General features: G+C 37.0%; 87 protein-coding genes, 4 tRNA genes, 1 other RNA gene and 2 pseudogenes (1 of these 94 running past the window's edge). 71 read left to right on the forward strand and 23 right to left on the reverse strand.

Going from position 1 to position 98071, the window contains the following annotated elements:
- From lnt to metE, 7 genes are all read right to left on the reverse strand, one after another.
- Positions 1–1297 carry the 5' portion of an apolipoprotein N-acyltransferase gene (gene lnt, locus QV04_RS05750; protein ID WP_065233298.1) on the reverse strand. 245 nt of this gene lie to the left of the window's left edge, so only the first 1297 of its 1542 coding nucleotides appear in the window; it begins with the start codon at positions 1295–1297; its stop codon lies off the left edge, out of view.
- A gap of 92 nt (positions 1298–1389) precedes the next feature.
- Positions 1390–2289: a CNNM family magnesium/cobalt transport protein CorC gene (gene corC, locus QV04_RS05755; RefSeq protein WP_065233299.1), complete on the reverse strand. Its 900-nt coding sequence runs from the start codon at positions 2287–2289 to the stop codon at positions 1390–1392.
- 79 nt (positions 2290–2368) lie between these two features.
- On the reverse strand, positions 2369–3577 hold the full coding sequence (locus QV04_RS05760) for an aspartate aminotransferase family protein (RefSeq protein ID WP_065233300.1): 1209 nt from the start codon (positions 3575–3577) through the stop codon (positions 2369–2371).
- Between the two features lie 90 nt (positions 3578–3667).
- Positions 3668–5128: a metalloprotease TldD gene (tldD, locus tag QV04_RS05765; RefSeq protein ID WP_082985574.1), complete on the reverse strand. Its 1461-nt coding sequence runs from the start codon at positions 5126–5128 to the stop codon at positions 3668–3670.
- Positions 5129–5206: 78 nt separating this feature from the next.
- Positions 5207–5839, reverse strand: a complete 633-nt coding sequence (locus tag QV04_RS05770) for a histidine phosphatase family protein (protein ID WP_065233301.1) — start codon at positions 5837–5839, stop codon at positions 5207–5209.
- Positions 5840–5977: 138 nt separating this feature from the next.
- A complete protein-coding gene (rng, locus tag QV04_RS05775; protein ID WP_018347276.1) occupies positions 5978–7462 on the reverse strand; it encodes a ribonuclease G in 1485 nt (494 codons plus the stop codon).
- A gap of 321 nt (positions 7463–7783) precedes the next feature.
- Positions 7784–10057: a 5-methyltetrahydropteroyltriglutamate--homocysteine S-methyltransferase gene (metE, locus tag QV04_RS05780; RefSeq protein ID WP_065233302.1), complete on the reverse strand. Its 2274-nt coding sequence runs from the start codon at positions 10055–10057 to the stop codon at positions 7784–7786.
- Between the two features lie 138 nt (positions 10058–10195).
- On the opposite strand from metE, the gene QV04_RS05785 reads away from it, so the two are divergent.
- The 4 genes from QV04_RS05785 (at position 10196) to QV04_RS11630 (ending at position 12068) form a co-directional block, all read left to right on the forward strand.
- Positions 10196–11122, forward strand: coding sequence for a LysR family transcriptional regulator (locus QV04_RS05785; RefSeq protein WP_065233303.1), 927 nt, complete (start codon positions 10196–10198; stop codon positions 11120–11122).
- Between the two features lie 9 nt (positions 11123–11131).
- Positions 11132–11584, forward strand: a complete 453-nt coding sequence (locus QV04_RS05790; protein ID WP_013745207.1) for a DUF441 domain-containing protein — start codon at positions 11132–11134, stop codon at positions 11582–11584.
- A gap of 134 nt (positions 11585–11718) precedes the next feature.
- A tRNA-Leu gene (locus QV04_RS05795) sits at positions 11719–11803 on the forward strand.
- A gap of 100 nt (positions 11804–11903) precedes the next feature.
- Positions 11904–12068 (forward strand): hypothetical protein, encoded by a 165-nt coding sequence (locus tag QV04_RS11630; protein ID WP_018345797.1) that lies wholly within the window; start codon positions 11904–11906, stop codon positions 12066–12068.
- A 57-nt stretch (positions 12069–12125) separates the two neighbouring features.
- Here the strand turns inward: QV04_RS11630 and fabB are convergent, their stop codons facing one another.
- A complete protein-coding gene (fabB, locus tag QV04_RS05800) occupies positions 12126–13346 on the reverse strand; it encodes a beta-ketoacyl-ACP synthase I (RefSeq protein ID WP_039080818.1) in 1221 nt (406 codons plus the stop codon).
- 299 nt (positions 13347–13645) lie between these two features.
- Here fabB and mnmC point away from each other — a divergent pair, with 299 nt between their 5' ends.
- The 21 genes and pseudogenes from mnmC to QV04_RS05900 all read left to right on the forward strand — a co-directional run bounded on the left by mnmC (position 13646) and on the right by QV04_RS05900 (position 37743).
- A complete protein-coding gene (gene mnmC / locus QV04_RS05805; RefSeq protein WP_065233304.1) occupies positions 13646–15670 on the forward strand; it encodes a bifunctional tRNA (5-methylaminomethyl-2-thiouridine)(34)-methyltransferase MnmD/FAD-dependent 5-carboxymethylaminomethyl-2-thiouridine(34) oxidoreductase MnmC in 2025 nt (674 codons plus the stop codon).
- Positions 15671–15704: 34 nt separating this feature from the next.
- The gene (gene folP, locus QV04_RS05810; RefSeq protein ID WP_065232684.1) at positions 15705–16538 is read left to right on the forward strand and encodes a dihydropteroate synthase; all 834 of its coding nucleotides are present in this window, start codon (positions 15705–15707) and stop codon (positions 16536–16538) included.
- 95 nt (positions 16539–16633) lie between these two features.
- Positions 16634–17968, forward strand: coding sequence for a phosphoglucosamine mutase (gene glmM / locus QV04_RS05815; protein WP_065231126.1), 1335 nt, complete (start codon positions 16634–16636; stop codon positions 17966–17968).
- A gap of 90 nt (positions 17969–18058) precedes the next feature.
- Positions 18059–18802 (forward strand): OmpA family protein, encoded by a 744-nt coding sequence (locus tag QV04_RS05820; RefSeq protein WP_065231127.1) that lies wholly within the window; start codon positions 18059–18061, stop codon positions 18800–18802.
- A gap of 201 nt (positions 18803–19003) precedes the next feature.
- Positions 19004–20116 carry an LPS O-antigen chain length determinant protein WzzB gene (locus tag QV04_RS05825; RefSeq protein ID WP_065231128.1) on the forward strand — a complete coding sequence of 371 codons (1113 nt, stop codon included), beginning with the start codon at positions 19004–19006 and terminating at the stop codon, positions 20114–20116.
- A gap of 1 nt (position 20117) precedes the next feature.
- Positions 20118–21521, forward strand: coding sequence for a lipopolysaccharide biosynthesis protein (locus QV04_RS05830; RefSeq protein ID WP_065231129.1), 1404 nt, complete (start codon positions 20118–20120; stop codon positions 21519–21521).
- Positions 21518–22513 (forward strand): polysaccharide pyruvyl transferase family protein, encoded by a 996-nt coding sequence (locus QV04_RS05835; RefSeq protein WP_065231130.1) that lies wholly within the window; start codon positions 21518–21520, stop codon positions 22511–22513. Before QV04_RS05830 ends, QV04_RS05835 begins: the two co-directional genes overlap by 4 nt.
- On the forward strand, positions 22513–23421 hold the full coding sequence (locus QV04_RS05840; RefSeq protein WP_065231131.1) for a glycosyltransferase family 2 protein: 909 nt from the start codon (positions 22513–22515) through the stop codon (positions 23419–23421). Before QV04_RS05835 ends, QV04_RS05840 begins: the two co-directional genes overlap by 1 nt.
- Positions 23422–23443: 22 nt before the next feature.
- Positions 23444–24706, forward strand: coding sequence for a hypothetical protein (locus QV04_RS05845; RefSeq protein WP_065231132.1), 1263 nt, complete (start codon positions 23444–23446; stop codon positions 24704–24706).
- Positions 24696–25820 carry a glycosyltransferase gene (locus QV04_RS05850; protein ID WP_065231133.1) on the forward strand — a complete coding sequence of 375 codons (1125 nt, stop codon included), beginning with the start codon at positions 24696–24698 and terminating at the stop codon, positions 25818–25820. Before QV04_RS05845 ends, QV04_RS05850 begins: the two co-directional genes overlap by 11 nt.
- Positions 25821–25837: 17 nt before the next feature.
- Entirely contained in the window at positions 25838–26647 is an 810-nt protein-coding gene (locus QV04_RS05855) for a glycosyltransferase (protein WP_065231134.1), read from the forward strand.
- Between the two features lie 8 nt (positions 26648–26655).
- Complete coding sequence (locus QV04_RS05860; protein ID WP_065231135.1) at positions 26656–27798, forward strand: GDSL-type esterase/lipase family protein; 1143 nt, start codon at positions 26656–26658, stop codon at positions 27796–27798.
- A gap of 10 nt (positions 27799–27808) precedes the next feature.
- On the forward strand, positions 27809–29686 hold the full coding sequence (locus QV04_RS05865; RefSeq protein ID WP_065231136.1) for an LTA synthase family protein: 1878 nt from the start codon (positions 27809–27811) through the stop codon (positions 29684–29686).
- 12 nt (positions 29687–29698) lie between these two features.
- Positions 29699–30442 (forward strand): bifunctional 2-polyprenyl-6-hydroxyphenol methylase/3-demethylubiquinol 3-O-methyltransferase UbiG, encoded by a 744-nt coding sequence (gene ubiG / locus QV04_RS05870; protein WP_065231137.1) that lies wholly within the window; start codon positions 29699–29701, stop codon positions 30440–30442.
- Positions 30443–30444: 2 nt separating this feature from the next.
- Positions 30445–30705 carry a YcgL domain-containing protein gene (locus QV04_RS05875; protein ID WP_013745120.1) on the forward strand — a complete coding sequence of 87 codons (261 nt, stop codon included), beginning with the start codon at positions 30445–30447 and terminating at the stop codon, positions 30703–30705.
- Between the two features lie 44 nt (positions 30706–30749).
- Positions 30750–30911, forward strand: a pseudogene (locus QV04_RS11290) (IS3 family transposase); the annotation flags it as partial.
- A 328-nt stretch (positions 30912–31239) separates the two neighbouring features.
- Complete coding sequence (locus QV04_RS05880; RefSeq protein ID WP_065233305.1) at positions 31240–31833, forward strand: fimbrial protein; 594 nt, start codon at positions 31240–31242, stop codon at positions 31831–31833.
- A gap of 75 nt (positions 31834–31908) precedes the next feature.
- Entirely contained in the window at positions 31909–32622 is a 714-nt protein-coding gene (locus QV04_RS05885; protein ID WP_039095418.1) for a molecular chaperone, read from the forward strand.
- Positions 32623–32634: 12 nt separating this feature from the next.
- Entirely contained in the window at positions 32635–35145 is a 2511-nt protein-coding gene (locus tag QV04_RS05890; protein WP_231924860.1) for a fimbria/pilus outer membrane usher protein, read from the forward strand.
- A gap of 11 nt (positions 35146–35156) precedes the next feature.
- Positions 35157–36305: a fimbrial protein gene (locus QV04_RS05895; protein ID WP_065233322.1), complete on the forward strand. Its 1149-nt coding sequence runs from the start codon at positions 35157–35159 to the stop codon at positions 36303–36305.
- Between the two features lie 373 nt (positions 36306–36678).
- Entirely contained in the window at positions 36679–37743 is a 1065-nt protein-coding gene (locus QV04_RS05900) for a lytic murein transglycosylase (RefSeq protein WP_039135307.1), read from the forward strand.
- A 173-nt stretch (positions 37744–37916) separates the two neighbouring features.
- Here the strand turns inward: QV04_RS05900 and QV04_RS05905 are convergent.
- Positions 37917–38006: transfer RNA gene (locus QV04_RS05905), tRNA-Ser, on the reverse strand.
- Between the two features lie 214 nt (positions 38007–38220).
- Here QV04_RS05905 and QV04_RS05910 point away from each other — a divergent pair.
- The 6 genes from QV04_RS05910 to QV04_RS05935 all read left to right on the forward strand — a co-directional run bounded on the left by QV04_RS05910 (position 38221) and on the right by QV04_RS05935 (position 42877).
- Positions 38221–38883 carry a Bax inhibitor-1 family protein gene (locus QV04_RS05910; RefSeq protein WP_039135304.1) on the forward strand — a complete coding sequence of 221 codons (663 nt, stop codon included), beginning with the start codon at positions 38221–38223 and terminating at the stop codon, positions 38881–38883.
- 130 nt (positions 38884–39013) lie between these two features.
- Entirely contained in the window at positions 39014–39349 is a 336-nt protein-coding gene (locus QV04_RS05915) for a TusE/DsrC/DsvC family sulfur relay protein (protein WP_018345889.1), read from the forward strand.
- Positions 39350–39473: 124 nt separating this feature from the next.
- Positions 39474–40304, forward strand: coding sequence for a metal ABC transporter substrate-binding protein (locus QV04_RS05920; protein WP_197494802.1), 831 nt, complete (start codon positions 39474–39476; stop codon positions 40302–40304).
- On the forward strand, positions 40297–41175 hold the full coding sequence (locus QV04_RS05925) for an ATP-binding cassette domain-containing protein (protein WP_021462219.1): 879 nt from the start codon (positions 40297–40299) through the stop codon (positions 41173–41175). Before QV04_RS05920 ends, QV04_RS05925 begins: the two co-directional genes overlap by 8 nt.
- Position 41176: 1 nt before the next feature.
- Positions 41177–42028: a metal ABC transporter permease gene (locus tag QV04_RS05930; protein WP_039086362.1), complete on the forward strand. Its 852-nt coding sequence runs from the start codon at positions 41177–41179 to the stop codon at positions 42026–42028.
- A gap of 48 nt (positions 42029–42076) precedes the next feature.
- The gene (locus QV04_RS05935) at positions 42077–42877 is read left to right on the forward strand and encodes a metal ABC transporter permease (protein WP_065233323.1); all 801 of its coding nucleotides are present in this window, start codon (positions 42077–42079) and stop codon (positions 42875–42877) included.
- Here QV04_RS05935 and QV04_RS05940 read toward each other — a convergent pair.
- The gene (locus QV04_RS05940) at positions 42874–43146 is read right to left on the reverse strand and encodes an acylphosphatase (RefSeq protein WP_065233307.1); all 273 of its coding nucleotides are present in this window, start codon (positions 43144–43146) and stop codon (positions 42874–42876) included. The two genes, QV04_RS05935 and QV04_RS05940, sit on opposite strands and share 4 nt — an antisense overlap.
- Positions 43147–43238: 92 nt before the next feature.
- Between QV04_RS05940 and QV04_RS05945 the strand changes: the two genes are divergently transcribed.
- The 4 genes from QV04_RS05945 (at position 43239) to yccS (ending at position 47060) form a co-directional block, all read left to right on the forward strand.
- Positions 43239–43898 (forward strand): curli polymerization inhibitor CsgI-related protein, encoded by a 660-nt coding sequence (locus QV04_RS05945; protein WP_039153491.1) that lies wholly within the window; start codon positions 43239–43241, stop codon positions 43896–43898.
- 79 nt (positions 43899–43977) lie between these two features.
- Positions 43978–44436: a methylglyoxal synthase gene (locus QV04_RS05950; protein ID WP_021462214.1), complete on the forward strand. Its 459-nt coding sequence runs from the start codon at positions 43978–43980 to the stop codon at positions 44434–44436.
- A 3-nt stretch (positions 44437–44439) separates the two neighbouring features.
- Positions 44440–44874 carry a YccF family protein gene (locus tag QV04_RS05955; protein ID WP_039173829.1) on the forward strand — a complete coding sequence of 145 codons (435 nt, stop codon included), beginning with the start codon at positions 44440–44442 and terminating at the stop codon, positions 44872–44874.
- 11 nt (positions 44875–44885) lie between these two features.
- Positions 44886–47060 (forward strand): YccS family putative transporter, encoded by a 2175-nt coding sequence (gene yccS / locus QV04_RS05960; RefSeq protein WP_065231142.1) that lies wholly within the window; start codon positions 44886–44888, stop codon positions 47058–47060.
- A 77-nt stretch (positions 47061–47137) separates the two neighbouring features.
- On the opposite strand, the gene ycaO is transcribed toward yccS, so the two are convergent.
- The 3 genes from ycaO to argR form a co-directional block, all read right to left on the reverse strand.
- Positions 47138–48895, reverse strand: a complete 1758-nt coding sequence (ycaO, locus tag QV04_RS05965) for a 30S ribosomal protein S12 methylthiotransferase accessory factor YcaO (protein ID WP_065233308.1) — start codon at positions 48893–48895, stop codon at positions 47138–47140.
- A gap of 176 nt (positions 48896–49071) precedes the next feature.
- Positions 49072–49962 carry a TIGR01777 family oxidoreductase gene (locus QV04_RS05970; protein ID WP_065233309.1) on the reverse strand — a complete coding sequence of 297 codons (891 nt, stop codon included), beginning with the start codon at positions 49960–49962 and terminating at the stop codon, positions 49072–49074.
- A gap of 22 nt (positions 49963–49984) precedes the next feature.
- Entirely contained in the window at positions 49985–50449 is a 465-nt protein-coding gene (gene argR / locus QV04_RS05975) for a transcriptional regulator ArgR (RefSeq protein ID WP_197494800.1), read from the reverse strand.
- A gap of 232 nt (positions 50450–50681) precedes the next feature.
- Here argR and mdh point away from each other — a divergent pair, with 232 nt between their 5' ends.
- The 8 genes from mdh to ruvC all read left to right on the forward strand — a co-directional run bounded on the left by mdh (position 50682) and on the right by ruvC (position 58195).
- Positions 50682–51614 carry a malate dehydrogenase gene (gene mdh, locus QV04_RS05980; RefSeq protein ID WP_065233311.1) on the forward strand — a complete coding sequence of 311 codons (933 nt, stop codon included), beginning with the start codon at positions 50682–50684 and terminating at the stop codon, positions 51612–51614.
- Positions 51615–51776: 162 nt separating this feature from the next.
- Complete coding sequence (locus tag QV04_RS05985) at positions 51777–52793, forward strand: branched-chain amino acid aminotransferase (RefSeq protein WP_065233312.1); 1017 nt, start codon at positions 51777–51779, stop codon at positions 52791–52793.
- Between the two features lie 83 nt (positions 52794–52876).
- On the forward strand, positions 52877–53605 hold the full coding sequence (gene cmoA / locus QV04_RS05990) for a carboxy-S-adenosyl-L-methionine synthase CmoA (RefSeq protein WP_065233313.1): 729 nt from the start codon (positions 52877–52879) through the stop codon (positions 53603–53605).
- Positions 53606–53701: 96 nt separating this feature from the next.
- Entirely contained in the window at positions 53702–55471 is a 1770-nt protein-coding gene (gene aspS, locus QV04_RS05995) for an aspartate--tRNA ligase (protein ID WP_065233314.1), read from the forward strand.
- Positions 55472–55485: 14 nt separating this feature from the next.
- On the forward strand, positions 55486–56367 hold the full coding sequence (locus QV04_RS06000; protein ID WP_065233315.1) for a DUF3298 domain-containing protein: 882 nt from the start codon (positions 55486–55488) through the stop codon (positions 56365–56367).
- A 3-nt stretch (positions 56368–56370) separates the two neighbouring features.
- Positions 56371–56823 (forward strand): dihydroneopterin triphosphate diphosphatase, encoded by a 453-nt coding sequence (gene nudB, locus QV04_RS06005; protein ID WP_039173809.1) that lies wholly within the window; start codon positions 56371–56373, stop codon positions 56821–56823.
- 12 nt (positions 56824–56835) lie between these two features.
- A complete protein-coding gene (locus tag QV04_RS06010) occupies positions 56836–57579 on the forward strand; it encodes a YebC/PmpR family DNA-binding transcriptional regulator (RefSeq protein WP_065233316.1) in 744 nt (247 codons plus the stop codon).
- A gap of 52 nt (positions 57580–57631) precedes the next feature.
- Positions 57632–58195, forward strand: a complete 564-nt coding sequence (ruvC, locus tag QV04_RS06015) for a crossover junction endodeoxyribonuclease RuvC (protein ID WP_039173805.1) — start codon at positions 57632–57634, stop codon at positions 58193–58195.
- A 239-nt stretch (positions 58196–58434) separates the two neighbouring features.
- Here ruvC and QV04_RS06020 read toward each other — a convergent pair.
- Positions 58435–58524, reverse strand: a tRNA-Ser gene (locus QV04_RS06020).
- Positions 58525–58744: 220 nt separating this feature from the next.
- On the opposite strand from QV04_RS06020, the gene dinB reads away from it, so the two are divergent.
- The 3 genes from dinB to QV04_RS06035 all read left to right on the forward strand — a co-directional run bounded on the left by dinB (position 58745) and on the right by QV04_RS06035 (position 61387).
- Positions 58745–59809: a DNA polymerase IV gene (dinB, locus tag QV04_RS06025; RefSeq protein ID WP_039173803.1), complete on the forward strand. Its 1065-nt coding sequence runs from the start codon at positions 58745–58747 to the stop codon at positions 59807–59809.
- A 101-nt stretch (positions 59810–59910) separates the two neighbouring features.
- Complete coding sequence (htpX, locus tag QV04_RS06030) at positions 59911–60774, forward strand: protease HtpX (RefSeq protein WP_065231151.1); 864 nt, start codon at positions 59911–59913, stop codon at positions 60772–60774.
- A gap of 76 nt (positions 60775–60850) precedes the next feature.
- Positions 60851–61387, forward strand: a complete 537-nt coding sequence (locus QV04_RS06035; RefSeq protein ID WP_065231152.1) for an elongation factor P hydroxylase — start codon at positions 60851–60853, stop codon at positions 61385–61387.
- 6 nt (positions 61388–61393) lie between these two features.
- Here the strand turns inward: QV04_RS06035 and can are convergent, their stop codons facing one another.
- Positions 61394–62083 (reverse strand): carbonate dehydratase, encoded by a 690-nt coding sequence (can, locus tag QV04_RS06040; protein ID WP_039173798.1) that lies wholly within the window; start codon positions 62081–62083, stop codon positions 61394–61396.
- Positions 62084–62202: 119 nt separating this feature from the next.
- On the opposite strand from can, the gene QV04_RS06045 reads away from it, so the two are divergent.
- From QV04_RS06045 to ffs, 11 genes are all read left to right on the forward strand, one after another.
- Positions 62203–63132, forward strand: coding sequence for an ABC transporter ATP-binding protein (locus QV04_RS06045; protein ID WP_065231153.1), 930 nt, complete (start codon positions 62203–62205; stop codon positions 63130–63132).
- Between the two features lie 12 nt (positions 63133–63144).
- Positions 63145–63915 (forward strand): ABC transporter permease, encoded by a 771-nt coding sequence (locus tag QV04_RS06050; RefSeq protein ID WP_065231154.1) that lies wholly within the window; start codon positions 63145–63147, stop codon positions 63913–63915.
- Positions 63916–63940: 25 nt separating this feature from the next.
- Entirely contained in the window at positions 63941–64657 is a 717-nt protein-coding gene (modB, locus tag QV04_RS06055; RefSeq protein ID WP_065231155.1) for a molybdate ABC transporter permease subunit, read from the forward strand.
- Positions 64650–65705, forward strand: coding sequence for a molybdenum ABC transporter ATP-binding protein (gene modC, locus QV04_RS06060; protein WP_065233317.1), 1056 nt, complete (start codon positions 64650–64652; stop codon positions 65703–65705). Before modB ends, modC begins: the two co-directional genes overlap by 8 nt.
- Before the next feature lie 44 nt (positions 65706–65749).
- Positions 65750–66508 carry a molybdate ABC transporter substrate-binding protein gene (modA, locus tag QV04_RS06065; RefSeq protein WP_065233318.1) on the forward strand — a complete coding sequence of 253 codons (759 nt, stop codon included), beginning with the start codon at positions 65750–65752 and terminating at the stop codon, positions 66506–66508.
- Between the two features lie 206 nt (positions 66509–66714).
- On the forward strand, positions 66715–67668 hold the full coding sequence (locus tag QV04_RS06070) for an ABC transporter permease (protein WP_269446922.1): 954 nt from the start codon (positions 66715–66717) through the stop codon (positions 67666–67668).
- On the forward strand, positions 67661–68638 hold the full coding sequence (locus tag QV04_RS06075) for an iron chelate uptake ABC transporter family permease subunit (protein ID WP_065231159.1): 978 nt from the start codon (positions 67661–67663) through the stop codon (positions 68636–68638). The genes QV04_RS06070 and QV04_RS06075 overlap by 8 nt, the downstream gene beginning before the upstream one ends.
- Positions 68613–69374, forward strand: a complete 762-nt coding sequence (locus QV04_RS06080) for an ABC transporter ATP-binding protein (RefSeq protein WP_065231160.1) — start codon at positions 68613–68615, stop codon at positions 69372–69374. Before QV04_RS06075 ends, QV04_RS06080 begins: the two co-directional genes overlap by 26 nt.
- A gap of 31 nt (positions 69375–69405) precedes the next feature.
- The gene (locus tag QV04_RS06085) at positions 69406–70314 is read left to right on the forward strand and encodes a siderophore ABC transporter substrate-binding protein (protein ID WP_065233319.1); all 909 of its coding nucleotides are present in this window, start codon (positions 69406–69408) and stop codon (positions 70312–70314) included.
- A 114-nt stretch (positions 70315–70428) separates the two neighbouring features.
- Positions 70429–72351 carry an ABC transporter ATP-binding protein gene (locus tag QV04_RS06090; protein WP_065231162.1) on the forward strand — a complete coding sequence of 641 codons (1923 nt, stop codon included), beginning with the start codon at positions 70429–70431 and terminating at the stop codon, positions 72349–72351.
- Positions 72352–72478: 127 nt separating this feature from the next.
- Positions 72479–72574, forward strand: an RNA gene (ffs, locus tag QV04_RS06095) — signal recognition particle sRNA small type.
- Between the two features lie 32 nt (positions 72575–72606).
- On the opposite strand, the gene QV04_RS06100 is transcribed toward ffs, so the two are convergent.
- Both QV04_RS06100 and QV04_RS06105 read right to left on the reverse strand, forming a co-directional pair.
- Positions 72607–75261 (reverse strand): PqiB family protein, encoded by a 2655-nt coding sequence (locus QV04_RS06100; RefSeq protein ID WP_065231163.1) that lies wholly within the window; start codon positions 75259–75261, stop codon positions 72607–72609.
- Positions 75245–76477: a paraquat-inducible protein A gene (locus QV04_RS06105; protein ID WP_065231164.1), complete on the reverse strand. Its 1233-nt coding sequence runs from the start codon at positions 76475–76477 to the stop codon at positions 75245–75247. Before QV04_RS06105 ends, QV04_RS06100 begins: the two co-directional genes overlap by 17 nt.
- A 207-nt stretch (positions 76478–76684) precedes the next feature.
- Between QV04_RS06105 and proQ the strand changes: the two genes are divergently transcribed.
- The 8 genes from proQ to hslU all read left to right on the forward strand — a co-directional run bounded on the left by proQ (position 76685) and on the right by hslU (position 86589).
- Entirely contained in the window at positions 76685–77329 is a 645-nt protein-coding gene (gene proQ / locus QV04_RS06110; RefSeq protein WP_039157507.1) for an RNA chaperone ProQ, read from the forward strand.
- 107 nt (positions 77330–77436) lie between these two features.
- A complete protein-coding gene (gene prc / locus QV04_RS06115; protein WP_039135882.1) occupies positions 77437–79446 on the forward strand; it encodes a carboxy terminal-processing peptidase in 2010 nt (669 codons plus the stop codon).
- A gap of 165 nt (positions 79447–79611) precedes the next feature.
- Positions 79612–81021: a L,D-transpeptidase family protein gene (locus QV04_RS06120; protein ID WP_065231165.1), complete on the forward strand. Its 1410-nt coding sequence runs from the start codon at positions 79612–79614 to the stop codon at positions 81019–81021.
- A gap of 195 nt (positions 81022–81216) precedes the next feature.
- Complete coding sequence (locus QV04_RS06125) at positions 81217–81777, forward strand: YcbK family protein (protein ID WP_013745069.1); 561 nt, start codon at positions 81217–81219, stop codon at positions 81775–81777.
- Positions 81778–81803: 26 nt separating this feature from the next.
- Complete coding sequence (locus QV04_RS06130) at positions 81804–82448, forward strand: MBL fold metallo-hydrolase (protein WP_065231166.1); 645 nt, start codon at positions 81804–81806, stop codon at positions 82446–82448.
- Positions 82449–82552: 104 nt separating this feature from the next.
- The gene (locus QV04_RS06135; protein WP_065231167.1) at positions 82553–84496 is read left to right on the forward strand and encodes an LTA synthase family protein; all 1944 of its coding nucleotides are present in this window, start codon (positions 82553–82555) and stop codon (positions 84494–84496) included.
- Positions 84497–84715: 219 nt separating this feature from the next.
- Positions 84716–85240 (forward strand): ATP-dependent protease subunit HslV, encoded by a 525-nt coding sequence (gene hslV / locus QV04_RS06140; RefSeq protein WP_013745066.1) that lies wholly within the window; start codon positions 84716–84718, stop codon positions 85238–85240.
- Positions 85241–85254: 14 nt separating this feature from the next.
- Positions 85255–86589, forward strand: a complete 1335-nt coding sequence (gene hslU, locus QV04_RS06145) for an HslU--HslV peptidase ATPase subunit (protein WP_065231168.1) — start codon at positions 85255–85257, stop codon at positions 86587–86589.
- A 289-nt stretch (positions 86590–86878) separates the two neighbouring features.
- On the opposite strand, the gene QV04_RS06150 is transcribed toward hslU, so the two are convergent.
- The 3 genes from QV04_RS06150 to secG all read right to left on the reverse strand — a co-directional run bounded on the left by QV04_RS06150 (position 86879) and on the right by secG (position 87768).
- Positions 86879–87106: a hypothetical protein gene (locus QV04_RS06150; RefSeq protein ID WP_052119452.1), complete on the reverse strand. Its 228-nt coding sequence runs from the start codon at positions 87104–87106 to the stop codon at positions 86879–86881.
- A 212-nt stretch (positions 87107–87318) separates the two neighbouring features.
- Positions 87319–87404, reverse strand: a tRNA-Leu gene (locus tag QV04_RS06155).
- A gap of 7 nt (positions 87405–87411) precedes the next feature.
- Positions 87412–87768 (reverse strand): preprotein translocase subunit SecG, encoded by a 357-nt coding sequence (gene secG, locus QV04_RS06160; protein ID WP_039135523.1) that lies wholly within the window; start codon positions 87766–87768, stop codon positions 87412–87414.
- A 247-nt stretch (positions 87769–88015) separates the two neighbouring features.
- Between secG and QV04_RS06165 the strand changes: the two genes are divergently transcribed.
- Together QV04_RS06165 and tyrA are read left to right on the forward strand one after the other, a co-directional pair.
- A complete protein-coding gene (locus tag QV04_RS06165; RefSeq protein ID WP_065231169.1) occupies positions 88016–89074 on the forward strand; it encodes a 3-deoxy-7-phosphoheptulonate synthase in 1059 nt (352 codons plus the stop codon).
- A 19-nt stretch (positions 89075–89093) separates the two neighbouring features.
- Entirely contained in the window at positions 89094–90221 is a 1128-nt protein-coding gene (gene tyrA, locus QV04_RS06170; protein WP_065231170.1) for a bifunctional chorismate mutase/prephenate dehydrogenase, read from the forward strand.
- A 51-nt stretch (positions 90222–90272) separates the two neighbouring features.
- On the opposite strand, the gene QV04_RS06175 is transcribed toward tyrA, so the two are convergent.
- Complete coding sequence (locus QV04_RS06175; protein WP_065231171.1) at positions 90273–90833, reverse strand: NAD(P)H nitroreductase; 561 nt, start codon at positions 90831–90833, stop codon at positions 90273–90275.
- 131 nt (positions 90834–90964) lie between these two features.
- Between QV04_RS06175 and sppA the strand changes: the two genes are divergently transcribed.
- The 3 genes from sppA to QV04_RS06190 are packed head-to-tail and all read left to right on the forward strand — an operon-like array spanning position 90965 to position 95248.
- Entirely contained in the window at positions 90965–92824 is a 1860-nt protein-coding gene (sppA, locus tag QV04_RS06180; RefSeq protein ID WP_065231172.1) for a signal peptide peptidase SppA, read from the forward strand.
- Positions 92825–92838: 14 nt separating this feature from the next.
- Entirely contained in the window at positions 92839–93879 is a 1041-nt protein-coding gene (degS, locus tag QV04_RS06185) for an outer membrane-stress sensor serine endopeptidase DegS (protein WP_065231173.1), read from the forward strand.
- Positions 93880–93892: 13 nt separating this feature from the next.
- On the forward strand, positions 93893–95248 hold the full coding sequence (locus QV04_RS06190; RefSeq protein ID WP_065231174.1) for an anti-phage deoxyguanosine triphosphatase: 1356 nt from the start codon (positions 93893–93895) through the stop codon (positions 95246–95248).
- 50 nt (positions 95249–95298) lie between these two features.
- Here QV04_RS06190 and QV04_RS06195 read toward each other — a convergent pair whose 3' ends face one another.
- Positions 95299–96162 (reverse strand): hypothetical protein, encoded by an 864-nt coding sequence (locus QV04_RS06195; protein ID WP_065231175.1) that lies wholly within the window; start codon positions 96160–96162, stop codon positions 95299–95301.
- 86 nt (positions 96163–96248) lie between these two features.
- Here QV04_RS06195 and folC point away from each other — a divergent pair, with 86 nt between their 5' ends.
- Positions 96249–97577 (forward strand): bifunctional tetrahydrofolate synthase/dihydrofolate synthase, encoded by a 1329-nt coding sequence (gene folC, locus QV04_RS06200; RefSeq protein ID WP_065231176.1) that lies wholly within the window; start codon positions 96249–96251, stop codon positions 97575–97577.
- A gap of 315 nt (positions 97578–97892) precedes the next feature.
- Here the strand turns inward: folC and QV04_RS11775 are convergent.
- Positions 97893–98059: pseudogene (locus QV04_RS11775) on the reverse strand (CRISPR-associated endonuclease Cas2); the annotation flags it as partial.
- Positions 98060–98071 lie beyond the last annotated feature (12 nt).

Raw genomic sequence — 98071 nt, forward strand, 5'->3', positions numbered from 1 at the left:
GTGGTTTCCCTAATTCTAATGCACGCATTCTTGCCATTTGGAAATGTTGCCACGGGCCTATTGAAGTGCCGAACCAAGCATCATTGGAAATGGTTAACAGAAAATCAGTATTTTGTTGCAGACTCTTTTGTACTTCACTATCAAAAATGATTTCATAACAAATTGCGTTAGTGAAATTTGCCTGTTTTATTTGTAGTGGCGGTTGTTGTAATCCACCGGCAGACATACTGGAAAAAGGAATATTAATGATATTTTCAATAAATGGCAGAGGAATATATTCACCGAAAGGCACAAGATGATGTTTTAAATATCGTGATGTATGGTTAATGTCATAAGGCTGTTGTGGTGTTAGTGCAATTAATGAATTATATAAATGCTCACTACCGGTTGCTTGATAAATTGTACCTAATAAAATAGCACTATTAGATTGTTGTGATAAGCGCGACAGCATCTCAATATACGGTGTAAGCTGATTTTCTAATAATGGCAATACAGATTCAGGCAAAATAATAATATCGCTTTTTCCTAGATGAGGCATAATTAGATTCTGATAAATATCGAGTGATTGATAAATATAATCAGGATTCCATTTGTTTTGCTGTTCAATATTTCCTTGAACTAAGGTGATTGTAAGCGGTTTCTGTTGTGTATTTTGTTTGATAAAAGTAATTTTATTACTGTAATAACTAATAACCACTAAAATAATAACTAGAAAAGTTTGTGATGTTGCTAATAATAAATGGCGATCATTTTTGTTGCTTAGGCTGTGAATAATATTGAGTCCGAGCGCAGATAACCAGACTATGACGAACGTGATTCCCTGAACACCGAAGAAAGGAGCAATGCCAGCAAGAAAAGTATCGATCTGAGTATAACCGAATTGTAACCAAGGAAAACCGGTAAATAACCAACCTCGTAGAAATTCAGTAAAAGTCCAAAGAATAGCAACAATAATAGCTTGTTGTACCGCTAATTTTCGGATGAGCCAACTAAATAATAGCGGAAATAGGGATAAATATGCAGCTAAAACGACTACTAAACTATAAGCTGCGGTAATGGATAAACCGCCAAATTGATCTAAACTGATATTAATCCAATTTAAACCGAAGCTAAAATAACTCATCCCCCATAAAAAAGAGGATATTAATGCTAATTTAGTCGAAGGTGCATATTTAATAACGGCTAATAGTAAAAAAATAGAAATAAAAGCCAGCCAACTATAATTGAAAGGGGCATAAGCAAAAACACCGATAATGCCGGAAAAAACGGCAAGAATAGGATATAAATATTTTAACATTATAATAATCTCAATATCTTAATCTTATTTTGTTAAATTCAGAATAAAGAATGGCAGACTATAATGTAGTCTGCCATTTCAAGTTTAACATATTATATATTGCTATTTTCCTGATTATCTTGTTGCATTTTTTCTAATTGCTCATCAGGAATGATAACACGTAATTGAATAATGCGTCGGCTATCAGCAGAAGTGACTTTGAATTCAATATTATCTAGTGTGATGCTTTCACCTCTTGTTGGTAGGTAACCGAAAGCCTGCATAATGACACCACCGATAGTGTCAACTTCTTCACCGGTAAAATCAGTGCCGAAATATTGGTTAAAATCTTCAATATCGGTTAAAGCCTGCACTACATAGATATGTTTTGAAAGTTGACGAATATCTTCAATGTCCTCTTCATCAAATTCATCTTCGATATCTCCGACAATCTGTTCTAAAATATCTTCAATAGTAACCAATCCGGAAATTGAACCGAACTCATCTACTACAACTGCCATATGAAAACGCTCGGATCGAAATTCTTTCAACATTCTATCGACTCGTTTGCTTTCCGGAATAATAACTGCTGGACGAAGCACTTCGTGTACAGAAAAAGGTTGCGCATCCGGACGTAAATATTTCAATAGGTCTTTTGCCAACAATAGACCAATGACATTATCACGTTCATCTGCGATCACTGGAAAACGTGAGTGGGCAGATTCAATAATTACATCAAGACATTCAGACAAACTCTGTTGTGCATTAATAAAGACAATTTGTGAACGGGGGATCATAATATCTCGTACCCGTAATTCAGAAATTTCAATTACCCCTTCAATCATTTGTCGTGTTTCTTGATTGATGACCTCATTTTGTTCTGAATCACGAATTGCTTCTACCAGTTCTTCCCGATTCTTAGGATCTGCTGGGAAGAAGTTATTTAATAAAGATTGAAAGAAACCTTTTTTAGAATTACTTTCGTTTGAATTTATCGAATGCTCGTCACTCATAGTGATTTATTGATTACTCCTTTGCATAAAAACGTTGAAAAGCTATCACATTTACTCTGCTTTGACCAGCTCACAATAACTATTTTGTGAATTCTGTCAAGGTTTTAGCAAAACGTTCTAATCCTTCATCCAATTCAGACTGAGATATATTCAGCGCTGGTGCAAAACGAATGACATTCGGACCTGCGACCAACAACATTAGACCGAATTGATTGGCAATATGGCAAATATCCATTGCTTTCCCTTGATATTGTTCAACCAATTCTGCACCGATTAATAATCCTTCACCACGAATTTGTTTAAAAATCGGTGTTTGTTGGTTTAATTTTGCTAACTGTTGTTTGATAAATTCACCCTTTTCCTGAACTTTTTGCAAAAAGTTCAGATTACCTATAATTTCGATTACTTTATTACCAATAGCGCACGCTAAAGGATTCCCACCGAATGTTGTACCGTGTACACCCGGTTTGAAGCTAGTGGCGATTCTGTCCGTAGTCAACATTGCGCCGATAGGGAAGCCGTTTGCCAATGCTTTAGCACTGGTTAAAATATCAGGTACAACTCCGGATTGCATATAGGCGTAAAGGTATCCGGTTCTACCGATACCAGTTTGTACTTCATCAAAAATCAATAGTGCTTGATATTGATCACACAATTCACGCAATCCTTGTAAAAAGGCTTTATCAGCAGGAATAACACCGCTTTCACCTTGAATCGGTTCAATAATGATGGCACACGTATGATCGTCAATTACTGCTTTTACGGCTTCTAAATCGTTATAAGGAACGTGGATAATATCTGCCGGTTTAGGCCCGAAACCATCGGAATATTTTGCTTGTCCGCCTACGCTAACAGTAAAGAGAGTACGCCCGTGGAAGCTCTGTTTAAAAGAAATTATCTTACTTTTTTGATAACCAAAATGATCTACTGCATAACGACGTGCTAATTTCAATGCTGCCTCGTTAGCTTCTGCTCCTGAATTAACAAACATAACACGTTCAGCGAATGTTTTTGCAACTAAAGATTTTGCTAAGGCGAGGGTCGGCTCGCTGGTGAACCAGTTACTGGAGTGCCATAGAGTTGAGCCTTGTTGTTGTAATACTTCAATAAGTTCATCAGGACAGTGCCCCAATGCATTAACGGCAATGCCGCCGGTTAAATCAATATACTCTTTGCCTTGTTGATCCCAAACGCGACTTCCTTTCCCTTTAACCGGAATAAAATTTGCCGGAGTATAGTTCTGAACCATCACATAATTAAAATCGCTACGTCTAATTTGTTGTTGCATCATTTTCGCCTCAATCTGTTTTCTGAAAATAGAATGAACTCAGAATACGCTTAATTGAATATTTAATCAATTAAATTGCATAACAATTCATTAATTGGTGCCGCCGACAGTAATTTTTTCGATTTTCAATGCCGGTTGACCAACGCCGACCGGTACGCTTTGCCCCTGTTTGCCGCAAACGCCGATACCGTGATCAATCTCCAATTCATTCGCTACCATTGATACATTCTGCATCACTTCAATCCCACTGCCGATTAAGGTTGCGCCTTTAATCGGTTTGGTGATTTTCCCTTTTTCGATTAAATAGGCTTCTGAAGTGGAAAACACAAATTTGCCGGAAGTGATGTCGACTTGACCGCCACCGAAGTGTGGTGCGTAAACGCCATAATCGACCGATTGAATCAAATCATCAAACTGGTGTTCGCCCGGTAGCATATAGGTGTTGGTCATACGCGGCATCGGTAAATGGGCATAAGATTCGCGGCGGGCATTGCCGGTGGGTTTCATTCCCATTAAATGCGCATTCAATTTATCTTGCATATAACCTTGTAAAACGCCGTCTTTAATCAAAACATTGTATTGTCCCGGTACACCCTCATCATCAATCGTGAGTGAACCGCGGCGATCCGGCAAGGTGCCGTCATCAACAATGGTGCAGAGCGGAGAAGTGACTAATTCACCGATTTTGCCGCTGAACAATGATGATTTTTTACGATTAAAATCGCCTTCTAAACCGTGTCCGACTGCTTCGTGCAATAAAACTCCCGGCCAGCCGGCACCCAACACCACCGGCATCATTCCGGCAGGCGCGGCAATGGCATTAAGATTGACCAACGCTTGACGAACGGCTTGTTTTGCAAAATAAACGGCACGTTGTTCACCTTGATAATCTTCAAAAAACCAAGTTAATGCACGACGACCGCCTACTCCGGCGCTACCACGTTCCCGGCGACCGTCCTGTTCGGCTAAAACAGAAATGGATAAACGAATTAATGGACGAATATCCGCAGCCAGAGTGCCGTCGGTGGCGGCAATAAGCACCTCTTCATATAAGGTGGAAAGCGTGACGGATACGCGAGTGATTCGTGGATCTTCCGCACGCGCGCTGTTATCAATCAAATGCAACAGCGCAATTTTTTGCTCGCGCGATAGCGTATCCAAAGGGTTTATTGCGGCATAACGTAAAATTGGATCGACTGCGTTGAAACCTTGTTGTGGAAAAATGGCAGTAACGGGCGATTTATGCTGAGCAATGCCTTTTGCGGCAGAAGCACAATTGTGCAAGGCGTTCAAATTGATCACATCCGAATAGGCAAAACCGGTTTTTTCTGCGCTGATAGCACGTACGCCGACACCTTGATCGATATGAAATCCGCCCTCTTTGATAATGCCGTCTTCCAATGTCCAAACTTCATCCATTGAAGTCTGAAAGAACAGATCGGCAAAATCGATTTGACGATCGGAAAAAATATCAAAAATCGTTGGCAGTTGTGCTATGGAAAGTTGATTGGGTGCTAATAAAGAATCTGCTACTTGGTCTAATATCTTCATATTATATGATTAATGTGTAAAAAATTGCTCTAAAAAATGGTAAGCATTATATGCCGTTCATTCTGTAAATAACAATGTTTATACACCAAGAACAGCATAATCTGCCAGATATTGTAGCTGTAAACAGTGATGATCAACAGTTAATACAAAGGCGGCTGTATTAGGAATTGCCAAAGCGTGAGTAAATTGTCGGAAACGTTGCATATCTCGATTATTATTCACATCATAACCAAGAATTTTCCACGATAGTTGTGCTAGCCAGATACCGTGCGTAAAAAATAGACTATTATCAGGAAAAGTCGTAATTTGCCGGCAAAAATCATCAATTCTCCGACTAAAATCAAGAAAACTGTCGCATTGTGCAGCTTGTTTATCTTCCGGTTCGGCAGTGAGCCAATATTGCGCGGCAAGTTGTTGGCGTTGGGCTGTGGTAAGCGATTGAATCATTGCAAAATCGAGATAACTCAATTCGTTTAAGCAAGAGAGCTGTTGCAGCGGTAACTGATATTTTTGTACAAAAGGTTGTGCTGTTTGTTGGGTACGTAAAAATTGGGAACAGTATAGTGCAGAAGGTTGAATGTGCCACTGTTGGCAACGGTTTAAAGCCTGTTGTTGGCCGAGTTCAGTCAGAGGGATTTCTCGATCGGGCAGAGGCATTCCGCCCACATTGGCTTGGCTTTGTGCGTGGCGGAATAGATAAAACTGCCTCATTATGTTTCTCCTAAATGGTTGAAATCACGCCGTTCACGACGGTAGAGCATATTGAATTTGGAAGAGGTTTAACCTCTCCCAAAATAGGGCAATTCACCGTGTAATGAGTGATGCGTCGTTCTACAAATTTGAACATTATTACATCACAACAACATCAAACTGTTCTTGTGTATAGTAAGGTTCCATTTTGATTTGCACTTTCTTGCCAATGAAGACTTCCACTTCGGCAAGCAGGGCGTGTGTTTCTTCATTAATCAAATGTTCCGCCACTGCTCGAGAGGCATAAACCAAAAATTGTTCGCTTGAGTAGAGATGATGAACACGAATAATTTCACGCGCAATTTCATAGCAAATCGTTTCAACACTTTTTACGTGACCGCGTCCGTGGCAGTTTGGGCATTCTTCACATAAAACGTGTTCCAAACTTTCCCGTGTTCTTTTACGCGTCATTTCCACCAAACCTAATTGCGTAAAACCGTTAACTGTTGTTTTTACGCGATCTTTCGCTAAGGCATCACGTAAAGATTGTAATACCCGCTCTTGATGTTCCGCCAGCTGCATATCAATAAAATCAATGATAATAATGCCACCGAGATTACGTAATTGCAGTTGTTGGGCAATCGCTTGTGTCGCTTCAATGTTGGTATTAAAAATGGTTTCTTCCAGATTACGATGACCGACAAAACCACCGGTATTAATATCAATTGTGGTCATTGCTTCGGTCTGCTCAATAATCAGGTAACCGCCGGACTTGAGATTAACCCGTTTATTCAACGCCTTTTGGATGCTGTCTTCAACGTTATAAAGATCAAATAACGGTTGTGGACCGGTATAGACGGAGAGTGTATGGGTAAGATGAGGCAAGAATTCTTCAATAAATTCTTTAACTTCAAGGAAGATTAATTTTGAATCAATGCGGATGCTATCAATCGTCATCCCGACAAAATCACGAATAATGCGTTGTGCCAATGCCGGCTCGGTGTAAAGCATTGCCGGCGCGGTAGAGCGCACCTTGCGTTCCAACACTTTACGCCACAAACGCTTTAGAAAATCTTCATCCTGTTTAAGCTCTTCCAGAGAAACATTTTCTGCGGCAGTACGGATGATAAAACCGCCCAACTCATCGCAAAATGGTGTAACCAACTCTTTTAAACGAGCGCGCTCTTCTTCACTTTCAATGCGTTGTGATACGCCGACGTGGCTGTTTTCCGGCATAAAGACCAAATAACGGGAGGGAAGTGTAATATCTGTGGTTAATCTTGCACCTTTTGTTCCCAACGGATCTTTAACTACCTGCACAATAATATCTTGTCCTTCACGCACCAATTCCGCAATGTCTTTAACCACAAACTGCTTTTGTTCATTTTCATCGACACATTCAGTGTGAGACACGATATCGGAAGCGTGTAAAAAAGCCGCTTTTTCCAAACCGATATCAACGAAAGCAGATTGCATTCCGGGTAAAACTCGTGTTACCCGACCCTTATATATATTGCCAACAATTCCCCGTTTTGTTTCCCGTTCAATATGCACTTCACGCAAAATTCCCCCTGCAACCAGGGCAATCCTTGTTTCGTTCGGGGTAACATTGACCAATAATTCGACCTTGTTACCATTATCCATAATTTTTCCTAAAAAATTTTCATTTGTGCGCGTTAGTCTAACCAAATCAAAATTCAATTCCTAGAATATTTTAAATAATCATTACAAATCTTTGTTTCATATCATTTATAACGGGAAGTTTTTTGTTGCTGTTGAATTTGCAAATATTGAAACTTTAGGGAAGACGAGCATTGATGCAATGTGTTAAAAACGGTGATGAGAACCGATATTGCCGTTTGTCGAGGAAAATGCAAATGTTGTTTAATTTGACTGTAAATGAGGATTTATTCTGTTCATAATGAAAAGGTGCGGATGGAAACCGCACCTTATCTATTCTATATATTAATTTAATTCCGCACGTAATTTTTTGGTCACTTCAACCATTACTTCCAATTGCTGTACGGTTTCTGTCCAACCACGAGTTTTTAAGCCGCAGTCCGGGTTCACCCATAAACGCTCTTTTGGTACTACTTTCAAGGCTTTGCGTAGCAGATGTTCAATTTCTTCTGCTTTTGGTACGCGTGGGCTGTGAATATCGTACACACCTGGGCCAATATCGTTTGGATATTTGAAATCGGCGAATGCGTTTAACAACTCCATATCTGAACGTGAAGTTTCAATGGTGATCACGTCTGCATCAAGAGCGGCGATGGCTGGCAGAATGTCGTTAAACTCGGAATAACACATATGAGTGTGAATTTGTGTATCATCTTGCACGCCCATTGAGCTTAAACGGAATGCTTCGCCTGCCCATTGTAGATACGCGTCCCAATCGGCACGTTTGAGCGGTAAGCCTTCACGGATTGCCGGCTCATCAATTTGGATCACTTTAATGCCGGCTTTTTCTAAATCCAACACTTCATCAGAAAGTGCCACGCCAATTTGTTTACACACAGTGGCGCGTGGAATATCGTTTCGCACGAACGACCATTGTAAAATCGTAACCGGGCCGGTGAGCATTCCTTTCATCACTTTGTTGGTTAGGCTTTGTGCATATTGCGACCAACGAACTGTCATCGGCACAGGACGAACCACATCACCGTAAATAATTGGCGGCTTAACGCAACGTGAACCATAGCTTTGTACCCAACCGAATTTGGTGAAAGCGAATCCGTCTAATAATTCACCGAAGTATTCCACCATATCGTTACGTTCCGCTTCGCCGTGTACTAGCACGTCTAAATCTAGACGCTCTTGTTCCCGCACCACCAATTCAATCTCTTTTTTCATCGCCGCTTCGTAATCTTCAAGGCTTAATGCTCCTTTTTTAAATTGTGCACGAGCGTGGCGAATTTCACTGGTTTGTGGGAATGAACCGATCGTCGTAGTTGGTAACAAAGGTAAATTTAACCACGCATTTTGTTTGGCAATACGCTCAGCAAATGGCGATTTACGTTGATCTGCGCCTACCGGCAAATTGGCTAAACGTTCAGCCACTTCCGGACGATGAATTTCAGTGCTGTTGGCTCGCGCATCTGCAGCGGCTTGGCTAGCAGCTAATTCTGCTTGCACTGCGGCACGGCCTTGCTCAAGTGCAGTCTTAATTACCGATAATTCTTGCACTTTTTGAAGCGTGAATGCCAACCAGTTATAAAGCTCAGGTTTGTTTTCTTTTAATTGCACTTCCACCGATAAATCGTACGGACAATGTAATAAAGAGCAGCTTGGCGCAATCCATAAACGCTCACCCAATTTCGCTTTTAACGGCTCAAGCACGTCTAACACTTGGTTCAGATTGGCACGCCATACGTTGCGTCCGTCAATCACACCGGCTGAAAGTACTTTGTCATAATCGGCAAAGGCAGCCAGTTGCTCAGGCGCACGCACTAAATCGATGTGTAAGCCGTCCACAGGTAAGGATTTCAATAAGTTAGCGTGTTCTGCTACCGAACCAAAATAGGTCGCCAATAATAATTTTGCGTTTACTTTTTCGCTTAACTCAGCATAAACCGCTTGATACGCTGCAACCCACTCAGCAGGCAAATCTACCGCAAGGGCTGGCTCGTCAATTTGAATCCATTCCACGCCTTCTGCCGCTAACGCATTGAGAATTTCCACATAAACAGGCACGAGTTTGCTTAATAATTCAAAGCGATCAAAGGCTTCACCTTTTTCCTTACCTAAATGTAAGAACGTCAATGGGCCAACAATGGTCGGTTTCACATTTAAACCAAGGGCTTTTGCTTCACGAATTTGTTGCACATAATGGGCTGGGTTAGCTTTAAATTCGGTGTTTTTGTGGAATTCCGGTACTAAATAGTGATAGTTGGTATCAAACCATTTTGTCATCTCAATGGCGAATTGCTCTTTGTTACCACGCGCCAGTTGGAAATATTGATCAAGCGTTAATTGCTGGCTATCAAAACCGAAACGCGCTGGAATTGCTCCGGTTGCCACTTGCAGATCTAAAATATGATCATAAAAAGTGAAATCTGCCACTGCCACATAATCCGCATTGGCGGCGGCTTGGTGTTGCCAATTTTTTTCTCTTAATAATTTTGCAACGGTTAATAAATCCTGTTCAGATAACTCTTGTCGCCAATAACGTTCTTGAGCGAATTTTAGTTCACGCTTTGCGCCAACGCGAGGAAAACCTAAAAGGTGAAATGTTGTCATAATGCATCTCCTTATATTTTTATATTAAAATTGATCTGAATAGACGTCTAAACGTCTTTATGTGATGCAGAATAACGAAAAATTCTGTATGATGAAAGCTCATAATTTTCATATTTAAGATGAATTAAATTAATAAAGATGAAACCTACCTTTTTAGAATTACGACATTTAAAAACGTTATTGGCATTAAAGGAGACCGGCAGTGTGTCTTCAGCTGCGAAACGCATTTATTTAACGCAATCGGCACTTTCTCATCAATTAAAACTAATGGAAGAGCAGTTCGGCTTACCTTTATTTGAACGGAAAACATCGCCTATTCGCTTTACTGCCGCCGGAGAGCGTTTGATTCAGTTGGCAAATGAGGTGCTGCCGAAAGTGGTTATTGCGGAGCGTGATTTAGCGCGGGTTAAACAGGGGGAAGCAGGGGAGTTACGCATTGCAGTAGAGTGTCATACCTGTTTTGATTGGTTAATGCCGGCAATGGATCAGTTTCGACAACATTGGGGCTTGGTTGAATTGGATATTGTTTCCGGTTTCCAGACCGATCCGGTGGGATTATTGTTAACCAATCGTGCCGATTGGGCAGTGGTATCGGAAATGGAAGAAGACAGTGAAGTGATCCATCGTCCTTTGTTTGCTTATGAAATGGTGGGGATTTGTGCGAGAGATCACGAACTGGCAAGTAAAGAGGTTTGGCAAGCACAAGATTTTGTCGATCAAACGTTGATTACCTATCCGGTGCCGGATGATATGCTGGATTTATTGCGTAAGGTGCTGAAACCGGCAGGAATAAATCCGATTAGACGGACTACAGAGTTAACCATTGCAATGATACAATTGGTCGCCAGTAAACGAGGGATTGCGGCATTACCGTACTGGGCAGTATTACCTTATTTAGAAAAAGGGTATGTTGTGGCGAGAAAAATTACTGAAAAAGGTTTATATAGTAATTTATATGCGGCAATTCGAGAGGAAGATCGAAACGTTGCTTATATTGATGATTTTTATGAAACAGTGAAAAATCAATGTTTTGCAACTTTACCGGATTTGGTGGTTTTGGATTGAGGAAGAAAAATGTCTTTACAATTTAATGGGATAGCACTTTTTTTAGTCGCTTTAATTGCACTAGGCGTTATTGGACATAATAGTTCGGTCACTGTGGCGGCATCAGTCTTGTTATTAATGCAACAAACGCCATTAGCAAAGCATATTGTTTGGCTGGATAAATATGGTTTGACCATTGGTATTATTATCTTAACTATCGGGGTTTTAAGCCCTCTGGTATCCGGAAAAATCAGCTTGCCGGAATTAAAACAGTTATTGCATTGGAAAATGTTTTTATCTATTGCCGTAGGGATTTTGGTTGCTTGGTTAGGGGGTAGAGGCGTTTCCTTGATGAGCGGCTCGCCAACACTGGTAACCGGGTTATTGATTGGCACCATTTTGGGAGTTGCTTTTTTAGGTGGAGTGCCTGTCGGACCATTAATTGCTGCAGGAATTTTGTCGTTAATCATAGGGAAATCATAAAAAATAGGTGCAATATCGGATAAGAAAAATACAATTTAGCTAAAATTGTTGAAAATAGCACCGAACGAACATTTTCGTGAATTTTATGCTTGCAACCGTCGTAAACATCCGTATAATGCACCTCGTTCACTGATGCCTGGGTGGCGAAATTGGTAGACGCAGTTGATTCAAAATCAACCGCCTTCGGGTGTGCCGGTTCGAGTCCGGCCCTAGGCACCACTAAAAAGATTTCAAAAAAAGACCGCCGATAAAAAGGCGGTTTTTTGTTATCGCTGTATTTTCATTGTTCAACAATTATTCCTCGATAAAGGAGCGAACGATGATTACACTAATTTTTCTGCTTATTCTTGCAATTGGTTTTGGTTTAATTGCAGCACTGCTTATCGCTAATCATTGCCGCTCCTGTGCTCTTTTTATATATGTTGATGATTGGCTCTATTCTGTGGTTATCAGAAATCAAAATCTTCCTGGATGTGATAAATAAAAAAGAGATCTAACTATTTAGATCTCTTTATATAAGAATAATTGATAAATGAATAAATTATGCTTGATAGCGTTTGAACACTAATGTTGCGTTAGTTCCGCCGAAACCAAAACTGTTTGACATTACAGTCTGTAAGTTGGCATTACGGATGGTTTTAGTGATGATATTGCAACCTTCAGCACGTTCATCAAGTGTTTCAATATTAATGCTTGGCGCGATAAAGTTGTGTTCTAACATTAATAAAGTGTAGATAGCTTCGTGTACCCCTGCCGCACCTAAAGAGTGACCGGTCATTGATTTTGTTGAAGAAATTGCTGGCATTTTATCAGCAAAGACATTTTTGATTGCTTCAAGTTCTTTTACGTCACCAACTGGAGTTGAAGTGCCGTGTACGTTAAGATAGTCAATCGGTGTATCAACGGTTGCTAACGCTTGTTTCATACAACGTTCTGCACCCTCTCCGCTTGGTGCTACCATATCGTAACCATCGGATGTTGCGCCATAGCCTACGATTTCAGCATAAATTTTTGCACCGCGAGCCAATGCGTGTTCCAATTCTTCAACAACGACAATACCGCCGCCACCGGCAATAACGAAACCGTCACGGTTAGCGTCATAAGCACGAGAAGCCTTTTCCGGAGTATCGTTATATTTTGTTGAAACAGCACCCATTGCATCAAATTCACAGGCACATTCCCAAGATAACTCTTCCGCACCGCCGGCGAATACAACATCTTGTTTACCCAATTGGATTAATTCAACTGCGTGTCCGATACAATGAGCAGAGGTGGCACAGGCTGAGCTGATACTGTAATTAACGCCTTTGATTTTGAATGGCGTTGCTAAACAGGCGGATACACTTGATGCCATGGTACGCGTTACAGCATAAGGCCCGATAGCTTTGACGCCGCGAGGTGTACGCATTGCATCAGCGGCTACGATTTGATTGTGTGCGGAACCGGTACCGGCACCGACCACTAAACCGGTTCTTTCATTGGATACCATTTCTTCGCTTAATCCGGCGTCCGCAATCGCTTCTTTCATAGAAAGATAAGCATAAGCAGCGGCATTACCCATAAAACGCATTACTTTGCGATCAATATGTTCGCTTGGGGTGATTTTTACTGTGCCAGCAACGTGAGAACGCATCCCCACTTCAACAAATTCCGGCATAGTAGTAATACCTGATTTCCCTTCTAATAATGACGCCAACACTTCGTCTTTGTTATTTCCGATACTGGAAATAACGCCAAAACCAGTAATTACAGCTCTTTTCATTCGTTGTCCTTAATGTCGCTTTTGATATAAAAATTAAAAAATTGTTGGTTGTTATACTAGGAATTTCCTAGATTACAAGAAATTTTTGCAAAACCGCCAACAGATAAGACCATTTTAAAACGCTATTGAACAATTCAAACTGAGAATAGTGAATTTATTCGTATCCGACAGAGCGTTTAATTTGCCCACAAATTATCGGTGATAAAGTCAAATGTTTCAACCGATCGGGAGATTTTGGTGAAATCGAGCGCCCATTATAATATCATTAGCTACCTTGATAAAGGTTGTTATGGATTGTTATGTCTATTCAAAAAATCTCGTTTGCACAGATTGCTTTTGAAATGCAAACGCCGAAATCGGAACAATTTGGCGATATCTATTTTTCTGCTGAAGATGGATTAGAAGAGAGTCGTTATGTTTTTCAGCAGGGAAATGCCTTATGGCAGCGTTGGCAACAGCATTCCGCATCGCATTTTGTGATTGCAGAAACCGGATTTGGTACCGGTTTAAATTTTTTTGCGGTGTGTGATCTGTTTCATCAATTCAAAGCGCGTTTTCCACAATCACCGTTGAAACGTCTCTTTTTTATTAGCTTTGAGAAATATCCTCTTACCAAAACTGCATTGGAGCAGGCTTATCAGGCTTACCCTCAATTTGAATCATTGTTGCAACAACTCTTGTTGCATTGGCAGCAACCGATCTCCGGGTGTTATCGTTACCATTTTTCGTCAGACATCTATTTGGATCTGTGGTTTGGCGATTTGCTTGAGAATTTGCCACAGCTTGGCGATTATTATAATGAACGTGTCGATGCGTGGTTTTTAGACGGTTTTGCGCCAAGTAAAAATCCAACGATGTGGAGCGATTTTCTATTTCAACAAATGTATCGTTTAACGGCGGTTGGCGGTACATTTGCTACGTTTACCGCAGCTTCTTTAGTACGAAAAGGCTTGCTTGCAGCAGGTTTTCAAGTGGAAAAACGGAAAGGTTTCGGTCGAAAAAGAGAATGCCTACAAGGTGTGAAAACTACGGCGATAAAACAGGCGTTTGCGTTACCTTGGTATTTACCGAAAGCAGCCCAACAAAAGGATGAAGTAGCTATTATTGGTGGCGGTGTTGCCAGTGTTTGTTTAGCCTACTCTTTGTGGCAACGAGGATGCCGAGTCACAATCTATTGTCAGGATGATGATTTAGCCTTAAATGCTTCCGGTAATAAACAAGGAGCATTTTATCCGCAACTAAGCGATGATGATGAGCGTCATTGCCGTTTTTATGCCTATGCCTTTGCTTATGGGCAACAATTTTTGCGACAGCTAACGAACCAAGTCGATTTTGAATATCAGTGGTGTGATGTATTGTTATGCGGTTATCAAGCATCGGTGCTGAAAAAATTGCAGAAAATTGCCGATCGTGGTTTTCCGGAAAGCCTGTTTCAGTTACAGACTGCAGTGCAATTAAGTGAACGAGCCGGTGTTGAGATAAATTGTGACGGAGCAGTGATCCACGGTGCAGCTTGGTTGAATCCACGACAAATGGTGCAGAATACGGCACAATTTTTGCAACGGAAAGGCGTTAAAATTGTGACAAAAACAGCTATTGATTGTTTGCAATATGATCAAGGGAAATGGACATTGTTCAGCGGCGAACAGCAGTTCGAACATCCAACGGTGGTGATTGCCAATGGGCATAAATTAAATTGTTTTTCACAAACGGAAGAGTTGCCGACCTACTCAGTGCGTGGGCAAGTGAGTCAAATCCCGACTTCACCTCATTTACAACGGCTCAAAGCAATATTATGTTATGACGGTTATTTAACGCCGGTGGATACGGCTAAACAATTCCACTGTTTAGGTGCAAGCCATATCCGAAATTGCGAAACACGCGATTTTAGTGAACAGGAACAGCGTGAAAATCAGCAAAAAATTCAACAAAATTTAGCACCGGTATCTTGGGTGGAAGAGATTGATGTCAGTGCGAATTTAGCACGAACCGGCGTGCGTTGTAGTGTTCGCGACCGGCTGCCGATTTGTGGCAATGTGGGTGATTTTGCGCAGCAAACGCAAGATTATCACAATATTTTTAATTTACGTCGTCGCCGTCAAACCATAGCAACCGCGGCATATTATCCGAATTTATATCTGTTCGGGGCATTGGGTTCAAGAGGCTTGACTTCTGCACCATTATTGGCAGAAACCTTAGCTTCCCTAATTTATGGTGAACCGTTGCCACTGGGGCAAGATATTTTAACGGAATTGGCACCGAATCGTTTTTGGTTACGAAAATGGCTTAAAGGCACACCGGTAGTGAGCAGAACGAAAAAATAGAGATTGGATTTATAACCATTTTAAGAAGGCAGGAATGAAACTATATAGTAAAAATCAACGAGTATTGGATCTTTCCCAAGCGCAAGTGATGGGAATTCTTAATGTAACGCCGGACTCATTTTCTGATAGCGGTAAATTTTTTTCATTGGATAAAGCGTTATATCACGCCGAAGAGATGCTAAAACAAGGTGCGAGCATTATTGATGTTGGTGGTGAATCGACACGATCAATGGCGGAAGAGGTAACGTTGCAGCAAGAATTGGATCGGGTGATTCCTGTGGTTGAAGCGATTAGACAGCGTTTTGATTGTTGGATTTCAGTGGATACCTCAAAAGCGGAAGTAATGAAAGCCGCCGCGGATGTCGGAATGGACTTAATTAATGATATTCGCGCATTAACAGAAGAGAATGCTTTACAAACAGCAGCAGAATTGGATTTGCCGGTCTGCTTAATGCATATGCAGGGACAACCGAAAACAATGCAAGCTAACCCTGAATATCAGAATGTGGTGGAAGAGGTGCTGGCGTGGTTGTTACAACGGGCAGCGATTTGTGAGCAGGCAGGTGTGCGAAAAGAAAATATTATTTTGGATATCGGCTTCGGTTTCGGTAAAACTTTGCAGCACAATTACCAATTATTGAATCATTTAGAGCAATTTGTTGCCACCGGTTATCCGTTATTAATCGGCTTGTCACGAAAATCGATGATCGGTAATTTGTTGCAGAAAGATGTCAATCATCGCTTAGTAGGCAGTGTTGCCGGTGCGTTGATTTCAGTAATGAAAGGAGCGCATATTGTCAGAGTGCACGATGTTGAAGCGACAGTTGATGCGTTAAAAGTATGGCAGGCGACAAAAGCGGCAATTTAATTAAACAAATTTTTAGGTAGGCATACTGATTAATGCGTAATTTGGAGTAGAATGGCGACATTTTACTGTTTGAACAAACTAAATAAGGAATAAAAATGGCAGAACGTAAATATTTTGGTACTGATGGTGTGCGTGGACGTGTTGGTACTTATCCGATTACACCGGAATTTGCATTGAAATTGGGATGGGCAGCCGGAAAAGTGTTGGCAACGCAAGGTTCAAGAAAAGTGTTGATTGGTAAAGATACTCGTATTTCCGGTTATATGTTGGAATCGGCATTGGAAGCTGGTTTGGCAGCCGCAGGATTGTCAGCGGCATTTGTTGGTCCAATGCCGACACCGGCAATCGCCTATTTAACTAGAACTTTCCGTGCGGAAGCCGGCATTGTGATTTCTGCATCACACAACCCTTATTATGATAATGGGATTAAATTTTTCTCTGCACACGGTACTAAATTGCCGGATGATATTGAATTAGCGATTGAGGAACTGTTGGAACAACCAATGACCTGTGTTGAATCTGCGGAATTGGGTAAAGCCAGTCGTATCAATGATGCTGCCGGTCGTTATATCGAATTTTGTAAAAGCACATTCCCGGCGCATTTAAGTTTGGAAGGGTTAAAAATTGTGGTGGATTGTGCCAATGGTGCCACTTACCACATTGCACCGAATGTTATGCGTGAGCTTGGCGCAACCGTAATTGAAATCGGCACCAAACCGGACGGTATGAATATCAATGAACGTTGTGGTGCAACGGATGTGCGTGCATTGCAGGAAGTGGTTGTACAAAGCAAAGCGGATGTCGGCTTAGCTTATGACGGTGATGGTGATCGTATTATGATGGTTGATCATTTAGGCAATAAAGTGGATGGTGACCAAATTCTTTTCATCATTGCTCGTGAAGCTTTGCGTTCCGGTAAACTCTCCGGCGGTGTTGTCGGCACTTTAATGAGCAATATGAGCTTAGAATTGGCATTAAAAATGTTAGGTATTCCGTTTGTTCGAGCCAAAGTGGGCGATCGTTATGTATTGGAACAGATGCAGGAACGCGGCTGGAAATTAGGTGGCGAAAATTCTGGACACATTATTATTTCTGAGAAAAACACAACCGGTGATGGTATTGTTGCTTCATTGGAAGTATTGGCAGCAATGGTCAATCACGGTTTATCATTGAATGAGTTGGCTAGTGGGGTACAGTTATTCCCACAAGTGTTAATCAATGTTCGTTTTGAAGCGGGAAGTAATCCTTTGGAAAACGAAGCCGTAAAACAAGCTGCTGCAGAAGTTGAACAAAAATTACACGGCAAGGGGCGCGTGTTATTGCGTAAATCCGGCACAGAACCTGTTATTCGTGTGATGGTTGAATGTGAAGATCAAGAGTTGGCTCAACAGTATGCAGAGGAAATTGCGGCAATTGTGAAGAAAAATTAATTTAAATAAATGCAAAATGTGCTTTTATTCGGTAGAATTAAAGGCGTTTTTTATCGTTTTAACGTAAATTTAATTTAAAGGATAGGGTTTATGAAATTGACAAAATTACTCGTGCCTGCTGCGTTATCGATTGCACTGGCTGCTTGTGGAAACTTAAGTAAAGTCAGTGATGAGGGGACTACGGATAAACCGGTATGGCCAAAAATTGAAGAAAGCTTATTCAATAGTAACGGTTCTCAAAAAGGAACTTGGCCAAATTGGGATAATGTTCATATGATTGAAAAAGGAATGAACAAAGATCAGATTTATTACTTGATTGGTCGTCCTCATTTTGCTGAAGGGCTTTTCGGTGTACACGAATGGGATTATGTATTTAATTATCGTGAAAATGGTGTGCATAAAATTTGTCAATATAAAATCTTGTTTGATAAAAATATGGAAGCACAATCTTTCTTCTGGTTACCGGAAGGTTGTGGTGATCGTACCGAGTATCAGCTTTCAAGTGATTTCCTATTTGACTTCGATTCAGCCAACTTAAAACCGGAAAGTCAAAAAGTAATTGAAGATTTAGTCAATAAATTGTCTAAAAATAAACAGATTTGGATCACTGGTTATACGGATCGTTTAGGTTCAGAGTCTTATAATTTAGCTCTTTCTCAACGTCGTGCCGTGGCAGTGAAAAATGCGATGGTCGCGTTAGGTATTCCGGCTTCTCATATTCAGGCGAGCGGAATGGGCAAGGCAGATCAGGTTAAAGCGTGTGAGAATGAAACCGGCGCAGAATTGCGTCAATGTTTAGCCCCAAATCGCCGTGTCGTGATTTCAACTAACTAATTGTTCTTCTCTATTTGATAAAGGCTTGTTAAAAACATTAATAAGCCTTTTTCTTTTCAATTTATTTTTAGTAGTGCTAAGTGTAAAATAAGTCACTTATCTCAAGCTATAATAACCACTAATCAAATGGCTTTTTATATGAGTTAATCTTTTTCTGTTGAGATTAAATCTTACAAAGAAGGCATAAAGGATATTTCAAATATGACATCAGAATCTAGTGTAAGAACAGACGATAATTTTAATCTTATTGTATTATTTCAATATTATTGGCGCAAAAAATGGTGGATTTTGTTATCTACTTTATTGTTTACTTTTGTTTCTTATCTTTATGTAAATACAATTAAACCGGAGTGGAGTAGTAGTGCTGAAGCAGTGCCGGCAAGTAATGGTTCTATTGAGGCATTGCTAGATTTGCAGCAACGTTATAGCTTAATTAGTAATGAGCCTTTTTCTATGCAGGGTATTTCAAGTTCTTTGTTTAATCAGTTCGTTAATAATATTTCGATTATTGATGCTCGTAAACAATATTTTTTGGAATCTCCCCTTTATCAACGACTCAGTGTAAATCAAAGCGACGCGCAGAAGCAAGCTCTTTTGAATAGATTAATTAAAAGTATTTCAGTAATTACACCAGATATGACTAAAAAAGGAAATAATATTACTGTAATTACGGCAGAAAATAGGGCTTTAGCAGATATTCCATCCGTTAAAATTAGTTTTATTGATAATGATGAGCAGCTATTGCAATCAACATTGGATGGCTTTGTAAAATATGTCAATCGTATTACTTATCAACAAGAAATTGAAAATTTATTAATTCAAATTAAACAGAAAATTAAGGCTTTAAAATACCAACAACAGCAAATTACTGATCAGTTAATGTTGGAAAAACAGACTTATTTGCAATATCTACAGACTGCTTATAATGTTACTGCATTAGTAGAGAAAAATAAGGGAAATAATATTAATATCAATGTTAATATTGATTTGGCGAAAAATATAACACAATTAGATAATCCTTATCTGTATTTATTAGGACGAGAAAATTTAGCTGCACAAATTGAAGCAATACAGCAGCAAAATATTATTTATCCTATTTCTTATTATCAAGCAAAAACACAGATAGCAGAGTTGGTAAAATTGGTAGATGAAACTGATAAATTGAAAATAAATATTTTTCAATATAAAAATCCTCCAAGTTTTCCGGTTAAAATTAAACCACAAAAAAGTTTAATTTTGGCAATTGGCGTGTTGTTTGGATTTATATTATCGTGTTTAATTTTACTATTTATTAAAGTATTAAAGAAAGATTAATATGTCGAATGCAATTGGAGATAAACTACTGAAAAATACATTGATTTATAGTATTGGTAGTTTTGGTTCAAAAATTTTGTCATTTCTGTTATTGCCGCTGTTTTCACTCTATTTAACGACAGTGGAAATGGGGCAATATGATTTGATTTTAACATTTGTTTTATTGGTTACCCCATTAATAACATTGCAATTATCTGATGCAATTTATCGTTGGTTGATTGCGACAGATAAAACAAGCAGTGCCGAACAGGTCATTATAACGGCATTAAGTTTATTCCTCGTTGCAACGATCATTACATTTATTGTTGTGGGAATTGTTGTCTATTTTGAACCACAACCTTATGTATTGGAAACAATGTTATTTCTTTTCTTTTCTGCACTTTTTTTTATTTTACAACAAGTATTACGCGGATTGGGATTAACACAAAAATTTGCACTAATTGGAATTTTATATTCGTTATTGCTGTTATTGTTTTCATTAGTATTTTTATGGGTATGCAATAACAAATTGCAAGCTGTATTATTAGCAATGATTGTAGCGAATATTGTTGTGAATATTATTATTTTATGGCGTTGGAAAATTTACCATTATTTATCAGGAAAATATATTGATAAAAAATTAATTATACCGATGTTAAGTTATTCTTTGCCATTAGTTCCCAATGCAGTGAGCTGGTGGTTAATGACGATGGCAAATAAGTATATTATTTTCCAACAGTTAAATACAGCAGCAAACGGTATTTATGCGGTTTCATCACGATTGCCTAGCATTTTAATGATTATTTTTTCACTCTTTTTATTAGCGTGGCAAGATGTTATCTTAAAAGATGATAAAGCGGATTATCGTGAGATAACAACAAATACATTTTCACAATTATCCAAATTTATGTTCTCGATAGGTTTAATTTTTATCAGCATTAGTGAACCATTAATTCATTATCTTTTTTCATCCCAATTTTATGAAGCGTGGCAATATATGCCGATTTTGGTGTTAGCAACGATATTCACTTCATTCTGCGCCTTTTTAGGCACGGCATATCAACAGAAAAAAAATACATTAAAAATATTAATAACGACAATTATTGGTGCGGTTGTTAATATTATGATTAGCTATTTCTTAATTGAATATATTGGGTTATTTGCAGCAGCATTGGGAACGTTATTAAGTTTTATTTTGGTATTTGTTATTCGTCAGCAGGATGTAAAAAGTTTTTATCCTGTAGTTTTAACAATAAAGTCTTTCTGGATGCCGCTTATTTTAAGTTTAGGCTATTGTTATCTTGTTAGGTTAAATCAGGTTTATATTAATTGGAGTTTGTTTGTAATTGCATTAATTATTTCTCTATTTTTAAATCAGCAATTACTTAGCAAAATCGTACAGAAATTAAAAGAGAGAGTTTTATGATTAATCCAAATAGAAAGCAGTTATCTCGTTTAAGTGAAATTATTTATGATCGTCTTGATCCATTAATTGATGGAGATTATGTATTATTAGACATTCCGGATCATCAAAATATTGGTGATCAAGCAATTTGGGCAGGTGAATTGGCGTATTTATCTCGACTTCCACATAAACTCAAATATTCAGCGCCTTATTACAATGTCGATATGAAGAAAATCGATAAGAGTGATATTATTTTATTTCATGGTGGTGGTAATTTCGGTGATGTGTGGGAAGTGTGTCAAAAATTAAGAGAAAATATTACTTCTCATTGCAGAGAAAATAAAATTATTGTTTTTCCACAAACAGTTTATTTCCAATCACAACAAAATTTGGAAAAGAGTGCTGAAATTTTTAATGCACACGGTAATGTAACTATTTGTGCTAGAGATCAAATTTCTTATGGTATTTTGAATAAATATTTTACAAAGTGTCAGATCTTACTGCTGCCTGATATGGCATTTTGTTTAAATTTGGATAATTTTATTCAAGAAGAAAAAAGTGGAAAAACATTATTTGTAAAACGTACAGATAAAGAATTAAATATAGAGGTAGATTATCACGAAGTAACCGAAGTGGAAAATGTTACTGTATCTGACTGGCCAAGTTTTGAAAAAGAATTTAAACAACTGATTAAATATAATCCTAATTTTTCTTCTTTTAGTTTTAGAGAGTTTTTATTTAAAGTTGCTAATCATATGCCGATATTTATGCCGTTGTATTGCCAGCCGATTGAAAAAATAGAAAATCGTCGAGAATTTTATATGGAATTAGGAATTAATTTTCTGAATTATTACGATACTATTTATACTACACGTCTTCATTGTTTTATTTTGGGTATTCTTTTAGGGAAAACAGTTTATATTTATGATAATTCTTATGGTAAGAATGCCTCATTCTACCAAACGTGGTTACAAGATTTTGAACAATGTTATTTATTGAATGAGTCAAAATAATGAAAAATGAAGCTTTAGTTTCAGTTATTATTCCCTGTTATAATGCTGAAAAATATATTGAAGCGGCGCTAATGTCGATTTTGCAACAGAGCTACCACCATTTAGAAGTTATTGTTATAAATGACGGTTCTACTGATAAATCAGAGGAAATTCTATCTCAATTTGCTCAGCAGGATTTACGAGTTCGTTATATTGAAAATGAAAAAAATCTAGGCTTAATTGCAACCTTAAATAAAGGTATCCAGTTAGCACAAGGGAAATATATTGCGCGAATGGATGCTGATGATATAGCTTTGCCGGATCGTATTGAAAAACAGGTAGATTTTTTATCAATTCACCCGAATATTGCCGTATTAGGTGGTGCAATGAAAACATTTGGTGAAAATGTTCAATCTGAAATTTTAGCATTACCAACAGAAGATAATGAAATAAAAGCTTATTTATTTTTAGCTTCAGCTTTTAATCATCCGACAGTGATGTTTAATTTATCTGTATTGGATCGTGATGATATTTTTTATCAACAGCAATATTATCGTGCAGAAGATTATGGTCTATGGATACATTTATTGGCGAAAGGATATCAATTTGCTAATTTAAAAGATGTGGTATTGAATTATCGCATATTGGAAAATAGTGAAACACGTCTATCAGCAAAAAATCTTGAGCAGCGTAATCAGATAATATCAAAGATTCACTATTATTTATTGACTCATCTTAAATTATCATTAACGGATAATGAAATATTACAATATTCTTTGTCTACAAATAGAGCTAATATTGCGCAATTAAATTTAATGATGCTATGTCATATTTATCGCAAGATCAGTAGGACAGTGAGTTATCCAGTGGGTAAATTATTATTTACCCGATGGATCAAACTTTTAGGTTTAAAATGGATGAGAAAATAGGTATAACTAAGTGAGGAAAATAATGAGAAAAGTTATATTTTATTGGTTATTTCTCACTTGGTTATTTAATATCAAATATAATTTTATTCCATTACACCCATCATTTACGATGGGTGTAATTGGTATTTATTTAGTATTCCAAAATTATATTAACCGAGAGCGTATCGCAGTGAATATACTGCCACTAGCTTTCTTATTTTTGCCTTTCGCCTTTTCATTATTGCCGGCAAAATTATTAAATCCTAGTGGGTTTGAAGTTGCTTATTTAATCCAAAATGGATTAACGCCTATTGTTTATCTGTTCGCTGCTTATTTTCTCTATTGTTTTGCTACTTGGATTTATCAACGTGTTGATTACCAGAAATTAACTTCTATCTGGATTACTGCAGTTGTAATTCAGTCAATATTGACACTTGGCGTCAATATGTTGCCTTTTATGCAACAATTATTACTGTTTCTGATTAAATATAGTGAAGGTCGGGGGTTAATCATTGCTTCATTGGAGCAAGGAAATCGATTTATTGGCTTTGGAACACAATTTTTTGGAGCGGGAATTATTTATGCCTTCACTTTAATTTTGTTGAGTTTCCGTTTATCAAGACAGAGAAATAGTATTTTATTTATTCGTGATTTGATTTTATTTGCGTTTATCAGTTTAGTCGGTTTATTGTTAGCGAGAACAGTGCTTGTTGGTATTGTTATTGGTGCAGTGATTTTCTGTTTTCAGCGTTATTTTATTAACTATTATCGATTGGCGTTACTTTGCTTCTTATTAATTCCGGGCGTGTTACTATTGTTATTACTGTTCCTTTATGCTGTATTAAATAATTTACTTGGAATTGATTTAATGCATTCTAAATTATTCTACTTTGCAGCAGAACTTTTTATTAATCTATTTTCCGGGCAAGGACTAGAAACAGAATCAACAGATATTTTATTGGAAATGTATCAAATTCTACCGACAACATTGACAACTTGGTTGGTTGGTGATGGATTTTATTTAGCACAAAATAGCATTGATGGACTCTATTATATGGGAACGGATGTTGGCTATTTGAGAATTATTTTTTCTGCTGGAATTATTGGAGTAGTCATAAATATTTCCGTGCATTCCTATTTATGTGCAAAAATAATGGCAATTACACCATCAAGAGCAATGCTTTATTTTGCTTTATTGAGTCTTTATTTAATTTTATTGATTAAAGGGATGGTGAGTTTTATTGCTTTATTTGGTTATTTTTATATTGCTGAATTAGCGAGTGGAACAGAGAAAAATGCAGGATAATAAAATACATATTTTATATTTTTGTGGTATTGCAGTACACGGTGGAGTAGGTAGTTATTTAAAAACAGTTGCACAAAATTTTCCACAAGAAAATTATGTTTTACATATTAGCTATTATTCGCCAAAACGATTTTTTGAATTTGAAAATCAAATTTTAGCAATTAATCCAAGTGTTATTTTTCATCATCTACCATCATTTTCAATTAAAAATTTAATTACCGGAAAATTATGGAAAGCAACCAAGCAGCTTTATCAACAATATCATTTTAATTTAGTCCACGCACATAATCCTTATTTATCTTTTATGCATTTTTATTGTGCAAAACAGAAACATATAGGACGTATTTTGCATTCACACAGCAGTCAGCCTTCGGGTAGTAAGATTAAAGCCTTAATTAATCGTTTATTTTATTCACTAACAAAACCATTAGTGACAGATCGAATTGCGTGCAGTCGGGTAGCAGGAGAATTTTTATTTAAAAATCAGTATTATAAAATTATTTATAATGCGATTGATTGTAATAAATTTGTTTTTAAAGCAGATATTAGAGCATTATTACGTAATCAATTTAATTTATCTGATAATACTATTGTTTTAGGGCATATTGGTAATTTTGAACCTGTTAAAAATCATCATTTTTTATTAAATTTAATTTCAATATTAGCGAAAAGAACGGAAAATTATAAATTGTTTTTAATTGGTGTCGGTGCTGGAGAAAATGAGTGCAAGCAATGGGTGCAAAAGCATAAATTACAAGATAAAGTTGTCTTTTTAGGTTTTCGTCAGGATGTACCGCAATTATTAAATATATTTGACCTTTTTTTATTACCCTCTTTTTTTGAAGGGTTTCCACTTTCCGTGTTGGAAGCACAATGTAACGGACTACCTAATTTGATCAGTGATCGAGTTACAAACGAAGTGGCTATTACCGATTTAGTTCAGTTTTATTCAATAGCAAATATTGATCAATGGATTGATGCAATTAGTGTGATGCAACAGAATCAGAAGCGTGAGGACTATGCTCATATTATGTCGGAAAAAGGGTTTTCTATTGAACATCATATACAACAATTAATGGATGTATATCAGCAAGTTTTACAACGTTCACACTGAGTGTGAAGGAGTTTTTAATGAAGTTTTCAGTTTTGATGTCTTTGTATTATAAAGAAAAAGCGGAATATTTGTCTCAATGTTTTGCTAGTTTAGCGGTACAAACTGTTCCGGCGAGTGAAATTGTTTTAGTGTTTGATGGGCAGATACCGCAGCAGTTGCAAGATTGTGTTGATGAATGGCAACAGAAATTACCGCTTAAGATTGTGCCGCTACCAGAGAATGTAGGTTTAGGTAAAGCGCTAAATGCTGGATTGATAGAGTGCAGCAATGAATGGGTATTCCGGATGGATACTGATGATCTGTGTGTTCAAGATCGTTTTGCGAAACAGGTTGCTTATATCGAAGCCCATCCGGAGGTGTCTATGGTTGGTGGACAAATCGAGGAATTTGATGAGGCTAATCCTGGAGTTACTTCAATTCGCCGTGTGCCGGTTGAAGATGCAGATATCAAAAAAATGGCGCCGGTGCGCAGCCCGTTCAACCATATGGCATTGGCATATAAAAAATCAGCAATTCAAGCAGTAGGTGGTTATCAGCATCATCTCTTTTTAGAAGATTATAATTTATGGTTACGTTTTTTAAGTGCCGGTTATATTGCACATAATTTGCCTGATATTTTAATTAAAATGCGAGCAGGGCAAAATATGTATAATCGCCGTCGTGGTATGCAATATTTTAAGAGTGAATGGAAATTAGCCAAATTAAAAATGAAATTAGGTATACAGAATCCAATCGGCGCATTAGTAGTATTTTTTGTGCGTGCATTTACCCGAATTTTACCGGGAAAACTATTAGGGAAAGTTTATAAATTTTTAAGAAAAATTTAGGAATAAAAATGAAAAAAGTGGTATTAATTCCGGTATTTTCATCAGAAAATTTAATTAATAAAAATGTGTTGATGCTGGAAGGTAAATTGGTTGCCGGTTATAGCATAGAATCAGCATTGGCAGCAAAATGTTTTGAACGAATTATTGTTATTACTGATAAACAACGATATAAAGATGCCTTAAAAACTTATCCTATCGATGTTTTCCAAGTAGAAAAAACGATTTGTTCAGTACAGGCATTATTGACTATTTGGCAACAATTAGATCCAATGGCAAAACAGAATGATTATGCTGTAATTTTAATGCCTGAAACGCCTCTACGCACAATCGAACAGATCGTGCAATGTTGTCAATTATTCGAACAACAGGAAACAGATTATTTATATTCTATTGATCCGAAAAAACAGGAAAATCATTCAATTTATTTGTATCGATTACCATTTAATACGTTAAATAAATTGGCGAATATTCAAACTTATATGATGGATAAAGAAGGATCATTATTTATTGAAGATAGCTTTGAATATGAATGGGTAAAAGCAATTTTGCAATTAAGAATAAAAAATCAAACTTCTTTATTAAATGTTCAACGTAGAATAAGAGAAAAATCTAAAGATTTTAATCGTATTTCTGATATTACATTGGTAGGGCATTCTCTTTGGGATTATTGGCAAATTGAACAGTTAAATAATATTGAAGTGAACAATTTAGGCATCGGCGGCATTACCACTCAACAATATGTTGAACTAATTTTACAGAAGCAATTAATAAAAGGGTTAGGAAAAGATACCTTAATATTTTTAGGTATTAATGAAATGTTTCGTGTTGGTTGGCACGCAGAAGATACGCTTTATTGGTTGGATCAAACAGTGCAATATTTGAGAAAAATTAATGCAGAAAGTCGAATCTATTTAATGGAAGTAAGTTATGTTGCTTTTAAACGAGAAGTTAACAGTAAGATGATTGATGATTTTAATCAGCAATTGAGAGATTATTTTTCTGATAAAAATATTACATTGGTTGATGTGAACAGTGTTTTGCAGGATCAATATCATCAATTAGACTTAGCATTCACTTCTGATGGATTGCATTTTAATCCTATTGGATATAAAAAATTAGCCACCTTATTGCAAACAGTATTATTTAATTAGGACTTAATAGATGCAGCAATTAAAGCTACCAGTAAAATTACTTATTTTTTCAATTTTTTTATTTTTATTTTTTCGATTATTATTTATTGGATTATATCCAGATTATTTTCTTGATCAGATTAGTATAAAAGAGCTATTACAATCTTTTTTGTATGGAATTAGATTTGATCTTAATATTAGTGTTATTTTCTTGTCTCCTATTTTATTAATTAGCATATTACCTTTTTCTATAATTGGTTCTTTAAGATTTCAAAAGGTTTTATCTTATTTTTCACTAATTGTTTTTATTGTTTTTTCTATCATTTCTTTGATAGATTTGGCTTATTTTGGTGAAGTGTATCGTCATTTGGGTAGAGAAATTTTTTTAGTTAATAAAGATATAGGTTTTCTTTTTGATGTTGCTTTTAAATCACGTTTACTATACACCATTTCAGGATTTATTATATTAGGGATGATAATATTAAGTTATATTGCTTTTATTATTTATCCATTAAAAAATAGTGTAAATTTGAATTCGAGTTCTATATTTTCTCGCATTTTATTGGGAACTTCTTTTCTTATTTTTTGTTTTTGGCTAGCACGAGGAATGATTATTCAAGGTAGACCAATTAGTTATGCGGATGCTTTCGAGAATACAATATCAGCTTCACAAGCTAATCTAGTTTTAAATAGTCCATTTGTTGTGTGGAAGCAGTTCCGTAAGCAAGAAAAATTAGGACCAATAAATTTATTAACGGATAAAGAAAAAGATCAAATCTCTTTTAGAGATGATGTGTTTTTATTCCAATCAAATGAGAAAGAAAATTATAAAAATATAGTTTTTATTTTACTGGAAAGTTGGAGTTATAAATATATTGATGGTTTGGCACATCGTAATTATAATGTTACACCTTTTATCGATTCATTAATTGAAAAATCAATAGTTTGGGATAATTATTATGCTGCAGGGAAAAGGAGTATTATTGGTATTCAAGCAGTTCTATCGTCTGTACCAGCATTAAATAATCATCCGGTATTGGGTTTTGGATTAGAGTTAAATAAGATAAGTAGGATTGGTAAAATATTAAACGATCATCAGTATCGCACTATTATGATGCAGACATCCAACCGTAGATCTTTCAATGTAAACAGTATTGCTAATGTTCTTGGATTCCAAGAATATTATGGCAAGGAAGATGTTCCTATTATAAAAAAATATCCACAGGAACCACCACATTTCGGCTGGGATTATGATAGCCTACAATTTTTATTAAATAAATTAAATGAAACACCAGAAAGTAAACCTTTTTTTGCTTTTTTATTTACTGGATCTACACACGAACCTTTTGCTGATGCTGGTGAAGAGTTTCATATTTATCCGCATGATCAATCTAATGAAAATGGTTTTTTAAATACTCTTCGTTATTCTGATTGGTCATTGGAACAATTTATGAAAGCAGCCGAAAAACAGCCTTGGTATCAAAATACTATTTTTATTTTTACTGCGGATCATACATTAAATTCATTACCTTCAGAAAATTTAAAAGAGCAGTTTCATATTCCTTTGATTGTTTATTCACCGGATGGCAGTTTACCGGCAAAAAGAGAATCTCAATTTGCTTCACAATATGATTTATTTCCAACAATGTTGGATTTATTGGGTATTGATACGCCGATATCTACTTTCGGACAATCTTTATTACATCCAAAAACAACTGCACCGACATTATTTGTCAGTAACGGACAAATTATTGGTATGATCAGTCCTGCCGGAACAGCTACTTTTTTAGAACAGAAGCAGTTGTCTATAAGTAATGATAATGATGAATTAAGACAGCAAATATTAAAATTCAAACAAAGAGTTACTTTAGCGGATATGATGTTGGATAATAACCAGTGGGCTAAGTAAAGGGAGATAAATATGCAACAGCTAAATTCGGAAAATAAAAATATAGATCAGCAAGAATTGGATAAATTTTCCAAAATGGCGGCGACTTGGTGGGATTTCAATGGTGATTTTAAACCAATTCATCAATTAAACCCTTTGCGTTTGAATTATATTTTGCAACACAGCAATGGGTTGAATGGGAAAAAAGTGCTGGATGTTGGTTGTGGTGGCGGTATTTTATCTGAAAGTATGGCAAAATCCGGCGCAAACGTAACCGGTATTGATATGAGCCCACAGCCACTTGCCGTTGCCAAACAACACGCACAAGACAATAATTTAATAATCGATTATCAGCAATCTACAATTGAAGATTTTTTACAGCAACATCAACAACTTCAAGCAGAAAAATTTGATGTAATTACTTGTATGGAGATGTTGGAACACGTTCCTGATCCGCTCTCAATTATTCGTAGTTGTCGGGAGTTATTAAAACCTGATGGCGTATTGTTTATGTCTACCATTAATCGTACGTTAAAAGCTTGGGCATTAGTGGTGATTGGTGCAGAATACATTTTGAAAATGTTGCCAAAAGGCACGCACGATTATGAAAAATTTATTAAACCAGCGGAATTATTGGCTTATTGCGACCAAGTTGGATTAGCTTGTCAGCAATTGAAAGGATATCACTATAACCTGCTTACCGGTAATTTTTGGCTTAATGATGATGTCAGCGCCAATTATTGGGGAGTATTTTGCCATAGTCAGAATGAGGTATAACAATGTTGTGTGCTATTTATAAAAGTCGCAGAAAAGATGGAATGTATCTTTATATTGAAAAAAGAGATGATTTTTCATCAGTACCTGAGTCATTATTAAACGCTTTTGGGACACCTCAATTTGTGATGTTGTTCAATTTAGACGGAAAAAAGAAATTAATTCATACAGATAATCAAAATGTTAAAGAGCAGATTGAGCAAAATGGATTCTACTTACAGATGCCTCCGCCGGTAGAAAATCTCTTGAAAACACTTAAAAATTAGTTAATTCTTCCGCAACACAACCCACTCAGCACAATATTGTGCTGAATATGTCGAGGAAAGAAAATTGTTTAGATAATGCTGCTATGGAAAGTTTCTTTGGTCGGATGAAGGTGAAATGTTTTTATAACAACACCTTCGAAAGCATTGAAGAACTGGAATTGGTTATCAAAGAATATGTTCGTTATTACAATGAAAACAGAATTTAATTAACATTAAATGGACTGAGTCCTGTTCAATATAGAATTCAGTCCTTAAAACAATAGCCAAACTTTTCGGGATCAGAGCATTCAACTCTTTTGCTTTTTTCTTTATTTATATTGTTTACGCCAAAATGGAGTAGTGATATTAAATTTTCTGTTTATACAAGCTAACATATTGATTATATTGAGTTTATTTGAAAGGTGTTTTTAAATATTTCTATCCTTACGTGTAAATTTACATTTCTTTAGTAAAATTTACTTGCCCTCCCCCCCCCTAAAAACTTATATATACTCCTACGTAAATTAACTTAATCCTGAAGGAGTATTTGAAAAAATGAAAAAATTACTTTTAACAACTTTAATTACCGCTGGTTTAGGCTTATCGGCACAAGGTGCGTTTGCAGATAACCCACCAGCACAAAAAGGCACTATTACTATCAAGGGTAAAATTGTGGATACTACTTGTACAATTAATGAAGGCACTCCTGATATTACTGTTACCTTAGCTACAATTTCTAAATCTGCATTGCCTAACGCAGGTGATACTGCAATGGATACTCCATTTGATATAAAACTAACAAATTGTAGTAAAACAGGAGACGGAGCATTTTCTTCTAGCGAAAAAATTTATGCTGCCTTTATTAATGATCCTCAAAAAGTGAGTAAAGATGGGCGTTTGCTTAATAAAGCCACTGATACTCCAGCCTCTGGCGTGACTATTGAAATTGCTAACAATGCTTCCGATAACACAGTAATTAAGATTTCTCAATCAGCTACTGCACAAGGCTCTAAAACTGTAGCAATAGAGGGCGATTCACCAAATGGGTCTGCGACTTTACGATATAAAGCACGTTATTATGCAGAAACTAATAGTGTTACTGCTGGTAATGTTAAAGGTCAAGTTGATTATATGATCGCATACGAATAATCTATGTTCTAGTTCTTTTACGGGCAGATATTCTGCCCGATTTTTTATCATCTTTGTATTTGTTGGAGGATGTTTATGTTAAAAAAAAGATTTGCTACGATTTTTATATTGGCTGCTTTCTGGGCTTCTTCCTCGACAGCAAATATTGTTATTACAGGCACGCGGGTAATTTATCCATCTGATGCCAAAAATGTGAGTGTTCAATTAACCAATGTAGGCGACTCACCTTCATTAGTGCAAGCTTGGATTGATGATGGTGATGCTAATACACCACCAGAAAAAATTCAAACGCCCTTTGTGATTACACCGCCTATTTCTCGTGTTGATGGGAATAAAGGTCAAACATTGCGTTTAATTTATACAGGGGAATCATTGCCCTCAGATCGGGAATCACTTTTTTATTTAAATGTGTTAGATATTCCACCGTCGCCAAAAGATAAGAGCAAAAATTATTTACAAATTGCCTTACGCAGTCGTATTAAGCTATTTTACCGTCCTGCGAATCTTCCTCTTTCACCATCAGAAGCTTACGCCAAAGTAAAATGGCAATTAAAAGGTAAACAATTACAAGTGGATAATCCAACGCCATATTACATTACCTATGTCGGTGCGGGTGTTGGTCAAGGGAAAAATATGGCTAAAACCTCACGAGCTAATATGATTGCACCGTTTTCTAAAGCTGTTTTTGAATTGAACAAAGTTCCTTCAGGAAAAAATACTACTGTACAATGGGATATTCTTAATGACTATGGTAGTGATTCGCTTGGGAGCAGCCCATTACAATATTAATGCCTGATGATTATGCGAAATATTTTCTTACCCTTAACAAAATTTAGACGTAGCTATATATCATTGGTGCTATTTAGTAGTTGTTGCATCAATAGTTATGCTAGTGACTACGTTGAATTTGATTCTGATTTTTTATACGGCAGTGAAGCTCAAAAAAATATTGATATTAAACGGTTCAGTTATGGGAATCCCATTCCTGCTGGTGAATATCTTGCTGATGTTTATGTAAATAATGAATTACGTGGACGTATTACTTTACAATTTGTGGAGCTTTCTGATCAAAAATCTATCGGACTTTGTGCTACACCAACGTTGCTAACATTATTAGATTTAAAGTCTGCTGCGTTTTCAGGTAAAACTCATCAAGTTAAGCAATGTCGCTTATTTGCACCACAAGTACCAGAGGCAAAAGTAAATTTTGATACTGGACAATTGCGATTAGATGTAGATATTGCACAGGCTCTAGTTGTGCAACGTCCAAAAGGTTATATCTCACCTGCACAATGGCAAGATGGTATTCCTGTAGCATTTTTGCGTTACAACGCTAGCCATTATCGCTACCAATACAGTGATCAAAATTTTTATCAAAGCTATCTAGGCATTGAGTCAGGTATAAACTTGTTTGGCTGGGCATTACGTCATCGTGGGTCTATGAGTTGGAGTCCGCAACAAGATTCTCATTACCAACGGATCGCTACTTACTTACAACACGATGTTGCCGCACTTCGTGGGCAATTAACTATCGGTGATTTATATACTAATGGCGTTTTGATGGATAGTTTATCACTGCGTGGAATAAAGTTAGCATCTGATGATAGAATGTTGGCTAGTTCTGAACGCGGTTATGCTCCCGTTATTCGTGGCGTTGCGAATAGCAATGCTGTTGTCAGCATACGGCAAAATGGCAATTTATTGCGAGAAGTGTCTGTTCCTCCCGGTGCGTTTTCAATTGATGATCTCTTTCCAACAGGGTATGGTGGCGATATTCAAGTAGAAATTTTAGAAGCAAATGGAGAAAAACGCACTTTTACTGTTCCTTATACGGCGGCAGCACAATTAATTCGTCCAGGCTATAGTCGTTATCAAATTGCTGCTGGACGTTATCGTTATGGTAATGTTGTTTTTGATACAAATGTTGCACAAGCCACTTGGCAGTATGGTTTAACTAATAATTTAACATTGAATCTTGGGGCGATCCTGTCTAAAGATTACCATTCTGAGCTGTTAGGTCTTTCTTTTAATACACCGATTGGAGCATTTGCGGCAAATGCAACGCTCTCTAATGCAACTTTTCATAATCTTGATCAAAAATTTAAGGGATACAATCTTTATTTTAGTTATAACACGCATATCGAACCAACAAATACAAACGTTACTTTAGCTGCATATCGTTATTTATCACGCGATTACTTCAGTTTACAAGATGTCATTTTAGCAAATGGACGGAATTTTGCTTACGAAAACGGACTGAATTTATCATTGAATAGCTATCGCCCAAAAAATCAATTTCAGGTATCTGTAAGTCAAACATTTAAAGACGGATGGGGTGGGGCTTATATTACTGGAAGTACGTTTACCTATTGGGGAACTAAGCAAAAACGCAATGAATACCAAATTGGCTATAGCAATAATTACAAGAAATTAAATTATAGTCTGTCATTTTCTCAATCAATTAATAATGATGGCAACAATGATAAACGAATTTATCTTTCTCTATCATTACCATTAGGTGATAACGCTAATGGCTCTTATCTTTCACAAGATATTAGCCATAGCGTTAAGGATGGCTATTCTGCCTATACGTCATTATCTGGTACATTGGGTGAACAACAGCGTTATACCTATACTCTCTCTGTCAGTAAGCAACAACAAAGTGATGTTAGTTCAATTGCTTTTAGTAACACCTATTCTAGTTCTTTTGCCCGTCTTAATGGTTCATGGAGTCGTAGTAATAAAGGTAATCAACAAATGTCTGTTGGTGCTTCTGGAGCTGTTGTAGCTCATCCAAAAGGCATTACATTATCCAATGATTTAGGTGACAACTTTGCGATTATTCACGCCAAAGGTGCAAAAGGTGCGTTGATTAATAGCGCAATAGGTAATGAAATTGATTATTTTGGTAATGGTATCGTGCCATATGTTGAACCATATACTATCAATTATATAGGTTTAGATGGCAATAATTTGCCGAGTTCTGTTGAATTAGCTGCTACCGAGCAACAAGTTATTCCTCGTGCTAACCAAGCACTTTTAATTAATTTTGCAACCACAGCAGGCTCAGCCGTGTTCTTTGAAATCGAAAACAAAGAACAATTGCCACCATTAGGAACAGAAGTATTTGATCAAAATGAGAAATCTATTGGTGTTGTTGCACAAGGTGGCAAAATTTATACCAGAGGTATTGCTGAAAAAGGTGAGCTTCATTTCAGCTGGGATGAGCATCGTTGCCGAGCGAATTATCAGTTACCAGAACAAGAAGACGGTAAATTACTTATCGTACCAATACAATGCCAATTTTATTAAAAGGGGGAAAAATGAAAGGGAAAATAATTCATTGGTTTATATCGATGATGGCTTTGGTGATTTTGTTTAAACCATCATTTTCTTTTGCCTATATGTTTGAAGGGGAAGAGTTTAGAACACCAAAAGAAATAACAGACGAAACCCGCATCCAAGGAAAACGTTTTAGCGTTAATTATACTCGTGTTGGTTATAATGAGGTGGTTTATAGTTGGAATATAGGTGAAATAATGGCGGGAGACTACTGTAGAACACGCAAGGGTGTAACGAATCCACCGGATCAATTTTGGCTAGAAATTAAATATATTGATACACAAGAAAAAAATAGTCAGTATTTTGAAAGAAGATTACTGGAAGTAAATAATCGTCTAGTAACAATTAGTGATGCAAGCTCATATCAATTTGCCATTGTTAACCGAGGACAACCATTGACATTTGATTTAAGACTAAAGCTAAAAGATACTTTTCTCTATAATACAACGCCAGCGAATATTTCTATTCCGGCAAACACGCCTTTGGCAATCATTACGATGTTATGTGTGGATAAAATGACATCAGGTAATACCGTAGCGGATTATCAAGCTAATGATAATAGGGGTTATAAATATAACTCATTCTCTATAATAAAAATTATCTCCGCGAATGAGGCAACCTTTAGTTTTGCCCGAACCTGCACACTGGAAAATAATAACCAACCGGTTAAACTAAAAGATGTGACTGTAAAAGAACTTAATGAGAATGACGAAGTGCTAGGTAACACTTTTGATATTGGGCTTAATTGCCTCGGAGGAAGTGTAAAAAATGCTTATATTCTCTTTACTGATGCTCTTTTTCCAGAAAATACAGGCACGCTACCGTCTGTTGGGGCAATTGGACGATTACATTCACCTGAAACCGCTAATACATACACTGTATTAAGTGTAAAAGATTCAGTGACTAAACAGTATTTAACTTATAGACAACCTTTAATAGCAAACGGTGATTTTTTTAATAAGCCAACAGGAAATCAAGCGGCAGGTTTTTACTCATTTAATCAGGAGGCATTAACTATTAATCAAAAGCCTAAGCATCGTTATGAGGTTTATTATCGTAAATTACCAAATAAAACACCAAAAGGTGGAACAATATCAGCCAAGATGACTTACAATATTTATTACGATTGATAAAAAACTATTCCCACTTTTGATCTGCACCCTAAAGTTGGACTGATTATCCAACACACAGAGGTGCAGATTTTTTATGACTAAAAACAGTCAAATATTTAAAAATCTGTTTTTTTACCATCCAGAAAATCTGACCAGAATGAGGAAAAGCAAGCGCTCAGAGTGCTTTCCCCATTCTCTTTGGGCAAGCAAAGACAACCCTACGGGTTGAACGTTGCTTTAGCAACGGCACGAAGTGCAAGGCGCAGCCGCAGTAAAATGGGGTCGCTCTTTAGGGCGAAATCTAAGCCTCAATACAAAACCAAAACATTAACATCCTCACCATAATGCATTACAATAACACCCCAATTTTCTAACAATATAATCAAGCAAAATGTTCAAAAAAGCAGTACTCACCGTTCTCACCTTAGCATTGGTAGGTTGTGGCAGTTCCACTAATAAAACGCCATCCGATGTTAATTATTCCCAGCCACGCTCTGTTGCTAACTTTGATCAATATGTCGATTATCTGCGCCAACAGGCAGTAAAACAGGGCGTTGATGCCAATGTGGCATATTCTCAACAAAATATCCGTTTTGTTGAACGTTCTATTGAATTGGATCAACAGCAGGCAGGGCGTAAGCGTACAGCTAAACCTAATCAACCTAATCCAAACGGTGTGACCAATTATCTTAATAAAGTGCTGACAATGAATAAAATTGCGTTGGCAGTGCGTTATTTCAGCGAACAGAATCAAGAAATAATGACAGCCAGTCACCGTTTCGGGGTGCAACCACAATATTTGGTGGCATTGTGGGGAATGGAAAGCAGTTTCGGACGTTATCAAGGCAATTTTGATGTACTGTCTGTATTGGCAACATTAGCATTTGAAGGCAGACGAGAATCACTGTTTGCACCGGAATTTATTAAAGCGTTGGAAATTATTGATCGAGGTCATATTGAGCGTGAACAGATGAAAGGATCGTGGGCAGGCGCAATGGGACAAACGCAATTTATGCCAAGTTCATATTTAAGTTATGCCAAAGACGGTGATGGTGATGGTATCGCTGATATTTGGACAAATTATTATGATGCGTTTGCCTCTATCGCTAATTATTTAGCTACTGTTGGTTGGAATGATAAATTGCCGTGGGGCGTTGAAGTTCAGCTTTCTACTAGGATTGATCCTTCATTAAGTGGAGTGGAAAAGCATAAAGCCAAATCTGTAAGTGATTGGTTAAAACGAGGCGTTGTTGTGCCACAGGATCGATTTTCACAACAGGCATTGGCGAAGCTTCAATCCGATCCGGTTTGGTTAGTGTTGCCAAACGGCTTGGCAGGACGGGCATTTTTAGTATCTCAGAATTTTAAAACCATTATGGACTGGAATAAATCTTATTACTTTGCTATTAGTATCGGTAAGTTTGCCGATGCAATAGCACAACGAGTGATGTTGTGATGTTAACAACTGTTTGTATCTAAACTCCGTTTCTAGCGGAGTTTTTTATGAAATTTAGTCTTGTTTATGGTTTTATCTTGTTCAAGAAAGAAGAATAGACAACGGAAACTTTGAATAAAGTTTAATAATAAAAAGGAGAATATTAAGGATTATCTGAGATAATATGAAAAGGATGGCGGAGGAAAAGAGATTCGAACTCTTGGAGGACGTAAATCCTCGCCGGTTTTCAAGACCGGTGCCTTCAACCACTCGACCATTCCTCCGCAGGATAGCTTGTTTTCAGCGATGTGAAATATAGTATAGTTCAGAGAGCGAGTAAATAAAAATTTGTAAAAATAGGTTTGATAGCACGCTTTTTGAGCTTTATGTGCTTTTTTTACACTTTATGCTTTTCTTACACCTATTTTGATTGACTTTTAATGTTGAAATTATTACCGTTATCAGGTTATTTTTGGATAGTTAAGGAGACTGAACTTTATGCAACAAAAAATTGTTATTGATACCCGAGAAAGCGCTTCTTCAGTGTTGAGTACCAATCGTGTATTGCGTAACACATATTTTTTATTGGCGTTAACAATTGCGTTTTCCGCGTTAACCGCTTATTTATCAATGGCGTTTAATTTGCCATATCCGGGGTTAATTGTGATGTTGGTCGGATTTTATGGTTTGTTATTTTTAACTTATAAATTCGCCAACAGCGGTTTAGGTATTTTAGTTACATTCGCTTTTACCGGATTTTTAGGGTATACCTTAGGGCCGATTTTAAATATTTATGTCAGCCAAGGATTAGGTGATCTTGTTGTTACTGCATTAGGTGGTACAGCATTGGTCTTTTTTGCTTGTTCAGCATATGTTTTAACAACGAAAAAAGATATGTCGTTCCTTTCCGGTATGATGTTTTCGCTTTTTATTGTGTTAGTTGTTGGTATGATTGCTGGTTTGATTTTTAATCTTCCGGCATTGCATTTAGCGATTAGTGCCTTATTTATTGTGTTCTCAAGTGGCGCTATTTTATTGGAAACCAGTAATATTATTCACGGTGGAGAAACCAATTATATTCGCGCAACAGTCAGCATTTATGTTTCGCTTTATAACATTTTTGTCAGCTTGCTCAATATCTTATCCGCTGATCGTGATTAATATTAAGTGAGTAACAGAAACCGCATCAATCGATGCGGTTTTTTTATGGCTTGTAAATTGTAACGATAGGTAATTTAATCCATTATTGAACATAGAATTTTGTACAATAACTAAAAAACAGAGGAATATTATGGCACAGTTAGATTTTAACGGTAAAAAAATTGAATTGGATGCACAGGGTTATTTATTAAATAGTGAGGATTGGACTCCCGCTTTGGCTGAAATATTGGCAGAGCGTGAAGCATTGACATTGACTGAAGCTCATTGGGAAGTGATCCATTTTGTGCGTGATTTTTATCAAGAATATAAAACTTCGCCAGCTATCCGGATGTTAGTTAAAGCAATGGCGCAGAAATTGGGAGAAGACAAAGGGAATAGCCGTTATTTACAGCGTTTATTTCCTGATGGGCCGGCAAAACAGGCAACAAAATTAGCAGGTTTGCCTAAGCCAGCGAAATGTTTGTAGTTGAGAATTATTCTCAAATAGAAAATATTGTGGTAGGATAGTAAAAGTTAATCTGAAGATAAGGAGAAATGAGGTGTTAAGAAAAGCATTATTATTGATTTTTTTGTTGATTGCACCACTAGCAATGGCGAAACCGTTTAAAGTGATTACTTCATTTACTATTATTCGGGATATTGCACAAAATGTTGCCGGTGACAGTGCTATTGTGGAGTCGATTACTAAGCCGGGTGCAGATATTCATAATTATCAGCCGACACCAAAAGATATTGTTAAAGCACAGGATGCGCAGTTGATTTTATGGAACGGTTTGCATTTGGAACAGTGGTTTGAGCGTTTTTTCAATAATTTGCCTAATGTGCCGAGCGTGATTGTCAGTGAGGGCGTTGAGCCGTTATCCATTTACGAAGGGCCTTATCAAGGCTTTGCCAATCCGCACGCTTGGATGTCGCCGAAAAATGCAATGATTTATGTGGAGAATATTCGTCAAGCATTGGTGAAATATGATCCGCAACATCAAGATAATTACAACCATAATGCAGCGGTTTATCGACAAAAACTGATTGAATTAGATAAGCAATTTCAACGGCAGTTGGCTTTTATTCCTACAGAAAAACGTTGGTTAGTCACCAGTGAAGGCGCATTTAGTTATTTAGCGAAAGATTATGGCTTTTCTGAATTATATTTGTGGCCGATTAATGCTGAACAACAAGGCTCTCCGCAGCAAATTCGTCACGTTATCGAACAGATGCGTAAACATCGATTGCCGGTGATTTTTAGTGAAAGCACCATTTCCGATAAGCCAGCAAAACAGATTGCGAAAGAAACTGGTGCGAATTATGGTGGGGTACTTTATGTTGACTCACTTTCGCAGCCGGATGGTGCGGTGCCGACGTTTCTTGATTTATTGACAGTCACAGTTAATACAATAACAAAAGGATTTAAACAGAATGACTGATTTAGCTTCTTTGGTAGTTGATAATATTAGTGTACGTTATAACAACGGACATACGTCGATTCAACAGATGTCTTTTCATCTTGAAGGTGGTACCATTTGTGCCTTAATTGGGGTAAACGGCAGTGGAAAATCAACACTGTTTAAAAGCATTATGGGGTTAATTACACCACAACAAGGGCAGATTAGATTATGTGATAAAAGTGTTAAACAAGCACTGAAGCAACATCTTGTCGCCTATGTGCCACAAAGTGAAGAGGTGGATTGGCAATTCCCGATTTCTGTTTACGATGTGGTGATGCAAGGGCGTTATGCACATATGAATTTTTTGCGGATGGCAAAAGCAACAGATAAAGTCGCAGTTGAACAGGCGATGGCAAGAATGGATATTACCCATTTAAAAAATCGCCAAATTGGAGAGCTTTCTGGTGGTCAGAAAAAACGGGTGTTCCTAGCGAGAGCATTAGCTCAGCAAAGCCAGATTATTTTGTTGGATGAGCCTTTTACTGGTGTAGATGTGCAAACAGAAGTAGCTATTATTAATCTGTTACAGCAGTTACGCAAGGAGGGGCGTTTAATTTTGGTGTCAACACATAATTTAGGTAGCGTGCCGGATTATTGTGATCAGGTGGTAATGATTAATCGAACTGTTATTGCCAGTGGTGCGACGGCAACCACTTTTACGCAGGAAAATCTGGAAAAAGTGTTCAGTGGTGTGTTGCGATATATCAAGTTGCACAGCGAACATTTACACGAAGACGGTGATGAACGAGCGGTGACTGTGTTAACAGATGATGAAAAGGCAGCGGTGTTTTATGGTAAAACAAAAAATGAGCCGCCGGCAACATTATTCAATCGTAAAAAAGGAAAATAATATGTGGGATCTGCTGATACAGCCGTTTCAATATGATTATATGTTTAAAGCGATTTGGGTTAGTGCGGCGATTGGCAGCGTATGTGCCTTTTTATCTGCTTATTTAATGTTAAAAGGTTGGTCATTGATCGGAGATGCTTTGTCGCATTCGGTAGTGCCTGGCGTGGCGATTGCTTATGCGTTGTCATTACCGTATGCGATTGGTGCGTTTTTTTCCGGTATTTTGGCAGCAGTGGCGATTTTATGGATAAAGGCGATTACCCCATTGCGTGAAGATGCCATTATCGGCTTTATTTTTACCACCTTTTTGGCTTTGGGGTTATTTGTGATTTCATTAAATCCTACTTCGGTGGATGTAGAAAGTATTATTCTTGGTAATATTTTGGGTATTGCTGACAGTGATGTATGGCAAGTTGTGATAATTCTGACGGTCAGTTTTATTTTGTTATTGCTGTTTTGGAAAGATTTATTACTTGTCTTTTTTGATGAAATTCAAGCGAAGGCGAGTGGATTAAACCCAATAGCATTAAAAGTACTGTTTTTTACTTTGTTGAGTGCTTGCATAGTTGCAGCTTTGCAAACCGTTGGTGCGATCTTAGTAATCGCAATGGTGGTGACGCCGGGAGCGACAGCTTATCTCTTAACCTATAAATTTAAAATTTTGCTGAAAATTGCGGTTGCTTTCGGCTTTTTCACTAGTGGTTTGGGGGCTTATTTAAGTTTTTATCTGAACGGAGCAACCGGTGGCATTATTGTTACTCTGCAAACATTACTGTTTTTGTTGGCTTTTGCTTTTTCGCCGAAATACGGCTTTTTTACGCAACGTTATTATCACGTTAGCCGGAAACATTAGGAGATCACAATATTGGCTTGGTTAATTGAATCAATTTCATATCCCTTTATGCAGGTTTCATTGATAACTGCTTTAATGATTGCGACAATCTGTGCAGTATTGTCTTGTTATTTGGTATTAAAAGGTTGGGCATTGATGGGAGATGCTATTTCACATGCAGTTTTGCCAGGTATTGTGTTGGCTTTTATCTTTAATTTACCATTGACGTTAGGCGCTTTTCTAGCTGGAATTGGTTGTGCTAGTAGTATCGGTTTTTTGAAAAATCACGCACGTTTGAAAGAAGACACCATTATGGGCATTGTGTTTTCTGGAATGTTTGCTTTCGGCTTGGTTTTGTTCGGTCAGGTACAGACTAATCAACATCTTACTCATATTTTATTTGGTGATATTTTGGGCATTGATCGCCAACAGATGTGGCAAATGTTGGCAGTGGGTGCGGCGATTTTAGTACTGATTTATAGTAAATGGCGTGATTTGTTGCTTTATTGTTTTGATCCTGTGCAGGCAAAAGTGATGGGATTAAATACTACTTTTTTGCATTATGGTTTGTTGTCGTTATTATCTTTGTCAATCGTGCTGGCAATGCAGATCGTTGGCGTGATTTTGGTAGTAGCAATGCTAATTTCACCGGGAATCACTGCATATCTGTTAAGTAAACGTTTTTCTACAATGTTATTGATTGCGATAGGAAGCGCATTATTATCCAATATTGGCGGAATTATCATCAGTTATCATCTTGATAGTGCAACTGGCGCAACGATTGTATTGACCCAAGCTATACTTTTTATCTTTGCGGTGATGATTAATAAATGGAAAGATCGCCAATTAAGCAAAGTGAGCGTTAATTAGTGCAAAATACGGAATATTTCTAAAGATTCCTGTTCTGTCATTGGAAAACACTCTAAATGGGTAACTTTGGCAGTTTTCGGACCTTTTTGTAGCCACTGTTGAAAGGCAGCAAGTTGTTGTTCCGTGCCTTGTGCCAACACGGCAACGCTGCCGTCATTTTGATTTTTAACCCAACCGAAAATACCTAAACGTTGCGCTTCGCGGTAAGTAAAATAACGAAAACCAACACATTGGACACGACCATAAACGATAAATTGTTGTGTTTTCATACGAAACCCTCCAAATTTTTATGTTCTTTTGAAAAGAAATGGCATAAGATAATAACCTCTTAAACCGGCTTTAACTTTTACTAGGAGTGTACATGAAATTATCACGTTTTGCATTGGCCTGTGTCGCCGCAACTGTTTCAATGAGCAGTTTGGCAGCAACTGTAACCGTAACACCAAACATTTCTCTTCTTGCCATTGATGGTGAAAAAGCAAAATCCTCTCTTACAAAATCTCAAAACAGTTTTAATATTAATGATAACAACAAGCACCAAGTTGTTGTTCGTGTATCTGAAGTAGTTGATAACGGTTCAGATAAAACGCTATTTGAATCTGATCCTATTATTGTAACTTTCCAAGCAGGCAATCAGGATTTAGTGATTAGCGCACCGCGTTTAGATAATATGCGTAACGCAAATATGTTTGCTAAAGATCCAAAAATTGTAGTAAAAACCAGTGCAGATCAAACTGTGGTAAGCAAACAAGATATTCTTAAACAAACCGGTATTTTTCCTGATACCCGTATTGCGGAAGACTTAGCAGAATACAATGCCTCCCAAGGTGTGGCAGCTGTACCTAATTTAGTTTCAGTCAGTATGCCGGCAGCGATTCCGACTGCAGCAGGCGCAAAAGCGACTAAAGCGAAAATTACTGTTCAAGGTGAAAATGTTGCAGAACAAATGTTGCAATATTGGTATCAACAGGCAGATAAAGAAACTCAAGCTCGTTTCTTAAAATGGGCACAAGGAAAATAATCCTATAGGGTTAGTTATTGATTTAAGGTAAAATAAGCGGGCAGTTTGTCCGCTTTATTTTTATAAAAAGGAGTCATTTATGCAACAAACAACTAGAAAATTGGCGCAGCAGAAAACAGTAGCTTTGGTTGCACACGACCATTGTAAACAGGATTTGATTTTGTGGTGTAAAACTCATCAGCAACAATTATCACAACATCATTTAGTGGCTACTGGAACGACAGGCCATCTTATTCAAAAAGAAACGGGGCTTAATATTCATAGTCTATTGAGTGGACCGATGGGAGGAGATCAACAGATAGGTTCATTAATTGCCGAAGGGAAAATAGACGTTTTAATTTTTTTCTGGGATCCGATGAATGCCGCACCACACGATCCAGATGTAAAAGCATTGATGCGTATTGCTACTGTTTGGAATATTCCAACCGCAATTACCAAAGCTTCAGCTAATTTTTTAATTTCATCACCATTCTTCACGCAAGAAACAGAAATTCAAATTCCTGATTATCAAGGTTATTTAACGGAGCGCTTGAAATAATATATGTGGAATTTTATTTTTAATCTTTTAAATTTTATATTGGGCGGTTTTGCCACTTCATTAGGATGGCTAATCGCCTCTTTTTTTAGTGCAATGTTAATTGTTACATTACCTTATACGCGCAGTTGTTGGGAAATTTTTAAATTATCACTAGTCCCTTTTGGTCACGATATTGTGCATATTAATCAGATTGAACCGCAACATCCGATAATGAATGGACTAGGTTCGGTATTAAATATTATTTGGTTTATTCTGTTTGGTTGGTGGTTGGCAATAATGCATATTATTGTCGGTGTAACTCAATGTTTAACTATTATCGGCATACCGACCGGCATTATGCATTTTAAATTGGTTCGTATTTCACTCTTTCCGGTTGGACAACGGGTGGTGGATAAAGAGTATGCGAATTTTTTAAAACAAAATAAATTTTTTGATTAAAAAATAGAATTATGATTCATCAAATAATAAAAAAAATAAATACAAATTGGTTAAATAGCAAGGTTATTGCCATTATTCCTATTTTTTTAGCAGTGAATATTGTTTCAATAATTGTTTGGTATTTTAATATTGCTTCAGTCAGTATGCCTTTGATATTGGGGACAATTGCCGGTGGCTTGGTTGATTTAGATAATCGTTTAAGTGGCAGATTAAAAAATCTTTTTTATACATTAATCGCCTTTGCTATTTCTTCTTTAGTTATTCAAATTACCTTTGTCGATCATTATTTATTTATTTTAATAATGGCGATTTTAACTTTTTTATTCACAATGTTAGGTGCAATTGGACAACGTTATAATACGATTGCGTTCGGTAGTTTAGTGGTCGCACTTTATACTATTCTTGCTTATGATCCGAATCAAATTTGGTTTATTAATCCACTGCTTATTTTAGTTGGTACATCTTTATACAGCTTCTTAACAATGTTGGTTTATCTGGTTTTCCCTTTGCGACCCGTGCAAGAAAATTTAGCTAAAGCCTATTTATCACTTGCAGAATATTTACAGGCGAAAGCAGAGTTATTTAATCCAGATAATCGAGAGCTGGATTTGGATCGATATCAAACTCGATTGGTGATGACAAACAGTAAAGTGGTTCAGGCTTTTAATCTTTGTCGAAGTGCATTATTTTATCGCTCCTCCGGCGGTTATGTGTCTAATACAACATTAAGATTGATTAATAGTTATTTTATTGCGCAAGATATTCACGAAAGAATTAATTCAAACTATTTTGATTATCCAAAATTATTGGAAGATATGAAATATAGTGATTTGATTTTTAGAATTCGTTATTTAATTGAGTTACAAGCTAAAATATGCAAGGCGTTTGCGAAACATCTACAGAAAAATGAAAACTTTATTTATCATAAAAAACTCAGATATGCGTTTGAACAGTTGCAACAGTCTTATGTACATTTTCAACAACAATTTCCTCATTGTGAACATTTGAGTAATCTTAATATTTTATTGGAGAGTTTCCATAAAATAGAGCAGCAATTATCTCGTTTAGATGCAAGAGCAAAAGACATTGATACAACAACAGTTAATTGGCGTATTCATCAGGATCGTATTACTGGATTGGCCAATATTTTTCGGGTAATTAAAAATCAATGTACATTTGAATCTCAACTATTCAGACACGCAGTGCGTTTAACAATTGTGGTAACGGTATGTTGCCTAATTGCTAATAATGTGCCGATTGAGCGCGGATATTGGATTTTATTAACAGCTGTTTTTGTGTGCCAGCCGAATTATACGACTACTCAAGCACGACTTAGACAGCGTATTATTGGCACGATTTTAGGTGTATTAGTCGGCTCATTATTACCTTATTTTTCCACTAGTTTGGAAAGTAAATTGGGAATTGTGGTGATTGCTAGTACTTTATTCTTCTTTTTCCGTACCAATAATTACAGTTTTTCCACTTTCTTTATTACTATTCAGGTATTAATGAGCTTTGATATTATTGGAGTTGATATTGCTTCGGCTACTTTACCGAGAGCAATTGATACTTTAATAGGTTGTTTTATTGCCGGATTAGCTGTTTCTTATTTATGGCCGGATTGGAAATATCTACGTTTAAATTATACGTTAATTAACGCATTGAAGAGTAATGCGAGATATTTATTAACAATTATTGTGCAGTTGCAATTCGGTAATCATAATGATCTGAAGTATCGAATTATTCGTCGACAGGCACATGATAATGCAACGGCATTAAATACTGCTGTGTCTAATCTTAATTATCAAGGTTACAAGGATAAATCACGTTTAAACAATGCTTTTGATTTACTAAAATCAAACTATGCTTTACTAAGTTATATTGCTGCGTTGGGAACATTTCGTAGTCCAATGGGAGTTTCACATTTAAATACACAGATGCTAATTCATTTATATCCTATTTCTCGCCATATTGTGGAAATATTGGATGATTTTGCACAACTTAGTAAGCCGGAATTTGAGCAATCAATGCTGGATGTCACAAAATTATTATCTGATTTACAACAACAAGGTAGCGTGAACAGTGAGTTATCAGCACTTCTTCCATTAGTAAAACAGTTAGAAGCGATTGTGAAAACGTTACCTACTTTATTTACAGATTATCGGAAAGAGGTGGAATGCCAATAACTTAATAGAATAAGGGAATGTTAATATGGCCAAATTGATTGATAAAAGGTGTGCCTTAAGCACACCTGATATTTTAATTAATAAAATGCTTTTTTAGCTTTTTGTAATTTTTCATATGCCTGCAATAATTTTTGATGTTCACTAAAATGAGATAATGTTTCATCGCTAGGCGGCAGTAAAAAGAACGGATTGCCGCCATTAATCGCATTCCAAGCAAAATCAACGGCTTTTTCACCATACATCCGATTAAATACCTCACGATATTGCGCCGGATCACGATTTTCATCTAAAAATAACTCAAGACTATTAATTAAAGCACGATAATAGTTAGCCTGTTCAGCATTAAAAATAGAGCTATTCATTTGGTATGTCCAAGTTGCCCATTCCAATGCGTTTTCTAAATCACCTAAGGCAAGATAAAGCATTGATTTTAATTCGCCAATACGTAATGTTTGCCAGCTGCTATTTTTCGGAGCGATGATACCAATAAATTCTCGTACACGCACTGCATCGTCAATCGCTTGTTCATCCAATTCTGCTAATAGTTCCTGATAAGTTTCTGGATCGTGATTGAAATTAGGTAGATCCAATATAATTTCACGCCAATCCATTCCCATATTGTTGTTGGCGTAAATTAAGTCGTCAGCCGGATAAATATCAGACATTCCCGGAACGATAATACGACAAGCGTAAACACCGAGATGTTGATAATCCATAATGTAGACCTCTTTATTTTCACGGTGGAACAGAGACATCAGATTTTCATATTCTTCAGCAGTTGTGCCGGAAAAATCCCAATGAACAAATTCATAGTCGCTTTGTTGTTTGAATAAATCCCACGAAATCAAACCACTGGAATCAATAAAATGGGTTTCTAAGTTAGCGTGATCGGCAACATCATCATTATTGAATGATGGTGGTGAGAAAACATCAAGATCTTTTAAACTTCTACCTTGTAATAATTCAGTAACAGTACGCTCCAATGCGACTTCAAAGTTAGGATGTGCGCCGAAAGAGGCAAAGCAAGTGCTGTTATGAGGGTTAAGCAACACCACGCAAATAACCGGATATTGTCCACCTAATGAGGCATCAAATGCGTAAATAGGAAAACCTTCTTCCTCTAATTTAGCAATCGATGCCTGCACAGATGGATATTGAGCTAATACTTGTTTTGGAATTTGTGGCAAGCTGATTGCTTCGGAAATGATTTTGTTTTTTACAAAACGTTCAAAAACTTCAGATAGCCCTTGTACACGAGCTTCATTTTGTGTGTTGCCCGCAGACATTCCGTTAGACACATAGAGATTATTGATGATTGCTTGTGGAATATAGATTGTTTTTTGATCGGATTGACGCACATAAGGCAATGCAACAATACCTCGTTCATCATTACCGGATTGAATATCGACCAATAGATCCGGTGTTAGTTCCTGATTTGGATCAAAATAATCCAGCAACTGATTATCAAGAATACCATTCGGTAGTAATTCCGGATCTTCAATTGGGAACCATTTTTCGTTCGGATAATGAACAAATTCGCTATCAGCAATTTTTTTGCCTAAATAGTAATCAGAGAAAAAGTAGTTAGTAGAAAGACGTTCAAAATATTCACCAAGAGCGGAGGCAAGAGCCGCTTTTTTACTGGCTCCTTTGCCGTTGGAAAAGCATTGTGGACATTCTTTATCTCGAATGTGTACCGACCAAACATTAGGCACCGGATTAAGCCAAGAGGCTTCTTCAATATTGAAACCAAGATTTTTTAATTTTTGTTGGAAGTTGGAAATAGAATCTTCCAAAGCGGCATCTTTGCCTAAAATAAAAGTTTGTTCTGTCATACATTATCCTTATTTTGTTATTGTTAGTAATTACAGCGTTTTAATGCATTGAAAAAGATTAAAATAGATTTGTTTTCGATTTGAATAAAAGAGATGAAAACAAAAAAGATGTAGCGATAGTACGGGAGATTTGATCCTCCCGCAAGCTATTTCAGTGATTACCAATATTTAAACAATCAGTTTTTCAGAATTTTGTTTAAGGCATCTGCTAAGGTTGGCAGCGTGAATTGAAAACCGGCTTTTAGCAGTTTTTCTGGATAAACTTTCTGACTATTTAGCAATAATGAAGCTCGCTCGCCCCAAATTAAGCGTAATAACCACGCAGGAACGTGGCAGATAGCAATACGCTTCATCAGTTTTGCTAAAGTTTTATTGAATTCCTGATTGCTGACCGGATTTGGTGAAACTAAATTAAAAGCACCGCTGCACTGAGGGTTTTTTAATAGAAAAATAATCGCATTAACCATATCCGGAAGACTGATCCAAGACCAAATCTGTTGACCATTACCTAATTTACCGCCAAACCAGTGATTATATAATGGTAGAATTTTTGCTAACAGACCGCCGTAACTGCCTAATACTAAGCCGGTACGTAATAAACAGACTCGTGTATTCGCTTGTAAAGCGGTATTTTCCCATTGTTTGCAGAGTTGACCTTGAAAATCATTAGCAGCAGGCATTTTTTCAGTGAGTGTAGTTTGATTATTATGCCCATAATAACCAGTAGCAGAGCCGGAAATAAAGGTATGTGGTGGTTGATTGCTTCTGTTAATCAGTTCAACCAATTGTTGTGTAATATGCACACGGCTATCTATCAAACATTTCTTTTGTTCATTATCCCAAGGTTTATCAAAAATAGGCTCGCCGGCAAGGTTAATTACAGCGTCAAATGTATCTAAATTCTTGAAAGATGATAAAGAAGAAAGAATAGTCGTTTTGGTGGAAAATTGAGAACGATATATTTCTGGTGAACGAGAAATGAGCGTAATTTGATTCCCTTCACTTTCGAGTTGTTTCAATACTGCTCGACCAATAAAACCTGTACCGCCTGTGATTAGTATATTCATACTCTTCCCTCTCTGTGAGAAATTATAGAGAATCGTTGAATAATGCTTGAATATTCTCTATAAGTTGATCAATTTGAATATCTTTTGTCGGTGATACGAAAATAGTGTCATCACCGGCAATAGTTCCTAAAATACCTTCAGCTTTACTGACGGAATCTAATAAGCGTGCAATTAATTGTGCCGCACCTGGACTGGTTTTAATCACAATAAGGTGGTTATTGTGATCGATATCTAGTACTAAATTTTTTAATGGGCTGGAGGTTGTCGGCACGCTTAACTCATTCGGTAGACAATAAACCATTTCCATTTTTGTGTTTCTAGTCCGCACTGCACCAAATTTTGCTAACATCCTTGAAACCTTGGATTGATTAATATTTTTAAAGCCCATATCGGTTAAAGCGTTGACAATTTCACTTTGTGAACTGAATTTTTCTTCTGCTAATAAAGATTTAAATGCTGAAAATAATTTTTCTTGTTTATTTTCCATAGTAACCAAGATAAGAATTGCATAAATTTTGCATAAAAATGCAGAAATGAAGATTAAATTGGAATTATACTGCATAAAAATAGTTGAGTGGTATTTTTTCTGAAAATAAATCAAACTTTTGTTAGAAAATGTGGCATAGCTCTCAATATTGAATTTATTTGTTTGAAAATTTGTTACAGTAGGAATAGAATTTCTTCATTAATTATTTATCTAACCATTAAGGAGTATACAAATGAAAGTTGCTGTTTTAGGTGCGGCAGGCGGAATTGGTCAAGCATTATCTTTATTATTGAAACTACAATTGCCGGCAGGTTCTGATTTGGCGTTATATGATATCGCTCCGGTTACTCCGGGCGTGGCAGTTGATGTAAGCCACATTCCGACAGCGGTTACCGTTAAAGGTTTTGCCGGTGAAGATCCTACTCCTGCACTTGAAGGTGCGGATGTTGTATTAATTTCAGCAGGTGTAGCACGTAAACCTGGTATGGATCGTTCTGATTTGTTCAATATCAATGCTGGTATCGTGAAAAACTTAATTGAAAAAGTAGCTGCAACTTGTCCAAAAGCTTGCGTCGGTATTATTACTAATCCGGTAAATACTACTGTGGCAATTGCTGCAGAAGTGTTGAAAAAAGCTGGTGTTTACGACAAACGTAAACTTTTCGGTGTGACCACTTTGGATACTCTTCGTTCAGAAACTTTTGTGGCTGAATTGAAAAATGTTGATGTTAGCAAAGTACAAGTTCCGGTTATTGGAGGTCACTCAGGTGTAACCATTCTCCCATTATTATCACAAGTACATTATGTTGAATGGAAAGAGGAAGAGATCGAACCGTTAACAAAACGTATCCAAAATGCTGGTACAGAAGTTGTTAATGCAAAAGCTGGTGGTGGTTCTGCAACATTATCTATGGCTCAAGCAGCTGCACGTTTTGCATTATCGCTTGTGCGTGCATTAAATGGTGAAAAAGTAGTTGAATGTACTTATGTTGAAGGTAATGGTGAATACGCACGCTTCTTTGCACAACCTGTTCGTTTAGGTAAAGAAGGTGTTGAAGCATTATTGCCGATTGGCCCATTGAGTGAATTTGAAAAAGCAGCAGTTGAAGCAATGTTGCCGACTTTAAAAGCAGACATTGAATTAGGTGAAAATTTTGTTAAATAAAATTCTCCTTAACTCTTGATAATAAAAAGTGCGGCTCATAAAAGTCGCACTTTTTGTTTTTGCTTATAAAAAGCCCACTCTCAGTTAGAAATACTTGCAAAGCCGTTATTATGGTGTAGATTAATATCTAATTTTTAGGACACAACAAATTAAGGAAGAATTATGAAAGATATTGACTGGAAAAATTTAGGTTTTAGCTATATTAAAACCGATTATCGTTACATTGCATATTGGAAAGATGGCAAATGGTCAAAAGGCGAATTGACCAAAGATAACCAACTTGTTATGCATGAAGGTTCTCCTGCATTGCATTATGGTCAGCAATGTTTTGAAGGATTAAAAGCTTATCGTTGCAAAGACGGTTCAATTAATCTATTCCGTCCGGATGAAAATGCAAAACGTATGCAGCGTAGTTGTGATCGTCTTTTAATGCCACACGTGCCAGTAGAAATGTTTATTGATGCTTGTAAGCAGGTCGTTAAAGCTAATGAAGAATGGGTAGCACCTTATGGTACTGGAGCTACACTTTATTTGCGCCCATTATTGATTGGCGTTGGCGAAAATATTGGAGTGCATCCAGCGAAAGAATATATTTTTACTGTGTTTTGTTGTCCGGTAGGCGCTTATTTTAAAGGTGGATTAAAACCTACAAACTTTATTGTTTCTAATTATGATCGGGCAGCTCCGCAAGGTACTGGTGCTGCGAAAGTGGGAGGCAACTATGCAGCGAGTTTGCTTCCGGGAGCTGATGCACACAAACGTAATTTTAGTGATTGTATTTACCTTGATCCGGCCACACATACTAAGATTGAAGAAGTGGGTTCCGCTAACTTTTTTGGTATCACAAAAAATAATGAATTTATTACACCATATTCACCGTCTATTTTGCCTAGTATTACTAAATATTCATTGCTTTATCTTGCGGAAAAACGCTTAGGCTTAAAAGCAATTGAATGCGATGTTTATATTAATCAGTTGGATCAATTTACTGAAGCCGGAGCCTGTGGGACTGCTGCTGTTATCAGTCCAATTGGAGGTATTCAGTATGGCAATGATTTTCACGTATTTTATTCTGAAACCGAAGTTGGGCCTGTTACACAAAAACTTTATAAAGAATTGACCGGCATTCAATTCGGCGATATTGAAGCACCGGAAGGTTGGATTTTCAAAGTCGAATAAATTTTATAGGGTGGGCGTTCAGGCCTACCTGATTTCTCCCAGTATATTTTTGAGTTAAAAAGTTTACTTTCCTATTTATCCATATGTCTAAAGATACAATTTTTTCTGCACCTATTGAAAAATTAGGTGATTTTACTTTTGATGAGCGTGTTGCGGAAGTCTTTCCTGATATGATTCAACGTTCAATTCCGGGATATTCTAATATTATTACGGCTATCGGCATGTTGGCGGCTCGTTTTGTGCAACCGCATACACAAGTTTATGATCTAGGTTGTTCTCGTGGTGCAGCAACATTATCTGTACGCCGTAACGTTCATTGTGATGGCGTTAAAATTATTGGTATTGATAATTCTGAAGCTATGGTACAACGTTGTCGGCAGCATTTGGCAGCTTATCATAGTGAGGTTCCGGTTGAAATTTTTTGTGACGATATTCGTAGAATAGACATCCAGAATGCATCAATGGTTGTGTTGAATTTTACATTACAATTTATTCCACCGGAAGATAGAGAAGCATTACTAACTAAGATTTATCAAGGTTTAAATTCGGGGGGAATTTTAGTGTTATCGGAAAAATATCGTTTTGAAGATGATATAGTCAATGACCTTTTGATTGATTTGCACCACGAATTTAAGCGAGCTAATGGCTATAGTGAATTGGAAGTAAGTCAGAAACGTACTGCATTGGAAAATGTGATGAAGACTGATAGCATCGAACATCAAAAGAAACTTTTGCAACATATAGGTTTCAATCATATTGAAATGTGGTTTCAATGTTTTAACTTTGGTTCTATGCTTGCAATTAAAGCGTAAACAGGCTATTTTCCAATTCAAAGTAGGGTTGATTTTCGCTATAATCGCCCGAATCAAATTATTTTAGCTAAATTATATACAACAAGGATTTATTTTATGATGCGTTCACATTATTGCGGTGCATTAAATCGCAGCCATATTGGTCAGGAAGTTACTCTTAGTGGTTGGGTTCATCGTCGTCGTGATTTAGGCGGTTTAATTTTTATCGATATGCGTGATCGTGAAGGAATTGTACAAGTTTTTATCGATCCAAAAAATCAACAAGCCTTTGAAAAAGCGGCAAATTTACGCAGTGAATATTGTATTCAAATTAAAGGACAAGTAATAGCCCGTCCAGAAAACCAAATTAATAGAAATATGGTGACCGGTGAAGTGGAAGTTTCTGCAACTGATGTTTTGATTTATAACGCTTCTGAGGTTTTACCTCTAGATTTCAATCAAAATAATACGGAAGAACAGCGTCTTAAATACCGTTATTTGGATTTACGTCGACCAGAAATGGCACAACGTTTAAAAACACGTGCCAAAATTACTAGTTATGTACGCCGTTTTATGGACAGCCACGGCTTCTTAGATATTGAAACGCCAATGTTGACTAAAGCAACACCAGAAGGTGCACGTGATTATCTTGTGCCAAGTCGTGTGCATAAAGGCAAATTCTATGCATTACCACAATCTCCGCAGCTGTTTAAACAGCTATTAATGATGTCTGGCTTTGATCGTTATTATCAAATTGTAAAATGTTTCCGTGATGAAGATTTACGTGCTGATCGTCAGCCTGAATTTACACAGATTGATGTGGAAACCTCATTCCTTACTGCACCGGAAGTGCGTGCCATTATGGAAGAGATGATTCACGGTTTATGGCTGGAAATTTTAGGTGTTGATTTAGGTACATTCCCAATTATGACTTATGCGGAAGCAATGCGTCGTTTCGGCTCTGATAAACCGGATTTGCGTAATCCATTGGAAATGGTGGATGTTGCTGATTTATTAAAAGAAGTTGATTTTAAAGTATTTAGTGGACCAGCAAATGATCCTAAAGGTCGTATTGCGGCTATTCGTGTACCGAATGGTTCACATATTACTCGTAAACAAATCGATGAGTATACCCAGTTTGTCACTATTTATGGTGCGAAAGGTTTAGCGTGGATGAAAGTCAATGATGTTAATGCCGGTATTGATGGTATTCAAAGTCCGATTGCTAAATTCTTATCCGCAGAAGTTGTTACAGCGTTACTTGAACGTTTACAAGCACAAAGCGGCGATATTATTTTCTTCGGTGCTGATACTTACAAAGTAGTTACGGATGCAATGGGAGCATTACGTTTAAAATTAGGTCGTGATTGTGGCTTAACTCAATTAGATCAATGGGCTCCTTTATGGGTAATTGATTTTCCAATGTTTGAAGACGATGGTGAAGGTGGTTTGGCAGCAATGCACCATCCATTCACTTCACCAGCACATGTTACCCCTGAAGAATTGGAAAAATCACCGGTTGATGCAGTTGCCAATGCGTATGATATGGTGATTAATGGCTACGAAGTGGGCGGTGGTTCCGTTCGTATTTTTGATCCGAAAATGCAACAGACTGTTTTCCGTATTCTAGGTATTGATGAACAGGAACAATATGAAAAATTCGGCTTTTTGCTTGATGCATTGAAATATGGCACACCTCCGCACGCTGGTTTAGCATTCGGTCTTGACCGCTTGACAATGTTGCTGACAGGTACGGAAAATATCCGTGATGTTATTGCATTTCCTAAAACGACTGCAGCAGCCTGCTTGATGACCGAAGCACCTAGTGTAGCAAATCCGGCGGCGTTGCAGGAATTATCAATCCAAGTGGTTAAGGCAAAAAACTAAACGAAGGAGATATAATGAATCTCATTAAATGGAGCTTGTTGGGAATTGCTGGCTTAGCGCTGTTTTCTTGTAAAGAAAGCAGTACTGCAGAAGCGTTAAGTTCATTGCCGGTTGATAAGGAAGTTGTTCCAGTAGTTATTGCACAGCCTGAGCCATTTTTACAGGCTGAGAAATGTATAAAGGAACGTTGTTATCAGATGGATCTTTATACATTAAAGACAAATATTGATTGGATTGATCCTTATTTTCAAAAGGCTGCGCGTTCACTATTAAAATTTGATAGTTATACACTTTCTGATAGAGAAATTGAAGAAAAGCAGGCACAATGGGATAAATTGCCCGTTGATAAATTGAAAAAGGAATTTATAGCAAATGTTGAACGATTGTTTGATAGTAATGAGGGGATGCCTGTAGGATATTCATTAGAATATAAACCACGGTTTCTTGCACAAAATAACCAATTGGCAATGTTTGTGACTTATTACTATGCCTTTACCGGTGGAGCTCACGGTATTTATGGTACAAGTTTTTATAATTTTGATTTAAAAACAAAAAAATTATTAGATTTGGATGATATTTTGTTACCGGGTAAACAACGAGAATTTTCCGAATTACTGAGAGATGCTTATCTTGAATATATTTCTGTAGCGGAATCTGAACCGGATCAGGCAAAAGCGGAGAAACGCCTTTTAGAAAGAGAAGATAGTGGGTGGATTGCAGAACCGACAAATAATTTTGCATTTGCTTATAACGGCTTATTATTGGATTATTTTCCTTATATGTTGGGCAGTTTTGCGGAAGGCGAGATCCAATTGTTAATTCCATATTCAAGATTAATCGATATTGTTAAGCCAGAATATTTATTTAATACCACTAAAACGACTATTTCTGAATAAATGATGAAATATAAACACCCTGAATCGGTTTTAGTTGTGGTATATTGTCGCACCACAAAACGTGTCTTGATGTTGCAACGTAAAGACGATCAGGATTTTTGGCAATCGGTATCAGGCAGTTTGGAACCGGGAGAAACTCCATTACAGGCTGCACAGCGAGAAGTATTCGAAGAGTTGCAATTGGATATTTCCAAACTTCCGTTTAAATTAAACGATTGTCATTATGAAGTTGATTTTGAAATCTTTGCCCAATTTCGGCAACGTTATGCCCCTAATGTAACGCATTGTCATGAATATTGGTTTACTTTGCCGTTGAATGAAGAGCAGAATGTTATATTAAGTGAACATCTGGCTTATCGTTGGGTTGAAGCAGACGAGGCAGTTAAGATGACGAAATCTTGGAATAACGCGCAAGCGATAGAGAAATTTGTAATATATCAACCTATTGAAAATTAAAGAGGATTTTTCATGGCTGGTCATAGTAAATGGGCTAATATTAAACACCGCAAAGCGGCACAAGATGCACAACGCGGTAAAATTTTTACTAAATTAATTCGTGAGTTGGTTACTGCAGCTAAATTAGGTGGTGCGGACGTAGGAGCAAATCCACGCTTGCGTACAGCAGTGGATAAGGCATTATCCAATAATATGACTCGTGATACTATTAATCGTGCAATTCAACGTGGTGCTGGTGGCGGTGATGATACCAATATGGAATCTATTGTTTACGAAGGTTATGGCCCAGGTGGTACAGCAATTATCGTTGAGTGCTTAACGGACAATCGTAAACGTACTGTTTCTGAGGTGCGTCACGCTTTTACTAAATCTGGCGGTAACTTGGGAACGGATGGTTCGGTAGCATATTTATTTACTCGTAAAGGGTTAATTTTAATTAATGAGGCGGATGAAGATGCGTTAATGGAAGCAGCAATTGAGGCTGGTGCGGATGATATTCAGCCTCAAGATGACGGCAGTTTTGAAATTTATACAGCTTGGGAAGGATTGGGGGCTGTTCGTGATGCTTTGGAAAAGGCTGGTTTCAAAATTGATGAAGCTGAAGTAACAATGATCCCTTCAACTACTGCAGAATTGGATGTGGAAACTGCACCAAAATTAATGCGTTTAGTTGATATGTTGGAAGATTGTGATGATGTTCAGAACGTTTATCACAATGGTGATATAAGCGATGAAGTCGCTGCAACTTTAGAATAATTTAACTTTTAAAAATAGGGCGAATTCGCCCTATTTTTTTATTTTTTCTGTTATGTCAATTATTCTTGGTATTGACCCCGGTTCTCGCTTAACCGGATATGGTGTGATTAAACAACAGGGTAAACAACTGACCTATTTAGGCAGCGGTGTGATTCGTACTGCTGTGGATGATCTGCCGACCCGATTGCAACGGATTTATAGTGGCGTAACGGAAATTATTACGCAATTTCAACCTGATATGTTATCTATTGAACAGGTTTTTATGGCAAAGAATGCCGATTCAGCATTAAAGTTAGGGCAGGCTAGAGGTGTGGCGATTGTAGCTGCAACAAATCAAAATTTGCCTGTATTTGAATATGCTGCCAGATTAGTGAAACAAACTGTTGTTGGTATTGGTTCGGCGGATAAAAAGCAAGTGCAACATATGGTCACCAAAATTTTGCATTTGTCCGCATCTCCACAAGCAGATGCTGCTGACGCGTTAGCGATTGCAATTACGCACGCACATACTATGCAACATTCGTTGCAGGTAGCGATAACAACACAATCAACATTAAGCGCCAATACGGCGTTACTGAAGACACGTTATAGTCGAGGGCGTTTTAGATTGAAATAGTGTTTAGTCTTTTTATTATCTTCATAATTTTTATTCAATATTTTACTATCCTTTGTGACTTGTCATAGAAAATGTTAGAAATTTACCGTATTTAAACGAAGAGGCTTTATAGCATTTCATTTAGATAGTCATTGATATTGAGAACGATTAAATAAGCAGTGGCGGCAAGGTTGGCATAAAGAGTAAAAACAAAAAGCCGTAAGTTATTTTTCAAACTTATGGTTTTTTAAGAAATGAGATGGCGGAGGAAAAGAGATTCGAACTCTTGGAGGACGTAAATCCTCGCCGGTTTTCAAGACCGGTGCCTTCAACCACTCGACCATTCCTCCGCAGGATAGCTTGTTTTCAGCGGTGTGAATAATACGGATTTCAAAATGGTAAGTCAAGTAATGAAAATCATATTTTGAATAGTTGCTTGATTATTAGTCATAAAATGCTAGTGATTGGTTTTTACTTATTCAAAATAGAGAAGTTAAGTAGTAAACAACTGTATTTTTATACAGTATTGTGTAAAATGTTTTATATTTATTAACTTAATAAGAAAACATAATGACAGTGCAAAAAATTATTCATATTGATATGGATTGTTTTTATGCGGCAATAGAAATTCGAGATAATCCAGCTTTAGCTAATCAGCCTGTCGCCGTTGGTGGTTTGCCCCAACAACGTGGCGTTTTAGCAACGTGTAACTATATTGCAAGGCGTTATGGATTGCATAGTGCAATGTCCAGTGCACAGGCATTGAGGCGTTGTCCTGATTTAATTTTGTTACCGGTTAATATGCCACTATATAAAGAGGTATCACGGCAATTACATCACATTTTTCAACGGTATACTGATATTATTGAACCGCTTTCATTAGATGAAGCTTATTTGGACGTAACGGCATCTAATGCTTATTCTGGATCGGCAACTTGGATCGCACAGGCAATTAGGCACGATATTGAGAAGGAACTCCATTTAACTGCGTCAGCCGGTGTTGCACCATTAAAATTTTTAGCCAAAATAGCTTCTGAGAAAAATAAACCGAATGGAATGTTTGTTATTTCACCAAGTGAAGTGGATGAATTTGTAAAAAATTTAACGCTATCTAAAATTCCCGGTGTGGGGAAGGTGGTAACAGAAAAACTATCTGCAATGGGGCTAATAACTTGCGAGGATGTGCGGCATTTTCCAAGACATATATTGTATGATCAGTTAGGTAAAATAGGGGAACGGATTTGGCAATTTAGTCACGCTAATGATGGAAGGAGAGTACAGCCATATAGAGAGCGAAAATCAATTGGAGTTGAGGAAACATTAATAGTTGATTTGGCTGAATTATCACAAAGTTTGTCGACAGTTGAAAAATTATATCAACAGTTGATAGAACGTTTGCATCGTTACTCTGTTAATATTTCAGAACAATCTTTTAAATTAGGCGTAAAGCTAAAATTTTCTGATTTTCAAATTACAACAGTAGAAAAAAGTGGATTGATGTGTGAATTTTGGAATTTTCAGCAACTGTTAGAGATTGCCTGGCAGCGAAGTTACGGGCGAAAAGTGCGTTTAATCGGTCTGAATCTTCATTTACCATCACCACATCAACAGCAGCAAATGAGTCTTTGGGATTAATTTTGAATAAAAAAATTTTTTAAACTCTTGAAAATTGATAAAGAAATGCTATATAAAAGCACAATTTGCACAGAAGCATTATGAAAAGGAGAAGATCGTATATGATGCGTATTGCTTTATTTTTAATCACAAATATGGCTGTTTTATTTGTGTTTAATATTATTCTAACGCTCACGGGTATTCGAGCCCAAGAAGCGACAGGGTTGTTAATTTTTGCTGCATTATTTGGTTTCAGTGGTTCATTAATTTCATTATTTTTATCAAAAACAATGGCAAAACGTGCTGTTGGCGCTGAAGTAATTGTAAATCCACAAAATGAAACAGAACGTTGGTTGATTCATACTGTTAAGCAACAGACTGAAAAACTTGGTTTACCAATGCCGGAAGTGGCGATTTATCACTCTGCGGATGTAAATGCATTTGCTACTGGAGCAAGTAAAAATAATTCTTTGGTTGCAGTAAGTACTGGTCTATTGAACAGTATGACAAGAGATGAAGCGGAAGCTGTGTTGGCTCACGAAGTTAGCCATATCGGTAATGGTGATATGGTAACAATGACATTGTTGCAAGGTGTGTTGAATACGTTTGTCATTTTCCTTTCACGTTTAATTGCCAGTGTGGCGGCACAAAGCCGTAGTAATGATGAAGAAAGTAGCTCAAATTCAGGTATCTACTTCCTAGTATCAATGGTATTAGAAATCGTATTTGGTTTCTTAGCCAGTATTATTGCAATGTGGTTTTCACGTTATCGTGAGTTTCACGCAGATGCCGGATCAGCTCGGCTTGTAGGAAAAGAGAAAATGATCGCAGCATTGCGTCGTTTACAATCAATTCACGAACCGGAAGAGCTTAACGGTCAGTTGGCGGCATTTGCTATCAATGGTAAAAGAAGTGGTTTAGCAAGTTTATTTATGAGCCATCCACCATTAGAAAAACGTATTGAAGCGTTACAAAATTTAAAATAATTCGTCAAGTTATTATGATTGGTTAATGCCTTAATTATTGTAATTAAGGCATTAATTATTTTTTAGGGAAGGCATAATGGAACATAAAATAGAAGATTTAATGGCAATTTTTAATCACTGTTTTTATGAAGAATATAATACAAAATTAGAAAAAGGTGGGGATGAACCTGTCTATTTGCCTGCAACGAAAGTACGACCTTATCACGCAATCTGTTTTGCACGCGGATTTTATAGCAGCGGTTTACACGAAATAGCGCATTGGTTGGTTGCAGGTAAAGCACGGAGAGAGTTGGAAGATTTTGGCTATTGGTATGAGCCTGATGGACGTAGCGAAGATCAGCAAAGAGAATTTGAAAAAGTAGAGGTAAAGCCGCAAGCTTTGGAATGGATTTTAGCTAATGCAGCTGGTTTTCGTTATTTTGCTAGTGTTGATAATTTGAATGGTAATCCTGGGAATACACAACCTTTTAAGCAAGCCGTATATCAACAAGTTTGTAACTATGTGGAAAAAGGGCTACCAAAAAGAGCGGAAAAACTTCGCCTCGCATTAGCAAAATTTTATCAACGACCATTAGAGATTAATCTTGCCGAATTTGATGTCGACAAGATTTAAGATTTTCTATTTGAGTTTGGAATCTGGTACTGATTGTGGTTGATCAACATATTCTAAGAGTAATTTGGCAATAGCTTGGCGGTAAGTGATCTCCAATGTTTCTCGACTAGTAGCGATTACACCTTGATCGATGAGAAAACCGTCACTAACATCGTAAACCCAACCGTGAAGTGAGAGTTTTTTGCCACGATTCCAAGCGGAACGTACGATAGAGGACATCCCCAAGTTATACACCTGTTCGGCAACATTAATTCTGGTTAAAACATCTGCACGTTGTTCCGGTGACAATTTTCCTAATAGATGGCTATGTTTGAACCAAATATCGCGAATATGTAGTAGCCAGTTATTAATTAAACCAAGTTCTTGATTACTGATCGCTGCGTGAATGCCACCACAATTAGTATGACCACAAATAATGATATGCTCAATATCAAGCACATCAACGGCATATTGCACCACAGATAGACAATTTAGATCAGTATGAATAACTTGATTGCCGACATTGCGATGCACAAATAATTCTCCAGGGCCTAAGTTTGTTAATTTTTCGGCAGGAACACGACTATCGGAGCAGCCAATCCAAAGGTAAGTTGGTTTTTGATGTTCAGCAAGTTGAGCAAAATAATCTGCGTGTTGCTCTTTCATCTCTGTTGCCCACTTGAAATTATTGGCAAATAGCTGTTCTATTTTCTTCATTGTTACACCTTAATATTGAAGATATGTTATTATTGTCGAGCGTTTTGCATTATACCGATAAAATCCTACCTGCCTATGACATTTTCATCAGCAATAAGAAAATAATTGAAGGATCATTAATGTTTGCATTAGAAATTAAGCAATTAACAAAATCATATCGCAATGGCTTTAAAGCATTGCACGGTATCGATCTTACTGTAAAAGAGGGAGATTTTTATGCTCTACTTGGACATAACGGGGCAGGAAAATCTACCACAATTGGTATTATTAGTTCTTTAGTGAATAAGACGAGTGGTCAAGTAAAAGTATTCGGTTATGATTTGGATACACAACAGAGTGAGTTGAAAAAACAGCTGGGAATAGTACCTCAAGAATTTAATTTCAATAATTTTGAGAAAGTGATTGATATTTTAACTAATCAGGCCGGTTATTACGGTGTGCCTCGTCAGGAAGCGTTAAAACGGTCAGAAATTTGGTTAAAAAAATTGGATTTATGGGATAAACGTTATCAAAAATCAATGCAGTTGTCTGGTGGAATGAAGCGCCGTTTAATGATTGCTCGTGCATTGATGCATAAACCTCGCTTATTAATTTTGGATGAGCCAACAGCCGGTGTGGATATTGAATTACGCCGTACTATGTGGCAATTTTTACAAGAACTGAATCAGCAGGGAACCACAATTATTTTAACAACGCATTATTTGGAAGAAGCGGAAATGTTGTGCCGGAATATTGGTATTATTCAGCAGGGGAGATTAGTGGTAAATACCTCGATGAAATCTCTGTTATCAAAATTGGAAACAGAAACGTTCATTTTGGATCTTGCGCATAGCGTCTCTGCGGTGAATTTAAGCGATTATTCCGTTAAAATTATTGATCCTGTAACTTTAGAGGTGGAAGTGCATCGTGAACAGGGGTTAAATAGGCTCTTTTTTGAACTGGAAAAACAGGATATCACAGTGTTAAGTATGCGTAATAAGGCAAATCGATTAGAAGAGTTGTTTGTCAGTATGGCGTTAAATAAATCAGATGCTGATAAAGCAAAATAGGAGGAGATATAAATGTCGTTACTATCTTGGGTTGCCTATAAAACGATTTTACGCAAAGAAATTCAACGATTTATGCGTATTTGGGTGCAGACTTTGGTGCCACCAGTAATCACTATGATGCTTTATTTTGTGATTTTCGGAAAATTAATTGGTGGGCGAATCGGTGAAATGAATGGTGTAAGTTATATGCAATTTATTGTTCCGGGTTTAATTATGATGTCGGCAATCACCAATTCATTCGCTAATGTTGCTTCATCTTTTTATAGTACGAAATTTGCACGTAACGTTGAAGAATTGTTGGTGTCGCCTACCTCTCCACATATTATCATTTTAGGCTATATTTCTGGCGGAATGGCAAGAGGGATTTTTGTTGGTTTTTTAGTTACCTTGGTTTCTCTCTTTTTTGTTCGTTTTGATGTCTATTCTTGGGGTGTTATTCTCTGTATTCTGCTGATGACAACGGCAACATTCTCTTTAGGTGGTTTGATTAATGCAGTATTTGCTCGGTCATTTGATGATACCTCTATTATTCCAACTTTTGTTTTAACGCCGCTAACTTATTTGGGAGGTGTTTTTTATTCTATTTCTTTGTTACCGGAATTTTGGCAATTGGTATCTAAATTAAATCCTATTGTTTATATGATTAACGGTTTTCGTTATGGTTTTTTGGGTATTAGTGATGTGCCGTTGCATTATACTTTCAGTGTGTTGGCATTGTTTATTGTAGTCTTATATTGTTTTGTTTATCAATTAATTAAACGTGGTGTCGGTTTAAGAACCTAAGTAATAGGTTGAAGGGGAATTCTGTATGGATTGGTTAAACTATTTTATGTTTACGCCACAACAAGTGAAGGCTTTATGGTTAAGTTTGGAAGTGGCATTGAATGCAATTCTATGGAGTTTGCCTTTCGCAATTTTTACTGCTTGGTTATTAGCTAGAAAACAATTTTGGGGTAAATCATTTATTAATAGCTTGGTCTATTTGCCGTTAGTATTACCACCAGTGGTGATTGGCTATTTATTGTTGGTTATGATGGGTAGAAAAGGCATTATTGGACAATATCTTTTTGAATGGTTCGGTTTATCGTTTGCTTTTAGTTGGCGAGGTGCAGTGCTAGCTTCTGCGGTAGTCGCATTTCCATTGGTTGTACGTTCAATTCGACTTTCATTAGAGAATATTGATCCACATTTAGAATTGACCGCAAGAACATTAGGCGCTTCACCACAGCGAGTATTTTTTACAATTACATTGCCATTGGCATTACCGGGTGTATTGGCAGGAATGGTGTTGGGCTTTGCTCGTTCTTTAGGTGAATTTGGTGCAACAATTACATTTGTTTCTAATATCGTTGGGCAAACACAAACCATTCCATTAGCGATGTATGCCTTTATTCAAACACCGGGAGCAGAGGATCAAGCCTTTAAACTATGCTTACTTTCTATAATGTTATCCTTGAGCTCATTAGCATTATCAGAATGGTTGGCGCATTATATGTACAAAAAATTAGGGCAACGTTATGCTTGAATTACGGATTAAAAAACAGTTTCCTGATATTCAGATAGAGGTTGATCTGCAGTTGCCGACACAGGGAATCACAATGTTGTTCGGGCGTTCCGGAGCCGGAAAATCTTCGTTGTTAAATATGATTGCGGGGTTGAGTCATATTGATCAGGGATATATTTGTTTGCAGAACAATAGGTTAGTTGATACCGCACAACAGATTAACTTGCCCATTGAACAACGTCATATCGGCTACGTTTTCCAGGAAGCACGTCTATTCCCTCATTATCGCGTTAAAGGAAATTTAACCTACGGTATGAAATCTTTTTCAAAAGAAAAGTTTAATGCGATTGTAGAGTTATTAGGATTATCACAACTTTTAAATCGTTATCCGATAACCTTGTCAGGAGGTGAAAAACAGCGTGTTGCTATTGGTCGGGCCTTGCTTTCCGAACCAAAATTATTATTGATGGATGAGCCTTTATCTGCACTGGATATTCCGAGAAAACAGGAGTTAATGCGCTATTTGCAGCGATTAGTGCAAGAAATTGATATTCCAATTCTTTATGTTACGCATAGTTTGGATGAATTGAAAACATTGGCGGATCGTGTGGTGTTATTAGAAAACGGCAAAGTGGCGGCGTTTTCTGATATTGAAACTATTTGGAATAGTGGCGTATTAAGAGAGTGGCAACGAGAACAAGCAAAACAGTGGCTATTCCCGGCAACAGTGACAGCGAATAAAGAGAACCTTGTTTGTGTAGAATTAGCTCAACAACCGTTAGCGATTCCAACCATATCGAAAATTGATGTTGGTTGCTCGGTAAAATGTTTGATTAGCCAGCGTGATCTGGTTTTAAGCCCACAGCCGATAGTAAATAGCAGCATTCCATATTGTTTGCAAGGAACGATTCAGACGATAAAAACCAATAGTGCCGGAAGTACGGTGATTGTTTGTCTTTCTGATGATATGGTGATTGATATTCCCGTTAAGCAACAACTCTCGTCAATATTCGTTGCGCAACAAATGGTTTATATCTATTTGTTAGATATACAGATTTTACTTAAGTAGCAATAGTTAGAAAATTTATTCATCACAAGAAAAGGAGAACGGTAATGTTTAGAAAGTTATTAATTACTTCATTATTTTCCATCGCTACAATGTGTGCATATGCGGAACAGGTGACGGTTTTTGCTGCGGCATCAATGACCAATGCGTTGCAGGATATTGCTCAACAGTATAAACAAAACTCGCCGAAAGATGAGATTGTCTTCTCTTTTGCATCATCGTCAACATTAGCAAAACAGATTGAAGAGGGAGCGCCGGCAAATATTTTTATCTCTGCTAATACAAAATGGATGAATTATTTGAAAGAGAAAGGGTTGTTGCTAAAAGATTCAGACCGTGTATTGGTCGGTAATGATTTAGTGATGATCGCTAATCAAGAGAGCCATTTGCAGCAAATTGATATTGCAAAAGGAGATTGGATACAAGCGTTGCAGCATAGTTTTCTTTCTGTCGGTGATCCTGATCACGTCCCGGCAGGGCAATATATGAAAGCGGCGACAATAAAACTTGGTCTGTGGGATAAGATCGAATCTAAATTGGCTCGTGGCAAGGATGTACGAGCAGCACTTGCGTTGGTGGAAAGAGATGAAGCACCTTTAGGTGTGGTGTATGGTACCGATGCAAAACAGAGTGACAAAGTGAAAGTGGTGGCTATTTTCCCAGCGGATAGCTATCCGAAAATTGAGTATCCGGCAGCGTTAATTAGAGGTAATGACAGCGAAGCAGCTAAAGCATTTTTTAGTTATTTGCAGACAGATTCTGCCGCAAAAGTGTTTGAGAAATATGGATTCAGTGTATATAACTAATTGATATTATAAATTTTTTCTTATAGAAACGCGTAATGTGGTGCGCTATAAATTAAAACAGTATAGTTTATTTTTTGTGAAAACCCTGTTATTCCCAATGGATAACAGGGTTATTTTTTACTTGAAATTCATTTGCTATCGTGGCAATATTGCCGCTTATTAGAAAAATAAGAATTGTTCTCATTTATAAGAATCGGTATAAAATGATGATTCAACGACGATATCTGTTGTTATTATTGGCGGTATTATCAATTACTTCTTTATTAATCGGTGTGAGTTCCGTCTCTATTAGTGGTTTACTACAATTTGATGCCGAACAGTGGCAAATTTTATTGATCAGCCGTATTCCTCGTTTAGTGAGCATTTTGATTGCCGGTGCCGGTTTAAGTATTTGTGGCTTAATTATGCAACAACTTAGTCGTAATCGCTTTGTTTCACCAACCACCGCCGGAACGATGGATTGTGCGCGATTAGGTGTTTTATTAGCTATTCTTTGCTTTCCTGATGCTTCAATGTTATTAAAATCGGCTATTGCAATTATTGCTGCATTTGCAGGTTCACTGTTATTTATGACTTTATTGTCAAAACTAAAATTTACTGATGTTATTTTTGTACCGTTAGTTGGCATTATGTTTGGCAATATTATTAGTTCTATGACCGCTTTTATCGCTTATCAACAAGACCTATTACAAAATTTATCTGCTTGGTTACAAGGTGATTTTTCTTTGATTATGAGTGGAAGATATGAAATGCTTTATATCAGCATACCAACAATATTATTTGCTTATATTTATGCACAACGTTTTTCCATTATTGGAATGGGAGAAGAATTTGCCACTAATCTAGGATTAAATTATAAACAGGTACTTTATTTAGGGTTGGCTATTGTTTCTATTGTATCGTCAATTGTTATTGTTACCGTAGGAGTTATTCCTTTTTTAGGCTTAATTATCCCTAATATTGTTTCCTTATATTTAGGGGATAACTTACGTAATACTTTATCTCACACTGCATTATTAGGAGCTATTTTTGTATTATTTTGCGATATTCTTGGACGCATTATAATTTATCCTTATGAAATTTCGATTAATGCAGTAGTTGGTGTGTTCGGTAGTGCTATTTTCCTCTATTTATTATTTAAAAGGTATCGTAATGCGTAATATTTTCTCTTGCCGTTTAAAGATTATATTATTGATTGTAGTTGCGATTGTTGTAACTGTTTTTTATTTGCTATACCAATTACCAAATCGTTGGGAATATGCATTAACACATCGAAATTTATCTTTATTAGCTATTATTGTTACTGGTATAGCAATAGCATTATCAACAATGCTGTTTCAAGCATTGGTTAATAACAGAATTTTAACGCCAAGCGTGCTGGGTTTAGATTCATTATATTTATTTATACAGACTGCTATTATCTTTTTTTCAGGATCAGCAACACTATTTGCCATTGATTCTATTGGACTCTTTTTCTTTTCAAGTGCAGTAATGTTGTTATTTGCGTTAGTTTTATATCAATTGTTATTTAGACAAGAACAGCAAAATATGTTTTTCTTACTATTAGTAGGAATAGTATTTGGTACTTTGTTTCAAAGTATGACGACTTTTATGGAAGTATTGATTGATCCGAATGAATTCCAAATTGCGCAAGATATTGGCTTTGCTAGTTTTAACAGGATTAATACTAATATTTTATGGATTGCGACAATAATGATTGTAGCTATTTCTCTTTTCAGTATTCGTTATTTTAGCGTTTTAGATGTGTTATCTCTTGGACGTGATCAAGCTATAAATTTAGGTATTAATTATCAACGAATAACTAAACAATTACTAATTATCGTAACATTATTAATCTCAGTGGCAACAGCATTGGTTGGACCTATTACCTTTTTAGGTTTATTGGTTATGAATATTACCTTTGAATTTATGCCGAAATATCAGCATAGATGGTTGATTCCTACTTCTATTTTAATAGCAATTATTGTATTGGTATTAGGGCAGTTTATTGTTGCACAATTACTTACCTTTAAGACAACATTGAGTATTTTGGTTAATTTTATCGGTGGAGTTTATTTTATTTATTACTTAGGACAAATAAACAATGGCAATAGAATTAAGAAATATTAGTAAACAGTTCGGGCAGCAAAAAGTAGTGAATGATGTGTCATTGATTATTCCGGAAGGAAAAATAACGGCATTTATCGGTCCGAACGGTGCAGGAAAAAGTACTTTACTGGCGATTATTAGTAGGTTATTGATGTCGGATACAGGTGAAGTAATTTTAAATGGAATTCCTTTACAACAACAGTCGAGTGAAAACATTGCACGTCAACTGGCGATTTTAAAACAGAGTAATCATATTCCATTACGTCTAACCATTGAAGAATTAGTTTCTTTTGGTCGTTTCCCATATAGTAAAGGAAGATTAAATTCAGAAGATCATAATGCAATTGCTCATGCTATTGATTATATGAATTTAAATGAATTGAAACATAAACAAATTCATTTACTAAGTGGTGGACAACGGCAACGGGCTTATATTGCAATGACATTAGCTCAGGATACGGATTATATTTTATTGGATGAGCCACTTAATAACCTAGATATGAAACATTCTGTACAAATTATGCAAGTGTTACGTCAGTTAGTAGAAAAATTAGGAAAGACAGTCGTAATAGTTATTCACGATATTAATTTTGCTTCTTGTTATGCTGATAATATTATTGCGATGCAGCAAGGAAAATTAGTTGCTGAGGGAGTAGTGGATAATATTATGAGAACAGATGTTTTAGCAAATATTTATGATATGCATATTCCAATTCAACAAATTAATGGGCAAAGAATTGCAACTTATTTCCGTTAAATTTAAAACATCGATATTTAAGGAGAAAATGATGAAAAAATCATTAAAATTTGTTATTGGCTTATTAGGCTTTCTTATTGGTACTTCTGCTTATGCAGAGGATATAACAGTCGATTCGGTAATAGGTAAGCAGACTATTCCACAAGATGCGAAGCGCATTGTGGTGTTAGATTTTGGTGTAGCGGATACATTACGGGAATTAAATGCCGAAGATCGTATTGTCGGTATTCCTAAATCTTCAGCGTTACCGGCTTATTTAGAGTCATTTAAATCAGATAAATTTGAGAATGTGGGGTCTTTGCCTGAACCAGCATTTGAAAAAATTAATGAATTAAATCCGGATTTAATTATTGTTTCCGGTCGTCAACAAAAAATGTTGGATCGTTTTAAAGAGATTGCTCCGGTATTTTATTATCAGAATGATTACAACAATTATTACCCATCATTAGTCAATAATTTAGAAATTCTAGGAAAAATTGTAAATAAAGAGGAAGTTGTAAAACAGAAAATTACAGAATTGAATAAAAAAGTGGATGAATTAAATAAATTCACTAAAGGAAAAAACGCTTTATTAATATTGGTTAATGAAAATCGTATTAGTGCTTATGGTGATACTTCTCGTTATAGTTTGGTATATCAAAAATTTGGTTTTACACCGGTAGATAAAAATATTAAATCATCTACCCACGGTATGAGTGTCGGTTTTGAGTATATTGTTGAAAAAAATCCAGATTATTTATTGGTAGTGGATCGTACAGCTGCAATTACTGATAAAAAGGATAATGCAAAAATTGTATTGAATAATGATTTAATTAAGAAAACAAAAGCTTATCAACAAAATCATATTATTTATTTAAATGCAGCAAATTGGTATTTGGCATTTGGCGGATTAAAAGCAACAGAAAATATGATTTCTGAATTAGAACAGGCAATACAATAATTTCTGTTATAAGTTAGAGCCACTGTGATTTGATAATGGATTACAGTGGTTTTTTTATTTGCTTTTGTGGGCTACAATAAGCGCCCTCAAGTTGTATGATTTTATAGGCAAATTATGGCGATACTTACTCTTTCAAATGCATATCTTTCATTTAGTGATCATCCTTTATTAGATTATGCTGATATGACTATTGAGGCAGGGGAACGAGTCTGTCTGGTGGGGCGTAATGGTGCAGGAAAATCGACTTTATTGAAAATTCTTGCCGGAGAAGTAGGAATGGATGATGGGCAATTGATTATTGAGAAGGATCGCATTATTGCGCGTTTGGAACAAGATCCACCACGTCATATTGAAGGCACAGTGTTCGATTATGTTGCCGAAGGCGTGCGGGAGTTGGCAGATTTATTGAAAGAATATCATCAATTATCACTGAAAATTGCACAAGATTATCAAGAAAAAACAATGAACCGTTTGTCTGAAGTGCAAGGTCAGCTAGATCACCTTGATGGTTGGCGTTTTGAAACAAGAATTCAAGAAATTTTGGCGAAATTAGGGTTAAATCCGGATATTGAATTAGCCGAATTGTCTGGGGGATGGCAGCGAAAAGCTGCTTTAGCTAAAGCGTTGGTTTGTGAGCCAGATTTATTGTTATTGGATGAACCAACCAACCATTTAGACGTTGACACGATCAATTGGTTGGAAAATTTATTGTTAGAATTTAAAGGTAGTATTGTTTTTATTTCGCACGATAGAGCTTTTATTCGCAGAATGGCTACACGAATTATTGATTTGGATCGTGGTAAATTGGTCTCTTATTCGGGAAATTATGATCAATATTTGCAACAAAAAGAGGAAAATTTGCGGGTTGAGGCTTTGCAAAACGAGCTTTTTGATAAACGTTTGGCTCAAGAAGAAGTTTGGATTCGAAAAGGAATTGAAGCTAGAAGAACACGTAATGAAGGACGAGTCAGAGCGTTGAAAGCAATGCGAGAGGAGCGCCGCCAACGTCGAGATATAATGGGGAAAGCTAATATTCAGGTTGATAATGCAATACGTTCCGGAAAAATTGTGTTTGAAATTGAAAATTTAAATTATCAGTTAGCCGATAAAATTTTAATTAAAGATTTTTCAGCGACAATTTTGCGTGGAGATAAAATTGCTCTTATTGGCCCGAATGGATGCGGTAAAACAACATTGATTAAGCTGCTATTGGGAGAATTACAACCTACATCCGGACGAATTCATACAGGAACAAAATTGGAAGTGGCCTATTTTGATCAATATCGTTCAACGCTTGATCCGGAGAAAAGTGTGATGGATAACGTGGCGGATGGTAAGCAGGATGTAGAGGTTAATGGCGCGAAACGCCACGTTCTAGGTTATTTACAAGATTTTCTCTTTCCGCCTAAACGGGCAATGATTCCGGTAAAAGCATTATCAGGTGGTGAAAAAAATCGTCTGCTATTGGCAAAATTGTTGTTAAAACCAAATAATTTATTGATTCTGGATGAGCCGACTAATGATTTGGATGTGGAAACCTTAGAGTTATTGGAAGAGTTGTTATCAGAATATCAAGGCACAGTCATTATCGTTAGTCACGATCGACAATTTATTGATAACACGGTAACCGAATGTTTTATTTTTGAGGGTGATGGCATTTTGCATAAATATGTTGGCGGTTACCACGATGCGAAACAGCAACAGGCGAATGTGTTAGCACAGAAAGAACAGCAACAACCAAAAAGAGAAGAACTGGTAAAAGAGAATAAAAAACAGACGTTTCGTGACAGTAAAGTGCGAAAAGTGAAGCTCTCTTACAAAGAACAACAGGAATTGGCGAAAATGCCGGAATTGCTGGAGCAGTTGGAGCAACAGATTCAACAGTTGCAACAGGAAATTAATCAGCCGGATTTCTTTAGTCAGCCGAACGAAGTGACCAGCAGTAAATTACAGCAATTAGCCGAACAGGAGCAGGCATTGGATGATACTTTAAATCGTTGGGCGGAATTAGAGCAAATTGCTGAAGGTGAGCAATAAGAAAAAAATTTAACAGAAAAGTTGTGCAAATGCTAAAAGAATGAACAGTTTAGCTGGCGATAAACTTGCATTTGGCGACAACTTATCGCATAATGCCTCCCGTCTTTTTGACTATCAATGGAGTCCTTTTCGGTTCCTCGCAACAAACTCTAGCTCAGCGGGTCAGGTTCGGAAGAAAGCAGCCCAAGTTAGAACTTTGTGTGCCGAGATCAAGCTGGAAAGGGCTCCGCCATTTTGAGCCCTTTCCATCCATTATCAATTTTGTGGCGCACTGCCTTGATTCCAATTTTGGCTTTCAGCTGGTTTTTTGGTTTGCAATAGAAAATGTTGATAAGCTTTTGCTACTGGCTGCACGATTTTTCCGGAAGGCGTGGAGAAGGCGATACCGCCACGAAGTAACTGCTGTGCGGTACCGGTTTGAAAATCAACACCGCTCCAACCAATATCTAAGGAATAACCTGAAGCTAACCAAAATTCACTGTTTTGACGGACTAAATGACGATATTGTTGCGCTAATTGAATATCGACAAAGACACGATCAGATGTAGTATTCAGCTTAATATTGTTAATAGCCCCTACTTCAACGCCACGGTATAACACCGGCGCACCAATGGACAGCGAAGCGGCATTTTCAGTTTCCAATACTAATGGAAAACCGTTTTGATATTTATTATTTTCGCCAGAAGTACGGGATAGGGTGAATTGCGTTTGTGTTTTACCTTGACCAAAATTCACATTGATATAGGGTTTCAATAATGCATCTAAATTTTGCACTCCTCCAGCAGAGAGTTGCGGTGTTACCAATGTGAAATGGCTGCCCTTTTTACTGAGAGCATTGAAGTAATCACGTTGAATGGATGCCAATGCAATCACTTTCTGTTTTTGTTCATCCAATGAAATTTTTTGGATAGTACCGACCTCTAAACCTAAATAACGTAATGGCATTCCGATAGTAAGATTGTCTGCATTATCTACAAATAGCATTATTTCGTGCCCGACTGAGAGAGCCGCTGTTTGATTTGGATATAAGATGGTTTGAGTACCATTTTGACCAATATTATCAAAACTGATTGCTCCTTTAAGAATTCTAGAAAAGGGTGCAGCTTTAATATCAACTCCTTGCAGAGAAATATCGACCTGTATCGCATTTTCTGCCCAAAATCGACTTTGTTTGGTGAACAGATATTGATATTGCTGATTAATGAAAACAGCAATATCAAAAGATTGTTTATTAGGTCTGATTGATAAAATTTTACCGACAGGTAAGCGGCGATAAAGCACTAGTGAATTTTCACTGATATTTGGTAATTCCGTTGTTGTTAGTACGATAGTTGGCTTGATACTATCCGAAGTAATGCCTGCAAGTGCGTTACTGTTATTAGCATACAAAGGGTATTGCCGCAAAGCTTTGCCGCCTGTTTTATTAGAACGTAGTAATACGTTAATCCCACCTTGTAACCATTTTCGTGGCGATTCCACATTCATTTGTACGCCATCACTGCTTACATCCAATGAGAAATTGCTTGCTGCCACGAACAGGGTTTCTGCATTAATTAAATGGCGATAAGCCGCCAAAATCACTGCTTTAAAGGTGGTTTTGTCAATCTCAACCTGACGCGACACGATTTCACCGATTTTAATGCCGTTATAGCTGATCGGTTGCCCTTCTTCTATACCATAAGTTTGTGGTGAAGTTAAACTAAGAATTAAAGCGCCCGGTTGCTGTAGTAATAATTCAGACTGTTTTATCACCTCAAAATGGCTGGTCGGTGTGCCGTTGCCGTCAATAATTTCAAAATACTTACCTTGTAAGAATTGATTTAAATTAGAAACTTCCGCCAATGATGGACGATCCATTAAAACAATTTTTGAGCCACTTTTGAGATTGGATTTAATACTTGGGTCAACCAACAATTTGGCTTGAATTGTTGGTGTGCTATTGATGACATCTTCATCATCACCATAATTGATTTCGCTTAATACACCGACCTGTAAATCGTGGAAATAGACTGGGGTGTCGTTCTCTTTTAAACCGGAAATATCATTTGGTAGCGTAATATTAACATTTAGCCCACGTTTTGCTGCTTTGATAGAAGAGTAGAGCGGGAATGTAGTTTCACCTTGTGCCTCATCACTTTCATCTGGTGAATCGAAAGCAATAGCACCTTGTAAAATCGCTTGTATGCTATCCATACTAACGGAAATACCATTCCAATTAGCATCTGCTTTTATTCCACTGATATTCCAGAAACGGCTCTCTTTTTTCACAAATTTTGCATATTGTTTATAAATAATGATGTCGATAGCGACTTTTTTATCATCAGTAAAACTATAGTTGTTTACTTTTCCAACCGGCACTTTACGGAAAAAAATACTTGAACCTAATTCGATAGAACCGAGATCGTCTGCAATTAGATGAATTAATAAATCACCTTCACTCAATTCAGCAATCGGCCCACGATCTTCAGCGACAAAAGTATCCGCTTCTTCGCCTTTGCCTGGAGAAAGTGTGATGTAGTTTCCTGATACTAAAGCATCTAAACCGGAGACTCCGGCTAAAGAGGCACTAGGTTGAACAATCCAAAATTTAGTATCTTCACGTAATACCGATACTGCTTCCGGATAGATATTAGCTTCAACTTTTACCGATTTCATATCTTGGGTGAAGTTTACCTTTTTGACTAAACCAATTTGTAATCCTTGATAACGAATCGGTGTTTTTTCCGCAATTAGACCTGAACCATCAGAAAAAAATATGGTTATTTTTTCACCTTGTTCCTGATGGATTTGATAAAATAATACAATGCCGACACAAAAAGCAATAAACGGCAATAACCAAAAAGGTGAAATCCGTTTAATGGCGGAAATCTTAGCTGACATTGAGGTAGGAATGTTATTTGTTTGCTTCATAATTTTTCCAAAGTAAACGCGTATCAAAAACTTCTGCTGAAATCATTGTCAAAAAAACAGCAAGACCAAAATAAATAGCGGCAGGGCCAACTGAAAAGCTGATAATTTGTCCTCTTGTTACTAATGACATCATTAACGATAGTACAAATAAATCCAACATAGACCAACGCCCAACAAAATGAACAATTTCAAATAGTTTCATCTGAAAGTGAATATTTTTGCTATAACCGAAGTGAATACAACTTAAGAGATATAACATAATCAATATTTTAGAAATAGGTACAAAAATACTGGCGATAAAAACGATAGCGGCAATACTATAATTGCCCATTTTAATAAAAGTTATAACCCCAGAAATTAGCGTGTCTGCAGTTGGCACACCATTTATATAAACAATAGAAATCGGTAGTAAATTGGCTGGTAAGAGCATTATTGCACCAGCAATTAAGGTACTCCAAGTGCGTTGTAATACTAAATTTTTATCTAATGCCGTATTGGCGTGGCAGCGTGGACAGATATGATTGGAGGCTGCTTGTTCAGGAAAGCTTAAACCACAGGTTTTACAGTAACAAAGGTGTTGATTATGTTGAAATTGTGGTGGATAAAAAAGATCCCAAAATTGTTTCGGTGATGTTTTGGTAAACAGTAAGATGGTTAAAAATGTGACTAAAACGAAAGGAATAAGATAAAGAGTAAATGAAATATCGGCATATTCACGTACTTTAAATGCAGCAACAGCAAGTGAAATTAAATAGACATCAAGCATCACCCAAGAACGGATATAATTTAGCGACATCAGCAACATTCTTGCTCGTAAGTGAAAAATACGACAAAGTTGTAACGATAAAATCAAAATAATGTAAGAAACCGGCATTACAATTGCACAAAATAGCACTAAAAATGCAGAATAAGGGTAACCTTCAGTCGCCATTTTCCACACACCGCTCCAGATTGAGGTGTAAACTGGGACACCTAGGAGTTGGATATTTAAAAGGGGAAATGTAAAGGCGAATGGCATCAGAATTGCAATAGAAAGCGCTAAAATTGAGCAACGTTTTAAACTCCATAAGCCACCTACTCTAACAACGTGATGGCAATGGGGACAGCTTGCTTTTTGATTTGCATTCAAAGCTGGTAAAGAGATGGCGTGGTCGCAAATATCGCAACAAATTGCCTGTTCTGTTGCGGATAGCGGAGAAAAACGTCTAATTTGCATTAAATTTTTTGAATAAATGAGATGATTAGTTTAAATAAGCCAATAAAAGTTGTTGAACAAGTATATAAATAAAGGGAAAATATACAAGTAAATAATCTTATCGATTTGAATTTCCAAGGCGTTAATCTTTTATAATAAAGATTGACAGAATGAATCATAATTAATGTCTATAACAGGACAATTTAACCAAGTATTACGAGTAGGACTATGTCGTTAGAAACAGAAAATCAAACAGAGAATCAGCAACCAGCAGCAAATGTTGCACCTTCAAAAAATAAATTCCAAGAAAATAACCAAACGATCGCTTATTTAGCAGAAAAATTTCCGCGCTGTTTTTCAACACAGGGCGAAGCAAAACCGTTAAAAATCGGTATTTTTCAAGATATTATTGCTAGATTAAAAGATGATAATACCGTTTCCAACACACAAATTCGTCGTGCATTGCGTCAATATACTGCCGGATGGCGTTATTTATACGGTTATAAAGCCGGGGCAAAACGTGTTGATCTTGACGGCAACGAATGTGGTGAAGTGGAGCAACAACATATTGAACACGCGGAACAACGTTTGCGTGAAAGCAAAGCAAAAAATGCAAGCCATCGTCCGCAACAAAAAGAAAATCGAGCAGCACGTAAACCGAATAACAAACCACGCAGAAATGTTGTTAGACGCAAACCGAATTTAGTGCCGGCGGATTTGGCTTCTTTGCAAGAATCACAACAAGTCAAGATTAAAGTCGGTGAAAAAACACAGGTTGCAACCGTAATTGCGGTAGGCAAAGATAATGTTCGTGTCGAATTGGCACAAGGATTAGTCTTAACCGTTACTGAAGATCGTGTATTCCAATTGTGATAGACGAAAGGTTAAGAAATAACAAAGCAGGTGATCGCCTGCTTTCTGTTTCTAACGCAAGTTCAAATTGATTGATGGGTTTATAAGAATTAAGAGGATTGAACGTAATGAAGTTCAAGAAATTGGCACTAAGTATCGTTATCGGTACGTTATTTGTGAATGTGCCGGCGTGGGCGGCAAAACCGGATATCAGCGCAGATAAAATTGTTGTCCCGGCACCATCCGATTCAAATTCATTGGAAGCAAAACGTGTAACATCAAGATTGATTCAATCACATTACAAGAAGTTTTCTTTAGATGATGCATTATCGGAAAAGATTTTTAATCGTTATATCGACTTTTTGGATTACAGCCATAACACATTTTTGCAATCCGATGTTGATGAGTTGCGGGCAAAATATGCAAAACATTTTGATGATGATTTGAATGCAGGCGATTTAACCGCGGCTTTTGCGATGTATGATTTGTTGCAACAACGCCGTTATCAACGCTATAGCTATGCACTTTCGTTGTTGGATAAAGAACCGAATTTAAAAGAAAACGATCAGATTGAAATTGATCGTAGTAAAGCGCCTTTCCCGAAAACAGAAGAAGAGGCGGATAAATTATGGAAAGAGCGTGTTAAAAACGATGTCATTTCTATGCGTTTGCAAGGGAAATCTTGGTCACAAATTAAGAAAAAATTGACAAAACGTTATAATTTGGCGATTAAACGCTTAACACAGACCAAGGCGGATGATATTACGCAACTGTTTTTAAACTCTTTTGCTCGTGAATTGGATCCTCACACCAGTTATCTTTCACCGCGCAATGCGAAAAGTTTCCACGAAGATATGAATCTCTCATTAGAGGGAATCGGAGCGACATTGCAATCGGAAGATGATGAAACCATTATTAAATCACTGGTACCGGGTGCGCCGGCGGATAGAAGTAAAAAAATTAAAGCGGGTGACAAAATCATTGGTGTCGGACAAGGCAAGAAAGGTGAAATCGAAGATGTGGTCGGTTGGCGTCTTGATGATGTTGTTGAGAAAATTAAAGGTAAAAAAGGCACAACTGTTCGCTTGGAATTGGAATCGGCAAAAACCGGCAAAACGCGTATTGTCACTTTAGTGCGTGATAAGGTGCGTATTGAAGATCGTGCAGCCAAATTAAAAATGGAAAAAGTGGATAATCACAATATTGCTGTGATTACTATTCCAAGTTTTTATAATGGCTTAACGGTTGATGTCACTAAATTATTGGCAGAGATGAAACAGAAAAATGCAGAAGCATTAGTGATTGATCTTCGTAATAATGGTGGCGGCTCTTTGCCGGAAGTGGTCAGCTTAAGCGGTTTATTTATTAGTGACGGTCCGGTGGTTCAGGTGCGTGATGCTTTCAACCGTATCCGTGTGCACGATGATGTTGATCCGCAACAGCTTTATAACGGACCAATGATTGTGATTGTTGACCGTTTCAGCGCATCGGCATCAGAAATTTTTTCAGCGGCAATGCAGGATTACGGGCGTGCGATCATTGTCGGTCAAGACACTTTCGGTAAAGGGACTGTGCAACAAAGTAGACCGTTAAACTTTATTTATGACACTGATCCGACACCTTTAGGCGCAATTCAATACACTATTCAGAAGTTCTATCGTATTAATGGTGGAAGCACTCAATTAAAAGGGGTTACTCCAGATATTAAGATTGCCGAGCTTATTGATGAATCTGAATATGGTGAAAGTAAAGAGGATAATGCATTGGCGTGGGATAAAATTCCTGAAGCACAATATACTCGTGTTGCAGATTTGTCTGATTTAATTAAGAAATTGTCAGAAAATCATAAAGCCAGAGTGGCAAACGATCCTGAATTTATCGTATTGAATCAGGATATTGAAACTAGAGATCGACGCAATCAACGTAAATTCCTTTCATTAAATTTGGCGGATAGAAAAGCAGAGAACGATAAAGACGATGCAAAACGTTTAAAAGATCTAAATGCAAGATTTAAACGTGAAGGTAAGAAACCATTGAAAAAATTGGATGATTTACCGAAAGATTATGAAGCACCGGATTTTGTATTAAAAGAAGTTGAACATATGGCATCGGATATGTTGCCACAAAAACAAAATTAATTTACATCTTTTGTAATTTTTTGTTATAGAATAAAGCAGGTGGAGGGATTATCTCTCCACCTCTTTTTTAGATTTAGAGCGTTTGATAGATTTAAAATTTTATAGTTGGTTTGTACACTATTATTCAAACATTTCAATACTTAAGGATTAATCAGGAGGTTAATTATGTTGCTTAAAAAACACGTTTTAACCACAATGTTTCTCTCATCATTGATGATTACCTCGTCGTTTGCGGAAGAGAACGGGACGGAGAATAAGAATAATCAGGAAGAGAGTACGGTTGCAGTGGTAACTGAAGATCAAACACAGGCACAGCTTTTGAAGTTGAAAGAGGTGATGAAGGATGTTCAGTTGGTATTTCCGGAAAAGCTGGCTGAAATTTATGCGGCTAGAGATTTTTCTCCTATTTGGCAAGATGAAAATGCGAAAAATCAATTTTTGCAAGATTATGCGTTATTAGGCTTGACCAATGTTTCCAATGATGTAAAAGCACAATTGGAAAGGCTTTCTCACGTAGAGAAAAATAGTTTGGCTGCTGATATTTTAGTGAGTGATAGCTGGTTGAATTATTTAAATTATGTTTCCAATGTGCGTTCAAATGCACAAAATTGGCTTTATGACAGTTATCGTTATCGTGCACAGTTGCCAAGTGATGAGGTAATTAATGCGTGGTTGGATGCGGTATCACAACAACAGTTGGCAGCCTTTGTCGCTAAATTTGATCAAGTCAATCATCGTTATGCACAAACCAAAAAAGCGATTTTGTCCGAATTAACAAAATCAACAGCGGATAGCAACGTATTAGCGAAATTGGCTATTAATTTACAGCGTTTGCGTTTTATTCCGGATTTTGAAACCGGAATTTTTGTGAATATTCCAACTTTTCAACTACATTATTATCGTAACGGTGAGGAAATTTTAAGTTCACGTGTTATTGTTGGTAAAAAAGCGAGAAAAACGCCGGTAATGATGAGTAAACTGAGCAATATTGTGGTCAATCCACCGTGGAATGCGCCGGTGCGCTTAATTAATGAAGATTTAATTCCGAAGGTTCGCAAAGACCCGAGTTATATTTATCGTAACGGTTATACCATCATTGACAGCAAAGGCAATACTATCGACCCTTACACTATCGATTGGGAAAATATGACGGCAAAACGCTTCCCATATCGTTTGCATCAGGCGCCGGGTGGTGATAGTGCATTAGGTAATTTTAAATTTAATATGCCGAGTAAAGATGCCATTTATCTGCACGACACACCTAATCATCGTCTGTTTAATAATAAAAACCGCGCGATCAGTTCCGGATGTATTCGTGTCAATAAATCGGATGAATTAGCGACTTTATTGTTAACGGAAGCAGGTTGGAGTGTTGATAAAAAAGCACAAGTGCTAAAAAGCCGTAAAACGACTTCGGTGCCGATTCAGTCTACTAATCCGGTCTATCTTTACTATGTAACAGCGTGGGCGGATGCTCAAGGTAAGGTTCATACTGTTGCTGATATTTATGGCTATGATCAAAAATTATCGTTAAGCGAAGAAAATAAATCGTTATTACAACAATATTTGCTTTGATCATCAGTAAAAATCAGTATAATCCAAAAGGCTATTCTTTATGCAATAGCCTTTTTTAATCTCTTATTTATAGACTCACTATTTACTATAGAAAAGTTGCCACAAAGTCACTTATTTTGAGTCGAAGATGTATAAAATCATTTTTGTACATTGAAAATAGGAAACTGGTTTTTTAGTTAGCGATAGGAAAGGGAAATGGGAAATATTGATCAATCACGCCGTAAATGGTTGTCGTTAGGCGGAATTATCCTAGGAAGCTCATTTGTAGCCAACTCCGCTTTGGCAGCATTATCCACAGCAGCACCTAAAATCCTACACTTTAAAAATATCAATACAGGTGAAAAATTAAGTTCACCTTTTTCACCGAATAAAGGATTGGCAAAATCCGAATTACAAAAATTAAATTATTTAATGCGGGATAGACGCAGTAATTTGGTTCACAATATGGATCCAAAATTATTTATGAAGTTTTACCAAATTCAATCGCGTTTAGGCTTACGTTCTTGTGAAATTTCAGTGATTTGCGGTTATCGTGCACCGGCAACTAATGCGGCAATGCATCGTCGCAGTAAAGGCGTGGCGAGCAACAGTTATCATATGCGTGGGCAGGCGATAGATTTTCGTATTGATAATGTTGCATTAAATAGAGTGCGTGAAGTGGCACAGTCGTTAAAAAACGGCGGTGTTGGTTATTATCCGCGCAGTAATTTTGTACACGTTGATACCGGTCCGGTCAGAACGTGGCGCGGTAGTTGATAATGTTTAGAAGTTAAAAAATGAGTATGAATGTTCAAATTATTCCGGTGACGGCATTTCAGCAAAACTGTTCAGTAGTTTGGGATGATGAGAAGAATGCGGCGATTATTGATCCGGGTGGAGATGCAGAAAAAATTCTTCAATTTCTAGAAGATAACAAATTAATTGCAAAGTTTATTTTATTAACGCACGGTCATTTGGATCACGTTGGTGCCGCAGCAAAATTAAAACGTGACTTAAATATTGATATTTTAGGTCCGGAGAAATCTGATGAATATTGGTTACAAGCACTTCCGGAGCAAGCTTCTCAATTCGGTTTGCCTTATTGTGCGCCACTGTTGCCGGATCGTTGGTTAAATGAGGGTGATGTTATCACGATTGGTAAATTAACATTTGACGTTCTGCATTTGCCAGGGCATACACCTGGGCATATCGGGTTCATTAATAAGGCTGAAAATATTGCTTTTACCGGTGATGTACTGTTCAGACAGAGTATTGGGCGAACTGATTTCCAAGGCGGCAGTTTCTCGGAATTAATCGATAGCATCAAAAGTAAATTGTGGCCATTAGATAATAATATGCAAGTTGTTGCCGGGCACGGACCATTAACAACGATAGGTTATGAAAAACAATATAATCCTTATCTGACAACACAAATAATAGACGAATAAATTGAACTCTTTATTTGAAATCACCTCTAATAACCGTTTGGTATTAGAGGTTTATTTTGTAATATTCCTTTAAAGAAATAATTTTAAGAAATAAAAAGAGACTTATGTCTGAGGGTGGTATGTTTAGAAAATTTTCTCTTTATCCGGTGATCTACTTTTTCTTGCTGAATTTAGTAATTTTATCCTTGAGCCGAATCGGATTAGCATTGTGGCAGCAAGAACGTGTTGATGCGGTAAATGGTTGGTTTCCATTATTAATTCAGGGCATCCGGATGGATGTGGTGTCACTGTGTTGGTTATTTGGTCTGTTTGCACTGTTCTCCACGTTATTATTGGATAACAGCTCGATCGGCAGAGTAATGCGAGTTATTTTACGCATTGGATTGACAGCCGGATCGGTATTCATTCTTTTTATGGAGTTGGCAACACCGGAATTTATCCGTACTTATGATTTTCGTCCGAACCGTCTTTTTGTTGAATACTTAGTGAATCCGAAAGAGGTGTTCACGATGTTGGCAAAAGGGCATCTGGCGACAATGATTATTTCGTTGATCGTAACGCTATTGGCGATTTGGGCATATTGGAAATTATCCGGTTATGTGACCCGTTATGCGACAGCGGGAAAATGGAAATACCGTCCATTGGTGGCATTGTTGACCTCTGCATTTGTTTTTATCGGTGCGCGTTCTACTTTTGCGCATCGTGGTATTAATCCATCGATGGTGGCGTTTTCATCCGACCCGTTGGTCAATTCGTTAGTACTCAATTCTGGTTATTCCGTACTGTTTGCTATGCAACAGATGGGGGATGAGGAAAATGCAGCAGCTGTTTATGGACGTTTGCCGCCGGAAGAGATGTTATCAACACTGAAAGCATTGCATCCGCGCCCGGCAAGCGACTATATTGACGGTGATATTCCGCTCTTAAGCCAAAATAAAGCGACCTATCAAGGTAAGCCAAAAAATTTAGTGATTATCTTGGAAGAGAGTTTAGGCGCTCAATTTATCGGTGCATTAAATGGTAAACCGCTATCACCAAATTTGGATCAATTAAGCAAAGAGGGTTGGTGGTTTGAGAATTTATATGCGACCGGTACGCGTTCAGTACGAGGCATTGAGGCAGTGATCACCGGCTTCACGCCGACACCGGCGCGCTCGGTGGTTAAATTACCGAATAGTCAAACTAATTTCTTTACCATCGCTGATTTGTTGAAACGTCACGGTTATCACACTTCCTTTATTTATGGTGGTGAAAAACATTTTGATAATATGGCAAGTTTCTTCTATGGCAATGGCTTTGAGGAGATTGTTGATGAAAATGACTATCCTCATCCAATGTTTAAAGGTACTTGGGGTGTTTCCGATGAAGATCTGTTTATTCGTGCCGATCAGGAGTTTGAGAAATTATCGCAACAAGGTAAGCCGTTTTTTAGTTTAGTGTTCAGTTCAAGTAATCACGACCCATTTGAATTTCCGGATAATAAAATTTCACTTTATGAACAGCCGAAAGCGACACGAAACAATGCAGCAAAATATGCTGATTTTGCATTAGGTGAGTTTTTCAAACGTGCTAAACAATCAAAATATTGGAAAGATACGATCTTTTTGGTGATAGCCGATCACGATTCGCGAGTGTCGGGTGCGGTGCTTGTGCCGATTGCTCATTTCCATATTCCGGCATTGATTATTGGCGATGGTGTTGCCGCTAAAGCGGATAATCGTTTAGTCAGCCAAATAGATATGCCGCCGACATTGTTATCATTAATCGGCATAGATGCACAATATCCAATGTTGGGATTTGATTTGACTAAATATAGCCCGAACAGGGCATTAATGCAGTTTGATAAATCAATGGCATTAATGAATGACAAACATCAAGTGGTGATTTTGGAAGCAAATAAACAACCGCAAGGGTTTGTTTATGATACCACGCAAAAAAGCTTAAAGCCGGCTGAGGTTTCAGATCAGATGAAAAAAGAAGCGTTAACCTATGCCTTATGGGGAAGTTATTTGTATAAAAACAGATTGTATCATTTGCCAAGTAAATAACTTATTGAAACTAAAATGGAAAATGGTGTTTGCATAATCTATGATTTATGCAGACACCATTGTTTTATCCTTAATAAGACATTTTTGATTTTTTCTCTTTTTATTCTGCACTTAGGATAAAAATTTATCACTTTCGATGATACCTACCTTGAAACTTCCTATCCAGCACCCATATAGGGAAACATTGTTTTTAAATAGACTAAAAAAGGAAACGAAAAAATGACTACAATCGTAAGTGTTCGCCGTAATGGGCACGTAGTAGTTGGCGGAGATGGACAGGTTTCGCTAGGGAATACCGTAATGAAAGGCAATGCTCGCAAAGTGCGCCGTTTATATGGTGATAAAGTGCTTGCCGGGTTTGCAGGTGGCACAGCCGATGCGTTTACATTGTTTGAATTGTTTGAGCGTAAATTAGAAATGCATCAAGGGCATTTGTTAAAGAGTGCCGTTGAGCTGGCAAAAGAGTGGCGTACGGATCGGGCATTGCGTAAGTTGGAGGCAATGTTGATTGTTGCCGATGCCAAAGAGTCATTGATTATTACCGGTCTAGGGGACGTGGTGCAACCGGAGGAAGATCAAATTCTGGCGATTGGTTCCGGTGGCAACTATGCAATGGCAGCTGCAAGAGCATTGGTTGCAAATACCGATTTATCGGCGAGAGAAATTGTTGAGAAATCATTAAAAATTGCCGGTGATATTTGTGTTTTCACTAACACGAATTTTACTATTGAGGAATTACCGTAAACAAAGGATAAAAAATGTCTGAGATGACTCCAAGAGAAATAGTTTCTGAATTAGATAAACATATTATTGGCCAAGCGGATGCAAAACGAGCAGTGGCGATTGCGTTGCGTAATCGTTGGCGTCGTATGCAGCTGCAAGAGCCGTTGCGTCACGAAGTAACCCCGAAAAATATTTTGATGATTGGACCGACAGGGGTTGGTAAAACCGAAATTGCTCGCCGTTTGGCAAAATTGGCAAATGCACCTTTTATTAAAGTTGAAGCGACAAAATTTACCGAAGTAGGTTACGTTGGTAAAGAGGTGGATTCCATTATCCGTGATTTGACTGATGTCGCAATGAAATTAGTACGTCAGACTGAGATTAATAAAAATCGCTATCGTGCAGAAGAGGCAGCGGAAGAGCGAATTCTGGATGTTTTGTTACCTCCGGCGAAGGATCAGTGGGGCAATGTTGAAAGTAATGATTCGCACAGCAATACTCGCCAGATTTTCCGTAAAAAATTGCGTGAAGGTCAGTTGGATGATAAGGAAATCGAAATTGATGTTGCTGCCGGTGGCACGGTTGGTGTTGAAATTATGGCACCACCGGGAATGGAAGAAATGACCAACCAGTTGCAATCAATGTTCCAAAGTTTATCCAGCGGTCAAACACAAAAACGCAAAATGAAGATTAAAGATGCGTTAAAAGTGTTGATCGAAGATGAAGCGGCTAAATTAATCAATCCGGAAGAGCTGAAATTAAAAGCGATTGAAGCGGTTGAACAACACGGTATCGTTTTTATTGATGAAATCGATAAAATTTGTAAACGCGGTGAAACCAGTGGCCCGGACGTTTCGCGTGAAGGTGTTCAGCGTGATTTATTGCCGTTGGTGGAAGGTTCAACTATTAATACTAAACACGGTATGGTGAAAACTGATCATATTTTGTTTATTGCATCAGGAGCGTTTCAAGTTTCTCGTCCTTCAGATTTAATTCCTGAATTACAGGGTCGTTTGCCGATTCGTGTAGAGCTTGGCGCTTTAAGTGCGAAGGATTTTGAGCGTATTTTGACTGAACCGGATGCATCTTTGACTGAGCAATATAAAGCATTAATGCAGACTGAAGGTGTAACTATTGAGTTTACTGAAGATGCGATTGCTACAATTGCAGAAGCCGCATTTCGTGTAAATGAGAAGACCGAAAATATTGGAGCAAGACGTTTGCATACTGTATTAGAACGCTTGATGGATAAAATCTCTTTTGAAGCATCTGATATGAGCGGTGAAAAAGTAACTATTGATGAGGACTATGTAAAATCAGCACTTGGCGACGTTGTTGAAAATGAAGATTTAAGCCGTTTTATTTTATAATATTATTTTATAAAAAAGAGCTAGGTAGTTGATACTTAGTTTTCTGATGGTTAACAAAGGCCTAGGCAAAAAACTAGGCCTTTGATTTAATAAGAGTATCAACATAAAAGGAAAAGATGTCCGAATATTAGATCCACAGTATTAACTCAAGATGATAGATTTTGGTTTGAAGCTGTAATCACCAGGAAGATATAAGCTTTTAGTCGTCGCCAATTCTCAAAATCTTGCCTAATCCTTGATATATAAATTAGTAATAGGATGTTTTAATAGTCTATTTAACCTAATTCGTTCAGATAGCACCTCTTTTTTTCCTCGTCACCTCTTCTTGATACTTTTTGATTAAAGCTGAAAATAAAATATCCTCTGGTATACCGTTTTTATAATTTTCTAGTTTTCGTTCTTCATCAACAACCCAAACGTTAGCTTCTGCCTTAGTTTTAAATGATTTTGATTTTCTAACACCTAATTTAAAAATCTCGGCGCGCCACTTAACACCATTTTTTCTAATAGAACCCATATCAACAACCTTTTTTTAATAGTAACTTATGCGTAAAATGTGCGTGATTTATGCGTGATTTAATCACGTTATTCAACAACAGATAACGTAAAAAACGCAATACAGGATATTTATTTATTTAGATTTTTATTGATAAGTTGTTGAAATAACAGGAAATAACGGCTAATAACAAATAAAAAACGGTAGGCATAAAGCCTACCGTTTTGGTGTCGTGGTGCTCTGGGCGAGACTTGAACTCGCACGTCCTACAGACACTACCCCCTCAAGATAGCGTGTCTACCAATTCCACCACCAGAGCGAAATTCTTATTTTGGAATATCCTGATTTACATCAGGTTTTGCAGGTAATTCAGTTACAGGTTTAACAGCTTCTTCTTTTTTAATCTGTTGAGCAACGCCTGAAAGATCATCAAAATTACCTTTTGGTTTGCTTGAATGTGCAGTTAAATTACCAAGTAATAAACTAATTGCAAAAAATATAATTGCTAAAATTGTTGTTGTGCGAGTTAAAAAATTACCTGCACCACTTGCACCAAATACAGTTCCAGACGCACCAGCCCCGAATGATGCTCCCATATCCGCACCTTTACCTTGTTGTACAAGGATAAAAGCTATTAATGCAATGGCGACTATAGGATAAATGATTAATAAGATTTGATACATTGTATAATCACACGCTTTAGTTAAACTTTTTTATTTGAGCATTTTGCCAAAATTAACGGGCTGCATATTATAAGATTGGCTTGGGTTGTGCAAGTCTTTTTCCATTACTAAGAGTTGATTGGCAAAAAAATGAGCGATAGAGATAAAAAATGAAAAAGTTATTGAAATAGTACTTGTTTATTATCAAAAAGAGGTGTAATTTTATCGTTACATTATTTGTAATAAAAAATTTACAGGATAATTTAAGATGAAAAAAGATAGTATTCACAATGTTCATATTGTGGATGAAAGAATATTAATTACGCCAGATGAGTTGAAGGCGAAACTTCCTTTGGAACAACCATTACGTCAAAAAATTGAACGTTTTCGGAAAGAAATTGCTGATATTGTACATCGCCGAGATAAACGTTTATTAGTGGTTTGTGGACCTTGTTCTATTCACGATATCCCTGCTGCAATTGAATATGCAAAAAAATTGCAAATATTGTCGGAGGAATTGAAAGATCAATTATATATTGTGATGCGTGTTTATTTTGAAAAACCACGTACAACAGTGGGGTGGAAAGGGTTGATTAATGATCCAAATTTGGACGGAACGTTTGATGTCGAAAAGGGGTTGCATTTAGCCAGAAAATTATTACTGGATTTGGGGCATATGGGGTTGCCTTTAGCGACAGAAGCGTTAGATCCGATAACGCCGCAATATTTAGCAGATCTTTTTAGTTGGTCAGCAATCGGAGCAAGAACTACAGAATCACAAACTCACCGTGAATTAGCATCTGGTCTTTCGATGGCTGTTGGTTTTAAAAATGGTACTGATGGTAATTTAGCAACAGCTATTAATGCGCTTAAAGCGGCTTCTCAAGAACACAGTTTTATCGGTATTAATCAGCAAGGTCAAGTAAATTTGTTACATACTAGTGGCAATCCAGATGGGCATATTATTTTACGTGGTGGCAAAAAAACGAATTATCAGGCAGAATTTGTGAAACAGAGTGAAGAAGAGTTGGAAAAATCAGGCTTGGAAGCGTCAATTATGGTAGATTGTAGCCACGGCAACTCCAATAAAGATTATCGTCGCCAGCCAATTGTTGCGGAAGATGTGTTGCAACAAATTGTAGATGGAAACCGTTCTATTACTGGAATTATGTTAGAAAGTAACTTAAATGCTGGAAATCAAAGTGCAGAACAACCAAGAGAAGAGATGAAATATGGTGTATCTATTACCGACGCTTGCATTGATTGGCAGACAACAGAAACACTATTGCGTAAAATACACGATACTTTAGCTAAATTGGATCGTTAATTTATTGTGGAGAGAGTGTGTGGAAGTATTACAAGAGTTACGTAAGCAAATTGATGAAACTGATCAGGCCTTGTTGGCATTGCTCGTCAAAAGGTTACAACTAGTAACTGAAGTAGGTAGAGTGAAACATCAGCACGGTTTGCCGATTTATGTACCGGAACGTGAAGCTGCGATGTTATTAGAACGTCGTCAGGAAGCGGAAAAAATGGGACTCTCTCCTGATTTAATTGAAGATGTGTTAAGGCGTGTGATGAGAGAGTCTTACCATAGTGAAAACCAGTATGGTTTTAAGACAACTAACCCAAATATTAAAAAGATCGTAGTTATTGGTGGGCGTGGTAAACTCGGTGGGTTATTTGCCCGTTATTTAATTAATTCTGGTTATAATGTAGAAATTTTAGATTGTGATGATTGGCAACAAGCAAAACAAATCATTGAGGGAGCAGATATGGTGCTGATTTCTGTGCCTATTACGGCGACAGAATCAGTGATTGAGAAATTACAACCTTATTTACATCCAGAAATGTTATTGGCGGATTTAACTTCTGTAAAAACGGCACCAGTGTCAAAAATGATGGAAATTCATCAAGGTGCAGTAGTTGGTTTACATCCTATGTTTGGTCCGGATATTGAGAGTATGGCTAAGCAAGTGATAGCTGTTTGTGAAGGACGTTATCCTGAATGCTATAAATGGTTGTTAGATCAATTTTATATTTGGGGAGCGAGATTGTATCAAGTTACGCCACAAGAACACGATCATAGTATGACTTATATTCAAGCATTACGTCATTTTTCAACTTTTGCCAATGGATTACATCTTTCGCGGCAGCCAGTGCAGTTGAAAAATTTATTGGCACTTTCTTCACCTATTTATCGTTTAGAATTGGCAATGATTGGGCGATTATTTGCACAAGATCCGGAGCTTTATGCCGATATTATTATGGATAAACCAGAAAATCTTGAAGTGATTAAAACCTTGCAAAAAAGTTATCAACAAGCATTACAGTTTTTTGAAACTGGCGATAAGCAAGGTTTTATCAATGTCTTTCAACAGGTTCATCATTGGTTCGGAGATTATTCAGAACAGTTTATGCAGGAGAGCCGACAGTTGTTACAACAGGCATATGATCATCGAAAACACGATTAAATAACGTTATCGGATAACACAATGGCGGGATTTTATTTCCCGCCAAATTTTTTAGAGGTAAGACACAAAGTTTTCTTTATCTTTATTGTATTTTTTCGTTGGACGGCTATTTGGGTTTTCAGCTGTTCCCACCATCACCAACGCCACAATTTTATCTTGCGGACGACAACCGAAAGCATTTCTTAATGCAGTGCCGTCAATCCAAGGACCGGTCACCCAAACATTGGCATAACCTAAAGCGTTAGCTGCTAGTTGAAAGGCGTAGGTTGCACAACCGGCACTTAACATTTGCTCCCAAGCAGGAACTTTTTTGATTTCTTTATTAATTTCTGCGATAACAGCGACAAACATTGGAGCACGCTGAGGAAATTTCTCTGCTTTTGCTAATCTTTCTTCCCCGAGATCAAATTCAATAGCGGCCTCTTTTAAAAGATTACCCAACTTTTGTAAACCTTCATTTTCAATAATAACAAAACGATAAGGTGTTAATTTACCGTGATCGGGAACGTGGCGGGCAGCTTGCAATAACGTTTCCAATTCTTGTTTATTTGGTGCTGGTGCGACTAAATTTTTTTCGGAATGTCTATTTAATAACAAATCTAATGCTTGCATAGTTTCTTCTCCTTAAAGAATTTGAAAAGGTATTGTAGCACGCAACAAGATTGTTCTGCGAAAAAGATCGTTTATTGATGAGCATTTTATGTTATTTTAATTGCTATAAAAAATTAATAATTAAGGTATAAATGGTGTTTAAAATTCTTCGTTTTTTTTGGAATTGTTTAAATGTTTTACGTCGAGTATTAATGAACCTAGTTTTTCTTTTTGTTGCAGGAATATTGTTATTTAGTAGTACTTTATTTGTGGAAGAGCAAAGAAAACAACCAGTACCTCAGGGTGCGTTACGTTTAAATTTAGATGGTTTTTTGGCGGATAATCGCGATCAAAATAGTAGCTTAAAAGCATTACTCAATAATGTCCAGAAACAAGTAATATCAGAAAAAATATCAGTATTTGATGTGGTTTTTGCTATTACCCAAGCAGAAAAAGACGAGCGTATTAAAGGTATTGTGCTAGATCTTAATCATTTTAAAGGCGGTGATTTTCCTTCTCTAACTTTTATTGGGGAAGCATTAAATGAGTTTAAACAGAGTGGTAAGCCGGTTATTGCTGTGTCGGATAACTATTCACAAAAACAATATATCTTAGCCAGTTATGCCGATAAAATTTACTTACATCGTCAAGGTCAAGTAGAGTTAACTGGCTTAGATAGTGAACAATTCTATTATAAATCGCTGATAGATAAGATTGATGCTCAACCACATATTTTTCGAGTTGGAACTTATAAATCCGCAGTTGAGCCTTTGTTGCGAGATGATATGTCGGAAGTGGCTCGTCAAAATGCAAGCCAATGGTTGAATGCAATGTGGAATAATATTAAGACAACAGTGAGTAATAACCGTCATCTTAAACAAGAGCAAATTTTCCCCTCAACAAATGACTTTTTGCAACAAGTGAAAAATTTGAAAGGTGATTTGACACAATATGCATTAACGAATAAGTTGGTGACAGAAGTGGCGACACGCTATCAGATAAGTGCAGCATTAAAACAACAGTTTGGTGCTGATCGAGAAAATAATACTTATCAATATATTGATTTTTCAAATTATTTATATAGTTTACCGGATTATGAAACAGCTAATGCTACTAGTAATAATATAGCTGTTCTTCGTGTAGAAGGTGCAATTATTGATGGTGAGAGCGATGATGAAAATGTTGGTGGGGACACTATTGCTCGTTTACTTCGACAAGCAGCTGAGAATACAGCAGTAAAAGCAGTAGTGTTACGTATTAATAGTCCGGGAGGAAGTGCATTTGCATCTGAAGTTATTCGTGAAGAAGTTGAACACTTACAACAGATTGGTAAGCCTGTTGTTGTTTCAATGGGGGGAATGGCAGCATCAGGCGGTTATTGGATTGCTAGCACTGCAGATTATATTATTGCAGATAAAAATACCATCACAGGTTCAATCGGTATTTTTGCTGCATTCGTTACATTAGAGAAAAGTTTGGCTAATCTAGGTATTCATTCTGACGGAGTGAAGACTTCACCTTTAGCTTCAATGTCGCCGTTTACGGCATTAAGTCAAGAATACAGTGATGTTATTCAGATGTCGATTGAGCACGGCTATGATCAATTCATCAGTTTAGTAGCTAAAGGGCGTAAATTGGATAAATCACAAGTGGATAAGATAGCTCAAGGGCGTGTTTGGCTTGGTGAAGATGCATTAAAATATAAGTTAGTAGATGAGTTGGGTGATTTTAATACGGCGATTGCAGTAGCTTCAGAAAAAATCAGAGAAAAAGAGAAAGGATTAACCGATGATCAAATTGGTTTTTTATGGCTTTCTGAAGATCAAAGTAAAGGATTGTTATCATTATTGGGACAAAAAAAGAGCAGTATGCTGCAAGATTTGTTGCGTTCAATTGGTATTGTCGATTTTACTCAAATCAAACAAATACACCAACAATTAGGATTGCTAACGCAATTTACCGATCCTAAGGGTCAATATTTATACTGTTTGAATTGTCAATCTACTTATTAATATAAAGGCATAAAATGATTAAAAAATTATTGCAGGCGATTGTTATCGGTTTAGCAGCGGCAATGTTGATAGTATTAATCTTATCTGGTACTGGTAGCAATCACTTTTTAAGCAAATTTTTCAGTCCACAAGTTGCATCTTATAATGATGCGGTTCGTATTGCAGCACCTGCAGTAGTGAATGTTTATACAAGATCATTACAAGATTCGAACCGCAATGATTTCGGTGTTAATAATTTAGGTTCCGGTGTGATTATGCGTAGTAACGGTTATATTCTAACCAATAAACATGTTATTCAAAACGCTGATCAAATTATTGTGGCACTACAATCAGGTAAGATTTATCAGGCAACTATTATTGGTACTGATTGGTTAACGGATTTAGCAGTATTAAAGATTAATGCCAATGATTTACCGACAATTCCACAAAATCCGGAACGAGCCGTGAAGGTCGGTGATGTTGCTTTAGCTATTGGTAATCCCTATAACTTAGGGCAGAGTGTTTCTCAAGGCATTATTAGCGCCACCGGACGCAATACTATAAGTGAGTTTAAACAACAGGACTTTATCCAGACCGATGCCTCAATCAATCAGGGAAATTCAGGAGGTGCCTTAATTAATTCGTTAGGTGAGTTAATAGGTATTAATACTTTAAGTATCGGACGTTCGGAAAATGAAGTGGTTGCAGAAGGTTTAGGATTTGCCATACCGATTAAGTTGGCGAATACTGTGATGAAGAAAATTATTCAAGATGGACGAGTTATTCGTGGTTTCTTCGGTGTGGAAAGTCAAATGTTTTCCAGTGCGCCGATAGAAGACAACTCACAAAAAGGAGTGTTAGTAACCAATCTTAGTCAGAATGGACCGGCACAGCGCGCCGGTATTGAAATTGGCGATATCATTGTAAAATTTGGCAATACGGAAGTGCAATCACCTTCACAAATGGTCAATATGGTTGGAAATATGAAACCCGGCGCTGTAGTTACCGTACAAGTGTTGCGGAAAAATAAACTTTATAATATTCCGGTTGAGATAGGGGAGTATCCGATCAATTAAATAGGAGCAGGAGATGATGTTTGAAATTGCAAAATGTTGGACGGAAAGGCAACAAAATGATCCTCGCAGAGAACACGATCACCGTTCACCCTATCAACGCGATCGTGGACGAATCCTGCATTCTGCCGCATTTCGCTGTTTACAAGCGAAAAAACAGATTCATTCTATTGGTGAAAATGATTTTTATCGCACACGTTTAACGCACTCGTTAGAGGTTGCTCAAATCGGTGGCAGTTTGACTTCACAACTAAAATTGGAAGATGCTTTTATTCATTTACGTCAACAGAAAGGCAATGATTATGTTGAGCAAATCAAGCCGTCATTGATTAAAAAATTGCTGCCTGCAAATAGTTTAATTGAAACGCTTTGTTTGGCTCACGATATTGGTCATCCGCCTTTTGGTCACGGTGGTGAAGTCGCGCTGAATTATATGATGAGCGATTGCGGTGGTTTTGAAGGAAACGGGCAGTCGTTTCGGATTTTAACTAAATTGGAGCCTTATACGCCACAATGGGGAATGAATTTAACTCGCCGTACTTTACTTGGAATTTTGAAATATCCTGTCATTCTGGATCAGGTATCCCCACAATATCAACAGCTAGATTTGCCACGTAGTGAAGATCCTCGCTATGTTAAAATGGAAAATTGGCGACCGGGTAAAGGAATTTTTCGTGATGATTTAAGTGTATTTAACTGGGTATTATCGCCACTTTCTTCCGAAGATTATGAGCTGTTTACCTCACTTCCTCAACGTATTTCAGCAGAACAAACGTTAAAAAGTCTTTATAAATCATTAGATTGTAGCATTATGGAGTTGGCAGATGATATTGCCTATGCGGTACACGATTTTGAAGATGCGATTGTGGTTGGCTTGGTTCATCGAGAGCAGTGGCAGTCAACATTGCAACAGTTGCAGCAGTGTCGAGCGGATTGGATCAGAGGTAATATTGTCGACTTAACTGATGCACTATTTTCCGATCAACATTATTTGCGTAAAAATGCGATAGGTTCATTGGTCAATTATTTTATTACTCATATTCGCTGGCGTGAAAATGAACAATTTCATGAGCCTTTACTGCGTTTTAATGCAGAATTACCACTCGAAATAATTGAAGTATTGAACCTATTTAAACAGTTCGTCAGCCAATTTGTGATTCACGAGGTGAAAACACAACGAATAGAGTATCGAGGACAACGTATATTGACAGAGATGTTCCAAATTTTTATTACCGATCCAGTGAGATTATTGCCGCCAAACACGGTAAAGCGCTGGCAACAAGCGGAAGAAACACATCGTAAACGAATTATTTGTGATTATATTGCTGGAATGTCGGATGCTTATGCTTTGCGCCTATATCAGCAACTATAAATAAATTTCGCCTGTCTGAATTTAAATAAACAGGCGAAATTGTTTTGATGCTATTTAAAATTAAGCAATAGAATAATAGAAATAATGCCTAACCCAATACCAATAAAATTGATTTTATTCAGTTTTTCTTTAAATACAAATAGCCCGATTAGTGCGCCTAAAATGATTACTCCAATATTCATTCCGGCAAAAACCAACGAAGGATTTTGGCTAAGTTGTTGATGTGCTTTGATATAAAAGAGAATGTTTAGAAAATTCAGTACGCCAAGCAGTAAACCGGCAAGCATACTTTTCGCTTGCCAACGTATTTTGGCGAAAATTAAATAAGCAAAAATAAAGCAACCAGCAACGATAAATGAGGTGAAAAGCGCAAATGGAAAAACGACACCGAATTTAGCAATCTGTTTAAATAAAATATCAATCACGCCGTAACCAAACCATACTAACAGCAATAGCGCAAAACCCACTATTCCGCCAGAAGAGTCATCCGCTTTATGTTTGAAAATCAAAGCAAATAAGGCTAAGAATGCTAATAGAATAGCGATGGCTTTCTGTGAAGTAAGTGGCTCGCCAAAAAGTAAAAACGCGGCGAGGATCGGTAAAAAGAGCGATAAACGTTGCGCTGCATCAGCGCGAGCGATGCCGTTATGTTCTATCGCTTTCGCCATCACCAAGAAAATAGAGGGCAATAACAAACCAAGTAAGAGAAAGATCCAGCTGTGTTCATTTTGCCGCAAAGCATCACTGAATGATAACCCTTGAAAATCCGGCCTTAAAATAAAATAAGTTAAGAGGCTTGCCATAATATAATTGCACGCAATGGCTTGTGAAATAACGATCTGTTGTGAACGTGCTATTTTGAGAAAAACACTCACAGCAACGCTACAGAAAATGGCAATAAATAGTGACAACATAATTATTCCTTGCAAAAAAAGTAAGATTGCTGGCGATTTTAGGCAATATTCACTATGATACGCAAGCACAAACTAAGGATAAGATAATGATGCAGCAAAAATTAGATCAGAATTCACCACTTGATACGTGGTTGGCATATTTGGAACGTTTGCACAGTAAAAATATTGATATGGGATTGGAGAGAGTCAAATCTGTTGCACAACGATTGAATTTATTAAATCCTTCGGCATTTGTGATTACAGTTGCCGGCACAAATGGTAAAGGTACAACTTGCCGATTGCTGGAATCACTTTTACTCAATGCAGGTTATCGTGTCGGCATTTATTCTTCACCACATATTTTGCGCTATAACGAACGAGTTCGCATTCAAGGGGCGGAGTTGTCGGATCAGATGCACAGTTGGGCTTTTTCAATTATTGAACAGCAAAGAAATCAATCTTTGACCTATTTTGAGTTCAGTACCTTAGCTGCTCTATTATTGTTTCAACAATCAGATTTGGACGTGATAATTCTTGAGGTTGGCTTAGGTGGGCGTTTGGATGCGACCAATATTATCGACACTGATTTAGCCATTATTACCTCTATTGATATTGATCATATTGCATTTCTCGGCGATAACCGTGAGCAAATTGGTTTTGAAAAAGCGGGAATTTGTCGTGAAAATACGCCATTAGTTGTTGGAGAATCGGATTGTCCAATGTCAATTAAACAGGTGGCAGAAAAATTGCACTGCCCAACATTGTATCGTGAAAAGGATTTTTCGTTGCAACAAACTGAGCAGAATTGGACTTTTCAAATAGGAACGGAGCAGTGGCAACATTTACCGCTTTGCCATATTCCGTTGCAAAATGCCGCAACTGCTTTGGCAGCATTAAAGTTCCTGCCATTCAAGATTACTTTGCAACAAGTTAAACAGAGCCTTCAGGGCGTTGAATTAGCCGGACGTTTCCAATTTTTAAGTCAAGAACAGTACCAAAACTTGGCTCAACGATTTAATGTAGAACGAAAAAATATACCTCAAATTGTTCTGGATGTTGGACACAATCCACACGCAGCACGTTATTTAGCAACACAATTAGCACAGAAGAAAGCAAATTACCGTCATATTTATGCTATTTGTGGTATTTTGCAGGATAAAGATGCCGCAGGTGTATTAGCATCATTGTTACCTTTTATTACCGCGTGGATTTGTGTTCCTTTAGATGGCGAAAGAGGACAAAGTGCCACTGAATTACAACTGAAGCTACAGTTAGTGGCAGAAAAAAATAATGATTTATTAGAAAGCCAGGCGGTTAATTCAATGTTACAGGGTGTAGATATTGCTTTAAATAAGGCACAAAAAGAGGATCTGTTGTTGATTTTTGGTTCATTTCACACAGTAGCGGATTTTTTGAATGTGTTAGGTAATTATTAATGAAGACATTTTTAGTGGATCTTAATTGTTTAAAAGAGATGTATGCCAAATAAGATGACTTAGTATTGGCTTAAATCAAAAATGGTTAGCCTATGAGCAGATGTTTCAATTCACGGTCGCGCATAAGGCGACCGACCATATGATAAAAAATCAGCAAAAATAAAGACTTATGTTATCTATTTCGCCATATATGCAGCGAACGCGTATATCATAAAATAAAAATGGGATATTTTAAGTTATTAACTTATTGATTTTTAAAGAATAATAATGAATCGCTAATCTTACACTATTTTAGTGGGAACTATAGGTTGGCGATCATAAAATAATCGTATCTTGGAAAATATCAAATGCTGGTTTAGCGCTATGATGTTCAACTTTTTTCGCCATTTACTACCTAGATGGTAAAAGCGTAAACTGTCACATTCCGGTTGATAAATATCTAATAATTTTGTTTTTAGTTTAACCCATTGATCTGGAATAATTACCAAGAATCA

Source organism: Gallibacterium genomosp. 1 (assembly GCF_001678575.1).
Classification (GTDB): domain Bacteria; phylum Pseudomonadota; class Gammaproteobacteria; order Enterobacterales; family Pasteurellaceae; genus Gallibacterium.

What these genes read in the sequence shown, in the direction of transcription:
- QV04_RS06130 (WP_065231166.1), top strand. Translation starts at nt 81,804, where the DNA reads ATGAATGTTCAAATTATTCCGGTGACGGCATTTCAGCAAAACTGTTCA.
- QV04_RS06010 (WP_065233316.1), top strand. Translation starts at nt 56,836, where the DNA reads ATGGCTGGTCATAGTAAATGGGCTAATATTAAACACCGCAAAGCGGCA.
- modC (WP_065233317.1), top strand. Translation starts at nt 64,650, where the DNA reads ATGCTTGAATTACGGATTAAAAAACAGTTTCCTGATATTCAGATAGAG.
- QV04_RS06085 (WP_065233319.1), top strand. Translation starts at nt 69,406, where the DNA reads ATGAAAAAATCATTAAAATTTGTTATTGGCTTATTAGGCTTTCTTATT.
- QV04_RS05890 (WP_231924860.1), top strand. Translation starts at nt 32,635, where the DNA reads ATGCGAAATATTTTCTTACCCTTAACAAAATTTAGACGTAGCTATATA.
- QV04_RS05850 (WP_065231133.1), top strand. Translation starts at nt 24,696, where the DNA reads ATGCAGGATAATAAAATACATATTTTATATTTTTGTGGTATTGCAGTA.
- QV04_RS05925 (WP_021462219.1), top strand. Translation starts at nt 40,297, where the DNA reads ATGACTGATTTAGCTTCTTTGGTAGTTGATAATATTAGTGTACGTTAT.
- QV04_RS06105 (WP_065231164.1), bottom strand. Translation starts at nt 76,477, where the DNA reads ATGCAAATTAGACGTTTTTCTCCGCTATCCGCAACAGAACAGGCAATT.
- QV04_RS06175 (WP_065231171.1), bottom strand. Translation starts at nt 90,833, where the DNA reads ATGCAAGCATTAGATTTGTTATTAAATAGACATTCCGAAAAAAATTTA.
- folC (WP_065231176.1), top strand. Translation starts at nt 96,249, where the DNA reads ATGATGCAGCAAAAATTAGATCAGAATTCACCACTTGATACGTGGTTG.
- mnmC (WP_065233304.1), top strand. Translation starts at nt 13,646, where the DNA reads ATGTCTATTCAAAAAATCTCGTTTGCACAGATTGCTTTTGAAATGCAA.
- htpX (WP_065231151.1), top strand. Translation starts at nt 59,911, where the DNA reads ATGATGCGTATTGCTTTATTTTTAATCACAAATATGGCTGTTTTATTT.
- QV04_RS05865 (WP_065231136.1), top strand. Translation starts at nt 27,809, where the DNA reads ATGCAGCAATTAAAGCTACCAGTAAAATTACTTATTTTTTCAATTTTT.
- QV04_RS05955 (WP_039173829.1), top strand. Translation starts at nt 44,440, where the DNA reads ATGTGGAATTTTATTTTTAATCTTTTAAATTTTATATTGGGCGGTTTT.
- QV04_RS05950 (WP_021462214.1), top strand. Translation starts at nt 43,978, where the DNA reads ATGCAACAAACAACTAGAAAATTGGCGCAGCAGAAAACAGTAGCTTTG.
- QV04_RS05820 (WP_065231127.1), top strand. Translation starts at nt 18,059, where the DNA reads ATGAAATTGACAAAATTACTCGTGCCTGCTGCGTTATCGATTGCACTG.
- QV04_RS05895 (WP_065233322.1), top strand. Translation starts at nt 35,157, where the DNA reads ATGAAAGGGAAAATAATTCATTGGTTTATATCGATGATGGCTTTGGTG.
- mdh (WP_065233311.1), top strand. Translation starts at nt 50,682, where the DNA reads ATGAAAGTTGCTGTTTTAGGTGCGGCAGGCGGAATTGGTCAAGCATTA.
- QV04_RS06100 (WP_065231163.1), bottom strand. Translation starts at nt 75,261, where the DNA reads ATGAAGCAAACAAATAACATTCCTACCTCAATGTCAGCTAAGATTTCC.
- sppA (WP_065231172.1), top strand. Translation starts at nt 90,965, where the DNA reads ATGGTGTTTAAAATTCTTCGTTTTTTTTGGAATTGTTTAAATGTTTTA.
- QV04_RS05940 (WP_065233307.1), bottom strand. Translation starts at nt 43,146, where the DNA reads ATGAAAACACAACAATTTATCGTTTATGGTCGTGTCCAATGTGTTGGT.
- aspS (WP_065233314.1), top strand. Translation starts at nt 53,702, where the DNA reads ATGATGCGTTCACATTATTGCGGTGCATTAAATCGCAGCCATATTGGT.
- can (WP_039173798.1), bottom strand. Translation starts at nt 62,083, where the DNA reads ATGAAGAAAATAGAACAGCTATTTGCCAATAATTTCAAGTGGGCAACA.
- QV04_RS06075 (WP_065231159.1), top strand. Translation starts at nt 67,661, where the DNA reads ATGCGTAATATTTTCTCTTGCCGTTTAAAGATTATATTATTGATTGTA.
- dinB (WP_039173803.1), top strand. Translation starts at nt 58,745, where the DNA reads ATGACAGTGCAAAAAATTATTCATATTGATATGGATTGTTTTTATGCG.
- QV04_RS06050 (WP_065231154.1), top strand. Translation starts at nt 63,145, where the DNA reads ATGTCGTTACTATCTTGGGTTGCCTATAAAACGATTTTACGCAAAGAA.
- QV04_RS05845 (WP_065231132.1), top strand. Translation starts at nt 23,444, where the DNA reads ATGAGAAAAGTTATATTTTATTGGTTATTTCTCACTTGGTTATTTAAT.
- QV04_RS05880 (WP_065233305.1), top strand. Translation starts at nt 31,240, where the DNA reads ATGAAAAAATTACTTTTAACAACTTTAATTACCGCTGGTTTAGGCTTA.
- glmM (WP_065231126.1), top strand. Translation starts at nt 16,634, where the DNA reads ATGGCAGAACGTAAATATTTTGGTACTGATGGTGTGCGTGGACGTGTT.
- QV04_RS05930 (WP_039086362.1), top strand. Translation starts at nt 41,177, where the DNA reads ATGTGGGATCTGCTGATACAGCCGTTTCAATATGATTATATGTTTAAA.
- QV04_RS05910 (WP_039135304.1), top strand. Translation starts at nt 38,221, where the DNA reads ATGCAACAAAAAATTGTTATTGATACCCGAGAAAGCGCTTCTTCAGTG.
- QV04_RS06120 (WP_065231165.1), top strand. Translation starts at nt 79,612, where the DNA reads ATGTTGCTTAAAAAACACGTTTTAACCACAATGTTTCTCTCATCATTG.
- QV04_RS05840 (WP_065231131.1), top strand. Translation starts at nt 22,513, where the DNA reads ATGAAAAATGAAGCTTTAGTTTCAGTTATTATTCCCTGTTATAATGCT.
- nudB (WP_039173809.1), top strand. Translation starts at nt 56,371, where the DNA reads ATGAAATATAAACACCCTGAATCGGTTTTAGTTGTGGTATATTGTCGC.
- QV04_RS05860 (WP_065231135.1), top strand. Translation starts at nt 26,656, where the DNA reads ATGAAAAAAGTGGTATTAATTCCGGTATTTTCATCAGAAAATTTAATT.
- ubiG (WP_065231137.1), top strand. Translation starts at nt 29,699, where the DNA reads ATGCAACAGCTAAATTCGGAAAATAAAAATATAGATCAGCAAGAATTG.
- QV04_RS05885 (WP_039095418.1), top strand. Translation starts at nt 31,909, where the DNA reads ATGTTAAAAAAAAGATTTGCTACGATTTTTATATTGGCTGCTTTCTGG.
- QV04_RS11630 (WP_018345797.1), top strand. Translation starts at nt 11,904, where the DNA reads ATGATTACACTAATTTTTCTGCTTATTCTTGCAATTGGTTTTGGTTTA.
- QV04_RS06150 (WP_052119452.1), bottom strand. Translation starts at nt 87,106, where the DNA reads ATGGGTTCTATTAGAAAAAATGGTGTTAAGTGGCGCGCCGAGATTTTT.
- QV04_RS06190 (WP_065231174.1), top strand. Translation starts at nt 93,893, where the DNA reads ATGATGTTTGAAATTGCAAAATGTTGGACGGAAAGGCAACAAAATGAT.
- QV04_RS05915 (WP_018345889.1), top strand. Translation starts at nt 39,014, where the DNA reads ATGGCACAGTTAGATTTTAACGGTAAAAAAATTGAATTGGATGCACAG.
- QV04_RS05920 (WP_197494802.1), top strand. Translation starts at nt 39,474, where the DNA reads ATGGCGAAACCGTTTAAAGTGATTACTTCATTTACTATTATTCGGGAT.
- QV04_RS05970 (WP_065233309.1), bottom strand. Translation starts at nt 49,962, where the DNA reads ATGAATATACTAATCACAGGCGGTACAGGTTTTATTGGTCGAGCAGTA.
- QV04_RS06080 (WP_065231160.1), top strand. Translation starts at nt 68,613, where the DNA reads ATGGCAATAGAATTAAGAAATATTAGTAAACAGTTCGGGCAGCAAAAA.
- hslU (WP_065231168.1), top strand. Translation starts at nt 85,255, where the DNA reads ATGTCTGAGATGACTCCAAGAGAAATAGTTTCTGAATTAGATAAACAT.
- QV04_RS06035 (WP_065231152.1), top strand. Translation starts at nt 60,851, where the DNA reads ATGGAACATAAAATAGAAGATTTAATGGCAATTTTTAATCACTGTTTT.
- secG (WP_039135523.1), bottom strand. Translation starts at nt 87,768, where the DNA reads ATGTATCAAATCTTATTAATCATTTATCCTATAGTCGCCATTGCATTA.
- QV04_RS06090 (WP_065231162.1), top strand. Translation starts at nt 70,429, where the DNA reads ATGGCGATACTTACTCTTTCAAATGCATATCTTTCATTTAGTGATCAT.
- QV04_RS05830 (WP_065231129.1), top strand. Translation starts at nt 20,118, where the DNA reads ATGTCGAATGCAATTGGAGATAAACTACTGAAAAATACATTGATTTAT.
- QV04_RS06195 (WP_065231175.1), bottom strand. Translation starts at nt 96,162, where the DNA reads ATGTTGTCACTATTTATTGCCATTTTCTGTAGCGTTGCTGTGAGTGTT.
- QV04_RS05790 (WP_013745207.1), top strand. Translation starts at nt 11,132, where the DNA reads ATGTCTTTACAATTTAATGGGATAGCACTTTTTTTAGTCGCTTTAATT.
- cmoA (WP_065233313.1), top strand. Translation starts at nt 52,877, where the DNA reads ATGTCTAAAGATACAATTTTTTCTGCACCTATTGAAAAATTAGGTGAT.
- ruvC (WP_039173805.1), top strand. Translation starts at nt 57,632, where the DNA reads ATGTCAATTATTCTTGGTATTGACCCCGGTTCTCGCTTAACCGGATAT.
- proQ (WP_039157507.1), top strand. Translation starts at nt 76,685, where the DNA reads ATGTCGTTAGAAACAGAAAATCAAACAGAGAATCAGCAACCAGCAGCA.
- QV04_RS05945 (WP_039153491.1), top strand. Translation starts at nt 43,239, where the DNA reads ATGAAATTATCACGTTTTGCATTGGCCTGTGTCGCCGCAACTGTTTCA.
- QV04_RS06165 (WP_065231169.1), top strand. Translation starts at nt 88,016, where the DNA reads ATGAAAAAAGATAGTATTCACAATGTTCATATTGTGGATGAAAGAATA.
- QV04_RS06000 (WP_065233315.1), top strand. Translation starts at nt 55,486, where the DNA reads ATGAATCTCATTAAATGGAGCTTGTTGGGAATTGCTGGCTTAGCGCTG.
- QV04_RS05825 (WP_065231128.1), top strand. Translation starts at nt 19,004, where the DNA reads ATGACATCAGAATCTAGTGTAAGAACAGACGATAATTTTAATCTTATT.
- modB (WP_065231155.1), top strand. Translation starts at nt 63,941, where the DNA reads ATGGATTGGTTAAACTATTTTATGTTTACGCCACAACAAGTGAAGGCT.
- QV04_RS05760 (WP_065233300.1), bottom strand. Translation starts at nt 3,577, where the DNA reads ATGCAACAACAAATTAGACGTAGCGATTTTAATTATGTGATGGTTCAG.
- QV04_RS05855 (WP_065231134.1), top strand. Translation starts at nt 25,838, where the DNA reads ATGAAGTTTTCAGTTTTGATGTCTTTGTATTATAAAGAAAAAGCGGAA.
- yccS (WP_065231142.1), top strand. Translation starts at nt 44,886, where the DNA reads ATGATTCATCAAATAATAAAAAAAATAAATACAAATTGGTTAAATAGC.
- corC (WP_065233299.1), bottom strand. Translation starts at nt 2,289, where the DNA reads ATGAGTGACGAGCATTCGATAAATTCAAACGAAAGTAATTCTAAAAAA.
- rng (WP_018347276.1), bottom strand. Translation starts at nt 7,462, where the DNA reads ATGGATAATGGTAACAAGGTCGAATTATTGGTCAATGTTACCCCGAAC.
- QV04_RS05900 (WP_039135307.1), top strand. Translation starts at nt 36,679, where the DNA reads ATGTTCAAAAAAGCAGTACTCACCGTTCTCACCTTAGCATTGGTAGGT.
- ycaO (WP_065233308.1), bottom strand. Translation starts at nt 48,895, where the DNA reads ATGACAGAACAAACTTTTATTTTAGGCAAAGATGCCGCTTTGGAAGAT.
- prc (WP_039135882.1), top strand. Translation starts at nt 77,437, where the DNA reads ATGAAGTTCAAGAAATTGGCACTAAGTATCGTTATCGGTACGTTATTT.
- QV04_RS06125 (WP_013745069.1), top strand. Translation starts at nt 81,217, where the DNA reads ATGGGAAATATTGATCAATCACGCCGTAAATGGTTGTCGTTAGGCGGA.
- QV04_RS05835 (WP_065231130.1), top strand. Translation starts at nt 21,518, where the DNA reads ATGATTAATCCAAATAGAAAGCAGTTATCTCGTTTAAGTGAAATTATT.
- QV04_RS05785 (WP_065233303.1), top strand. Translation starts at nt 10,196, where the DNA reads ATGAAACCTACCTTTTTAGAATTACGACATTTAAAAACGTTATTGGCA.
- tldD (WP_082985574.1), bottom strand. Translation starts at nt 5,128, where the DNA reads ATGAAGATATTAGACCAAGTAGCAGATTCTTTATTAGCACCCAATCAA.
- modA (WP_065233318.1), top strand. Translation starts at nt 65,750, where the DNA reads ATGTTTAGAAAGTTATTAATTACTTCATTATTTTCCATCGCTACAATG.
- QV04_RS05875 (WP_013745120.1), top strand. Translation starts at nt 30,445, where the DNA reads ATGTTGTGTGCTATTTATAAAAGTCGCAGAAAAGATGGAATGTATCTT.
- QV04_RS06070 (WP_269446922.1), top strand. Translation starts at nt 66,715, where the DNA reads ATGATTCAACGACGATATCTGTTGTTATTATTGGCGGTATTATCAATT.
- folP (WP_065232684.1), top strand. Translation starts at nt 15,705, where the DNA reads ATGAAACTATATAGTAAAAATCAACGAGTATTGGATCTTTCCCAAGCG.
- QV04_RS05770 (WP_065233301.1), bottom strand. Translation starts at nt 5,839, where the DNA reads ATGAGGCAGTTTTATCTATTCCGCCACGCACAAAGCCAAGCCAATGTG.
- QV04_RS05985 (WP_065233312.1), top strand. Translation starts at nt 51,777, where the DNA reads ATGAAAGATATTGACTGGAAAAATTTAGGTTTTAGCTATATTAAAACC.
- fabB (WP_039080818.1), bottom strand. Translation starts at nt 13,346, where the DNA reads ATGAAAAGAGCTGTAATTACTGGTTTTGGCGTTATTTCCAGTATCGGA.
- QV04_RS06135 (WP_065231167.1), top strand. Translation starts at nt 82,553, where the DNA reads ATGTCTGAGGGTGGTATGTTTAGAAAATTTTCTCTTTATCCGGTGATC.
- hslV (WP_013745066.1), top strand. Translation starts at nt 84,716, where the DNA reads ATGACTACAATCGTAAGTGTTCGCCGTAATGGGCACGTAGTAGTTGGC.
- argR (WP_197494800.1), bottom strand. Translation starts at nt 50,449, where the DNA reads ATGGAAAATAAACAAGAAAAATTATTTTCAGCATTTAAATCTTTATTA.
- metE (WP_065233302.1), bottom strand. Translation starts at nt 10,057, where the DNA reads ATGACAACATTTCACCTTTTAGGTTTTCCTCGCGTTGGCGCAAAGCGT.
- degS (WP_065231173.1), top strand. Translation starts at nt 92,839, where the DNA reads ATGATTAAAAAATTATTGCAGGCGATTGTTATCGGTTTAGCAGCGGCA.
- QV04_RS06045 (WP_065231153.1), top strand. Translation starts at nt 62,203, where the DNA reads ATGTTTGCATTAGAAATTAAGCAATTAACAAAATCATATCGCAATGGC.
- QV04_RS05935 (WP_065233323.1), top strand. Translation starts at nt 42,077, where the DNA reads ATGCAGGTTTCATTGATAACTGCTTTAATGATTGCGACAATCTGTGCA.